Origin of the sequence: Scandinavium lactucae, assembly GCF_033843265.1 — a bacterium.
Taxonomy (GTDB): Bacteria; Pseudomonadota; Gammaproteobacteria; order Enterobacterales; family Enterobacteriaceae; genus Scandinavium; species Scandinavium lactucae.
The window spans coordinates 1-107,952 of the sequence record NZ_JAWXRD010000039.1 but is presented as its reverse complement, the minus strand read 5'-3'; the positions used below and the strand labels follow the sequence as shown (position 1 = coordinate 107,952).

General features: G+C 54.4%; 96 protein-coding genes and 1 riboswitch. Of the genes, 43 read left to right on the top strand and 53 right to left on the bottom strand.

Going from position 1 to position 107,952, the window contains the following annotated elements:
* Positions 1-147: 147 nt before the first annotated feature.
* Both mobB and mobA read right to left on the bottom strand, forming a co-directional pair.
* Positions 148-663, bottom strand: coding sequence for a molybdopterin-guanine dinucleotide biosynthesis protein MobB (gene mobB / locus SIK69_RS17630; RefSeq protein ID WP_319629641.1), 516 nt, complete (start codon positions 661-663; stop codon positions 148-150).
* The gene (gene mobA / locus SIK69_RS17625; RefSeq protein WP_319786663.1) at positions 660-1,244 is read right to left on the bottom strand and encodes a molybdenum cofactor guanylyltransferase MobA; all 585 of its coding nucleotides are present in this window, start codon (positions 1,242-1,244) and stop codon (positions 660-662) included. The genes mobB and mobA overlap by 4 nt, the downstream gene beginning before the upstream one ends.
* 69 nt (positions 1,245-1,313) lie before the next feature.
* Between mobA and SIK69_RS17620 the strand changes: the two genes are divergently transcribed.
* From SIK69_RS17620 to dsbA, 3 genes are all read left to right on the top strand, one after another.
* Entirely contained in the window at positions 1,314-1,583 is a 270-nt protein-coding gene (locus SIK69_RS17620) for a YihD family protein (RefSeq protein WP_319629639.1), read from the top strand.
* Between the two features lie 84 nt (positions 1,584-1,667).
* Positions 1,668-2,654: a serine/threonine protein kinase gene (locus SIK69_RS17615; RefSeq protein WP_319629638.1), complete on the top strand. Its 987-nt coding sequence runs from the start codon at positions 1,668-1,670 to the stop codon at positions 2,652-2,654.
* Positions 2,655-2,680: 26 nt separating this feature from the next.
* Positions 2,681-3,304, top strand: a complete 624-nt coding sequence (gene dsbA / locus SIK69_RS17610; protein WP_319786662.1) for a thiol:disulfide interchange protein DsbA — start codon at positions 2,681-2,683, stop codon at positions 3,302-3,304.
* A 49-nt stretch (positions 3,305-3,353) separates the two neighbouring features.
* Here dsbA and yihG read toward each other — a convergent pair whose 3' ends face one another.
* Positions 3,354-4,265, bottom strand: coding sequence for a 1-acylglycerol-3-phosphate O-acyltransferase, YihG family (yihG, locus tag SIK69_RS17605; protein WP_319786661.1), 912 nt, complete (start codon positions 4,263-4,265; stop codon positions 3,354-3,356).
* Positions 4,266-4,661: 396 nt separating this feature from the next.
* On the opposite strand from yihG, the gene polA reads away from it, so the two are divergent.
* Both polA and spfP read left to right on the top strand, forming a co-directional pair.
* Entirely contained in the window at positions 4,662-7,454 is a 2,793-nt protein-coding gene (gene polA / locus SIK69_RS17600; protein WP_319786660.1) for a DNA polymerase I, read from the top strand.
* 210 nt (positions 7,455-7,664) lie between these two features.
* A complete protein-coding gene (gene spfP / locus SIK69_RS22995) occupies positions 7,665-7,712 on the top strand; it encodes a small protein SpfP (protein WP_071892919.1) in 48 nt (15 codons plus the stop codon).
* A 91-nt stretch (positions 7,713-7,803) separates the two neighbouring features.
* Here the strand turns inward: spfP and yihA are convergent, their stop codons facing one another.
* A complete protein-coding gene (gene yihA, locus SIK69_RS17595; RefSeq protein WP_319629634.1) occupies positions 7,804-8,436 on the bottom strand; it encodes a ribosome biogenesis GTP-binding protein YihA/YsxC in 633 nt (210 codons plus the stop codon).
* A 585-nt stretch (positions 8,437-9,021) separates the two neighbouring features.
* Here yihA and yihI point away from each other — a divergent pair.
* Together yihI and hemN are read left to right on the top strand one after the other, a co-directional pair.
* Positions 9,022-9,537, top strand: a complete 516-nt coding sequence (gene yihI, locus SIK69_RS17590; RefSeq protein ID WP_319629633.1) for a Der GTPase-activating protein YihI — start codon at positions 9,022-9,024, stop codon at positions 9,535-9,537.
* Positions 9,538-9,725: 188 nt separating this feature from the next.
* Positions 9,726-11,099 carry an oxygen-independent coproporphyrinogen III oxidase gene (gene hemN / locus SIK69_RS17585; RefSeq protein ID WP_319629632.1) on the top strand — a complete coding sequence of 458 codons (1,374 nt, stop codon included), beginning with the start codon at positions 9,726-9,728 and terminating at the stop codon, positions 11,097-11,099.
* Positions 11,100-11,142: 43 nt separating this feature from the next.
* Here the strand turns inward: hemN and glnG are convergent, their stop codons facing one another.
* The 3 genes from glnG to glnA all read right to left on the bottom strand — a co-directional run bounded on the left by glnG (position 11,143) and on the right by glnA (position 15,289).
* On the bottom strand, positions 11,143-12,552 hold the full coding sequence (glnG, locus tag SIK69_RS17580; RefSeq protein WP_319629631.1) for a nitrogen regulation protein NR(I): 1,410 nt from the start codon (positions 12,550-12,552) through the stop codon (positions 11,143-11,145).
* Positions 12,553-12,563: 11 nt separating this feature from the next.
* Positions 12,564-13,613, bottom strand: a complete 1,050-nt coding sequence (gene glnL, locus SIK69_RS17575) for a nitrogen regulation protein NR(II) (protein ID WP_319629630.1) — start codon at positions 13,611-13,613, stop codon at positions 12,564-12,566.
* Between the two features lie 266 nt (positions 13,614-13,879).
* Entirely contained in the window at positions 13,880-15,289 is a 1,410-nt protein-coding gene (gene glnA / locus SIK69_RS17570; RefSeq protein WP_319629629.1) for a glutamate--ammonia ligase, read from the bottom strand.
* Positions 15,290-15,669: 380 nt separating this feature from the next.
* Between glnA and typA the strand changes: the two genes are divergently transcribed.
* Positions 15,670-17,496, top strand: coding sequence for a ribosome-dependent GTPase TypA (typA, locus tag SIK69_RS17565; protein ID WP_319629628.1), 1,827 nt, complete (start codon positions 15,670-15,672; stop codon positions 17,494-17,496).
* A gap of 75 nt (positions 17,497-17,571) precedes the next feature.
* On the opposite strand, the gene SIK69_RS17560 is transcribed toward typA, so the two are convergent.
* From SIK69_RS17560 to yihU, 9 genes are all read right to left on the bottom strand, one after another.
* The gene (locus tag SIK69_RS17560) at positions 17,572-20,139 is read right to left on the bottom strand and encodes a PKD domain-containing protein (RefSeq protein WP_319786659.1); all 2,568 of its coding nucleotides are present in this window, start codon (positions 20,137-20,139) and stop codon (positions 17,572-17,574) included.
* A gap of 176 nt (positions 20,140-20,315) precedes the next feature.
* Positions 20,316-21,737 carry an MFS transporter gene (locus SIK69_RS17555; protein ID WP_319786658.1) on the bottom strand — a complete coding sequence of 474 codons (1,422 nt, stop codon included), beginning with the start codon at positions 21,735-21,737 and terminating at the stop codon, positions 20,316-20,318.
* Positions 21,734-23,134, bottom strand: a complete 1,401-nt coding sequence (locus SIK69_RS17550; RefSeq protein WP_319629625.1) for an MFS transporter — start codon at positions 23,132-23,134, stop codon at positions 21,734-21,736. Before SIK69_RS17550 ends, SIK69_RS17555 begins: the two co-directional genes overlap by 4 nt.
* A 14-nt stretch (positions 23,135-23,148) precedes the next feature.
* Positions 23,149-24,021 (bottom strand): sulfite exporter TauE/SafE family protein, encoded by an 873-nt coding sequence (locus SIK69_RS17545; protein ID WP_319629624.1) that lies wholly within the window; start codon positions 24,019-24,021, stop codon positions 23,149-23,151.
* A gap of 14 nt (positions 24,022-24,035) precedes the next feature.
* Positions 24,036-26,075 carry an alpha-glucosidase gene (locus tag SIK69_RS17540; protein WP_319786657.1) on the bottom strand — a complete coding sequence of 680 codons (2,040 nt, stop codon included), beginning with the start codon at positions 26,073-26,075 and terminating at the stop codon, positions 24,036-24,038.
* A gap of 41 nt (positions 26,076-26,116) precedes the next feature.
* On the bottom strand, positions 26,117-26,980 hold the full coding sequence (locus SIK69_RS17535; protein WP_319786656.1) for an aldose-1-epimerase: 864 nt from the start codon (positions 26,978-26,980) through the stop codon (positions 26,117-26,119).
* A gap of 30 nt (positions 26,981-27,010) precedes the next feature.
* A complete protein-coding gene (gene yihS / locus SIK69_RS17530) occupies positions 27,011-28,252 on the bottom strand; it encodes a sulfoquinovose isomerase (RefSeq protein WP_319629621.1) in 1,242 nt (413 codons plus the stop codon).
* Positions 28,253-28,267: 15 nt separating this feature from the next.
* A complete protein-coding gene (yihT, locus tag SIK69_RS17525; RefSeq protein WP_319786654.1) occupies positions 28,268-29,143 on the bottom strand; it encodes a sulfofructosephosphate aldolase in 876 nt (291 codons plus the stop codon).
* 4 nt (positions 29,144-29,147) lie between these two features.
* A complete protein-coding gene (gene yihU, locus SIK69_RS17520) occupies positions 29,148-30,056 on the bottom strand; it encodes a sulfolactaldehyde 3-reductase (RefSeq protein WP_319629619.1) in 909 nt (302 codons plus the stop codon).
* A gap of 162 nt (positions 30,057-30,218) precedes the next feature.
* On the opposite strand from yihU, the gene SIK69_RS17515 reads away from it, so the two are divergent.
* The 8 genes from SIK69_RS17515 to nadS all read left to right on the top strand — a co-directional run bounded on the left by SIK69_RS17515 (position 30,219) and on the right by nadS (position 36,003).
* A complete protein-coding gene (locus SIK69_RS17515) occupies positions 30,219-31,115 on the top strand; it encodes a sugar kinase (RefSeq protein ID WP_319786653.1) in 897 nt (298 codons plus the stop codon).
* Positions 31,116-31,148: 33 nt separating this feature from the next.
* Positions 31,149-31,946: a DeoR/GlpR family DNA-binding transcription regulator gene (locus tag SIK69_RS17510; protein ID WP_319629617.1), complete on the top strand. Its 798-nt coding sequence runs from the start codon at positions 31,149-31,151 to the stop codon at positions 31,944-31,946.
* A gap of 84 nt (positions 31,947-32,030) precedes the next feature.
* A complete protein-coding gene (gene yihX / locus SIK69_RS17505) occupies positions 32,031-32,621 on the top strand; it encodes a glucose-1-phosphatase (RefSeq protein ID WP_319629616.1) in 591 nt (196 codons plus the stop codon).
* A 2-nt stretch (positions 32,622-32,623) separates the two neighbouring features.
* On the top strand, positions 32,624-33,496 hold the full coding sequence (locus SIK69_RS17500) for a virulence factor BrkB family protein (RefSeq protein ID WP_319629615.1): 873 nt from the start codon (positions 32,624-32,626) through the stop codon (positions 33,494-33,496).
* Positions 33,493-33,930 carry a D-aminoacyl-tRNA deacylase gene (gene dtd / locus SIK69_RS17495; RefSeq protein WP_319629614.1) on the top strand — a complete coding sequence of 146 codons (438 nt, stop codon included), beginning with the start codon at positions 33,493-33,495 and terminating at the stop codon, positions 33,928-33,930. Before SIK69_RS17500 ends, dtd begins: the two co-directional genes overlap by 4 nt.
* Positions 33,931-33,974: 44 nt before the next feature.
* Positions 33,975-34,916, top strand: a complete 942-nt coding sequence (gene fabY, locus SIK69_RS17490) for a fatty acid biosynthesis protein FabY (protein ID WP_319629613.1) — start codon at positions 33,975-33,977, stop codon at positions 34,914-34,916.
* A gap of 484 nt (positions 34,917-35,400) precedes the next feature.
* Complete coding sequence (locus SIK69_RS17480; RefSeq protein WP_319786652.1) at positions 35,401-35,712, top strand: type II toxin-antitoxin system RelE/ParE family toxin; 312 nt, start codon at positions 35,401-35,403, stop codon at positions 35,710-35,712.
* Complete coding sequence (gene nadS / locus SIK69_RS17475) at positions 35,713-36,003, top strand: NadS family protein (RefSeq protein ID WP_319629611.1); 291 nt, start codon at positions 35,713-35,715, stop codon at positions 36,001-36,003.
* Positions 36,004-36,039: 36 nt separating this feature from the next.
* On the opposite strand, the gene fdhE is transcribed toward nadS, so the two are convergent.
* Genes fdhE through fdnG form a run of 4 tightly spaced genes read right to left on the bottom strand, consistent with a single transcriptional unit; the run spans position 36,040 to position 41,563 of the window.
* Positions 36,040-36,969, bottom strand: a complete 930-nt coding sequence (gene fdhE / locus SIK69_RS17470) for a formate dehydrogenase accessory protein FdhE (RefSeq protein ID WP_319629610.1) — start codon at positions 36,967-36,969, stop codon at positions 36,040-36,042.
* Positions 36,966-37,601: a formate dehydrogenase cytochrome b556 subunit gene (gene fdoI / locus SIK69_RS17465; protein ID WP_319629609.1), complete on the bottom strand. Its 636-nt coding sequence runs from the start codon at positions 37,599-37,601 to the stop codon at positions 36,966-36,968. Before fdoI ends, fdhE begins: the two co-directional genes overlap by 4 nt.
* Positions 37,598-38,500 (bottom strand): formate dehydrogenase subunit beta, encoded by a 903-nt coding sequence (fdxH, locus tag SIK69_RS17460; RefSeq protein WP_319629608.1) that lies wholly within the window; start codon positions 38,498-38,500, stop codon positions 37,598-37,600. Before fdxH ends, fdoI begins: the two co-directional genes overlap by 4 nt.
* A 12-nt stretch (positions 38,501-38,512) precedes the next feature.
* Positions 38,513-41,563 carry a formate dehydrogenase-N subunit alpha gene (fdnG, locus tag SIK69_RS17455; protein ID WP_319786651.1) on the bottom strand — a complete coding sequence of 1,017 codons (3,051 nt, stop codon included), beginning with the start codon at positions 41,561-41,563 and terminating at the stop codon, positions 38,513-38,515.
* A gap of 245 nt (positions 41,564-41,808) precedes the next feature.
* On the opposite strand from fdnG, the gene fdhD reads away from it, so the two are divergent.
* Together fdhD and SIK69_RS17445 are read left to right on the top strand one after the other, a co-directional pair.
* On the top strand, positions 41,809-42,594 hold the full coding sequence (gene fdhD / locus SIK69_RS17450) for a formate dehydrogenase accessory sulfurtransferase FdhD (RefSeq protein WP_374941354.1): 786 nt from the start codon (positions 41,809-41,811) through the stop codon (positions 42,592-42,594).
* A gap of 128 nt (positions 42,595-42,722) precedes the next feature.
* Positions 42,723-42,935 carry a YdgH/BhsA/McbA family protein gene (locus SIK69_RS17445; RefSeq protein WP_319629605.1) on the top strand — a complete coding sequence of 71 codons (213 nt, stop codon included), beginning with the start codon at positions 42,723-42,725 and terminating at the stop codon, positions 42,933-42,935.
* A 43-nt stretch (positions 42,936-42,978) separates the two neighbouring features.
* Here SIK69_RS17445 and SIK69_RS17440 read toward each other — a convergent pair whose 3' ends face one another.
* The 6 genes from SIK69_RS17440 to SIK69_RS17415 form a co-directional block, all read right to left on the bottom strand.
* On the bottom strand, positions 42,979-44,724 hold the full coding sequence (locus tag SIK69_RS17440; protein ID WP_319786649.1) for a putative frv operon regulatory protein: 1,746 nt from the start codon (positions 44,722-44,724) through the stop codon (positions 42,979-42,981).
* A 6-nt stretch (positions 44,725-44,730) separates the two neighbouring features.
* A complete protein-coding gene (locus SIK69_RS17435) occupies positions 44,731-45,792 on the bottom strand; it encodes an aminopeptidase (RefSeq protein ID WP_319786648.1) in 1,062 nt (353 codons plus the stop codon).
* Positions 45,773-47,230, bottom strand: a complete 1,458-nt coding sequence (locus tag SIK69_RS17430) for a PTS fructose-like transporter subunit IIBC (protein WP_319629602.1) — start codon at positions 47,228-47,230, stop codon at positions 45,773-45,775. Before SIK69_RS17430 ends, SIK69_RS17435 begins: the two co-directional genes overlap by 20 nt.
* A 13-nt stretch (positions 47,231-47,243) precedes the next feature.
* Positions 47,244-47,690, bottom strand: a complete 447-nt coding sequence (locus SIK69_RS17425; protein WP_319629601.1) for a PTS fructose transporter subunit IIA — start codon at positions 47,688-47,690, stop codon at positions 47,244-47,246.
* A gap of 149 nt (positions 47,691-47,839) precedes the next feature.
* Positions 47,840-48,163 (bottom strand): branched-chain amino acid transport AzlD family protein, encoded by a 324-nt coding sequence (locus tag SIK69_RS17420; RefSeq protein WP_319629600.1) that lies wholly within the window; start codon positions 48,161-48,163, stop codon positions 47,840-47,842.
* Complete coding sequence (locus tag SIK69_RS17415) at positions 48,163-48,825, bottom strand: AzlC family ABC transporter permease (protein ID WP_319629599.1); 663 nt, start codon at positions 48,823-48,825, stop codon at positions 48,163-48,165. Before SIK69_RS17415 ends, SIK69_RS17420 begins: the two co-directional genes overlap by 1 nt.
* 101 nt (positions 48,826-48,926) lie before the next feature.
* Between SIK69_RS17415 and SIK69_RS17410 the strand changes: the two genes are divergently transcribed.
* A complete protein-coding gene (locus tag SIK69_RS17410) occupies positions 48,927-49,475 on the top strand; it encodes a helix-turn-helix domain-containing protein (protein ID WP_319629598.1) in 549 nt (182 codons plus the stop codon).
* Positions 49,476-49,774: 299 nt separating this feature from the next.
* Positions 49,775-51,172 carry a carbohydrate porin gene (locus tag SIK69_RS17405; protein ID WP_319629597.1) on the top strand — a complete coding sequence of 466 codons (1,398 nt, stop codon included), beginning with the start codon at positions 49,775-49,777 and terminating at the stop codon, positions 51,170-51,172.
* A gap of 40 nt (positions 51,173-51,212) precedes the next feature.
* On the opposite strand, the gene SIK69_RS17400 is transcribed toward SIK69_RS17405, so the two are convergent.
* The 12 genes from SIK69_RS17400 to rhaB all read right to left on the bottom strand — a co-directional run bounded on the left by SIK69_RS17400 (position 51,213) and on the right by rhaB (position 64,718).
* A complete protein-coding gene (locus tag SIK69_RS17400; RefSeq protein WP_319786647.1) occupies positions 51,213-51,941 on the bottom strand; it encodes a GntR family transcriptional regulator in 729 nt (242 codons plus the stop codon).
* A gap of 80 nt (positions 51,942-52,021) precedes the next feature.
* Positions 52,022-53,281, bottom strand: a complete 1,260-nt coding sequence (locus SIK69_RS17395; RefSeq protein ID WP_319786646.1) for a PTS sugar transporter subunit IIC — start codon at positions 53,279-53,281, stop codon at positions 52,022-52,024.
* A 27-nt stretch (positions 53,282-53,308) separates the two neighbouring features.
* A complete protein-coding gene (locus SIK69_RS17390) occupies positions 53,309-54,619 on the bottom strand; it encodes a 6-phospho-beta-glucosidase (protein ID WP_319786645.1) in 1,311 nt (436 codons plus the stop codon).
* Between the two features lie 239 nt (positions 54,620-54,858).
* Positions 54,859-55,173, bottom strand: coding sequence for an L-rhamnose mutarotase (gene rhaM, locus SIK69_RS17385; RefSeq protein WP_319786644.1), 315 nt, complete (start codon positions 55,171-55,173; stop codon positions 54,859-54,861).
* Positions 55,170-56,318: a lactaldehyde reductase gene (fucO, locus tag SIK69_RS17380; RefSeq protein WP_319786643.1), complete on the bottom strand. Its 1,149-nt coding sequence runs from the start codon at positions 56,316-56,318 to the stop codon at positions 55,170-55,172. Before fucO ends, rhaM begins: the two co-directional genes overlap by 4 nt.
* Before the next feature lie 56 nt (positions 56,319-56,374).
* Positions 56,375-57,379 carry an ABC transporter permease gene (locus SIK69_RS17375; protein WP_319629593.1) on the bottom strand — a complete coding sequence of 335 codons (1,005 nt, stop codon included), beginning with the start codon at positions 57,377-57,379 and terminating at the stop codon, positions 56,375-56,377.
* Complete coding sequence (locus SIK69_RS17370; protein ID WP_319786642.1) at positions 57,376-58,383, bottom strand: ABC transporter permease; 1,008 nt, start codon at positions 58,381-58,383, stop codon at positions 57,376-57,378. The genes SIK69_RS17375 and SIK69_RS17370 overlap by 4 nt, the downstream gene beginning before the upstream one ends.
* A complete protein-coding gene (locus SIK69_RS17365; protein WP_319786641.1) occupies positions 58,380-59,891 on the bottom strand; it encodes a sugar ABC transporter ATP-binding protein in 1,512 nt (503 codons plus the stop codon). Before SIK69_RS17365 ends, SIK69_RS17370 begins: the two co-directional genes overlap by 4 nt.
* Before the next feature lie 100 nt (positions 59,892-59,991).
* Entirely contained in the window at positions 59,992-60,978 is a 987-nt protein-coding gene (gene rhaS, locus SIK69_RS17360; protein ID WP_319786640.1) for a rhamnose ABC transporter substrate-binding protein, read from the bottom strand.
* Between the two features lie 90 nt (positions 60,979-61,068).
* The gene (gene rhaD / locus SIK69_RS17355; RefSeq protein WP_319786639.1) at positions 61,069-61,899 is read right to left on the bottom strand and encodes a rhamnulose-1-phosphate aldolase; all 831 of its coding nucleotides are present in this window, start codon (positions 61,897-61,899) and stop codon (positions 61,069-61,071) included.
* A gap of 96 nt (positions 61,900-61,995) precedes the next feature.
* Positions 61,996-63,255, bottom strand: coding sequence for an L-rhamnose isomerase (gene rhaA / locus SIK69_RS17350; protein ID WP_319786638.1), 1,260 nt, complete (start codon positions 63,253-63,255; stop codon positions 61,996-61,998).
* Complete coding sequence (rhaB, locus tag SIK69_RS17345; RefSeq protein ID WP_319629587.1) at positions 63,252-64,718, bottom strand: rhamnulokinase; 1,467 nt, start codon at positions 64,716-64,718, stop codon at positions 63,252-63,254. The genes rhaA and rhaB overlap by 4 nt, the downstream gene beginning before the upstream one ends.
* A 300-nt stretch (positions 64,719-65,018) precedes the next feature.
* On the opposite strand from rhaB, the gene rhaS (SIK69_RS17340) reads away from it, so the two are divergent.
* The gene (rhaS, locus tag SIK69_RS17340) at positions 65,019-65,855 is read left to right on the top strand and encodes an HTH-type transcriptional activator RhaS (protein WP_319629586.1); all 837 of its coding nucleotides are present in this window, start codon (positions 65,019-65,021) and stop codon (positions 65,853-65,855) included.
* A gap of 74 nt (positions 65,856-65,929) precedes the next feature.
* Positions 65,930-66,778 (top strand): HTH-type transcriptional activator RhaR, encoded by an 849-nt coding sequence (gene rhaR, locus SIK69_RS17335; RefSeq protein WP_319786637.1) that lies wholly within the window; start codon positions 65,930-65,932, stop codon positions 66,776-66,778.
* Here rhaR and rhaT read toward each other — a convergent pair whose 3' ends face one another.
* Positions 66,779-67,813, bottom strand: coding sequence for an L-rhamnose/proton symporter RhaT (gene rhaT, locus SIK69_RS17330; protein ID WP_319629584.1), 1,035 nt, complete (start codon positions 67,811-67,813; stop codon positions 66,779-66,781).
* Between the two features lie 286 nt (positions 67,814-68,099).
* Between rhaT and sodA the strand changes: the two genes are divergently transcribed.
* Both sodA and yiiM read left to right on the top strand, forming a co-directional pair.
* Positions 68,100-68,720: a superoxide dismutase [Mn] gene (gene sodA / locus SIK69_RS17325; protein WP_319786636.1), complete on the top strand. Its 621-nt coding sequence runs from the start codon at positions 68,100-68,102 to the stop codon at positions 68,718-68,720.
* A 147-nt stretch (positions 68,721-68,867) separates the two neighbouring features.
* On the top strand, positions 68,868-69,542 hold the full coding sequence (yiiM, locus tag SIK69_RS17320) for a 6-hydroxyaminopurine reductase (protein WP_319629582.1): 675 nt from the start codon (positions 68,868-68,870) through the stop codon (positions 69,540-69,542).
* Positions 69,543-69,557: 15 nt separating this feature from the next.
* Here the strand turns inward: yiiM and cpxA are convergent, their stop codons facing one another.
* The gene (cpxA, locus tag SIK69_RS17315) at positions 69,558-70,931 is read right to left on the bottom strand and encodes an envelope stress sensor histidine kinase CpxA (RefSeq protein WP_319629581.1); all 1,374 of its coding nucleotides are present in this window, start codon (positions 70,929-70,931) and stop codon (positions 69,558-69,560) included.
* The gene (gene cpxR, locus SIK69_RS17310; protein ID WP_319629580.1) at positions 70,928-71,626 is read right to left on the bottom strand and encodes an envelope stress response regulator transcription factor CpxR; all 699 of its coding nucleotides are present in this window, start codon (positions 71,624-71,626) and stop codon (positions 70,928-70,930) included. The genes cpxA and cpxR overlap by 4 nt, the downstream gene beginning before the upstream one ends.
* Positions 71,627-71,776: 150 nt before the next feature.
* On the opposite strand from cpxR, the gene cpxP reads away from it, so the two are divergent.
* The 4 genes from cpxP to SIK69_RS17290 all read left to right on the top strand — a co-directional run bounded on the left by cpxP (position 71,777) and on the right by SIK69_RS17290 (position 75,094).
* Complete coding sequence (gene cpxP, locus SIK69_RS17305; RefSeq protein WP_319786635.1) at positions 71,777-72,280, top strand: cell-envelope stress modulator CpxP; 504 nt, start codon at positions 71,777-71,779, stop codon at positions 72,278-72,280.
* Between the two features lie 136 nt (positions 72,281-72,416).
* Positions 72,417-73,331: a CDF family cation-efflux transporter FieF gene (fieF, locus tag SIK69_RS17300; RefSeq protein WP_319629578.1), complete on the top strand. Its 915-nt coding sequence runs from the start codon at positions 72,417-72,419 to the stop codon at positions 73,329-73,331.
* 173 nt (positions 73,332-73,504) lie between these two features.
* Positions 73,505-74,467: a 6-phosphofructokinase gene (gene pfkA / locus SIK69_RS17295; protein WP_319629577.1), complete on the top strand. Its 963-nt coding sequence runs from the start codon at positions 73,505-73,507 to the stop codon at positions 74,465-74,467.
* Between the two features lie 123 nt (positions 74,468-74,590).
* Positions 74,591-75,094 carry a DUF1993 domain-containing protein gene (locus SIK69_RS17290; RefSeq protein WP_319786634.1) on the top strand — a complete coding sequence of 168 codons (504 nt, stop codon included), beginning with the start codon at positions 74,591-74,593 and terminating at the stop codon, positions 75,092-75,094.
* 61 nt (positions 75,095-75,155) lie between these two features.
* On the opposite strand, the gene rraA is transcribed toward SIK69_RS17290, so the two are convergent.
* The 7 genes from rraA to priA all read right to left on the bottom strand — a co-directional run bounded on the left by rraA (position 75,156) and on the right by priA (position 83,141).
* Complete coding sequence (gene rraA, locus SIK69_RS17285; RefSeq protein ID WP_319629575.1) at positions 75,156-75,641, bottom strand: ribonuclease E activity regulator RraA; 486 nt, start codon at positions 75,639-75,641, stop codon at positions 75,156-75,158.
* 92 nt (positions 75,642-75,733) lie between these two features.
* The gene (gene menA, locus SIK69_RS17280) at positions 75,734-76,660 is read right to left on the bottom strand and encodes a 1,4-dihydroxy-2-naphthoate polyprenyltransferase (protein ID WP_319629574.1); all 927 of its coding nucleotides are present in this window, start codon (positions 76,658-76,660) and stop codon (positions 75,734-75,736) included.
* A 67-nt stretch (positions 76,661-76,727) separates the two neighbouring features.
* Complete coding sequence (gene hslU, locus SIK69_RS17275) at positions 76,728-78,062, bottom strand: ATP-dependent protease ATPase subunit HslU (protein WP_319629573.1); 1,335 nt, start codon at positions 78,060-78,062, stop codon at positions 76,728-76,730.
* Between the two features lie 9 nt (positions 78,063-78,071).
* Positions 78,072-78,602 (bottom strand): ATP-dependent protease subunit HslV, encoded by a 531-nt coding sequence (gene hslV, locus SIK69_RS17270; RefSeq protein WP_319629572.1) that lies wholly within the window; start codon positions 78,600-78,602, stop codon positions 78,072-78,074.
* A gap of 87 nt (positions 78,603-78,689) precedes the next feature.
* Entirely contained in the window at positions 78,690-79,670 is a 981-nt protein-coding gene (gene ftsN / locus SIK69_RS17265; protein WP_319786633.1) for a cell division protein FtsN, read from the bottom strand.
* A 93-nt stretch (positions 79,671-79,763) separates the two neighbouring features.
* Positions 79,764-80,792: a DNA-binding transcriptional regulator CytR gene (gene cytR, locus SIK69_RS17260; RefSeq protein ID WP_319786632.1), complete on the bottom strand. Its 1,029-nt coding sequence runs from the start codon at positions 80,790-80,792 to the stop codon at positions 79,764-79,766.
* Positions 80,793-80,942: 150 nt separating this feature from the next.
* The gene (gene priA, locus SIK69_RS17255; RefSeq protein WP_319786631.1) at positions 80,943-83,141 is read right to left on the bottom strand and encodes a primosomal protein N'; all 2,199 of its coding nucleotides are present in this window, start codon (positions 83,139-83,141) and stop codon (positions 80,943-80,945) included.
* Positions 83,142-83,347: 206 nt separating this feature from the next.
* Here priA and rpmE point away from each other — a divergent pair, with 206 nt between their 5' ends.
* From rpmE to SIK69_RS17240, 3 genes are all read left to right on the top strand, one after another.
* On the top strand, positions 83,348-83,560 hold the full coding sequence (gene rpmE / locus SIK69_RS17250; RefSeq protein ID WP_319629568.1) for a 50S ribosomal protein L31: 213 nt from the start codon (positions 83,348-83,350) through the stop codon (positions 83,558-83,560).
* The gene (locus SIK69_RS17245; RefSeq protein ID WP_319786630.1) at positions 83,517-83,783 is read left to right on the top strand and encodes a hypothetical protein; all 267 of its coding nucleotides are present in this window, start codon (positions 83,517-83,519) and stop codon (positions 83,781-83,783) included. The genes rpmE and SIK69_RS17245 overlap by 44 nt, the downstream gene beginning before the upstream one ends.
* A 122-nt stretch (positions 83,784-83,905) precedes the next feature.
* Complete coding sequence (locus tag SIK69_RS17240) at positions 83,906-84,586, top strand: oligogalacturonate-specific porin KdgM family protein (RefSeq protein ID WP_319629567.1); 681 nt, start codon at positions 83,906-83,908, stop codon at positions 84,584-84,586.
* Positions 84,587-84,677: 91 nt separating this feature from the next.
* Here the strand turns inward: SIK69_RS17240 and metJ are convergent, their stop codons facing one another.
* Positions 84,678-84,995 (bottom strand): met regulon transcriptional regulator MetJ, encoded by a 318-nt coding sequence (gene metJ, locus SIK69_RS17235; protein ID WP_012133855.1) that lies wholly within the window; start codon positions 84,993-84,995, stop codon positions 84,678-84,680.
* 263 nt (positions 84,996-85,258) lie between these two features.
* On the opposite strand from metJ, the gene metB reads away from it, so the two are divergent.
* The 4 genes from metB (at position 85,259) to katG (ending at position 92,369) form a co-directional block, all read left to right on the top strand.
* A complete protein-coding gene (metB, locus tag SIK69_RS17230; protein WP_319786629.1) occupies positions 85,259-86,419 on the top strand; it encodes a cystathionine gamma-synthase in 1,161 nt (386 codons plus the stop codon).
* A 2-nt stretch (positions 86,420-86,421) separates the two neighbouring features.
* Complete coding sequence (locus SIK69_RS17225; RefSeq protein WP_319786628.1) at positions 86,422-88,854, top strand: bifunctional aspartate kinase/homoserine dehydrogenase II; 2,433 nt, start codon at positions 86,422-86,424, stop codon at positions 88,852-88,854.
* Positions 88,855-89,065: 211 nt separating this feature from the next.
* Positions 89,066-89,956, top strand: coding sequence for a methylenetetrahydrofolate reductase (gene metF, locus SIK69_RS17220; protein ID WP_319629564.1), 891 nt, complete (start codon positions 89,066-89,068; stop codon positions 89,954-89,956).
* Between the two features lie 232 nt (positions 89,957-90,188).
* Positions 90,189-92,369: a catalase/peroxidase HPI gene (katG, locus tag SIK69_RS17215; protein ID WP_319786627.1), complete on the top strand. Its 2,181-nt coding sequence runs from the start codon at positions 90,189-90,191 to the stop codon at positions 92,367-92,369.
* Positions 92,370-92,470: 101 nt separating this feature from the next.
* On the opposite strand, the gene ppc is transcribed toward katG, so the two are convergent.
* Together ppc and argE are read right to left on the bottom strand one after the other, a co-directional pair.
* Positions 92,471-95,122, bottom strand: a complete 2,652-nt coding sequence (ppc, locus tag SIK69_RS17210; RefSeq protein WP_319629562.1) for a phosphoenolpyruvate carboxylase — start codon at positions 95,120-95,122, stop codon at positions 92,471-92,473.
* Between the two features lie 284 nt (positions 95,123-95,406).
* Positions 95,407-96,558, bottom strand: coding sequence for an acetylornithine deacetylase (gene argE, locus SIK69_RS17205; protein ID WP_319629561.1), 1,152 nt, complete (start codon positions 96,556-96,558; stop codon positions 95,407-95,409).
* Positions 96,559-96,646: 88 nt separating this feature from the next.
* On the opposite strand from argE, the gene argC reads away from it, so the two are divergent.
* The 4 genes from argC (at position 96,647) to oxyR (ending at position 101,077) form a co-directional block, all read left to right on the top strand.
* Positions 96,647-97,651, top strand: a complete 1,005-nt coding sequence (argC, locus tag SIK69_RS17200) for an N-acetyl-gamma-glutamyl-phosphate reductase (protein WP_319629560.1) — start codon at positions 96,647-96,649, stop codon at positions 97,649-97,651.
* A gap of 10 nt (positions 97,652-97,661) precedes the next feature.
* Positions 97,662-98,438, top strand: coding sequence for an acetylglutamate kinase (argB, locus tag SIK69_RS17195; protein WP_319629559.1), 777 nt, complete (start codon positions 97,662-97,664; stop codon positions 98,436-98,438).
* Positions 98,439-98,549: 111 nt separating this feature from the next.
* The gene (gene argH, locus SIK69_RS17190; RefSeq protein WP_319629558.1) at positions 98,550-99,923 is read left to right on the top strand and encodes an argininosuccinate lyase; all 1,374 of its coding nucleotides are present in this window, start codon (positions 98,550-98,552) and stop codon (positions 99,921-99,923) included.
* Positions 99,924-100,159: 236 nt separating this feature from the next.
* Positions 100,160-101,077 (top strand): DNA-binding transcriptional regulator OxyR, encoded by a 918-nt coding sequence (gene oxyR / locus SIK69_RS17185; RefSeq protein ID WP_319629557.1) that lies wholly within the window; start codon positions 100,160-100,162, stop codon positions 101,075-101,077.
* Here the strand turns inward: oxyR and sthA are convergent.
* Positions 101,060-102,460: a Si-specific NAD(P)(+) transhydrogenase gene (sthA, locus tag SIK69_RS17180; protein WP_319629556.1), complete on the bottom strand. Its 1,401-nt coding sequence runs from the start codon at positions 102,458-102,460 to the stop codon at positions 101,060-101,062. The two genes, oxyR and sthA, sit on opposite strands and share 18 nt — an antisense overlap.
* Positions 102,461-102,658: 198 nt before the next feature.
* Here sthA and fabR point away from each other — a divergent pair, with 198 nt between their 5' ends.
* Positions 102,659-103,294, top strand: coding sequence for an HTH-type transcriptional repressor FabR (gene fabR / locus SIK69_RS17175; protein ID WP_319629555.1), 636 nt, complete (start codon positions 102,659-102,661; stop codon positions 103,292-103,294).
* A gap of 15 nt (positions 103,295-103,309) precedes the next feature.
* Positions 103,310-103,669: a YijD family membrane protein gene (locus SIK69_RS17170; RefSeq protein ID WP_319629554.1), complete on the top strand. Its 360-nt coding sequence runs from the start codon at positions 103,310-103,312 to the stop codon at positions 103,667-103,669.
* A 40-nt stretch (positions 103,670-103,709) separates the two neighbouring features.
* Here the strand turns inward: SIK69_RS17170 and trmA are convergent, their stop codons facing one another.
* Complete coding sequence (gene trmA, locus SIK69_RS17165; RefSeq protein ID WP_319629553.1) at positions 103,710-104,810, bottom strand: tRNA (uridine(54)-C5)-methyltransferase TrmA; 1,101 nt, start codon at positions 104,808-104,810, stop codon at positions 103,710-103,712.
* Positions 104,811-104,925: 115 nt separating this feature from the next.
* Positions 104,926-105,120, top strand: a riboswitch (cobalamin riboswitch).
* Positions 105,121-105,187: 67 nt separating this feature from the next.
* Between trmA and btuB the strand changes: the two genes are divergently transcribed.
* Together btuB and murI are read left to right on the top strand one after the other, a co-directional pair.
* Complete coding sequence (gene btuB / locus SIK69_RS17160) at positions 105,188-107,035, top strand: TonB-dependent vitamin B12 receptor BtuB (RefSeq protein ID WP_319786626.1); 1,848 nt, start codon at positions 105,188-105,190, stop codon at positions 107,033-107,035.
* The gene (gene murI / locus SIK69_RS17155) at positions 106,980-107,831 is read left to right on the top strand and encodes a glutamate racemase (protein ID WP_319629551.1); all 852 of its coding nucleotides are present in this window, start codon (positions 106,980-106,982) and stop codon (positions 107,829-107,831) included. Before btuB ends, murI begins: the two co-directional genes overlap by 56 nt.
* Positions 107,832-107,952 lie beyond the last annotated feature (121 nt).

Sequence of the window (107,952 nt, the reverse complement as noted above, 5' to 3'; positions counted from 1 at the left end):
GCCGATGGTAGTGTGGGGTCTCCCCATGCGAGAGTAGGGAACTGCCAGGCATCAATTAAGTAAGAAGCCCAGTCGAAAGACTGGGCTTTTTGCATTTCTACGATCGGTCACCAGATAACAGGCAATACAATGATTGCCTGGTCTGTATTATTTTTTCATTTCACCTGCACACCAATACTCAATAAAATCAGCTATTTGAGTGATATTGCTGATATCCAGTAGAGGAACACACGCCTCAACAGGCGCATCACTGGCCACCGCAATGACGTGTTCATCAATGAGCAGGTCTTCAGGCTGATGCCCCATTCCCTGCCTGAACAGCAGAATTTTAGCGACAGGCTCATGCTTAAACCCTTCGACGAGCACAAGATCGAGCGTGGATGCATCCATTCGGCTGACCAGATAGGTAAGGTTGAGCTCTTCCTCATCGGGTGTTTCAGTCATTAATGCCCAGCGCTGAGAGCTGGCCACCATGGTTTGTGCAGCCCCGGCTTTGCGAAGCTCATAACTGTCTTTACCGGGTGTATCAACATCCATTCTATGGTGGGTGTGTTTGATCAGCCCGGGACGCAACCCTCGGGCGCACAACTCAGGGATGAGTGCTTTCAATAAAGTTGTTTTTCCGGTACCACTCCATGCGGAAATTGCCAGAACAGGGATCATTCTTTCTCCTGCATATTGCGCAGATCGTCTGGGGTATTTACGTTAATAAACGCGCCTTGTACGTCGCTAAAATCGACGCGATGACCATTCACCTGCTGTAGAAACACCATCACCCGACGCTCCCCGGCATGGAGATAACTCTCCAGCGATGACAAAACGCTGCGGTGGATTAGCGAGATCGCGGGGTGATCGCGCTCGCCGTCATAGGCCCACACCGCGGGAGCATTCGCTTTCATTTGCCAAAAGCGTTCTGAAAGAAAGCGCGGAATAAAGGGAGTATCGCAGGGTGAAAACAAAAACCATTCACCGTGTGAATGCTGCATCACCGAAAGCACGCCGGCAAGTGGGCCAGGATAATCAGCAAGCTTATCCTGAATGACAGGATAACCACTGGCTCGGTATACATCGAGCGAGCGATTAGCGCTAATCACCAGCGACTGAGTTTGTGGGATGAGCCGATGAGCGACATGCTGCCATAAAGCGGTGCCGTTCAGCAGCTGTAAGCCCTTATCTTCTCCCCCCATTCGACTCGCCTTACCGCCTGCCAGTACGACGCCAATGACCCCATGATGCTGATTCACAAATATCGCCTCTTTTATTGTGGGTTTGACCCTGCTAACGTGTGACGGTTAAGCCTAAGGAGCAAATGAATGAAATGTAAACGTCTGAATGAGGTGATTGAACTCCTCCAGCCGGCCTGGCAAAAAGAGCCAGAGCTGAATTTGATGCAATTCTTGCAGAAACTGGCGAAAGAGTCAGGTTTTGACGGAGAGCTGACGGATCTTTCCGATGATATTCTGATTTACCACCTGAAAATGCGCGATTCTGAGAAAGATGCGGTGATCCCAGGTATTAAGAAAGATTATGAAGAAGATTTTAAAACCGCGCTGCTCCGTGCTCGTGGCGTAATTAAAGAGTAAAAGCTTGTAAGCGGCGCAACCGAAAAGCCTGTGAAATGATATCCTGAATTATTCGCAGTAATTTCCGGATGATCAAATAATCGGATGAACGATAAGGCTTTTACTTTCCAGACTCTTCACCCGGATACCATCGTAGATGCTCTTTTCGATCAGGGTATCCGGGTGGATTCGGGGCTAACTCCGCTCAATAGTTATGAGAACCGCGTCTGGCAATTTCAGGATGAAGACCGGCGTCGTTTCGTCGTCAAATTCTATCGCCCACAGCGTTGGTCGGCGGAGCAAATTCGTGAAGAACACCAGTTTGCGCTTGAGTTGCAAGCCGACGATGTTCCTGTCGCCGCACCTATCGCATTCGATGGCGAAACGCTGCTTAGCCAGCAGGGATTCTCTTTTGCTGTCTTCCCAAGCGTGGGCGGGCGTCAGTTCGAACCGGATAATCTGGATCAGATTGAATGGGTGGGTCGCTACCTCGGCCGCCTGCATCAGACTGGCCGTAAGAAGCGCTTTAGTGCGCGGCCTGATATTGGGATTCAGGAATATTTACTGGAACCCCGTCAGATATTCGACGCCACCCCGCTGATCCCCTCATCCTTAAAGGCTGATTTCCTTGCTGCAACAGATAAACTGATCGACGCAGTCATGCAGCAATGGCACACCCGTTTTATCTCATTGAGACTTCACGGCGATTGCCATGCAGGCAACATTCTCTGGCGTGATGGGCCTATGTTCGTTGACCTTGATGATGCCCGTAATGGCCCTGCCGTACAGGATTTGTGGATGCTGTTGCACGGCGATCGTGCTGAACGTCTTATGCAGCTCGATATCGTTCTTGAAGCCTATGAAGAGTTCAGTTCATTCGATACGGCTGAGCTTTCCTTCATTGAACCTTTACGCGCTATGCGTATGGTTTATTACCTGGCGTGGATAATCCGCCGCTGGGGGGACCCTGCTTTCCCGGTTAATTTTCCCTGGCTTACAGAGGAAGATAACTGGCGCAGGCAAACCCAAATGTTCCTGGAACAAGTCCGAGTTCTCCAGGAACCCCCATTACAATTAACGCCAATGTATTAACCGACATTTTTAGGAGAGAGTTAACAATGAAAAAGATTTTTCTGGCGCTGGCAGGAATGATTCTGGCATTCAGCGCTTCCGCTGCGCAAATCACGGATGGTAAGCAGTACACGACGCTTGAAAAGCCCGTTGCTGGCGAGCCGCAGGTTCTGGAGTTCTTCTCATTCTATTGCCCACACTGCTACCAGTTTGAAGAAGTCCTTCACGTGTCTGATACCGTGAAGAAAAAACTGCCAGAAGGCACCAAAATGACCAAGTATCACGTTGAGTTCCTCGGCCCACTGGGTAAAGAGCTGACTCAGGCGTGGGCGGTCGCGCAGGCTCTGGGCGTAGAAGATAAAATCACAGCTCCAATGTTTGAAGCCGTACAAAAAACCCAGACCGTGCAGACCGTGGCAGATATTCGCCAGGTCTTCGTTAATGCTGGTGTTAAAGGCGAAGATTACGATGCAGCCTGGAACAGCTTCGTGGTGAAATCCCTGGTGGCGCAGCAGGAAAAAGCAGCCGCTGACATGCAGTTGCAGGGCGTTCCGGCGATGTACGTGAACGGCAAATATCAGGTGAACCCACAGGGTATGGATACCAGCAACATGGACGTGTTCGTGCAGCAATATGCCGACACGGTGAAGCAACTGGTTGAGAAGAAATAAAAATAACGCCGGTCACTGACCGGCGTTATTGTTTTCGCGCCTGGAAAATTCAATAACCTGATTTAACACCTGCCCCCGCTTTAATCTCTTCAATCCGGGAATCTTTTTCGGCCCATAACGCATTCAGCCATTGCTGAAAACCACGTTTAAAGTTTTTATCATTCGTATAGTCACCGTGCAGCTCATCGGTAACAGATATCAGCTCCACGCGCACAACAATGCGTGTTAACTTGCCGCTCAACATGTCGAAGAAAGGCGTCCGATCGTTTTCCGGATAGCAGAGCGTAACGTTCATCAATTTATCGAACTGACTGCCAAGCACATTTAAGGCCATCGCTACACCGGCTGCCTTCGGCGGGAGTAAATGCTGATACGGCGAACGAGTTTGCTGATGTTTCTCATCTGTAAAGCGAGAACCTTCGACAAAATTCACAATGGTGGTTGGGTGGTTACGGAATTTCTCGCAGGACAGGCGGGTCGTTTCGACATCTTTACCGCGGCGCTCCGGGTGGCGAATTAAATAGCTTCTGGAATAACGACGCATAAACGGCATATCCAGCGCCCAGCAGGCGAGCCCAATAAACGGTATCCATGCCAGCTGCTGCTTGAGAAAGTACTTATTCATTGGAATGTGCTTCCGGAACAGGACGCACAGCACCACGATATCTGCCCAACTGCGATGATTACAGATAAGCAGATACCATTTTTTTTTATTAAGGCCTTCCAGACCCTCAATATCCCATTTCAGCCACGGGTTCAGGTGCAGGAGTAGCGCCAGGCTAGAGCACCAGCAGTACATCATCAGGTTACAGAATGCTGAGATAGCGCGCCACACCACGGGAATGGGAAGCAGGAGTTTGGTCATTCCGGCGAGTATAATGGGCACCGAACAAGTAATGGTCACGACAATGGTCAGGGCGACACTCAGCACAAGCGTGATCGCAGCGAGTAATCTCGACATAATTAATTTATTCAGATAGTTAATTGTATAAAGTGCGGCTTACGCAGGCGCAAGAGGCTGATTTTACCAGAAATCCCCCCTAAACACGGGGACTACCAAAACAGAAAAGTAACGATTAGTTATATCCACACGGTACAAATAGTCACCAATGATGTGTTTAATGGTATGGATCTTTAATAACGTCATGAAAAATATAGTGAATATTGTTACATGGAATCAAGGGTGAACAGGATTTACTCGACGGAATAAATTTATGCACAAACTTATCCACAGAATGTGTTTGCGAGCGATCCCGAGGATCTATAAAACTTTTGCGGCAATAACGGCGAAAAACTCAAGTTTTACCTCTGTCTGTGGCATCCTTTACCCCTAATCTGATAAACAGGCACGGAAATTATGGTTCAGATCCAAGAAAACCCCCTCATCCTGGTTGATGGCTCCTCTTATCTCTACCGCGCATATCATGCGTTCCCCCCGCTGACTAACAGCGCGGGTGAACCGACAGGTGCCATGTACGGTGTGCTGAATATGCTGCGCAGCCTGATCATGCAGTATCAACCAACTCATGCGGCGGTAGTCTTTGATGCCAAGGGCAAGACTTTCCGTGATGAACTGTTCGAACACTACAAATCTCACCGTCCGCCGATGCCTGACGATCTCCGTGCGCAGATTGAACCGCTGCACGCGATGGTGAAATCGATGGGCCTGCCACTGCTGGCAGTATCCGGCGTTGAGGCCGATGACGTGATCGGCACTCTGGCACGTGAGGCTGAAAAAGCGGGCCGTCCGGTGTTGATCAGCACCGGTGATAAGGACATGGCTCAGCTAGTGACGCCGAACATCACGCTTATCAACACCATGACCAATACCGTGCTTGGCCCGGAAGAAGTGGTCACGAAGTACGGTGTGCCGCCGGAGCTGATTATCGATTTCCTGGCGCTGATGGGCGACTCCTCCGATAACATACCGGGCGTGCCTGGCGTGGGTGAAAAAACGGCACAGGCGCTGCTGCAAGGATTGGGTGGACTGGATACCTTGTATGCCGAGCCAGAAAAAATTGCCGGGCTGACGTTCCGTGGGGCAAAAACCATGGCCGCGAAGCTCGAGCAGAACAAAGAGATGGCGTATCTGTCATACAAGCTCGCGACCATTAAAACCGACGTTGAACTGGAACTGACCTGTGAACAGCTTGAAGTACAGTCACCTTCAGCTGATGAGCTTCTGAGCCAGTTCAAACAGTATGAATTCAAACGCTGGATAACCGATGTTGAAGCCGGGACCTGGTTACAGGCAAAAGGTGGAAAACCGGCGGCGAAACCAACAGCAGCAGCTTCAGCGGCTGTTGAAGTAGAAGCTGAAGAGCCTGCCGTGGCACTTTCCGCTGACAACTATGTCACCATTGTTGATGAAGCGACGCTCTTGCAGTGGATTGAGAAACTGAAAAGCGCGCCTGTTTTTGCCTTTGATACCGAAACCGACTGCCTCGATAACATCTCTGCCAATATGGTAGGCCTGTCATTCGCTACAGAGCCAGGTGAGGCCGCGTATGTGCCTGTCGCTCATGATTACATGGATGCGCCGGAACAGCTCTCTCGCGAGCGCGTGCTGGAGCTTTTAAAACCGCTGCTGGAAGATGAAAAGTGCCTCAAAGTCGGGCAGAACCTTAAATACGATCGTGGCATCCTGGCGAATTACGGTATTGAACTGCGCGGTATCGCTTTCGATACCATGCTGGAATCCTACACGCTCGATAGCGTGGCCGGACGGCACGATATGGACAGCTTGTCCGATCGCTGGCTCAAGCACAAAACCATCACCTTCGAAGAGATTGCCGGTAAAGGCAAAAACCAGCTGACCTTCAATCAGATTGCGCTGGAAGAGGCGGGGCGCTATGCCGCAGAAGATGCGGACGTCACCCTACAGCTGCACCTCAAAATGTGGCCAAAACTACAGAAGCACGCAGGCCCGCTGAATGTCTTCCAGACTATCGAAATGCCGCTGGTACCGGTGCTCTCTCGGGTGGAACGTAACGGGGTGAACATCGATCCTGACGTGCTGCACAACCATTCGGCCGAACTGGCCACGCGTCTGGTTGAGCTGGAGCAAAAGGCGCATGAGATTGCCGGTGAAGCATTTAATCTCTCTTCCCCGAAACAGTTACAGACTATCCTGTTTGAAAAGCAGGGCATTAAGCCGTTGAAGAAAACCCCTGGCGGTGCCCCGTCGACCTCGGAAGAAGTACTGGAAGAGCTGGCGCTGGATTACCCACTGCCGAAAGTCATCCTTGAGTATCGTGGGCTAGCGAAGCTGAAATCAACCTATACCGACAAGCTACCGCTGATGATTAACCCGAAAACGGGCCGGGTCCACACCTCGTATCATCAGGCCGTTGCGGCCACAGGACGCTTATCGTCCACAGATCCTAACCTGCAAAATATTCCGGTGCGTAACGAAGAAGGGCGTCGTATTCGTCAGGCGTTTATCGCGCCAGAAGATTATCTGATTGTCTCTGCGGACTACTCGCAAATTGAGTTGCGTATTATGGCGCACCTTTCACGCGATAAAGGCCTGTTGTCAGCCTTCGCGGAAGGCAAAGATATTCACCGTGCTACCGCTGCGGAAGTGTTTGGCCTGCCGCTGGATAGCGTCAGCAACGAACAGCGTCGCAGCGCGAAAGCGATTAACTTCGGTCTGATTTACGGCATGAGCGCATTCGGGCTTTCCCGTCAGCTGAACATTCCGCGGAAAGAGTCGCAGAAATACATGGATCTGTACTTTGAGCGCTATCCGGGGGTCCGTGAATACATGGAGCGCACCCGCGAACAGGCAAAAGAGCAGGGGTATGTTGAAACCCTGGAAGGTCGTCGTCTGTATCTGCCGGACATCAAATCCAGCAATGCGGCACGCCGCGCCGGTGCCGAGCGCGCGGCGATTAACGCTCCAATGCAGGGTACAGCTGCGGACATCATCAAGCGTGCCATGATTGCGGTCGATGCCTGGTTGCAGAAAGAACAGCCGCGGGTGCGAATGATCATGCAGGTGCACGATGAACTGGTGTTCGAAGTGCATAAAGACGACCTCGACGCGGTCACGAAGAAAGTTCACGAATTAATGGAAAACAGTACTACGCTCGACGTCCCGCTGCTGGTGGAAGTCGGTAGCGGCGTGAACTGGGATCTGGCGCACTAAGTGACTGTCAGGTGGCGAAATATTCGCCACCTGGACCCATTTTGAGTTCAGAAATGACGGTGGAAGTTTTTGTAAGTAAGCAACATAACTTATAGCGTTTTGTGATGATCATCGGAATTCGCTATGTAAAGAGTGAAAAAAAACTACAAAAAGTGCTTTCTGGGCCCAGCAAAAAAGAGTAAAGTTATTCGCGTAGGGTACAGAGGTAAGATGTTCTATCTTTCAGACCTTTTACTTCACGTAATCGGATTTGGCTGAATATTTTAGCCGCCCCAGTCAGTAATGACTGGGGCGTTTTTTATTGCGTGAAAGAAAATAAAAAAGCGCGGAGAGCACCGCGCCTGAAGGGTTATTCCGCTTCGCTTTCTTCTTCCTGCGGGGCGATTTCGCTGTACCAGGTATCGAGCTTCTGTCGCAGTTTATCCACACCGATTTTCTTCAGTGAAGAAAACGCTTCGACTTGAATATCGCCATTAAACGCCTGCACGGCCTCTCGCACCGTATTCAGCTGCGCTTTACGTGCGCCGCTCGCCAGCTTGTCTGCTTTTGTCAGCAGCACCAATATTTCAATGTTGCTGTCCACAGCCCATTCGATCATCTGCTTATCAAGGTCTTTCAGCGGATGGCGAATATCCATCAGGACGACCAGGCCTTTCAGGCAGAGGCGTTTTTCCAGGTATTCGCCCAGCGCGCGCTGCCATTTCAGCTTCATCTCTTCCGGAACTTCGGCATAGCCGTAGCCGGGTAAATCGACTACGCGCTTGCCTTCAACCACTTCAAACAGGTTGATGAGCTGCGTACGGCCCGGCGTTTTTGAGGTTCGCGCCAGGCCTTTCTGGTTGGTCAGGGTGTTTAGTGCGCTCGATTTACCTGCATTGGAGCGACCGGCAAACGCCACTTCAATTCCGGTATCGGACGGTAAGTGGCGAATATCTGGCGCACTAAGAATAAAATGCGTCTGTTGATAGTTCAGGGTAGTCAAAGGTGCATCTCCATAAAATCGGGCTATGGCGGGGAGTATACCTGAACAATGGCAAAAGGCGGCGTTTGTCGCGTGTTGCTGCTGTCAGCGTTATCCCTACAGTATGTAGGAGATTGGCTATTCTCCCTATGCGATATTTAGGAGAAGTTGCAGGACACTTTTTTTGACATTATATGTAAATCAAAACGTTAGCTTTTAGTATTTTTCCGAAAGTCGATTATTGTGCCTGACGGTGGCTTGTACGCTCTGCGAAACACGGTAAAGTACTTCTCATCAGGCGAGGATGCCGAAAGGAAAAGAACTCAGGACGAGGGTCAGGAACGCCAGGAGGCTAAGACGAAGGAATTGCCAGGAGGCAAACGTCCGGAGACGTTTTAAAGGGACAAGGACCAAGACACGGAGTGTTCTTCGCCAAAGGATAAACAGGGTGTGTTGGTGGCAAACAGGGAATGTGAGACCTGTAATGGGTTATGAGTCAGGAAAAAAGGCGACAGATTACTCTGTCGCCTTTTTTCTTTGTCTGCTTTCTGCTAGATTCCGGCTCAATTCTATACTGAAGTAAACAACGTAAAGACACCCATCATCATGAAAAAACCAATATCCGCACCGCGCACTAAAGCCCCTGGCAAAGCCCGTCGTAAGACGCGTGAAGAGCTGAATCAGGAAGCGCGTGACCGTAAACGCGACAAAAAGCATCGGGGTCACGCAGCAGGTAGCCGCGCGACTGGCGGTGAGGCAGGCGCTGGTGGCAAAAAACAGGGCCAGCAGAAAGATCCCCGTATTGGCAGCAAAACCCCCATTCCGCTGGGCGCTGTAGAGCGTCCGGTAACCAGGCAGCAAAAACCGAAGAGCGAGAAACCTATGCTTTCACCGCAGGCCGAGCTGGATCTACTGGAGAATGATGAGCGCCTGGATGCGCTGCTGGAACGTCTGGAAGAGGGCGGAAGCCTGAACGCCGAAGAACAAACCTGGGTTGATGCGCAGCTCGATCGTATTGATGCGCTGATGCAGCAGCTGGGTCTTTCTTACGACGACGATGAAGACGAAGAAGAAGACGAAGGCAAAGAAGACATGATGCGTCTGCTGAAGGGCGGAAACTAACGTTTGCACCCCCTCGGACTGCCCGTCCTGCTTATAACCCTTCTGGTTATGTGTTATCTGGGGTGGTTATTCGTTAAACTACGACGGTTGTCGCGGCGTCAACATTGGCTGCGCAACCGGCTGGGTTCCCGACAACTGGGCCCGCCGGCACGCCGTCGTCGTTCGCGATACCACCGGAAGGAGTAAGCATGTCTGAGCAGTTAATCGACTGGGATTTGGCCCTGATCCAGAAGTACAACTATTCCGGGCCACGTTATACCTCATATCCCACCGCGCTGGAGTTTTCTGACGCGTTCGGCGAACCCGACTTTCTCAAGGCGGTTGCCCGTTATCCTGAGCGCCCGCTGTCGCTGTACGTCCACATTCCGTTTTGCCATAAGCTCTGCTATTTCTGTGGCTGCAACAAGATTGTGACCCGCCAGCAGCACAAAGCCGATCAGTATCTCGATGCACTGGAACAGGAAATTCTGCACCGTGCGCCGCTGTTTGCCGGTCGCCAGGTGAGCCAGCTGCATTGGGGCGGGGGGACGCCAACCTACCTGAATAAAGCCCAAATCAGTCGTCTGATGCAGCTGCTGCGCGGGAATTTTGATTTCCGTACCGATGCTGAGATTTCTATTGAAGTCGACCCACGTGAAATTGAGCTGGATGTGCTGGATCATTTACGGGGCGAAGGCTTTAACCGTCTGAGTATGGGCGTGCAGGACTTCAACAAAGAAGTACAGCGCCTGGTGAACCGCGAGCAGGACGAAGCCTTTATTTTTGCATTGCTCCATCATGCTCGTGAGATTGGCTTCTCCTCGACCAATATCGACCTCATCTACGGCCTGCCGAAGCAAACCCCGGAAAGCTTTGCCTTTACCCTCAAGCGGGTGGCTGAACTGAATCCAGACCGTCTGAGCGTGTTTAACTATGCGCATATGCCCAACCTGTTCGCGGCGCAGCGCAAAATCAAAGATGAAGACTTGCCGTCAGCGCAGCAAAAACTCGATATTTTGCAGGAAACCATCGCCTCGTTGACCGACGCTGGCTATCAGTTTATCGGCATGGATCACTTTGCTCGTCCTGATGACGAACTGGCTATCGCCCAGCGCGAAGGCGTGCTGCACCGGAATTTCCAGGGCTATACCACACAGGGCGACAGTGACCTGCTGGGTCTCGGCGTGTCTGCCATCAGTATGATTGGCGACTGCTATGCGCAGAACCAGAAAGAGCTCAAACGCTACTATCAGCAGGTGGATGAAGGCGGCAACGCGCTGTGGCGGGGAATTGCGTTGACCACCGAGGACTGTATTCGTCGCGACGTGATCAAATCGCTGATCTGTAATTTTCGGCTCGACTTCGCGGCGGTAGAAAAACAGTGGGGGTTGGATTTCGAAGATTACTTTGCAGAAGATTTAAAACTGCTGGCCCCATTGGCGAAAGACGGGCTGGTGGACGTGACGGCACAGGGCATTCAGGTGACGCCAAAAGGGCGTTTGCTGATCCGTAATATCTGCATGTGCTTTGATACCTATCTGCGCCAGAAAGCGCGGATGCAGCAGTTCTCTCGCGTGATTTGAATCATCTGTCCCGGCGAGTTGTGCCGCCGGGACAAACCTGTGCTTATTCCATTCCCAACTCTTTCAGCTTGCGGGTGAGGGTGTTTCGTCCCCATCCCAGCAGGCGGGCGGCTTCCTGTTTGTGCCCCTGCGTGTGACGTAGCGCGGTGGTCAGCAGCGTGCGCTCCATCTCAGGCTGGGCTTCCGACAGCAGGTTTTGATGACCGGAACGCAACGCCCGATCAGCCCACTGGGCCAGCAGCGTTGCCCAGTTGTCCGGCAGAGAATGCGACGCACTTTCCGGGACCGTGCTTTCAAACAGCTCAGGCGGTAAATCCTGAATCAGCACTTCCTGACCGGCAGCCATCACCGTCAGCCAGCGGCAGGTGTTTTCCAGCTGGCGCACGTTGCCTGGCCACGCGAGGCGCGTTAACGCCGCTTCGGTTTCGGCATGAAGCAGCTTAGCTTCCACCCCAAGTTCACGGGCAGCAACCTGCAAGAAATGACGCGCCAGGCGGGGAATATCCTCCCGACGTTCGCGCAGCGGCGGCAGATGGACGCGGATCACGTTCAGGCGGTGGAATAAATCCTCACGGAATTTGCCTTCCTGCACGCGCAGTTCAAGGTTCTGGTGGGTCGCCGCAATGATTCGGACATCCACTTTCACTGGCGCATAGCCGCCCACGCGATAAAACTGGCCATCGGCCAGCACACGCAGCAAACGTGTTTGCACATCCAACGGCATATCGCCGATTTCATCAAGGAACAGCGTCCCGCCGTCGGCCTGCTCAAAGCGCCCCTGACGAATGGTATTCGCCCCGGTGAACGCGCCTTTTTCATGGCCAAACAGCTCGGATTCAATCAGGTCTTTAGGAATAGCGGCCATATTCAGCGCAATAAACGGCGCTTTGGCGCGTGGACTGTGACGATGCAACGCATGAGCGACCAGCTCTTTACCCGTTCCGGATTCCCCGTTGATCAGCACGCTTATTGATGAACGCGACAAACGACCGATGATGCGGAACACGTCCTGCATCGCCGGGGCTTCGCCGATAATATCCGTCGTTGGGCCAAAAACCGGCGCGTTACGCGGCTGCTGCTGTTCCTGATAATGGCTGATGGCGCGCTCGACCAGCGCTACCGCTTCATCAATATCAAACGGCTTAGGCAGATAATCAAAAGCGCCCTGTTGATACGCGCTGACGGCGGCATCCAAATCGGAATGGGCCGTCATTATGATGACCGGCAGCATCGGATGGCGTTGTTTAATTTGTTTCAGCAGTGCCAGTCCGTCCATGCCCGGCATACGGATATCAGACAGCAGCACGTCAGGCGTTTTGCTGGCCAGCGCATCAAGTACTTCGCTACCGCTTTCAAAGGTGGTACAGGTCAATCCTGCGCCCGTGAGTGCACGTTCAAGCACCCAACGGATGGAACTATCGTCATCAACGATCCAGGCTATCCCGCGTTGCATAAAATGCACCTCTATTTCCGAATGGGCAGATAAACCGAGAATTCGGTATGGCCCGGCCAACTGGTGAACTCAATTTTACCGGAGTGTTGATCGATCAGATTGCGGGCGATGGACAAGCCCAGCCCGGTGCCGCCTTCGCGTCCACTCACCATCGGATAGAACAACGTATCCTGCAGATGTGAGGGAATCCCTGGCCCGTTGTCTTCCACATCAATGCGGGCCGCCAGACGGTAACGTACGCCGTGCAGCGTCAGCTGGAATGCGGTGCGGGTCCGCAGCACGATTTCGCCGCCTTCCGGGCCTAACGCCTGGAGCGCATTGCGCACGATATTTAATAAAACCTGCTCTATCTGGTCGGGATCGTGCGGCAATTCTGGCAGACTTGGATCGTAATCGCGTGTCAGACGTACGTTCTCCGGCAGCTCCATCGACACCAGTTTCACCACCCGTTCCGCCACTTTATGAATACTTTCTGTGACGTGCATGCCCGGTTGCTGTGGGCCGAGTAAACGGTCCACCAGGTTGCGCAGACGATCGGCCTGCTCAATGATGACTTTGGTGTATTCTGTCAGCGACGGGTCGGGCAGCGCTTTGCTCAAGAGCTGTGCCGCGCCGCGCAGGCCGCCGAGCGGGTTTTTGATTTCATGCGCCAGACCGCGCACCAGATCACGCGCCGCCACCTGCTGGGCGTGTTGCAACTGCTCCTGGCTGAGGCGACGCTGGTTATCCATCGGTGCCATCTCCAGCAGAATCAGGCCATCAGGCAGCCGCTGGGCGGTTAACGAAAGAATATGTGAGCGACCATCAATCACCAGCGTCACTTCGTTGTCAGTGAAGCCCTGACCCGCCTGCAGGCTTTCATGCATCAGGCCGATGTTCAGGGAAAAATAACTCAACAGTTCCGGCAGCGGTGTACCGAATAATTTACGCGAACTCTGAGCGAGCAGCTGCTGTGCTGCCGGGTTGGCGTAATGCACTGCCAGCTCGTCATCGACCAGTAAGATACTGTTGATTAAAGAATTGAGGATCTGCCCTGCATCGGGCAGCACGCCTGTTGCCATCCAGCAGTCTCCTGAAAAGGTGTGCACCAATTTAGTGCATTATAGCGGTTTTTGGTCGCTAAGCGTCTGAACTCAGTGAGTTGGTGGAGAAAAAAGCCCATCCGAAGATGGGCCAAAAGTTCCACGGCAACAAAATCCTCTACGTCTTTCTTACCGCAGCGGTGTTGGCTGCCTTTGCTCACCCCAGTCACATAGTTATCTATGCTCCTGGGATTCGCTCAGTTGCTGCCTTGCTGCGGCAAGAAATCCGCTGAGTATTATTTTTCTTAAACGCTGTAGTACAGCTCGAATTCAACCGGATGCGGAGTCATGCGAACGCGGTCATTTTCTTCAATGCGCAGCGCGATGTAAGCATCGATAGCTTCGTCAGTGAACACGCCACCCGCAGTCAGGAACTCGCGGTCTTCGTTCAGGCAGTTCAGTGCTTCTTCCAGAGAACCAGCAACCTGTGGGATCTCTTTCGCTTCTTCCGGCGGCAGGTCATACAGGTTTTTGTCCATTGCTTCGCCTGGGTGGATCTTGTTCTTAATACCATCCAGACCTGCCATCAGCAGTGCTGCGAAGCACAGGTATGGGTTAGCCGCTGGGTCCGGGAAGCGCACTTCGATACGACGTGCTTTCGGGGACGCAACCACTGGGATACGGATAGAGGCAGAACGGTTACGGGCAGAGTAAGCCAGCATAACCGGTGCTTCATAACCCGGGACCAGACGCTTGTAGGAGTTGGTGGTTGGGTTTGCCAGGGCGTTGATGGCTTTCGCGTGTTTGATGACGCCGCCGATGTAGTACAGCGCCTGCTCGGACAGACCTGCATATTTGTCGCCAGAGAAGGTGTTAGTTCCGTTCTTAACCAGAGACATGTGGCAGTGCATACCGGAACCGTTATCACCGAACATTGGTTTTGGCATGAAGGTCGCGGTTTTACCGAAACGGTGTGCCACGTTGTGCACAACGTATTTGTAGATCTGAATTTCGTCCGCTTTTTTGGTCATGGTGTTGAAGCGTGTAGCCACTTCGTTCTGACCCGCAGTCGCCACTTCGTGGTGGTGAGCTTCAACAACCAGGCCCATCTCTTCCATCACCAGACACATGGTGGAACGCAGATCCTGTGAAGAATCTACCGGTGGAACCGGGAAGTAACCGCCTTTCACTGCTGGACGGTGACCTTTGTTACCGCCTTCGTATTTGGTCGCGGTGTTCCATGCGCCTTCGATATCGTCGATAGCAACGTGTGAGCCGGAGATGGAGCTACCGAAGCGCACGTCGTCGAACAGGAAGAATTCTGGTTCTGGTCCGAACAGGACGGTGTCGGCGATGCCAGTGGAGCGCAGGTATTCTTCAGCACGCTTCGCGATAGAACGCGGGTCACGGTCGTAGCCCTGCATGGTGCCTGGCTCAAGAATATCACAACGAATAATCAGGGTAGATTCTTCGAAGAACGGGTCAATGACAGCAGTGGTTGGGTCTGGCATCAGAACCATGTCGGATTCGTTAATGCCTTTCCAGCCACCAATCGAGGAGCCATCAAACATTTTGCCTTCTTCGAAGAAGTCAGCATTCACCTGGTGAGCAGGGATAGTGACGTGCTGTTCTTTACCTTTAGTATCGGTGAAGCGCAGATCAACAAACTTCACTTCATGCTCGTTCAGCATCGTCAAAACGTGTTCAGCGGACATACTTAAACTCTCCCGGATTTGTCATTGTCGTCGTGGTAACGAACTATTCTTGGCACTACGTTATGTGGCGTTGTTGCCTTGAAAAAGATAAAGCGAAATCTGTGCCAACTTTTAAATGCCCCCCAAAAGGCGTTATGATGCGCACCATAGTGCAAAAGGGCTGCACCATGATGGATATCTTGCACCAAAATAGTGCTCATGTGTGAAATGCGGGCACTGTTTTGGTGCAATTTGTGTAATTAGGCCCTTTTTACTCTTCGTGAAAGCGATCACAGGCCAACTCTGCGATACTTGTTTGCAGAGGATGTTTGTGATCCTGTTTTGTAGTGCGATTAATCCGTGTACAATAACGCGCTATTTCTAATGCCTGAGGCAAAGTTGTGATCGAAAATCTGCGTAACATCGCCATCATCGCGCACGTTGACCATGGTAAAACTACCCTGGTCGATAAGCTGCTGCAGCAATCTGGTACTTTCAGTAACGAACGTGCTGAAGCCACCGAACGCGTGATGGACTCCAATGACTTGGAGAAAGAGCGTGGGATTACCATCCTCGCTAAAAACACCGCTATCAAATGGAATGACTACCGTATCAACATCGTTGATACCCCAGGCCACGCCGACTTCGGTGGTGAAGTTGAACGTGTAATGTCCATGGTAGACTCCGTGCTGCTGGTCGTTGACGCAATGGATGGCCCAATGCCGCAGACGCGCTTCGTAACCAAGAAGGCATTTGCCCATGGTTTGCGTCCGATCGTGGTTATCAACAAAGTTGACCGTCCTGGCGCGCGTCCTGACTGGGTTGTGGATCAGGTCTTTGACCTGTTCGTTAACCTCGATGCGACTGACGAGCAGCTCGACTTCCCAATCATCTATGCATCTGCACTGATGGGGATTGCCGGTAACGATCACACCGATATGGCGGAAGACATGACTCCGCTGTACCAGGCGATTGTTGACCACGTTAAAGCACCAAGCGTTGACCTTGATGGTCCGTTCCAGATGCAAATCTCCCAGCTCGATTACAACAACTACGTTGGTGTTATCGGTATTGGTCGCATCAAGCGCGGTAAAGTGAAGCCTAACCAGCAAATCACCATCATCGACAGCGAAGGTAAAACCCGTAACGGTAAAGTCGGTAAAGTCCTGACCCACCTCGGCCTGGAGCGTATTGAATCCACCGAAGCGGAAGCGGGCGATATCATCGCTATCACCGGTCTGGGCGAGCTGAATATCTCCGACACCCTCTGCGATGTGCAGGCGGTTGAAGCGTTGCCAGCGCTGTCCGTTGATGAACCAACCGTTACCATGTTCTTCAACGTCAACACCTCTCCGTTCTGTGGTAAAGAAGGTAAGTACGTGACTTCACGTCAGATCCTCGACCGCCTGAACAAAGAGCTGGTGCACAACGTGGCACTGCGCGTTGAAGAAACTGAAGATGCGGATGCATTCCGTGTTTCCGGTCGTGGTGAACTGCACCTGTCCGTTCTTATCGAAAACATGCGTCGTGAAGGCTTCGAACTGGCTGTGTCCCGTCCGAAAGTTATCAACCGTATGATCGATGGTCGTATGCAAGAGCCGTTCGAGAACGTGACTCTGGATATCGAAGAACAGCACCAGGGCGCGGTCATGCAGGCTATGGGCGAGCGTAAGGGCGATGTCAAAGACATGATCCCTGATGGCAAAGGCCGTATTCGTCTGGATTACCTGATCCCGGCACGTGGCCTGATCGGCTTCCGTACCGAGTTCATGACCATGACTTCCGGTACCGGTCTGCTGTACTCCACCTTCAGCCACTACGACGACGTTAAGCCAGGCGAAATCGGCCAGCGTAACAACGGCGTACTGATCTCCAACGGTCAGGGTAAAGCGGTTGCGTTTGCACTGTTCAGCCTGCAGGACCGCGGTAAGCTGTTCCTGGGTCACGGTGCAGAAGTTTACGAAGGCCAGATCATCGGTATTCACAGCCGTTCTAACGACCTGACTGTGAACTGCCTGACCGGTAAGAAACTGACCAACATGCGTGCGTCTGGTACAGACGAAGCAACGGTTCTGGTTCCGCCGATCAAAATGACGCTGGAACAGGCTCTTGAGTTCATCGATGACGACGAACTGGTAGAAGTTACTCCTACTTCTGTCCGTATTCGTAAACGTCACCTGACCGAGAACGACCGTAAACGTGCTGGCCGTGGGCCAAAAGACGCGTAATTAACGTCTTCTGCATGTAAAAAAGCCGCTGAATTTCAGCGGCTTTTTTTATGGCTTACGTCTGGTCATCAACGCTTAGCGTTTATCCCATGCGTCCTGCCAGTTGCTACCGGTTGCCGGCGCGTATGCCCAGGCTGCACCTGCACACCATCCTGAGTACGGGAACGGTTTACACTGATAGATGCTACCATCCGCGGCCAGGACTTTGGTTCCGTCGGTGTAGCTGGCAAGGCCATCAGGGTACACATAGTCATAATCTCCGGCTGGTGCTGGGGTCGGATCAGGCTGCGCCGCGGCGTGAACCTGCAACGTAACTTCACCATTCGCACTCAGACCGCTCTGATCGGTGACTTTCACCTGCAGCGCATAGCTGGCTTCTTTCGCATCCGCGGGTTCGATAATGGTCAGCGTATTGGTATCCTGACCGCTTACCTGGCCAACACCTGCCGGTAGCGTCCAGTGCCACTTCAACTGCTGAGCGGTGCTGTCCGGGTCGGTCGCGGTGGCCACAATCGTCACCTGGCTACCCGCGTTCACCTGCTGCATTGTCGCTACTGACAGAGCCGGTTTAACGGGCTGATTAGGGTCGGTCACCGTGACGGTGGTGTCTGCATGAGAGGACTGTTTGCCGTCATTGACCGTCACGCGGAAGCTGTAGCTCGCCGGTACCAGCGGGGAGGCAACGGTAAAGGTGGCTTTTGCCGCATTGGCGTTCGACAGGTTTACCGCCGGGCCGCTGAGCTGTTCCCACTGCCAGGTCAGGCTATCCCCGTCCTGATCGGAGGAACCGGAGGCATCCAGGGTAACCACGCCCGCTTTATCAATCTGCTGGCTGATACCGGCATACGCCACAGGTGGGTGATTCTGGTTCGGGTTCGCGGAGTTTTGGGTAAACGGTGCAAACACATTGCTGTAAGCATACAGCGGTGCCTGCTGCTCGGTCATACCGCTATGTTCTGGCGAAACCTGTTTCTCGATACCCGGACGATCACGCATCATGGACCAGGCACCAATCATGCCAATGCCGTGATCTTTGGCATGCTGATAAACATGGTGAGCGTCAGACATATAGAACACTTCGCCCTGCACGTCGTTATAGCCAATCATCGGCGTGGTGCCGAGCATGGCGTAAACGGCGTTGTCGCTCTTCTCAGGCCAGATAGCTTTAACCTGTTTAAAGAGGTTATCCACCGCGTCGGTGGCGCATTTACCGTGGATATTCTGACCTTCTGTACCGTCAGACTGGCACTGGATATTGCCGTAATCCATCGTCATCACGTTAACACCATCCAGCGCAACGCCTTTGGCTTTCGCGTCTTGCAGGACGTAGATACCTTCAGGGGTCAGACCGGTTGGCAGAATCGGCAGGGTGTACCAAACCGCCACCTCACGGCCTTCTTTCTTCCACTGATCCTGTACGGCTTTAACGGCCTGGTTACGACGTCCGATAGACTCATGATCGGCAACCCAGGTACCTTCAATATCAAAATCCAGGACTTTGAGATTCAGGTTATCGACGATGTCGTAATAGTGCTGCTGGAGATCGGCCACATTTTTACAGCTTGCCGCCAGTGGGCTATTGTTCGCCCCGCCGATAGACACCATCACATCACCGCCTGCTTCACGCAGCGCTTTGATTTTGCTGTACTGAGCGTAATCGCCCATGCTGTAAGCGGTGCCCCAGGTTGGCATACAGGTGTCAGCGTCTTTTGAAACGACGAAGGCCAGCGTGTAGTGGGTTACGTTATTGCTTTGAGCAACAGCGGCGAGATCCGGAATGCTGTTCAGGGTGAAATCAACGTACGGGGCGTAAAACTGTTTAGGCCACGCGGATTTCGGGGTGCCTACGCGCTCTTTGGTATTGCCCCATTCGACATAGGCACGCCATGGCGACACGCCTTCTGGCGTCACGTCTTTAACCTGCCACTGAGCAATATACGGCGTGCCGTTCCAGGTCATCAACGCCCCTGCATCGTACAGCGTATTCAGGTTCAACGCTGGGGCTGCATTCGCTTGCGCCTGCGTTACCGTGCTTGACGCGCCTAACGGATACCACGGTTTGCCGTTATTTTTGGTCGGGTTTTGGTTTTCAGCTAATGCCGGATCGTTGGCATTGGTATAAAACAGCGCTTCATAAGACTGACCGTTGCGGGTAACGATATCGCCAGCGTTATAAACTTTCCCATTTTGCCATTCTGGCGTCGCTTGCCAGACTTTCCACGGATTTTCTTTACCTGGAATATATGAATGGGCAGAGACTAATTCATTTGTTTTATATGTTGCACCGTTGTACTGCACTTTTTCGTCTTTTGAATAAGACTGATCCTGGCTAAATTCAGACAGGTTAACCGAATCGTTGCCGCCAGCAATGTCACAATCGGTTGGATTGCCATATTGCGAGATTTCCTGTGCCGTCGCACCGCGGGTTAAACGCCATGGGTTGGTACCCTGATCCTGCTGTGCATTACCTGGGCACTGATCTGCACCAACCCACCAGGCATTCTGATAGACGCTGTTATTGAAGATAACGTTGAATTGATCGCTGCCTTCCTGGCCGTTCCATGCTTCTAATGCGAAGGCTTGCCCAGCAACGCAAAGGGCACCCATGCCAAATAAGGCCTGGGTTAGTTTATTAATCCGCATAATAATATTTCCATGAGTTATGTATAAGGGATTTAAATTCGCGGGAGGAATGATATATAAAAAACCACGAATTAATCGCGGAGATACTAATTCAAAGCTATAGCTAAATAAAGGTGTTAGCGGGTGGTTAGCACGGTAAGTTAATTAGTGGCTTTAATCTTATTATTAATTAAATATTAATTTGTAAGCTTGCGTGAAGTATTTATCACTAATTTTGGCTCTGCCAAATCTTCATGTTTTTTCCGTTGTGCTATCTCTGCAATGATCGCCGTAAATCGCGCTTCGTTGAGTTGGTAAAAGAATCCCATCGTGATTGCGGCGATGATCGCCAGGCCGCAGGGCCAGAGGAAAATCAGCTGGCGCAGTCCAAGCAACGCGTCGGCACTTTGTACGGCATTGGGAACGTAGCCAATTTGGGTGAGCATAATACCAGGCAGGAAACCGGCGAGTGCAGCCGATATCTTGCGGGAGAAGGTATAACCGGTATAAACAGAGCCCTCCGCACGAATGCCCGTTTTCCATTCGCCGTAATCAACGGTATCAGGGACCAGCGCCCAGTTGAGACTGTTCACAAATGCGGTGCCAAAAAACGCCATACACGAGAACGACACAAACAGGAGCGAGGAATTGCCCCAGAAATAGTTCAGGATATCCCCCACCGCCCACAGCATCAGGCCGCCGAGATAAACTTGTTTCTTGCCAAATCGTTTTACGGTTGCAGGTACCAGCAGTACGCCCAGCAAAATGCAGCCCATGCTGAAAAATCCCATCCACGACAGCAAATGAAGGTCATTGAGCACGTACTGAGTGTAATAGACCTGAATGGCGAGCTTGATGTTAAATGCCGCCAGGGTACAGAGGTTGGCGATACACAGCACCAGCAGCGGCGGGTTACGGAAGATGGCACAGAACGATTTCATGATGCTGGGTTTGTGATGATCGGGCCGTGCCTCGACATAGCGTTCTTTAACACCGCGATAGCACCACCCCATGCAAAATAATCCAGCGGTGACGAAAAGCAGCGCGGCCACCAGATACCCCGTTGATGGGTTGGTGCTGAACATCGCCTGAACGGGCATAAAGCCAACCGTACACAACAAAAGCCCAAGTGTCGCCCCACCCTGACGCCACGCCGCAAGATGCGCCCGCTCATGCGGATTTTTGGTGATCGCCGGAACCATTGCGCCATAGGAACAATTCATCAGGCTGTAGAACAAGCCGAACAGCATAAACAGCAGGGTGGCGAGCGCCGTTTTCATCGTCAGACTGAAATCGTTAGCGATAAACTGCGCCGTGGCGGCAAGGGCCACCGGGATCGCGGCATAGAGAATAAAGGGTCTGAATTTTCCTTTCGGGCCAAAATGACGTCGTGAATCCAGCAGCACCCCGGTCAACATATCGGTGAAGGCGGTAAAAAACTTCGCGACCAGAAAGATAAGGCCCCCGTAAAAAGCGGGCATACCCAATTGATCGGTGTAGAACTTCAGCAGATATAACGTACCGATACTCAGCATCAGATTTGACCCTAAATCGCCCATGCCGTAGGCGCATTTCTCACGCAGGCTCAGCTTCAGGGTTAACGGATCATGGCGGCTCATGTTGTGCCCTCAAGACGACGTGCCTCAATCTCTGCCACGATGCGGATATACATCTTCTCGTTGAGGTTATAGAAGCAGCTCATCGCCAGAATAGTGATTATGGCCAGGACGCAAGGCCAGATAAAAATCAGCTCTCGCAGGCCTTCAACCGTCCGGGTGGACTGCACCACGTTAGGCACGTAACCAATTTGTGTCAGCATCCAGCCGGGAAAGAACCCTGCTAACGCCTGTGAGACCTTACGAAAGAACGTAAAGCCGGTATAAACCGTCCCTTCCGATCGCACACCGGTACGCCACTCGCCGTACTCCACGGTGTCGGAAACCAGAGCCCAGTTCAGGCTGTTTACAAACGCCGAGCCGAAAAAGGCCAGACACGAGAAGGCAACAAAACTAACTGAGCCCCCGCCAAAGAAGTAGTTGAGCAGATCGCCTGCCACCCAGGTCAATAACCCGCCGATGTAGACCTTTTTCTTACCAAAACGGCGAACCGCACCGGGCATCAGGAACACGCCGATAAAAATGCATCCCATGCTGAAAAAGCCCATCCAGGAGAGAAGAATGGGATCGTTCAGCACGTACTGGGTGTAATAAACCTGAATCGCGAGCTTGATGTTAAACGCACCCAGGGTACACAGGTTGGCGATGCAAAGGATAAACAGCGGGCGGTTACCCGCAATCGCGCGAAAGGATTGCAGTAAGCCAGGTTTTTGCGTCGGGGTTGCCGATGGGGAACCGACGTAACGCTCTTTAACGCCGACGTAGCAACACCACATAAAGAACAGACCGAACAGTGAAAACAGCGTGGCAGCAAACAGATAACTCAGCTGGGTATTGTCTTCAATCAGGTTCATGACCGGCACAAAGCCCACGGTACACAGCAGCAGGCCGAGGGTGGCCCCACCCTGACGCCAGGCCGCCAGCGACGCGCGCTCGTCAGGATTTTTGGTGATAGCAGGCACCATCGCGCCATAGGAGCAGTTCATCATGCTAAAGAACAGGCCGTAGAGCATAAACAGCACCGTGGCCATAACCGTTTTGCCCGTCACGTCAAACGGCGTACCGACGAAGTTAGCAATCGCCAACAGCGTCACCGGAAACGCCGCGTAAATCACGAACGGGCGAAATTTTCCCGCTGGGCCAATCTTTTTGCGCGAATCAAGCATGATGCCGGTGCCCATATCGCTAAACGCGGTAAAAAACTTTGCCAGCAGAAAGATGATCCCGCCGTAGGTTCCGGGCAGGCCCAGCACGTCGGTATAGAACTTGAGCAGATAGAGCGTACCAATATCCAGCAGGATATTTGAGCCTAAATCGCCCATCCCATAGGCGAGTTTTTCGCGGAACGGTAAGCGTAAACGGGCCGGGTCGCTGACATTCTCGGTTGCTGTCTGACGCATAGAATTTTTCTCCATTAAGCCTGATTGGTGGCACGAATCGCCGCGACTCTTTTACCAAAAAGGAGCTGTAGCACCAGTAACAGAGCGAATGGCGGCAGCAGCGCACTCAGTGCAGAGATGCCCATCGCGCCTTTGATCAACATCGCCCCGGAGGCAATCAGCAGCAAAAAGACCATCAGTCGGAAGACGTTCACAGAAATGCGTTTATGCACGTACTGACCCACCAAAGAGCCGAGGATCATGGTGGGAATGCAGAACAGCACCAGTTTGAGGGTTGAAAGAGTCAGAATGCCGCTGGTGGTGAGCCCGCCAATAATGGCGATGTTATTGGCGGTGAAAAATGCATTCAGGGTGCCGCGAAATGCGGCGGGTGCCAGATTGCGCAGCATGCCGTAAATCACCACCGGTGGACCATTGGTGGAAAACGCTGAGCCTAAGGCCCCGGCGATCGCCCCGATCGGCATGGCTATCCAGTTTTTGTCGTAGACCGGCAGGCGGGGAATAAACAGGCTGTAAAAGGAGTAGAGGATCAGAAATGCGCCGAGGCCAACTTTCATAATGTGATCGGGCAAATAGGAAAGCGCATAAATGCCCACCGGTATACCTGCGAAGGAAAACAGAATCAGCACCAGGGCCGATTTCCACTGGGTTTCTTTGCGCGAAAGCCAGGTGGCATACAGGGCCGTTGCCGTGCCGACAATGACCGACATGGGGGCCGCCATTTTGAGCGGCAACAACAGCGTTATCAGCGGCATGGTGGTGAGCGCGCCGCCAAAACCGGCGCAGATACCCACGAAGGTATACATAAACATGATGGCGATAACGATAGCGATCGTATCGTAATTGAGGGGAACGCCGTCCGGTGTCATTAGCATGAAGAAGTCCATGATGTCTCCTTGTGTCACTGCACTGCAATCTGGCGCAGTGAGGCAAACAACGGCTGCCATTCACTGTTAGCCCGATAAAAGACCGGGGGCTGACCGAGCGGTGCCGCAACGGTAACGTTCTCGCCACCACTGTGGGATTCACCCGTCCAGGCATTGATCCACGCGTCCTGCGGCAGATACAGCGTCCAGTCGCTGCGACCCTGCTCATAAACGGGTGCCACCAGCAAATCGCGGCCAAACAGATACTGATACTTCAGGTCGTAGGTATGAGCGTCGTTTTCGTAATGCAGGAATAAAGGCCGCATCACCGGCAGGCCGCGCTGGGCATTTTGGGCAACGGCCTGTTTGATATAGGGTTTCAGGGTGGTAAACACGGTGGTCATGCGCGCGAAGTGGGCGATGGTTTCGGCGTCGCTGTCAAACTGCCAGTTATCACCTGGACGGTTGCCCTCATGGGTGCGCATCATCGGGGTAAAGGCGCTGAAATCACACCAGCGCAGCAGCAGTTCTTTACTGCGTTTCATCTCAAACAGGGTGGTATAGCCGCCGATATCGCTGTGATGCAGGCCATGCCCGCTCATTGCCAGAGAAAGCGCGGCGGGGATTACCGAAGCGAGGCCGTCGTCCAGACTCCAGTCAACGTTCTGATCGCCTGCCCACATCATCAATGAATACTTCTGACTCCCGGTATAACCGGCGCGCATAAAGAACAGGGCTTCGCCCAGCTTACCGGTCTCTTCCAGCGCCTGGTAATTGCACTTTGCCCACAGTGCAGGCCAGGCGTTGTGCATGATTTCTGCGCTTACGCCGTTATGCAGGAAGGTATCGGTCGGCAAGTACTCGCCAAAGTCAGCCATCCAGCCGCTGCACCCAAGATCGATAAGATTCTTTTTAATGAGTGCCTTATACCAGTCGTAGGCTTCCGGGTTGGTCAGGTCGATAACCCCGGCGTAGAACTCGCCGAACTCAACATGATAATCCTTTCCCTGCGCATCTTTGGTCAGATAGCCGCGTCTGGCTGCCTCTTCGCATAACGCTTTGTCGCTGGCGAGATAAGGGTTGATGTAGCTGAGAAACTGCACGCCTTCCTGCTTCCATTGGGCAATACGTTCATCAAGCTGCGGATAAAGCTCGCTGTTCCATTCCCAGTTCCACATCACGCGCTTGCCAAACGAGGTCATCCGAATACCCGACCAGTCCTGCGCCCAGAGGCCGTTTACCTTTACCCCGCCCTGGCGCAGAGTATCCAGCTTGTGCTGGCAAACGTCCGTTCCGCCCTGAACGCCGAGCGTCACGCCGTCATATACCCAATCTGGCAGTTCCGGCTGTCGTCCGAGCCGGGCTGTCAGTTTTTCCAGCAGACTGATGTAGGTGGCTGCGCATTCGATGCGTAGGGTCGCGTTATCTTCCCAGAATGCCAGTTCGTGAAAATCGGCATCGCTGAAATCAAAATTCATGTAGCCGCTGTTCTCAACGTGGCAGTAGTACTTCTGGCTGCTGACAAAGGTCGGTTGCGGGAAAAATGTCCAGTAGTAGTCTCCCCCGGCATTTTCTTTGCAGTCCGCCAGCCAGGTGACATAGCTGCTCTTATTGCGCCCGACACCCTGTTCGCTGGTCCACAGTGGGAACGGTTTGCCGCGCAGATCGAAATAAGAAAATTGCTCGCCGCAGCCGTAGATATGATCGGCAGGCATGGCCGCGAGCCGCAGCCAGATACGGTTATGGCCGGGATGTTCATTATGCAGTTTCAATGACAGGCAGCCGTTATCATCGCGGCTGATATCCAGGATAGCGTGAGCGGTATCGCCGCGCGAAAAGTGAAGCGTCCAGCCGGATGGCTGTTGCATCACGTTTACGTCGGTGAGGGCAATCTTCTCGTCGAGTCTGTCTTTAATACTGAAGTTGCCGCGGAACATCTCAATATCAGCCGTGCCGGTACCCATCCACAGACACGGGGCGTGGCGAGTATGGCGTAGGATCAGGCGTTCCTGAAATGACAGCGCAAAGCCGTCATCGAGCGTAATCATCTTAAGTTCAGGGTATTGCGAAGCCATGATGATCTCCGTTGTAGGGTAAGTGTTGGTTATTGTTTTTTTTATTCGCCACCCAGGCTAAAGCACAGCTGGTGGGTGTCACCGGGGTTGAGCAGCACAAGATCGATGCCCGAATTAAAGGCGTCCGGCGGGCAGCTCATGGGTTCTGCGGCCAGACCCGTGCGCGCCAATTTTTCGCCCGTATAAATCTGTATCCAGGGTTGACTGGCGCGGAGCCAGACGGACATTGCCGATGGAGAATGGGTTAATCTCACTGCCCACGGACTAACGTGTTCTGGCAGGCGAAAGGTGTGGTCGATTTGCGTGGTGCCGATTTTGCGCCGGGTCAGAAAATCGAGGAGTGGATCTTGGGTTAATTCCCCAACGCTAAAAATCGTATTGGTTGGCAATTCCAGTTCGCACTCATCGACCCGTTGCAGATTGCAGGTCAGGTAAGGGTGAACGCCTGCGCCATACGGCGCAGTAACATCACCGATATTTTCGCTGAGGATACAGGCGCTCAGGCCCGTAACGTCGTCCAGCCGATACGTCATCTCGGCGGCAAGCATAAAAGGGTAACCGTAGGTCGGGGGTAAAAACGCCGACAGCGTAACCTGGATGTCGGACTGGTCGACTATTTGCCAGTTTTGCCATGCCAGTAGCCCATGAATCGCCGCGTTCCCGACGCTATCGTTCACGGCAGGGGTGAACATTTCCCCGTTGAATCGATAGCGGCCGTTGGCGATGCGATTCGGCCAGGGGATAAGCACTTTCCCCAGATGCGCCAGCGGCATCTCTTCCGGAGAATGAGGGATCACAATGTGACGACCGCGGTGTGTCAGAGAGGCAAGTCCTGCCCCCACGGTGACGATTTGCGCCCGGTAATCACCGGCCTTCAGCTCTATGGTGGTGCCGCTTTTATGCATGCTTTATCCCTCGCGCAGTGTGCAGGGTGGTTATTTTGCGAGGCTGTCGAGCAACCCAGCCGCGACCGCAGGCGCAAGGCCCGGTGCCAGCGGCAGGCGCGGGATCACCAGGCAGTGCAGCAGATGATAGATATCCTGCTTCCCGTCCCAGACTTTGGTGGTGACTTCATTGTTGGTATCCAGCTCTTGCCACCAGGAACCGTTTTCGTAATCCATCAGGTATTTAATGCAGTACTCCCACCAGGTCTGATACCAGGCTTCGTATTGCGGATCGCCGGTGACGGTATAAAGCGCATACGCAGTGCCCATGGCTTCCACGATCGGCCAGCGCACGCGTTCCCGCACGATCGGGTTACCGTTCCAGTCGACGGTGTAAACAATGCCGTCAGCGCCATCCGGTGCCCAGGCGTCGCGAATAGTGGCGTGGAATAATCCTTTCGCATCTTCCAGCAGCCACGTTGGCGGGGTTTCAAAACGCGCTTCCAGTGCTGCACGCAGATGCAGCATCAGGCGACCCCACTCGATCCAGTGTCCTGGTGTTCCGCCGTAAGCGCGGAAGCGGTGCGCCGGGTTGTCCTGGTTGTAATCGCGGATAGGGTTCCAGTTTGCGTCGAAGTGTTCATTGACGCGGTACTCGCCTTTGCGCGCGACGTCGTGAATGATCACCGATGCCACACGCAGCGCGCGGTCAAGCCATTTGCGGTCGTGGGTCACGTCATAAACAATCAGGAAGGCTTCAACGGCATGCATATTGGCGTTGCCGCCACGGTAATCCTCGGTTTGGCTGAAAGCTTCGTCCCAGGATTCCAGACACATCTGTTCTTCTTCGCTCCAGAAATATTTCTCAATGACGTTGATAGCCTCATCAAGTAGCGGGCGAGCGGCAGGGTGGCCGGTGGTGACCGCGCTGGCTGCGCCTAACAGTACGAAGAAATGCTGATAGCCCTGTTTGGATGCATCGACCACGCCTTCGTCGTTAACGCAGGCATACCAGCCACCGTATTTTTTATCCCGCAAAGCCCCGTTCAGGGCGTTAATACCGTGCTCGACCAACGCGTACGCCCCCGGACGGCCCATACCTGCGGCAACAGAATAGGTGTGCAACATCCGGGCGGTTATCCACAGATGGGTGCCCATATCCGTTCTGACCTGACCGTTATTGCCCAACCAGCCAAAACCCGTAGGCACCGCGGCGTTCTTGCCAAAATCAAAAATGCGATCCGTTTCCTGCTCAAGCCACCGGTTGTGGCTCAGGGTGTTAAACCATTTCATCGGAGAGTCCTTTTATTAGCGGCGAGCCATCATCTCATCGACGATTTCGCCTAAACGTTGCAGTTTCGGGGCGCAGACATCGCTCAGCATCAGCCCGGTATCTGGCAAACCTACGACGGAAGCCCAGACAGCCCGGCCTGCCAGAAAGCCAGACGCGCCAGCCTGCATGGCAATGCGCACGGCGCGCGGGAACAGTTTTTCATCGACACCGGAAGAGAGGATCACCCACGGAATAGGTATCTGCTCATTCAGCTTCTGAGCGGCGACCAGCAATTCCTGCTGTGAACCTTTGCCGTACAACGGCATCTCCACTTTGTAGAGGTCAGCCCCGCTGTTGCCGAGCTCTTTAGCCGCATCAAGAATGGCCTGTTCACGGTCGAATTTATCGCCACAGCGCGGCGGACGAACCACCGGTTCGATAATGCTCAGCAGACCGTTTTGATGGCAGAGCCGGTTAAACTCATCGACCATTTGCAGGCGCTGCTGCGGGTCTTCATCACTGCGCCACAGCACCAACAGCTTTAGCGCTTTCGCGCCGTCGCGTTTGACGGCCTGGGGGTCGATGCTTTTATCGATAATCACGCTATCGACCGGAATACCGTTTCCGGGGATAAACTTGTCAGCGGCAACGATCGTCGCGCAGCGTTTATCCACGGCTTGTTGCTCGACAACCTGGCGATAGCAAAATTGCTGATCGACCAGAATTGCAGAGGCAAACGGCGACAGCGTTTTAGCGGCGCTCACTTTGAAATCCGTAAGCTGTTGGTCGGTCACGGGCCCTTTAACGCCTGCGGCAGAGAACATAAAGCGCATGGCTTCACGCTGATCGACCGCCAGCATGGCAAAGCCGCCGGAGGGTCGGGTGAGATCTTTCAGGGTGTACTGCGTCATAACATCATTCCTTGTTGATACGTGAAAGTGGATGGCGAAGTCCGGCGCTGGTCCGTACCTGCTCGAGAATGGCTGACCAGTCTTCGCGACCGCGTCCGGCGGCGCGCGCCTGGCTGTAGACTTCTCGTGAAGCCGCCCCGAGCGGCATCGGCACATGCAGTTGGTTGGCTACGTCGAGGGCGATACCCAGGTCTTTGTGGGCAAGATCGATCATGAAGGCCGGAGAAAGGTCACCTTTCAGCACCTTGTTGGGCCAGGTGGTAGTGAAATGGCCTTTACCGGCTGCGGTGCCGCTCATCACGTTTAACGCCACCTGGAGGTCAAGCCCAAGGGCTTCGCACAGCGTTGCGGCCTCGGCGGACAGCGCATTGAGCGCGATGCTCATGTAGTTGTTAATCAGCTTCACACGGATGCCCATCCCCGGCCCGCCGGCGTTAATCAGCTCGCTGCCCATCGCCATGAGAACTGGCGTCGCGCGTTTCACCTGCTGTTCGGTTCCCCCCGCCAGCAAAAGCAGCGTGCCGGAAATGGCGTTATCGGAGGTGCGGCCGACCGGCACATCCATCATGCTAAAACCGCGTTGGCGCATTTGTGCCATCAGGCGGTCTGTTTGCAGTGGGTGGATGGTGGACATATCAATGACCAGCGCATCAGAGGAGAGCGTTTCGCAAACGCCGTTGCTACCGAATAAAACGGCGTTAACCACCTCGCCATTTGGCAGCATGGTAATGACAAATTCGGCATCCTTAGCGGCGTGTGCAGGCGATGATGTTGCGACTGCGCCTTTTTCCTCCAGTGCGTTTACGGCTTGCGGATCCACATCGTAGACACGTAGCGAATGTCCCTGTTTAAGCAGATTGCTCGCCATTGGCGCGCCCATTTGTCCTAACCCGATAAATGCGATGACCGACATACTGTTCTCCTGCTGGTGTCATTTTTTGTCAATGTTTGCGCGTTTGTGTTGTCTGTTTTTGATCGTATTTGTAATTTATGGTCAAAAAATTGACAGCCGTCACTTTTTAAACAATTGGTGAAATTAAAATGGCCGCAGGTTTTTTAACGCTGAGGAATAACCATGATTCGCATTGCTTGTGTCGGGATAGCCGTGATGGACAGGATCTACTCCGTGGGTGATTTACCCACCGAAGGGGGAAAATATGTAGCGAATAATTACCGTGAAGTTGGCGGTGGGCCTGCGGCTACAGCGGCAGTGGCTGCGGCGAGGCTGGGTGCGCAGGTCGATTTTATTGGCCGGGTAGGGGATGACGACATCGGTATCAGCCTGCTGCACGAACTGGAGTCATTCGGCGTAAGTACGCGTTATACCCAACGTTTTACTCAGGCCCGCTCGTCGCAGTCCGCCATCGTGGTGGATGCACAGGGTGAGCGCATCATTGTGAACTATCCGAGTCCGGACCTGATGACCGATGCCAGCTGGCTGGACGCCATCGACTTCAGCCAATGGGATGTTGTTCTGGCTGATGTTCGCTGGCATGAGGGAACCAAAAAAGCGCTTACCCTCGCGCGTCAGGCTGGCGTGACGACCATATTGGATGGTGATATCACGCCTCAGGACATTGCTGAGCTGGTGACGTTGAGCGATCACGCTGTCTTTTCGGCTCCAGGCTTACGACGTATGACGGGCGAACAGAGTCTCGCGCTTGCCTTAGAAAAATCAAAAATGCTCACAAACGGACAGGTATACGTCACCGACGGCTCAGAAGGCTGCTTTTGGCTGGAAAATCAAAACCTGATGCATCAGCCTGGATTTACGGTGAATGTGGTCGACACAACCGGCGCGGGAGATGTTTTCCATGGCGCTTATGCCTTCAGTCTGGGCCGTGGCGAGGCAGGCAGGGAAGGTATACGTTTTGCCAGTGCGGTTGCCGCGTTGAAATGTACCCGACCCGGTGGCCGGGCGGGAATCCCCGATCGTGATCAAACCTGCTCTTTTCTGTCGCTTTATGGTTAAAATGCAGGAAAGAAGGGATTAAGAGGACAGCCCATGAGCCTGACTGAACTGACCGGTAACCCACGCCACGACCAGTTACTGACCTTGATTGCCGATCGCGGCTACATGAACATTGATGAGCTGGCGCAACTGCTGGATGTCTCAACCCAAACGGTTCGTCGCGATATCCGCAAGCTGAGTGAGCAGGGGCTGATCACCCGCCATCATGGCGGGGCCGGACGCGCGTCAAGCGTGGTGAACACCGCTTTTGAGCAACGTGAAGTCTCATGGACCGAAGAGAAAAAGGCGATCGCTGAAGCGATTGCCGACTATATCCCGGATGGCTCAACGGTGTTTATCACCATCGGCACCACGGTCGAACAGGTTGCCAGGGCGCTGCTGAATCACAACCATTTGCGGATTATCACTAACAGTCTGCGGGTGGCGCACATTCTCTACAAAAACCCACGCTTTGAAGTGATGGTGCCTGGCGGCACGTTGCGCGCACATAACGGCGGAATAATCGGTCCGGCCGCCAATGCGTTTGTCTCTGGATTCCGTGCCGATTATCTGGTGACAAGCGTCGGCGCTATTGAAAATGATGGCACGCTGTTGGAGTTCGACGTCAACGAAGCCAGCATCGCGCAAACGATGATGGCTCACGCCCGTCATCTACTTCTGGCCGCCGACCACACGAAATATCATGCCTCCGCTGCCGTTGAGATAGGCAATCTTGCTCAGATGACGGCGCTGTTCACCGACGAAGAACCGGGTGCCTCACTGCGTCAAATCCTCAAAACCCATCAGGTCGAAGTGGTTAAAGCCTGTGCGGGTGGAAATGATAGCCCCTGATTTCTCGTCCTGCCCGTGAGCGCTATAGTCAAACCCCGCCTTTCCCGCTACAGTTATTTTTCCATGACGCAAAAGGAGAGGATCATGCTCTATATCTTTGATTTAGGTAATGTGATTGTCGACATTGACTTCAACCGGGTGTTCGGCGCGTGGAGTGATTTCAGCCGTGTCCCGCTGGCTACGCTGAAGCAAAAATTCGTCATGGGGGAAGCATTCCATCAGCATGAGCGCGGCGAAATCAGCGATGAGGCTTTTGCTGAGGCGCTATGCCATGAAATGGAATTGTCACTGAGCTATGAGCAGTTTTCCCACGGCTGGCAGGCGATATTCGTTGGTCTGCGCCCGGAAGTGATTGCCATTATGCGTCAGTTGCGCGAGCAGGGTCATCGGGTGGTGGTCCTGTCAAATACCAACCGGCTGCACACCACCTTCTGGCCGGATGAATATCCTGAAGTCCGCGGCGCGGCGGACAACATCTATCTCTCTCAGGAGATGGGGATGCGTAAACCCGAAGCGCGTATCTATCAGCGGGTACTGGAAGCGGAAGGTTTTTCCGCCGCAGATACCGTCTTTTTCGACGATAACGTCGATAATATAGAGGGAGCCCATCGGCTGGGCATCACCAGCATTCTGGTGACCGGCAAAGAGACCATTCCTCAGTATTTTGCGAAATAACTATGCTAAAAAACGTTCATCAAAAAGTCTCCCATCACAGCAGGTCGCTGGTGGCCTGGCTTAAGTTACTCTGGCGACGTATTGATGAAGATAATATGACGACACTGGCCGGGAACCTGGCCTATGTGTCGTTACTCTCCCTGGTGCCGCTGGTTGCGGTCATTTTTGCGCTTTTCGCCGCTTTTCCGATGTTTTCCGACGTCAGCATCACGCTGCGACAATTTGTCTTTGCTAATTTCCTGCCGGCGACGGGGGATGTTATCCAGCGTTACATCGAGCAGTTTGTCGCGAACTCCAGCAAAATGACGGCGGTCGGTGCCTGTGGGCTTATCGTGACCGCGCTGTTGCTGATGTATGCCATCGATAGTGCGCTGAATACCATCTGGCGCAGCAAGCGCGTCAGGCCTAAAATCTACTCATTCGCAGTGTACTGGATGATCTTGACCCTTGGGCCGCTGCTGGCCGGGGCGAGTCTGGTCATCAGTTCCTACCTGCTTTCACTGCGCTGGGCGAGTGAGCTTAACGGCGTGATAGATAACGGCCTGCGCCTCTTTCCGTTGCTGCTTTCCTGGATCTCCTTCTGGATGCTCTACAGCATCGTGCCCACCACCCGCGTGATGAATCGCGATGCGATTGTTGGCGCACTGGTGGCGGCGCTGCTGTATGAGCTTGGCAAAAAAGCGTTTGCCCTCTACATCACCACTTTCCCGTCTTATCAGCTGATTTATGGCGTACTTTCGGTCATCCCAATTCTGTTTGTCTGGGTCTACTGGACCTGGTGCATCGTCTTGCTTGGCGCAGAAATAACTGTCACTCTCGGGGAATACCGAAGACTTAAAATCGCCGCCAGCCAGGAAGAAGACGAACAGCCATGATTGCATTAATTCAGCGTGTAACCCGAGCCAGCGTGACCGTAGAAAATGAGGTGACGGGGGAAATTGGTCCGGGACTTTTGGTTTTATTGGGTGTCGAAAAGGATGATGACGAGCAGAAAGCGAATCGTCTGTGCGAACGCGTTCTGGGATATCGAATTTTTAGCGATGCCGAAGGCAAAATGAACCTTAACGTACAGCAAGCGGGTGGTAGCGTGCTGGTGGTATCGCAGTTTACGTTGGCGGCCGATACCGAGCGCGGCATGCGTCCGGGTTTCTCCCGGGGGGCAGCTCCCGATCGGGCGGAAGCATTATACGCGTATTTTGTTGAGCGCTGTCGCCAGCAGGAAATCAACACCCAGACCGGGCGTTTTGCCGCCGATATGCAGGTATCATTGGTCAATGACGGTCCCGTGACATTCTGGTTGCAGGTATGAGTCTGCAAGCGGGTTTGGCACGGTCTACAAAAGAGAGCTCCGCTATGTATCACCTTCGAGTACCGCAAACGGAAGAAGAATTAGCGCGTTATTACCAGTTTCGCTGGGAGATGCTGCGTAAACCGCTGCATCAGCCGCAAGGTTCTGAGCGAGACGCCTGGGATGCGATGGCGCATCATCAGATGGTCGTCGACGAAGCGGGTAATCTGGTGGCGGTGGGTCGCCTGTATATAAACGGCGATTACGAAGCGTCGATTCGCTTTATGGCGGTTGACCCTGCGGTACAGGACAAAGGCCTTGGCACGCTGATGGCTATGACGCTGGAATCCGTGGCCCGTCAGGAAGGCGTCAAGCGCGTCACCTGTAGCGCCCGGGAAGATGCCGTTGAGTTTTTTGCCAAGCTGGGCTTTGTGAACCAGGGCGAAATCACCACCCCACAGACCACGCCGGTGCGTCATTTCCTGATGATTAAACCGGTAGCGACACTGGATGATATTCTGCACCGCGGCGACTGGTGCGGACAGCTACAGCAGGCGTGGTACGAGCACATCCCGCTGAGTGAGAAAATGGGGGTGCGCATTCAGCAGTACACTGGGCAGAAATTCATCACTACCATGCCGGAAATCGGCAACCAGAATCCGCACAATACGCTGTTTGCCGGGAGTCTGTTTTCTCTCGCCACCTTGACCGGCTGGGGCCTGATCTGGCTGATGCTGCGTGAACGCCATCTTGGCGGCACCATCATTCTTGCCGATGCCCATATTCGTTACAGCAAGCCCATCAGCGGCAAACCGAGCGCGATTGCTGACCTCGGTTCTCTCAGCGGCGATCTCGACCGTCTGGCGCGCGGACGCAAAGCCCGTGTGCAGATGCAGGTTGAACTGTTCGGCGACGACACCTCCGGCGCGATTTTTGAAGGTATCTACATTGTTCTCCCCGCTAAACCTTTCGGACCGCTGGAAGAGGGCGGTAACGAGGAGGAGTAATCCTCACGTCTGGCCCAGCGTGCCGATACGCCGGGCCACTGGATTGCAAAGGTGAGACTATCCAAAAACGAATCCCTTCGCCTTCCAAAGTGCGCGTCTGGACTCGCATTTCCCTGTCCCCGGCCAGCACGGTGCTGGCTACATCGCCGGCTCTCCGTTCTTCGATGTTCTGCATTCTGGACGAGGGTCTGCCTGCTGCAATAAAGTCCTCTACCAACTCGGCAATACCTGCTTCCAGTGTCATTTGACATCCATTCCGCTGTACTTATATCCAGTGTTATAACCCGGGGAGGGCTATTTGAAAACTGTCATTTTCCGTCGTGTCCGGATTCTGGAAAGCTGCGCGCAAAAATGTAAAAACGTCCTTATTTTCCCTGCTAATTAGCAAGCAATACCATCCTTTTCGCGATAGCGTAGCAAACCTTACGGGTACGTCATTGACGTACTATTGTATTCTGCTACTCTAAGCCAATGGCGTATATTTATGATCTTCATCGAGACACGTTTTTTTACTGAAGATGTGATGAGGCTGCTAACGGAAGAAGACTACAGGCAGTTTCAGTGTTTCCTCGCCCTAACGCCGGATTCAGGGGACGTGATCCCCGATACCGGTGGGTTGCGAAAAGTTCGTTGGATGTCGAATGGAAAGGGGAAAAGCGGCGGCGTGCGGGTCATTTATTTCTATAGGAGAACAGCTGCGCAAATCAGACTGTTGCTTATCTACCGTAAAGGCCTGAAAGACGACCTTTCGCCGCAGGAGAAAACCCTGCTACGTAAACTCAACCAGAGGTGGTAAATGGACAAGGCTCTCTTTGAACGCTTAACGCAAAGCATGTCAGAGATGAATGAGATAGCGAAAGGTGAACGGAAACCTTCCCGCGTCTTTGAAATAGACGCAATGAAAATCAAAGAAATACGACAGTCGTCTGGACTCTCTCAGACGCGGTTTGCGGATTTGATTTCTGTCAGCGTAGATACGCTGCGTAACTGGGAGCAAGGGCGGCGTTCGCCAACAGGCCCGGCAAAAGCGCTGCTACGTGCGATAGCCAACGATCCGCTCAACGTCATTTCGGCGCTGGCGCAATAAACCGGGCGCTCTCGCACCCGGTCATCAGAACAGGGATTACTCCCCTTCGCCCGGGAACAGGAACGGGTTGATGGAGCTGCGGGCAAAGCCCTCTTGTTCCATGCGTGCATCCAGCACCAGCGAGGCGAGGTCATCGGCCACCGGCTCGACGTTCGGGTCCTTTTCCTGATACAGGATTTTAAGGTAGGTCCCGCAGTCGCCACAGCTTTCGGCTTTCACCGAGGCCTGCTCGTTATCCAGCGACCAGTAGTGCAAATCACGGCTCTGCTCGCAGTTGCTGCACTTCACGCGTACTACATGCCACTCGGACTCACACAGGTTGCAGTGCAGATAACGCAGCCCCTGTGTGGTGCCAATCTGAACCACGCTGGATACCGGCATCGAACCGCACACCGGGCAGAACTGACGATGTTCGCCGTATTCCGCACGGGCTTTCCCCGGAATAAGGTTCGCCATTTGCGCCCAGTATAGTGACAGCGCCGCCCAGATGAACGGGGCTTTATCGCTGCTGACGGAGGCAAAATCTGACGCGAACAGCGCCGATGCCATCTCTTCCAGCTCAGTGTCTGACGCTTTTTCGAGATTCTCGATAACCGCCAGCGCCGGGCCGCTCATTTCCGGTTTCAGCTCGGCAATCATCGACTGCAGCAGCTTCTGCCAGTGTTTATCGCGCGGCAGGGCGTGGATATCCAGCGGTGGTTTGCCCTGCGCTGCGGCTTCTTTAATGCGCGCGGTGAGGTCCATTTGCAGCGGATGGTCGTACAGCACCACTTCCTGCGCGTGGGCTATCAGCGCCGCAAAGCGCAGGTAATCGCCGAGCGGGTTTTCCTGCGCCAGTTGTAGCAGGCGTTCCGCTCTGCGGTGATAGAGGTTTTTCAGTCGCGGGAATAATAACGGCGGAATGCTTTCCGCCGTGCGTTTCTCGCTACTCCCCAGTTCATCTTGTGGGATTATGCGAATACTCATTCAGTCGATTTTTCCTGTTTCTGGCGGACTTCTCGGTACCAGCGCGGGTGATGTTTTTTCGCCCATGCGCTGGTGACCCAGCCTTCCACCATCGCGGTAATGGTGCCTTTAACCCAAAGGGCGGCGTAGATATGCACCATGATAACCACAATTAACGCCACCGCGGCAAATGAATGCAGCATCAGCGCGACGCGGATAATCGGGATCGGGAACGCGGGGGCAAAGTATGGCCGCCAGATGATGACCCCGCTCACGAGCAGCAGTACCAGGAAGATAATAGCCGCCCAGAACACGCACTTCTGACCGAAATTATAGCGCCCGGTATCGCCCACTTCCTCGTTAACGACAATCTTACGAATATTCTTCGCCCAGAAGATATCGTCCCGATTGATCAGGTTATGGTGCCAGTAGCGGAAGAACATGATGATAAACGACGCGAACATCACCACCCCGACGAACGGGTGCAGAATACGCGCCAGCTGCGGCGTGCCAAGGATGTGCATCAGCCAGTTAAAGGACGGGAAGAAAAAGCCCAGCCCGCTCACCGCCGCCAGAATGAAGCAGAAGGCGGTGACCCAGTGGTTGATGCGTTCCGGTGCGGTGTAGCGCACGATGGTGTCACGACGTTTCATTTGCGCACCTCGTCTTTCTCTTCATGCAGATTGTCCTCTTCCTCGTCAGCGCGGTTTGGACCGACGCCCACATAGTGGAAGATACTGGCCGCGAAGGTTGCCGCAAAGCCGACCGCCGCGAGCGGTTTCCAGATGCCTTTCCAGAACTTAACGGTCTGGCTGATTTCCGGATTCTCTGGCAGGCCGTGATACAGATTCGGCTTGTCGGCATGATGCAGGACGTACATCACGTGCGTCCCGCCGACGCCAGCCGGATCGTAAAGACCCGCATTGTCATAGCCGCGCGTTTTCAGCTCGGTGACACGCTCGCCCGCCAGCACTTTCATATCCTCTTTAGAGCCAAAGTGGATAGCACCGGTTGGGCACGTTTTCACACAGGCTGGCTCCTGACCCACGGTGACACGGTCGACGCACAGCGTACATTTGTAGACGCGGTTGTCTTCCGGGTTCATGCGCGGTACATCGAACGGGCAGCCCGCGATGCAGTAACCGCAGCCGATGCACTGCTCAGACTGGAAGTCGACTATGCCGTTGGCATACTGAATGATAGCCCCTTCTGCAGGACATGCTTTCAGGCAGCCCGGATCGGCGCAGTGCATACAGCCATCCTTACGGATAAGCCACTCCAGTTTGTCGTTCTGTTCCACTTCCGAAAAACGCATCACCGTCCATGATTTGGCGGTCAAATCGGCCGGGTTGTCGTACACCCCGACGTTGTGACCGATTTCATCACGGATGTCGTTCCACTCTGAACACGCCACCTGACAGGCTTTACAGCCGATACAGGTGGTCACGTCGATGAGCTTCGCCACTTCCTGTTGGTGATTCCGCGCCTGAGGCGCGGGAGTGAAACCGTTAGTCGCGGAACGACGGATAATATCTTGCGATTGATAAGCCATAAGTCGTCTCCGCTATACCTTTTCCACGTTCACAAGGAAGGATTTGAACTCCGGCGTCTGGGTGTTGGCATCACCAACGTATGGCGTCAGGGTATTGGCGATAAAGCCTTTCTTCGCCACGCCCTGGAAGCCCCAGTGAATCGGAATACCGATGGTGTCTACCTCTTTACCGTCCACTTTCAGCGTGCGAATACGTTTGGTCACCACCGCCTTGGCTTTGATGTAGCCGCGATTGGAGGAGACTTTTACCGTGTCGCCATGGCCGATACCGAGTTTACCCGCCAGCTTCTCACCGATTTCAATGAACTGTTCCGGCTGCGCGATGGCGTTCAGCAGCGCGTGCTTGGTCCAGTAGTGGAAGTGCTCGGTAAGACGATAGGTGGTCCCGACGTACGGGAACTTATCGGCTTTCCCCATCGCGGCCATATCGTCTTTGAACACGCGTGCGGCCGGGTTCGAAATAACGTTCGGGTGCAATGGGTTGGTGCCAAGCGGCGTCTCAAACGGCTCGTAGTGTTCCGGGAACGGCCCTTCTGCCATCTTATCGAGGGCAAACAGGCGTCCCATCCCTTCCGGCTGCATGATGAACGGGCCAACGTCGGTGCCCGGTGCTGCCGCGCTGTAGTCCGGAATGTCCACGCCGCCCCATTTCGCGCCGTCCCACTTCAACAGCTGACGCTTCGGATCCCACGGTTTGCCCTGCGGGTCTGCGGAGGCACGGTTATACAGAATGCGGCGGTTAAGCGGCCACGCCCACGCCCAGCCGAGCGTATTGCCCAGGCCTGACGGGTCGGCGTTATCGCGTCGCGCCATCTGGTTGCCATCCGGCGTCCAGCTGCCGGCGAAAATCCAGCAGCCGCTAGCGGTGGTGCCGTCATCACGCAGTTGGGCGAACGAGGTGAGCTGTTGGCCTTTCTTAACGATAACCGCGCCGGTTGCCGGGTCGGTAATGTCAGCCAGCGCTTTGCCGTTGCTTTCCATCGCCACCTCTTCCGAGGCAGGCTCGTCCGGCGTGGAGTAGTTCCACGTCATGTTCAGCACGGGCTCCGGTGCCGGGCCGCCGTCTTTGGCGTACATTTCACGCATCCGCATGAAAATACCGGCGAGGATCTCCCCGTCCGTTTTGGCGATCCCAGGGGCGTCTGCGCCTTTCCAGTGCCACTGCAACCAGCGGCCGGAGTTAACGATAGAACCGTTCTCTTCGGCAAAGCAGGTCGATGGCAGACGGAACACTTCGGTCTGAATTTTTGACGGGTCAACGTCGTTCTGTTCGCCGTGGTTCTGCCAGAAAGTCGAGGTTTCGGTATTCAACGGGTCGATGGTGACGAGGAACTTCAGCTTCGACAGCGAGGCCACAATTTTATTTTTGTTCGGGAACGACGCCACCGGGTTAAAGCCCTGGCAGAGATAGCCGTTCACCTGGCCTTTGGACATCATCTCGAAATACTGCAGAACGTCGTAACCTTTGTCCCACTTCGGCAGCCAGTCAAAGCCCCAGCTGTTTTCCGCTGTTGCTTTGTCGCCATAGAAGGATTTCATCATCGAGACGAAGAACTTCGGATAGTTGCCCCAGTAGTTCACCTGGCCTTCCAGCAGCGGTTTTGGCGTGTTGGCGGTCAGATAGGTTTGCAGGTCGGTTTGTTTCTCGCTTGGCAGCGTCATATAGCCCGGCAGGCTCTGTGACAGCAGGCCGAGATCGGTCAGACCCTGAATATTGGAGTGTCCGCGCAGGGCGTTCACGCCGCCACCCGCCATACCCATGTTGCCGAGCAGCAGCTGGATCATCGCCATGGTACGAATGTTCTGTGCGCCAACCGAGTGCTGGGTCCAGCCCAGGGCATACAGGAACGAGGCGGTTTTATCGTGCGCGCTGGTTTCTGCGATGTACTCACAGACTTTCAGGAAGTCGGCTTTTGGCGTACCGCAGATATTTTCGACCATCTCCGGCGTATAGCGGGAAACGTGCTCTTTCAGCAGGTTCCACACGCAGCGCGGATGGGTCAGGGTCGTATCGCGTTTGGCGTGACCGTTTTCGTCCAGCTCGTAGTTCCAGCTGGTTTTATCGTACTTGCGCTTATCCGCGTCATAGCCCGAGAACAGGCCGTCATCGAACGCGTAATCTTCACGTACGATAAGGCTGGCGTTGGTATACGCCTCGGTATATTCGCGGTTAATTTTTTCGTTGTTCAGCAGGTACAGGATAACCCCGGAAAGGAAGGTAATGTCCGTGCCGGAACGAATCGGGGTATAGAAATCCGCGACCGATGCCGTACGCGTAAAGCGCGGATCGATAACGATAAGTTTGGCACCGTTGTGGATTTTGGCTTCCATCGCCCAGCGGAACCCTACCGGATGTGCTTCAGCGGCGTTACCGCCCATCACCACGACCAGGTTGGCGTTCTTAATATCCACCCAGTGGTTGGTCATCGCACCGCGACCAAATGTTGGAGCAAGACTTGCTACCGTTGGTCCGTGTCAGACGCGTGCCTGGTTGTCTACCGCGAGCATACCGAGCGCACGGGTGAATTTCTGCGTTAAATAGCCGGTTTCGTTACTGGAAGCGGACGCACACAGCATACCGGTGGAGAGCCAGCGGTTAACGGTGGTGCCTTCAGCATTTTGCGCGATGAAGTTGGCGTCACGGTCAGCTTTCATCAGCTTGGCGATGCGGTCGAATGCCTCATCCCAACTGATTTGCTGCCATTTGTCGGAGCCTGGCGCGCGGTATTCAGGGTATTTCAGGCGGCTTTCGGAGTGGATGAAATCCACCAGACCAGCGCCTTTCGGGCACAATGCACCGCGGTTTACCGGATGATCCGGGTCCCCTTCGATATGGAAGATGGATGCTTTGGCGTTCTTTGCGCCGTCACCGAGGCTGTACATCAACAGCCCACAACCGACAGAACAATATGTGCAGGTGTTACGGGTTTCACGGGTACGCAGCAGTTTGTACTGCCGTGTTTCCGCCAGCGCTACGCTTGGGGCAAACCCCAACGCTGCTGCCGTAGTGCCTGCCATACCGCCAGCGCAGATCTTAAAGAACTGCCTTCTGCTGACCTGCATGGGTCACTCCTTGTTTCGACATTGCTTTCCCGTCGCCATTCAATACCTAAACCGCTCAGGGAATGGATTGTTATTTACCTTTGCGGTCAAAGCCGCAAAGGTTCAGAATTAGGGTAATCTCCCTCTTTCCCGGAGGGATATGCCTTCAGAATACCACATTGTGTGTACGTTTGTTCCAATACGGTTAATGCAAAGTGAACGAAAAAACATCAGAACAGATTGGTAATGTGAGTGATATCACTGGAATGCGTCAGGTGAGTCTTTGGAAACGCCAGGACTTGCAGCACGCCCAGCAGGATGACCTGGCTGAAGAAGTGCCCGTGGCGCTGGTATACAACGGCATATCCCACGTGGTGATGATGGCATCCCCCAAAGATTTACGCCTGTTTGCCATCGGTTTTTCCTTATCCGAAGGGATTATCGAAAACCGATCGGAAATTTATGGCATGGATGTGGTGTCGGTCTGTAATGGCCTTGAGGTGCAGATTGAACTTTCCAGCCGCCGTTTTATGGCCCTTAAAGAGCGGCGTCGGGCGCTGGCCGGACGCACCGGGTGCGGCGTTTGCGGGGTGGAGCAGTTAAACGACGTTGGCAAACCGATCTCGCCGCTGCCGTTCAGCCAAACATTCAGCCTGAAATATCTCGATCTCGCTCTCGAACACCTGAACGATGTGCAACCGGTGGGCCGTCTGACAGGCTGCACGCACGCGGCTGCCTGGGTTTTGCCGGACGGCCGCCTGGCGGGTGGACATGAAGACGTTGGTCGCCATGTGGCGCTCGACAAACTGCTCGGGCACCGCGCAGGCGAAAGCAAAGCGTGGCATCAGGGTGCGGTTCTGGTTTCCAGCCGGGCAAGCTATGAAATGGTGCAGAAAGCGGCAATGTGCGGCGTCGAAATTCTGTTTGCCGTCTCGGCCGCCACCACGCTGGCGGTGGAAGTGGCCGAACGCTGTAATTTGACGCTGGTGGGTTTTTGCAAGCCGGGCAGGGCGACGATTTATACACATCCGCAGAGGCTTTTGGCCGTTTGATTGTTGGTCAATAAATTTGAATGATGTAAGCAAAACCTTCCGCTATTCGTTGGGTGAATGTGAGGCTATTATTTATCACATCAAGGCACGGTGCCTTACCAAAACAACTTAACTGAAGGATTTACATCATGAACAGCATCAAAACTTTTGTCGCAGTTATCGCTCTCGCTACCTCATTCGGTTCTTTCGCAGCCCAGACCGTGACCGCAACGTCTTCAACACTTGACGGTGCTGAAGCAAAAATCGCGGCCCAGGCTCAGGAAGCGGGTGCCTCTTCTTACAAAATCACGCAGGCCTTTGCCGGTAACCGCGTGCACATGACCGCTGAGTTAAATAAATAAGCCATAGCCACTGTCCCTGGCTCAGCCGAGCCCGGGACAGGTTTTATTCCCGCAGTAGCCGCACAAATTCCCCCGCGTTTTTCAATCCCGTAATTTCCCCTGGCAGATGCTTGTACAACGTTCTCGCGAGATAGCTGAAAATCTTCAGTTCATGGCGGGCAGACGCGCTGGCACAGGCGATCAGCAGATGGCTTACCGGCTCGTGATTGACCGTGAGCGGATGAGAAAGCGTAATGAAAAAACCACGAAACGATGTCTCTCTCTCACTCCAGCAATGCGGAATAGCCAACTGGTTCACGATAAGATTTTCCCCTTCCTGTTCACGCTGACAAATTCGCCAGGCTTCATCGGCGGTTAAATGCTTGTGTTTTACCAGCCGTTGACTGACGCGAGCGCAAATCTCCAGCCAGCTGTCTTCAGGGGAATTATCTTCATGGAAACTGCCTTCAATAGGAAACAGGCGGTCGAGATTTTGCCGAATAAATACCGTATCGAGAAAATCCTTGATCTGGCTAATGCCGCCGGGGGTGATAATGTTGCGTATATTCAGCACATTGCTCACGCATTCATCCAGCTCCAGATGGCTGTTATTGATGATGCATACCGGCTGTAGCTCTTCCCGAAGCCCTATCATTTCGGCCACGCTGCGGGCGATATGTACCCGACTGTTCGGGATATCGCGTTCAATCGCCAGTTTGTTAACGGTGGCGATCGCATTTTGCTCGGCCAGTAGAATCACTGGCTGGCGTTCGGTCTGATGACGTTCCAGGGCGCAGGCAAAGTAGAGACCAATCAGGTCGCTGTCCGAGATGATCAGCCCAAGCTGTTCACGTAGCAGGGTGATAAAGCGAATGCTCATATCAAACGCCACGGGCCACGCGGCTTTGAGATTGTTCATACTGCCCTGACGGCTCTCTGCCACCCACACCGGTGAGGCTGCGCAGCGGGTGACATGCCCGGTTAAATCCTCAATGAGCTGGGCATCCAGTTCCCCGCCGGGATGGGCGCTTAAGGTTTCGGTCAACAGATGCTGGATAACCTCCGGCGTAATGCGCGTGGCCTGTAGTTGCAATTCATCCAGCAGCGACACCAGCACACTCAACGTCTTCTGATTAAAATAAAACCCCGCGTTTTCAATACAGAACGCAATGTCATGATCCCCTTCGGAAAGCGGTACGCTGCGGATGACATTCCGCATCGCCCATACTGCAAGGACCATGCTGACGACATAATCCCGGCCGATCGCGGGCCATCCCTGCAACGAGGCGAGGGATGAGGTTAAACGTTCGACGGCGGCGTAGTTAAAGCCGGTCAGCGGGGAGATAAACGGGTCTTTTTTCAGCAAGTTGGCGAGGATCAGGATCTGCCGCGTTTCGGGCTCATCGATAAAATAACCGACCCCAGGCCGCCCGGCGATACAGAATACTTTTTCGTAGCGTTGTCGCAGTTTTACCAGTTTATCGGCAACCAGCGTTTCTGGAAGATCAAGTGCGTCCGCCAGCTGAAGGCGGGTGGTGAAGCCGTTGAGCAACAGCAGCGCCAGCAGCTGATCGTCGTGGTCGTGACGCTGCAATAGCTGGAAATAGTGCTTTCGGTCGAGAATGTCGAGCTGTACTCCTGCGCTGCCCTGATTGTTCACCCGGGCGCGGCCGCTGAGGGTGAAGTTCAGATAATCAATATCCCGCGAAATGGTGCGCGCGGAGACCCCTGCGGACTGCGCCAGCTCCGCCAGGGAGCTGGACTGATGTTCCAGTTTGACCAAAAGGGAGAGCTGACGTTCGTTGAGCATCCTTGTTCACCTGAAATCCCGCAAAGCCGCCACCGTATCACCGTTTAATCGCTGCAACAGTGTGCGGGTCATGGCAAATAACGCATCGTAGTCTTTTTCAGAAATCATCCCGCTGTTGGCGTGTAGATAGCGCGTGGGCAGGCACAGCGCCAGCACCGGGCGACCACCGCCCATCACGTTATAGCGCCCGCCGTCGGTGGCCCCGGTTTTCATGATGCAGACCTGCACCGGGCTTGCTGTTTGCTCCGCCGAGGCTTTCAGCAGCGCCGTTAATTTGTGGTTCGGGAAATAGCGTTTATCAAACAGCATCACCGCCGGGCCGCTGCCGAGTTTCAGCGGGAATTTCACGTTATCGATGCCTGGCACATCGCCAGCCACCGCGGTATCAAGGACGATCACCACGTCCGGCTGGATAGATTCGGCTGACGTTTGCGCCCCGCGCAGGCCCACTTCTTCTTCCACTGTGGCCACGCCATACAGGGTGATGTCCGGGTTATCGACCGCCTGAAACAGCTCGGCCATTAAGGCGCATCCGGCGCGGTTATCCAGTGCTTTTGCGACGATTTTATCCTCGCCCCAACGGGCGAAATTTGCCTCAGGGCTAACAAAGTCGCCCGGCGCAATGCCGCGTTTTTCCACCTCTTCCCGGCTGTTCGCGCCAATATCAATAAACATCTCGTCAAAATCGACCGGCTGCTGTTTTTGCTTTTCCGTCAGCGCGTGGGGCGCGACTGAGCCGATGACGCCCGCAATTATCTGGCCCGAACGGGTCCGCACCGCGACCCGATGGTTGAGCATCGACTGGCTCCACCAGCCGCCGATGGTCGCAAAGCGCAGAAATCCCGCGTCGGTGATATGGCTGACCATAAGACCCACTTCATCCATGTGCCCGACAATCGCCACTTTCGGGCCACGCTTGCCTTTGCGGGCGATAAAACTGCCCAGGCCGTCGAAGCTGATTTCTTCCGCGCTCTTTTCCAGCGCTGCCCGCAAAATATCGCGAACTTCCTGTTCATCACCGCTGACGGCGGTGGCGTTACACAACTGCTTAAGCAGTTCGGTGTCCATGTTCGTTTTCCTGTTGTGTTGCGGTTTTACGCTTCAGCCAGAAGCCTTTCAGTAGAATGATCAACGAGATGTTAAGCGCCAGCCCGACGGCCAGCACCAGATAGAACGACCCGACCGGTGACATCAGCCCGATGAGCGGATCAAAAATGCCTAAGCCAGGTGCCAGGCGCTTAATACCGAACGCAATAACCAACATCCCGGTAATGCCGCCACTCAGGGTATTGGCGGTGATCATCGGCAGCGGAGCGGCCAGCGCGTAAGGGATAGCAGGTTCGGTTGCCACCGTGGCACCGACCACAATCGCGCTACTGGCGGCACTTTTTTCCTGCGCCGTGAACAGTTTCGGGGCCAGATATGTGGCGATCCCGGCGGCCATTGGCGGCATTAACGCCACCACGCCGACAATCGCGTACCAGTCGTAGATCTGTTTTTCGAGTAGCGAAAAGCAGAAGAACCATGCGGTTTTGTTGATAGGCCCGCCCATATCGAACGCCAGCATCGCCCCGACCAGGAACGCGGCCCCGAGTTTCATTGACGGCGGAATGGTGTTGAGGATGTGCAGCAGGCCACTCATCACATCGGACATAAACGGCCCGACGAGGTAATAGGTCAGCACGCCGAAGAGCAGCAGCGTAACGAAGGGGATCAGCATCGAGCCGAGCAGCGGTTGCAGGGCTTTGCCGAGTCGTACTTTACGAAACCACAGTACGAAGTAACCGACTGCCAGCCCCAACACCACCGCGCCAAGGAAGCCCGCGCCCGACTGGGTGCCGAGCAGGCCTTTATCGTTGGCGAGATAGCACACCAAAAAAGCCGGGGCAAACGCCGGTTTATCAGCAATCGACGAGGCGATATAAGCGCCCATAATCGGGATCATGAAGGTGAAACCGAGATAGCCTATCGATTCAACCACCCAGGTAAACGATGGTGCGCCTTTCGCCATATCGGTATACGGCAAACCCATTTGCACCAGCATATTGGCGATGGCCACCAGGATACCGCCGCCGATAACGAACGGCAGCGCGGCTGAAACCCCCGCCATCAGATGGCTCATCACGCTACCCTGAACAACCTCCTGCTTTCCAAGCCTCACGCTGTTATCGGCAGTAAACGTCAGCGCTTGGGTCGCTAAGTGAGGGAAAATAGTGTCGATATTTTTTAGCGCCTGTGAGATAGGGATCTCGTAGACCTTTTTACCGACAAAACGCTGCCGATCGTCATTACTGATGCCACGCCCGGTGGCGAGGATCACATAGTCGGCGGCAGCGATTTCCGCATCGCTGAGGCGGTTTTCGACCCCGCTCGAGCCTTGCGTTTCCACCCGAATGGTATGTCCGAGCTGACGTGCCTTTTGCTCCAGCGCTTCGGCGACCATATAAGTGTGAGCGATCCCCGCCGGGCAGTTGGTAATGGCCACAACACGTAATGATGATTCCATAGCCGGTTCCTTTTTATTCGCTGAGCGTCTGATTCAGTAGCGTCAGGATCTGGCTTACATCGCCCTGTTGTAGCTGCTCGATGAAATCGGCATGGATGATTTTGCGGCACAGCGCACCAATCATTTTCAGCTGATTCTCTTCCCCTGCCTGCGGCACACCAATGCAAATCCAGCCGTTGACCGGTTGGCCATCGGCGGCTTGCCAGTCGATGGTTTCCGTTTTGCGGGCGAACAGTATGAAGGGCTGGTTGACGCAGGCATTTTTGCCGTGTGGAACGGCGATGCCGGAGCCGAAACCGGTGGAATGCAGTTTTTCACGCTGCAGCAGCGTTTGCAGAAACACACTTTTATCGCTGACAAAACCACGGGCGTAAGCCATATCCGCCAATTGCTTCAGAATGGAATAGGCAGTATTGCCGCGAATGTTCAGGTTGATGCAGTCGGGAGTGAGGCGCGCCATACGGATATTCCGTCTAAAAAATAGACATCCAGTGTAGCGGTCAGGCGTGGGAAAGCTGACGGGCAATATGTCCGTGGGTGATGACAGAAACAGCGCTAAGTTTTGCGGGACAGCGCACACTCAGGCGTGAAACCTGAGTGTATGCAGAATTAACGCAGGCCGAAATAACGCAGCACGGCGGTCACCACCGCAGCGGCAACAATCACCACAATGAGCGGCATTTTGCGCCAGGCCAGAAACACCGCCACCGCCACGCCGATAACACGCGCACTGCCCGCAAAATGGTTGCCCTCAAAGAAGGTCGCCGCCAGCGCAACTGCAAACAGTAACGTCGTGGCCGCGTCGTTGAGCATCGCCTGAGAGCGGTCAGAAAGTGCCAGCTTGTTACCGAGCTTTGCCCCACCAAAGCGCATCAGGTAGGTTCCGACGGACAGAACGGCGATGCCAGGAATAATCCACAGGATATCAGCCATTATTTTTTCCTCGCGAAAATACCCAGCAGCGACAGCAGAACCGGCACGCCAGCAGGGGTGAACGGCACAGACGCCAGTGAAATCGCGGCCCCGCTGAGTGCGCGAATTAACGTGGTGCGTTTCTTGAGCGCCGGGACGACGAGTGCCAGCAAAATAGCCGGGAATACCGCATCGAGGCCGATGGTTTCCGGGGCGGGCAGCAATTTACCAACGCCGCTGCCCAGCAGAACACCGACCGGCCAAAGGATGGCTATCCCGCAGCCGCACAGCCAGTAGGCGGCTTTACGCTGTTCAGGCGTCGGTTGAGACAGGCCAAACACCACGCTTTCATCATTCATGATATGGCAGCCCAGCAGGCCGATGGCGCGGGTGCCCACCAGTTCACGCACTGCAATACCGAAGGGGATATGTCGGGCGTTCACCAGCAAGCCCGCCGCCGCTGCGGCAAACGGATTACCGCCGCTGACAATTATCCCGAGAAACATAAATTCAGATGCGCCGCCCAGCACCAGCGTAGACAACGCCAGCGGCACCCACAGCGGAAAGCCCCATGACATCGCCAGCGATCCATACGAGACGGCGACCACACCCACCGCCACGCAGACCAGTACGATGGCTTTGATGGTGTCGCCTTTCAGGCAGGAGAGAGAAAGTTTGGTCATCCAGTTTTAGCCATATCGAACGAGTTTCCATTATAATGAACAGTGTTGATTCGTTTTTCAAGTCGAACGATTCGTTCGTTTTATAATATATGGAGCCGTGTATGACACAGCCAATCAGCGTGATCGCCAGCAGCCTGGTGCGTGAACGCCAGCGTACCGGGCTTTCACTGGCGGAGATCGCTCGCCGGGCCGGGATTGCTAAATCCACGCTGTCTCAGCTTGAAGCAGGAAACGGTAATCCTAGCCTGGAAACGCTGTGGTCGCTTTGCGTGGCGCTGGATATTCCATTTGCCCGTTTGCTTGAACCACAGGCACCTACGACTCAAGTGATCCGCCGGGGTGAGGGCACGAAAGTGATGGCCGAACAGGCAAACTATCAGGCGATTTTGCTCGCCACTTGTCCGCCGGGTGCCCGTCGGGATATTTACCTGTTGATGACGCAGCCGGGCGCAGACCGCATTTCTCACCCGCATTCGCCTGGATCCGTTGAGCATATTATTGTCACCCAAGGCCGGGCGATGGTGGGCCTGACCGGCGCGCCGGAAGAGTTAGGTGCAGGTGATTACATCTGTTACCCCGCCGACCGTGAGCATGTTTTCAAAGCGCTGGAAGACGATACTCAGGCCATTTTGATCGCTGAACAGAATTAATGATAACCGCCCTCAATGAGTAGGGCGGTTTTTCGTTTAATTGATTTATTTCTTATATGATTTAAAACAATGGGTGTTATCTCGCTCACGTTGTTGTCTATTTTCATTATCACCTTTCCGTGCTAATCAATATTATCCCTTGTCGGTTTCATTCAATGTCTTTCTGAATGAAATCAAGCGGAATGAATGCAAATCATTCCCTTTTTTAAATACGTTATAACTATAAATCATTCATCGCAAAAATATATTCATGGCGGAAGGTAACGCCCGCTTTATTATTTCCTCAAGGAACGATGTATATGAAAAAAACGGCAATCGCAGTGGCTATCGGATGCTTACTGGTGGGGCATTCGGCTACCGCAAAATCAACTTCGCTCACCGTTGAACAACGTCTTCAATTACTTGAAGATCGACTCATTTCAGCTGAACATCGGGCTGAAAAAGCAGAGCAAGAAGTTCAGGTATTGAGAACCCAGCAAATCACGGCTCGGAAGGAGATCAAGGAAGTACAGGAACGCGTAGTGGTGAAAAGCGAGACTCCGGCAACGGAGACCGCAAAAAACGCCACCACCCCGGCGCTCTCGCTTTCCGGCTACGGTGACCTGAAAATTTACGGTGATGTCGAATTCAACATGGATGCGGAGAGTAAAAGAGGCACGCTGACCAAACTCAACGAAGATAACACCACCGAACAGTGGGACATGGATGGTCGTATCCTGCTTGGTGTTGACGGTATGCGTAAACTGAATGATGGCCGTTATGCTGGCTTCTCCATTCAGCCGTTGGCTGATATGTATGGCAGCATGAACCTTGATGATGCCTATTTTCATTTTGGTCAGGAAAATGACTGGAAAGTGAAAGTGGGCCGCTTTGAAGCATTTGATATGTTCCCGCTCAATCAGGATACCTTCGTTGAGCATTCGGGTAATACGGCCAATGACCTTTATAGCGATGGCCAGGGCTATATTTACATGATGAAAGAAGGGCGCGGGCGTTCCGATGCGGGCGGTAACTTCTTGCTGAGTAAGCAAATTGATGACTGGTATTTTGAATTAAATTCACTGATAGAAGATGGCGCAACGCTTTTTGCTGATAATGATAACGTGAGTGCCAATGGACGCACCTATCATGGTCGTGAGATGGATAAAGAGAAAAATGTTATTTATATGCGCCCGGTCGTTTCCTGGTCTCCGATGAAAGAGCTGGCATTCTCTGCGGCAATGGAATCTAACGTCATTAATAACGCGTATGGTTATACCAATAGCAAAGGTGAGTTTGTCGATCAGTCCGATCGTACCGGGTATGGTTTGACCATGACATGGGACGGTAAGAAAACCGATCCCGAAAATGGTGTCACATTAAATCTCAATACCGCGTATATGGATGCCGATAATGAAGAAGATTTTACTACCGCCGCTAACGCGTTATGGAAAAACTTCGAGCTAGGTTATATCTACGCCCATAATAAAATCGACGATTTTGAAAAAATGGTTTGCGATGAAGACTGTATCATCACCGACGAAGGCACCTATGATATTCATACCATACATGCTTCTTATTTGATTCCAAACGTGATGGATATGAATAACTTCAATATCTATCTGGGAACCTACTGGTCTAAAATCCAGAGCGATGAGAAGATTTCCAGTGATGACGATCGCTACGGCGCACGCGTGCGGTTCAAATATTACTTCTAAAAATGCTTAATACGTTTAAGCGCCTGGTCTCAGGCGCTTTTTACTTTCCGACCCAATTATTCTTTATTTTAAACTTATCTGCCCGGTTATAGCTGAGCGAATAGTTAAACGCGGTTCCATCTTCGAGTTTCGTCACACCCGAGACTTTCAGCATCGGCACGCCTGGCGCGATACCAAGCATGTCAGCCATCTCTTTGGTAAACAGGTCGCCCTCAATCACCGAATTATAGAATTTAATTTTTTTGCCGGTGTAGGTTTCAATATATTCATACAGCGAGCCGCCATCCAGCACCGTATTGGGGATATCGGCAATCACTGCGGCGTTGATCCATGAGTCTTCAATCAGTACTGGCGTGTTATCAATGAGACGTACGCGGCGAATATAGTGCAGAACCTGCCCCGGTTGCGCTTCAAGTTGTTGAGCAATCTCAGGCGTGGCGCACAGCATTTGATGCGTAATGAGCTGGCTGGATATCTTTGCCTGGTGATGGAATTCACGTGAGAAACCGAGAACAGAATCCCCCGCACCATTGTTAAGCATGTACACATCATCGTCGATAACACGGGCAACAAACATCCCTTTCCCGTGAATTCGCTCAATGAATCCTTCTTGCTCCAACAGATGCATCGATTTTTGCAAAGTGACGCGCGTCACGCCATAAATCAGCGCCAGCTCTCTTTCGGAAGGGATCTTCTCCCCCACCTGGTAGCGCTTTTGCAGAATATCGTCTTTGATACTGTTCTTAATTTCGATGTAACGAGCAACCATGTAAAAGGAATCGCTAAGAAAGAAAGGGAGGGCATTGTACCACTGTGGATCGGGATGGGCGTGTTTCCACGCCCTGAAATTTAAGCGTGCTCACTCAATCGGGATTGTGTCCTTTGCATTTCCGCCTTTTCCTCGATCAGCTGTTTTTTCTCCAGCATCTTAAAGAACGGGAAATAGATAACCGTTGAGATAACGACCATACAGCCGGACCAGATTGCGGCCGGGATATTGCCGCCGGTGGCAAAATACGCATTAAGAATAGGGGGCATCGTCCACGGCACCTGCAGCACAGGTTTACCGATAATGCCAAATGACATCAAAAGCCACGAGCAGGTACAAATCACCATCGGCGTGGCGATGAGCGGGATCATCATCAGCGGGTTGAACACCATCGGGACCCCAAAAATAACCGGTTCGTTGATGCAAAACAGCGCCGGGCCAAAGGAGATACGGCCAACCGATTTGTAGTAGCGGCTTTTCGACAGCAGCATCGCCAGCACCAGTCCCATCGTTGCACCGGAGCCACCCGAACAAATAAAGATGGTGTAAAACCCTTCGGCGTTAATGTGCGGTATGGGCTGGTGTGCCAGGTAAGCTTGGGTATTTTCGGCGATAAACGTGAGAAAAATCGGGCTGGTGATCCCTGACAGAACATTGGTGCCATGTATACCGCAGCACCACAGCAGAGAGATTAACCCAACCAGCATTAGCATACCGGGCAATGTATCCAGCCCGTTAACCAGTGGGCTGAGCATCAGCGTGAAAAACGCGTTGATATCAAAATTCAGCACCACGCGCACGAACCAGATAAGCCCCAGGCAGACACAGGCCGGTGCCAGACTGACGAACGATTGCAAAACGGCGGGCGGAACGCCTTCGGGCATTTTGATATACAGCTTGCGCACGATAAAAAAACGCACGATATACACCGTCAATACCGAAAGGATGATGGCGGAAAAAAGCCCGGAGGCACCAAAATTATTAACGTTAACCTGATAGTGGTCGTCGAGTTGCGATAACAGAAACACCGCAACCGTAATGCAGACGCAACTGAGTCCATCCAACGCGTAATGCCTGGCGAGGTTGTAACTGATGCCAATTGCGGCAATCAACCCAATCGCGCCAAAGGTTGCCTGGACCGGAATGCTTAACAGCGTGGCGTAGTCACCGAGCCATGCGCTCCATCCCGGAATGGGCAGATTGGCAATAATCAGGAAAAGACTCCCGGCGATAATAAACGGTAGGGTAAACGCGATCCCGTTGCGCACGGCGACCAGCACCACGTTATTGCCGATTTTCACCAGGATCGGGACGACGCTGTTCTCTAGAAAATGATTCATATTTACTCCCTGTAAATCCCGACGGCGTTACCGTGTGTATTGCGGTAAATAGTTCCAATTGGCCGCCAGATAGTCATGCAGGATCTGTTCTGCCACGGCGACGGAAGGAACCAGGGGATGTGAAGCCAGAGCCAGCAGGGCGGTCGATTTATCGCCGGTCATCGCGGCCTCTACCGTCAATTCTTCAAATGCCTTCACGCTCTGAATAAGCCCCTTGATTGACGCAGGCAGCCGCCCGTAGGCTAACGGGTGCGCGCCGCTGGCATCGATCATGGCATTTGTTTCGATAACCGCGGTATCGGAGAGGTCCGGTGTGGTTCCCTGGTTAGGTACATTCACAACGTGGATTTCGCACTTGTTGTTGTAAATCGAACTGATAATTGAGCAGGCGGTATCAGAATAGAGTGCGCCACCCCTGGCGGAAAGCGCCGCCGGTTTTTCGCACAGACCAGGGTCGCGATAGAGTTCAAACAGGGATTTTTCAATCATCAGTGACTGCTCGCCGCGCGTCATGCCTTGCGCAAGCGTCTGGCATTCGTGTTCCACCGTTTCCCGGTTGAGATAAAAATACTTCAGATAGGAGAGCGGATAGAGTTTTAACGCGCGAATAAACTCCGCGGGCAGGCCAATATCAGGAATGTTTTTGAGCTGATTACTGCCCACGCCCTGAGCCAGTTTCTCAATAAAATCATCGGTCATATCGTGACCGTTGACGGCAATGCGATCGGCGAAGATCAAGTGGTTTAACCCCATGATCCGTGCATAAACCTCATCTCTCTCAACGCCATACGCATGGGCGATATCCCGCAGCATGCTGTTTGCGCCGCTGCAAATACCGAGGGATTTGATGGGGCTGTAGCGGGAAAGCGCTTCGGTAACGATGCCTGCCGGATTGGTGAAGTTAATCAGCCACGCATCGGGGCAATGCTCTTCCATCTTGCGGCATAACGCGAGCAATACGGGAATGGTGCGCTGTGCCTTCATAAACCCGCCTGGGCCGGTGGTTTCCTGCCCCAGAACGCCATAGCGCAGAGGAATTTTTTCATCCTGAATACGCGCCGCAAGTTGTCCCACGCGTATTTGGGTGGTGACGAAATCGGCACCCGCGAGCGCTTCATCCAGATGGGTGGTGAGATGGACGGTCATCTTGATGCCCGCTTTTTTTACCATCCTCTGGGCTAACGCCCCGACTATCTCCAGCTTCTCTTTTCCGGCGTCAATATCGACCAGCCAGTACTCACTGACGGGCAGTTCCTGATGACGACGGATAAAACCGTCAATCAATTCTGGTGTATAGCTTGAGCCGCCGCCGACGGTGACCACTTTGAGTCTTTCCATTGCCTGGTTCTCCATGTGTTAACTGGCGTATGCCAGTTGAGAGGGAACATAGCACAATAGAGAAATCGCCCTGCGCGAGATTAATCACAGAATTGATTTATCAGTGGGAGAGAGTTTGAACAAAGTTCAACCTGTAAGGATGACTTACAAGCTCAAATCGAGGGTGTTTGACAGATCCAGCGCCGCCAACATCATTGTTGTTGTCCTCCCCAATCGTCGAGGAGGACAGGTAGAGAGACTTACTCCAGCCAGAACACTTCTTTTAGTTCCGCGCTCACCGGGCTGTTATCCGGATTTGAGGGCATCACTTCCCCCATGTATTTCCACCAGCGCTGGCAGACATCGGTGCTGGCGACGGCGTTCCAGCGCTCTTCCGACTCAATTTCCACCGTGGCAAATAGCAGGTTGCGGGGCTTATCGAGATAAATGGCGTAATGATGCGCGCCATGCGCTTTCAGCACCGCTTCCAGCTCGGGCCAGATAGGATTGTGGCGACGTTCATATTCCTCATGTGTGTGCGGATGCACCTGCATGACAAAAGCTTTGCGGATCATAATGCCTCCAGATAGAGCTCGCGCACCTCGTCCCGGCTGGCGGTACGCGGGTTGCACGGTGCGCACGGGTCGGCGAGGGCTTTATCCAGCCAGCCTTCGATATCGGCTTTGGTGACGCCGAGTTGACTGAAACCAGACGGAATACCAACCCGGGTGCTGAGATCGCGAATGGCCTGAATCGCCGCCATGCTCGCAGCTTCATCGCTCATGCCGCGGGTGTCGACACCCATGGCGTGCGCCATGCGGGCAAAGCGAGGGACGGCGTTCGGACGGTTAAAGTTTTCGATGACTGGCAGCAGGATGGCGTTGCACACGCCGTGCGGCAGATTGTGTGTGGCCCCCGGCTGATGTGCCAGGGCGTGAACCAGTCCGAGACCGGCGCTATTAAACGCCATTCCCGCCAGATACTGGCCGAACGCCATTTGCTCACGCGCTTCGAGGTTATGACCGTTTTGGACCGCTTCCGGCAACCAGAGCGTAATCAAACGAATCGCTTCCAGCGCATTGGCATCGGTGAGCGGGTGTGCGCCTACGGACACAAAGGCTTCGATGGCGTGCGTCAGTGCGTCCATACCGGTGGCGGCGGTTACCGAAGCCGGGATATCAAGCATCACGCTGGCATCATCCACGGCGATATCCGGGATGATGTTGGCGTCGATGATGACTTCTTTCACCTGGCGTTCGCTGTCGATGATCACCGCGTTACTGGTCATCTCTGCGGCGGTGCCGGCGGTGGTGTTAATCGCCACCAGCGGCACGCCTGGGTTTTTCACTTTGCCGACGCCGGAATAACGGGTCGACGGCCCAGGGTTGGCGGTGAGGATTTTAATGGCTTTGGCGGTGTCGATTGGGCTCCCGCCTCCAAAGGCAATCAGGTAGTCGCAATCTGCGCTTTGATACGCCTGGAAACCCTTCTGTACCAGCGCTTCCGTTGGGTTAGGAAACACTTCATCGAACAGGTGATAAGACATCTGATGGTGATCGAGCGCGGCAAACAGGGTGTCCAGCAGGCCCATTTTGACCAGATGACCGTCGGTGACAATCAGCGCTTTACCCCACTGTTTATCCGCCACCAGATTAACCATATCGCCAATAGCGCCCGCGCCATGCAGACTGATTTTCGGCAGTGCCAACATAAAACTCATGCTTATTCTCCTTAATATTGCTGATTTTACTGCCGGTTGGCATCTGCCACCCGGCGTTAATTCCTTCTTCGTGCCATCACTCTGCGGGTAATAATCGGCAGGGAAATCACGACGATCAGCATCGCGCCGATGATTATCGACATGACGATGCCCGGCACGTTGAGCAGGCTCAGACCAAATGTCACCAGTCCCATCAGGAAGGCGGCGATAATCACACCCACCATGCTGCCGGAGCCGCCAAGAATATTGACCCCGCCGAGCACCGCCATCGTCACCACCGACAGCTCCCAGCCCAGGGCAATGGTTGGTCGCGTGCTGCCCAGACGCGAAGTCAGCAGCACGGCGGCCAGGCCAGACATCAACCCTACCAGCACGAACAAAATCAAATTGTGACGCTTGACGTTAATGCCCGAATACCATGCGCCAGTGGGGTTGTTGCCGATAGCAAAGGTGCGCCGCCCGAAGTTGGTTTTGTGCAGCACGAAGGTGAATACCGCCGCCAGCACGATAAACAACGCAAACTCAAACGACAGTGCGGCCCACACGTAACCCTGGCCGAACCAGGCAAAACTGGCTGGATACTGATTCAGTGCCTGGTCGCCGAGCAGAATGTAAGAGATGCCCCGGAACAGGCTCATGGTGCCGATGGTTATCACAATCGACGACAGATTCAGCCGGGTAACCAGCAGGCCATTCACTAAACCGCACAGCAGCCCAACGGCCAGACCGACGCACACCAGCAGCGGCGTATCCATCCCCGCCGCGGCGCAAAATCCCATCGCCGTGGAGCTGAGGGCAATAATCGCCGCCACCGACAAATCAATCTCACGGGCGATAATCAGCATCGCCATCGGTAGCACGATGATCGCCTTTTCGGTGAAGTTGAAGGTGGCATCCGACAGGTTCCAGATATTGAGAAAATAGGGTGAGGAGAAGGCATTCACCACAAACACCGCCAGCGTGACCGCCAGTAGGAAACCTTCCCAACACGCCAGACGCTGGAAAAGTGACGTCTTCGGGGACATATTTTGTACGGCGTCAGAGGTCAGAATTTTACTCATGATTTCACCGCCTGTTTTTGCCGGGCCAGCGCCGCATCCCGCAGGATCAGACGCCCTTTGCGCTTGTTGCCGCGCTCGTTAAGCACCACTGCAATCACAATCACCGCCCCGGAAATCGCCATTTGCCAGAACGGCGACACGCCGATGACCGGCAGAGCGTTGTTAATCACCCCAAGGAACAGCGCGCCACACAGGCAACCGAGCACCCGTCCGCTGCCACCCATGGTGCTAATCCCACCGATGACGCAGGCGGCGACGACCTGTAATTCGAAGCCGTTTGCCACATCGACATACGCCACCGCAAAGCGGGAAATCCACAGGTAGCCACAGAACCCGGCCAGTGCGCCGGACAGGCAGAAACTGACGAACTGCATTTTTCCGGCGTTGATCCCGGTGTAATACGCCGCCGTGGCGTTACCGCCTGCGGTGTATAACGCCCGCCCGGTGCGGCTGTAGCGCAGGAAATATCCGACGATCAACAGCGCGGCGATGGCGCACCAGCTCAGTACCGGCAGCCCCAATATCGCTGCGCGCGGCAGGCCCAGAAAATCGGCGCTCATCTGGTTGGCATTCACCCAGCCGCCGTTGGAGAGCAGGAAAATAATCCCGCGATAAATGCTCATGGTGCCAAGCGTCACCACAATCGCTGGAATACCGAGTTTCCACACCAACAGTCCATTGATGACGCCCATCAGCAGGCCGAGCAGCGTCGCCAGCGCCAGCAGCGCAAGCACTGGAATATCCGGGTGATGGAAATTAACCAGCGCCACGATCATCCCGCTGAGCGCCAAATTGGCGGCCATCGACAGGTCGATGCCTTTGGTCAGCAACACCATCATCTGGCCGAGGGCGAGAATGATCAGAATGGCCGTATCGTTGAACATCTCGACCAGGTTGCCCGGGGCGATGAACGATGGCGCACGGCTACCAATGGCGGCCACTAACAGCACGATAACCGCCGCCAGCAGCGCTTCGCGGTGTTTGAGCAGAGAGCGCAACATCATGCGGCCTCCTTGCCAGCACCGCTGGCGGCGCTGACGATGACTTCTGCCGTCGCCTCGCCCGCGGGGTATTCCGCCACGATAAGCCCTTCATGCATCACGATAATGCGGTCGGCCATGCCCATCACTTCCGGCAGTTCCGACGACACCATGATCACCGCCAGGCCAAGGTTCACCAGCTCGGACATAAACTGATGCACGGCGGCTTTCGAGCCGATATCAATGCCTTTGGTCGGCTCGTCGAGGATCACCACGTCGGGATGCGTGGCGAGCCATTTGGCGATCACCACTTTTTGCTGATTGCCGCCGGACAGCGTTTCCACTGGCTGTCGCCAACTGGACGCTTTGACCTGCAGCCGCCGGGCGTAGTCATCTGCCAGCCGCCATTCGCGGTCATCGTGCAGAATGCCGTTTGGGTTAAGTGTGCGCAGCTGCGGCAGGCTGATGTTCTGGGCAATGGGTAATTCAATAATCGCCCCCTGCTTTTGCCGCTCTTCCGGTACGCAGACAATCCCGGCGTTAATCGCGTCGGCGGGTTGGTGGAAATGGACGTGGCGGCCGTTGAGGAGGATGTCGCCCGATGACGGTTTCGTGACCCCTGACAGCGCTTGCATCAGCTCGGTACGTCCGGCACCGACCAGACCATAAAAGCCGAGGATTTCGCCTTTGCGCAGGCTGAAATTGATATGCGCAAACTCGGTCGGATGGCACAGGTCTTTTACTTCCAGCACTGTGTCGCCGGGTTCACAGGCCACTTTCGGGAAGGTCTGGGTGATGGCACGCCCGACCATCATCGACACCATTCTTTCTTCGGTTATGTCGTGGATATTGCCCGCGCCAACAAACACGCCGTCGCGCAGAATGGTGTAGTGATCGGCCAGTTCGAAGATTTCATCAAACTTATGCGAGATAAACAGAATGGCTTTCCCATCCTGCTTCAGGCGCTCAACTATCTGATAAAATTCGAGGATTTCGTGCTGGGACAGCGCGGCGGTGGGTTCATCGAGGATAACCACCTGGGCGTCAAACGACAGTGCCCGGGCGATGGCGACCATGTGCCGCTGGGCGATGCTCAGGGTTTTTAGCGTCGCGCGTGGATCAATCTGCACTTCAAGCCGCGAGAGCAGCGCCTGGGCACGACGATGCATTTCCGGCCAGTCGAGTTTCTTCAGGAAGCCCTTACAGACGTACTGCCCGGCGAAAATGTTTTCGGTGACCGACAGCTCATCGAACAGTACGGTCTCCTGATGAATCGCAGTGATACCCACTTTGTGGGCTGAGTCCGGCGTGGGAAGCTGAATGGGGATCGCTTTATAGAGAATGTCGCCCTCGTCGGGCTGATAAATGCCGGTCATCACTTTAACCAGCGTGGATTTTCCGGCACCGTTTTCGCCAATCAGCGCGGTGACTTTTCCGGGCCACAGGCTAAGCTGCACGTTTTCCAGCGCGCGCACGCCAGGAAAGAACTTGCTGATGCCCGTGAGCTGGAGCAATGGGGTAGTTTCGGTCATGTGCGTTCTCCATCAAAAGGGGTCTTGTAGGACGGGTAAGCGGCAGCGCCACCCGCCGTATTACCGGATGGCGCTACGCTTCTCCGGCCTACAAAACGCATCAGAAAATTTTGGAGAACTTATCAATGTTGCTGGCATCGTAAACGAACGGCTTCGCCATCGCGCCGTTACCGTCTGCATCCAGCGTGACTTTGCCGAGTTTGCCCATGCTGGCTTCGGTTTTGGTGGCGGTTCCTTTCACCAGATCGTCCGCTAAATAGGTGGCCGCATAGCCGAGATCGATAGGGTTCCAGATAGCGAAGCTTTTGCTGGCCCCGGATTTAATCGCTCCCGCCATTTCAGATGGCAGCCCCAGGCCGGTCACGTACACTTTGCCGATTTTGCCCTGATCCTTCACCGCCTGCGCCGCCGCCACGATGCCGACCGACGACGGTGAAACGATCACTTTCAAATCCGGGTAGGTTTTCAACAGACCGACCGCTTCGCGGTAGCTTTTATCGGACAGGTCATCGCCATAGGCGACGGTGACCAGATTAATTGATGGGTACTGCGGCAGCACCTTTTTCATCTCCGCAATCCAGATATTCTGGTTGGTGGAGGTGGGCGTGGCGCTCAAAATCGCCACATCGCCTTTGTCGACATTCAACGCTTTCAGCGCATCGGCCGCCAGCTTGACGTTGGTTTCGCCGATCAGTGCGTTATTAGAAGGATTAAGGTGGATCTGACGGCCAGCCTGCGCCACACCAGAATCCCATGACACCACCTTGATCCCACGCTGCATCGCCTTTTTCAGCACCGGCACCAGTGCATCCGGATCGTTGGCCGAAATGGCGATCGCATCTACCCCCTGGGCGATCAGGCCATTCAGCACTTCGATCTGTGCCTCAGCCGTGGTGGTAGTGGGACCGGTATAAATGACTTTAACGTCACCTAACTCTTTTGCCGCTTCCTGCGCGCCAACGTTGGCTGCCTCAAAAAATCCATTTCCCAGCGATTTTGCCACCAGGGCGATTTTGACTTCAGCTAAAGCAGAACCGGACAACGCCAGTGCGGCAACGGTGAGGATCAAGCTTAGTTTTATTTTCATTGCTTTTACTCCACTGAATTGAGTTAGTTGTAGGGATTGCAGGTGTTTTTTCGCCCCGTCTCAGTGAGCGGGGCGCGATGTTGTTATCTGTTATGCGTAAAGCGCTAATGCTGATGCCATCGGGGTCACGTCAAAGCGTTTGCCAAGGGCAATCAGTTCTTCGCGGGTGATGGTCTGTTTCATGCCGCCCATCGAGTAGACCTTCACCAACACTTCAGCCGATTTCTCGGCGGTATCAATTAAGCCAAAGGCTTCATCAAGCGTTGGACCGCTGCCGAACACGCCGTGGAATGGCCACAGCACCAGTGAGTGCTGCTGCATTTCCGTGGCGGTGGCCTGACCGATTTCATCAGTACCCGGCACCATCCACGGCAGAATGCCGACGCCGTCCGGGAACACCACCAGACACTCGGTGCTGCCTTCCCACAGTTTGCGAGTGATGAGCTCAGATTTATTTTCCAGCACGTAGGTCAGGGCGATCAGGTTGGTGGCGTGGCAGTGCATGATCACCCGGTCTTTTCCGTTGGTCGCTTTGATACGTTCGCAGTGGGAAAGGAAGTGTGCTGGCAGCTCAGAGGTTGGCACCGCTTCGTGCGTCAGCCCCCAAAGAATGTGGTAGCCCGCGCCGTCGCTGTCCACTTTCACCACGCCTAAATTCGCGGACGGATCGAGCTGTACGTTGCGGAAAAATTTGCCGGAACCGGTAACGATAAACGGCGTGTTAGCCAGCGCTGGCATCGGCTGGCTGAGCGGAATGTAACGCGGATTCGGGTGGAAATCGGCTTCGAATGGCGCGATATCTGCGGCATCCAGACGCAGGGTCAGGTTACCGCCGTTGCGTTCGTCCCAGCCTTTGAGCCAGGCATCGGTGGTGGCTTTGATCATGCCCTGAACGAACCAGGCGTTGGTGATGGTCTGCATAGTCTTTCTTTCCTTCAAATTGTCGGGTGGCGCTGCGCTTACCCGACCTATCTGTAATGCATAGGCCCGGCAAGCAACGCGCCGCCGGACAGGTTTTTATTTACGCTTTGCTAAAACGCCTTTCTCATAGGCGCGTACGCTGTCGAGCCACTGGCTGCCCGCTGGCGTATCGTTCCGCTGGCAGTACATTTCCCACACTGCCTGCCACGGCAGGCATTTTTGCTCTTCGAGCAGGGCTAAACGTGCGGTGTAATCGCCGTCCAGTTCCAGTTGACGCAGCTCAGCCGTCGGTTCCAGCAGTGCGCGCAGCAGGGCTTTCTTCATGTTGCGAGTGCCAATCACCCATGCCGCGATGCGGTTGATGGAGGCGTCGAAGAAATCGAGGCCGATGTGTACGCGATCAAACAGGTCGTGACGGATGATTTCGCTGGCAATGGCCTGGGTTTCGTCGTCCAGCAGCACCACGTGATCGCTGTCCCAACGTACCGGGCGGCTCACGTGCAGCAGCAGGCGTGGCACAAACAGCATCGCCGCAGAAATTTTGTCGGAGATAACTTCGGTCGGGTGGAAGTGTCCCGCATCCAGACATAGTGCGGTCTGGCGGCTGGTGGCATAACCCATATAGAATTCGTTCGAACCGACGGTGTAGCTCTCAGCACCAATGCCGAACAGCTTGCTTTCCACGGCATCAATGTGGTGCGCCGGGCTCAGTTTTTCGCTGATGATTTCATCCAGCGCGTTCATCAGGCGCTGACGTGGGCCGAAACGGTCGACGGTCAGGTCTTTCATGCCGTCCGGGATCCAGATGTTCATCACCGATGGCGTACCCAACTGTTCGCCGAAATAAGCCGATACGCGGCGGCTGGCCTTACAGTGATCAATCCAGAACTGGCGGATTTCATCGTTGGCGTGGGCCAGGGTGAAGCCGTCGGCGCTCATGGGGTGTGAGAAGCAGGACGGGTTGAAATCCAGCCCCAGCTTGTTAGTTTTGGCCCACTGTACCCAGTTCTTGAAATGTTCCGGTTTGATTTCGTTCCGGCCAACCGGAGTTTCTGATTCCAGGTAAATAGCGTGCAGATTCAGGCGTTTCGGACCAGGGATCAGGCTCAGGGCCTGTTCCAGATCGGCCCGCAGTTCGGTGGCATTACGCGCTTTGCCCGGATAGTTGCCGGTTGCCTGAATACCACCCGTTAATGCGCCGCCTGGGTTTTCAAACCCGCCAACGTCATCGCCCTGCCAGCAGTGCATCGAGACGGGCAGACGGTCGAGTTGACGCAGGGCCTCCTCGACGTCGACACCCACGGTGGCATAACGTTGTTTAGCCAGTTCCCAGGCTTGTTCAAGTTGAGTGGTCATGCGCAAAGCTCCTTGGTCTGTTGTGGCTGAAACTGCGCGACATAGCGGGCAATTTCACTGTTCGGATCCGGGTTAAAGGTGGTCAGTGCGTAGTTGCTGCGCACCACCTTGCGAAATTCGTCAACGTTGCTGAGTTCATCGAGGGTCATCAACTGCACGCCAATATTGCCAAGCGTAGAGGCCTCAATTGGCCCGGCGGTGACGGTGATCCCGCAGGCATCAGCGCAAAGCTGGTTCAACAGTGCGTTCTGGCAACCGCCGCCGACGATGTGTAGCTGTGAAAAAGCGTGGCCGTGCAGGTCTGCAAGCTGGTGCAGCACGCGGGCGTAAAGCAATGCCAGACTGTCGAAAATGCAGCGTGCCAGTTCGGCGGCACTTTGCGGCTCCGGCTGGTGGCTTTCGCGACAGGCAGCCTGAATTTCGAGGCTCATGTTGTCCGGGTTGATAAAACGGTCATCGTTCGGGTTAATCACGAACTGACAGGCAGGCAGTTTCTGCGTCTGGGCGACTAACGCCGCAATATCACTGATGTTTTGCTCTTTCAGCACCCGTTGCAGCAGCCACAGGCCCATGATGTTTTTCAGCACCCGGTAGCGGCCTTCTGCGCCGCCTTCGTTAGTGATGTTGTTTACCAACGCGATGTCGCTGGTACACGGCGTTTTGCTTTCATAGCCCATCAATGACCAGGTCCCGGAAGAGAGGTAGGCCGCGTGCTTGCCCTCCAGCGGGGAGGCGATCACCGCACTGGCGGTATCGTGGCTGGCGACGGCGACCACCGGAATTTGGTTCCCCAGCGGGCAAATCCAGTGCCCGATAACGTTGCCGGGATGCGTCGGCGTACCAAACCAGTCGCGCGGTGCGCCCGCCCAGTTGAGCAGGTCTTCATCCCAGTTGTCGGTGTTGATGTTCACCATTTGGGTGGTGGTCGCGTTGGTGTATTCCCAGTTCATTTTGCCGGTCAGGCGATAGCTGAAATAGTCAGGGATGAGCAGCGCATGGGCGATATTCGCCAGCACGTCTGGCTGTTGTTCGGATAGCGCGCGGAACTGGTAAAGGGTGTTAAACGGCAGGAACTGAATGCCGCTGCGGCGATAGATGTCGGCGCGGCCGAGCTGCGTTTCCGCACGCTGCATTACGCCCTGGGTGCGGCTGTCGCGGTAGGACACCGGCAGGCCAACGCGCTGGCCGTCTTTGTCCAGCAGCACAAAATCCACGCCCCAGGTGTCGATCCCGATGCTGTCGATAAGAATGCCGTCATCGCATACTTTCTGTAGTCCGCAGCGGATCTCAGCTTCAAGACTGTCGATATCCCAGCAGTCTGTGCCGTCCACTTTCTGTAGCGTATTCATAAAACGGTGGATCTCACGCAGTGCCAGGGTCCGTTTTTTGCGGTCGTAACTGGCCAGCATGACGCGCCCGCTGGAGGCACCTAAATCAACCGCCACACAATGGCGAAAACTCATGGCAGGGTCCTTCTGATAGTCATTGCAGACAGTCTGAAGGAGCGCCAGCCTGTCGACCTTCTCACCACTGACAGGGGAAAATGGCGGCTGGCAAGAAAGCAAAGATGAACGTGAGAGGCGTCACACTTTCCAGTAATGAGCCCGCTTCATGCGGATGTGACGCTGAACCCATTTCCTGATTTTTCCTGTCGTTTCTTGAAAAACAGACAGGGTTTGCGTGCTTTGCTGTCAAAAATTCAAGGTGAGAATGGCGGGGGCTGCTTATTATCCTGATAACTTTTCTCATTTCGTGGGGCCATTATGACCGTACTGCACAGCGTGGATTTTTTTCCGTCAGGACATGCACCTGTTGCCATTGAGCCACGGCTGCCACAAGCGGAGTTCCCTGAGCATCACCACGATTTTCATGAGATTGTGATCGTCGAACATGGGACGGGTATTCATGTGTTCAACGGCCAGCCCTATACCATCACTGGCGGGACGGTGTGTTTCGTACGCGATCACGACCGCCATCTGTACGAGCACACCGATAACCTGTGCCTGACCAACGTGTTGTACCGTTCCCCTGACGCGTTCCGCTTTCTGTCTGGTCTGGAACAGCTGTTGCCGCAGGAGCAGGACGGTGTGTATCCGTCGCACTGGCGGGTAAATCAGGCGGTGTTGCAGCAGGTGAGGCAGGTGGTGCAGCAGATGGAAACGCTCGATAGCGGGGACGACATGCATACCATCGCCAACCGAGAAATTCTGTTTATGCAGCTGCTGGTGCATTTGCGGCAGGGCAGTCTGGCGGCGGAGGCGACCAATAACGATGCGCGTCTGAATTTGCTGATGGCGTGGCTGGAAGATAATTTTGCCGATGAAGTGTGCTGGGAAACGCTGGCGGACCGCTTTTCACTGTCGCTGCGTACGCTGCACCGCCAGCTTAAACAGCACACCGGCATGACGCCGCAGCGTTATCTCAATCGTATTCGTCTGACCAAAGCGCGGCATCTGTTACGCCACAGTGACGAAAGCGTCACTGATATCGCATTTCGCTGTGGTTTTGGCGACAGTAATCACTTTTCAACGCTTTTTCGCCGCGAGTTTAACTGGTCGCCGCGCGATATTCGCCAGGGACGCGATACCCTGCTTCAGTAACGCGAGAGCAGTCACCGTTTTATGCTGTAAAAACAGTTAATAATATTCGGTTATTTGCTGTTTGAGGTCTCGCTGTGGTCGCTCCACTTATTCTTCGTAAAGCCGAATTCTTTACGTCACTGCAGCAGGCGGTGGCGGTGGCCGATCGCTATCCGCAAAATGTGTTTGCGGAGCATACCCATGAGTTTTGCGAGCTGGTACTGGTGTGGCGTGGCAACGGGCTGCACATCCTCAACGATCGTCCGTACCGCATCACCCGCGGCGATTTGTTCTACATTCGCGCCGAAGACAAACACTCCTATGCCTCGGTGAACGACCTGGTATTGCAGAACATTATTTATTGTCCGGAGCGATTGAAACTCAACGTCGATTGGGCGGCGCATATTCCTGGTCTGAACGGGATGAACTGGACGCCGCACTGGCGAATTGGCAGCAGCGGCATGACTCTGGCGCGACAGGTCATTACCGCGCTTGAGCAGGAGAGCCATAAAGCCTGTAGTGACGCGAACGAGATGGCTGAGTTGTTATTTGCCCAACTGGTAATGACCTTACACCGGCATCGTTACGCCACCGATAACCTGGCGGCGACCGAAAGCGAGGCGCTGCTCGATAAACTGCTCACCGCGCTGGCGGGTAGTCTGAACCGACCTTTTGCTCTGGACAATTTCTGCGAACAGCAGGCCTGTAGCGAACGGGCGCTGCGTCAGCAGTTTCGTAGTCAGACGGGGATGACCATCAACCATTATTTGCGCCAGCTGCGCATCTGCCATGCGCAGTATCTGCTGGGGCATTCTGAATTGATGATCGGAGAAATCGCGATGCACTGCGGCTTTGAGGACAGTAACTATTTTTCGGTGGTCTTTAACCGGGAGGTGGGGATGACGCCAGGGCAGTGGCGTCATCGGCATAAAAGGGTAGCGTAATCAGTTGGCCATGCCTAAGCCCACGATATTGGCCGCGATAATAATCACCACGCAACCCAGGCTCAGTACGCCCACCGGGCGGCGTCCGGCATTGTTCCACTCTTTCAGGATCAGACCCACCACACCACCGCACAGCACGTAGAAGCTCATGTGCAGCATCCAGCTCATGTAGTCATACTGTGCCGGGATGCGCGCGTGACCCCAGGCGTAGAAGAAGAACTGCAAATACCACATCAGACCGGCAAGCGCGGAAAACAGGATATTGCCGATGATCATCGGTTTTGCCAGCGAGAAGTCCGCTTTTATCGACAGATTTGATTTGGTCGCAAGGCGGATGAAACAGAAACCGAGGTTAATCACCGCGCCGCCGCCCATAATAACGACATAGCTTGGCAAGGCAACGTACAGCGGATCGACGCCGAGAGCGGCGGCGGCTTCATGCATCGGTTTGGCGGCATTCATCGCAAATGACATGCCTGCGGAGAAAATCCCGCACATGACCGCCAGGATCAGACCTTTCTTGAGATTGAACTCTTCAGCCTTGATGCCCATCTTGCGTTCTTTTAGCTGCCCGGCACGGGTAACAATGCCCACGCCGATAACCGCAACCAGCACGCCCAACAGCGTCATCTGCCCACCCTGGGTGCCAATCAACACATCAAACTGACCATTGATGATAGGCGTCATTAGGGTGCCGACAATCAGCGTGATGCCGATAGCGATCCCGATACCCATCGACATGCCGAGGTAGCGCATGGTCAGGCCGTAGTTGATGTTACCGATCCCCCACATAGCGCCAAACAGGAACACTGGCAGCAGCGTAGAGGCATTAAAAGAACCGAAGTATGCCCAGAAATCTGGCAACAGCATGGCGCTGATTGACCAGGGCAGAATCAGCCATGAAACAAAACCACCAATGGCCCACATCGTTTCCCAGGACCAATTTTTAACTTTCTTGAAGGGGGCATAGAAACAGGCTGCACTGGCCGCACCTATCAAATGCCAAAGAATACCCATCGTAATCGCGTGACTCATTTTTTACCCTCATGTTTTACATCGATGATTCTTTCATCTGAAGCATGGAGTATAAAAATCAGCCAGTTGATTAACCTTCGGGCCGCTGCCGTAGAACCCGCAGACCTGGCAAAAAGCGCGTGTTCCCCTTGAGCGGGCTCACAAATTCAGCCACATCACCAAAAGTTATAACCTTATTAAAATTACGGCATTGATAAGCATTTTCAATATCATTTAATTAACTATAATGGACCAACTGCTTACGCGGCGTAACACCTCTGCCGCCCGATGATAATTGGAGATGAATATGAGTTATACACTGCCATCCCTTCCGTACGCGTACGATGCCCTTGAGCCGCACTTTGACAAGCAGACGATGGAAATCCATCACTCTAAACACCACCAGGCCTACGTGAACAACGCCAATGCGGCGCTGGAAAGCCTGCCAGAATTCGCTAATCTGCCGGTTGAAGAACTGATCGCTAAACTGGATCAGCTGCCAGCAGACAAGAAAACCGTTCTGCGTAACAACGCCGGCGGCCACGCTAACCACAGCCTGTTCTGGAAAGGCCTGAAAAACGGTACCACTCTGCAGGGCGACCTGAAAGCGGCTATCGAAAGCACCTTCGGCTCCGTTGAGAAATTCAAAGAAGAGTTCGAGAAAGCAGCCGCCACCCGTTTCGGTTCTGGCTGGGCGTGGCTGGTACTGAAAGACGGCAAACTGGCTGTCGTGTCTACCGCTAACCAGGATTCCCCGCTGATGGGTGAAGCAATTTCTGGCACTTCCGGTTTCCCAATCCTGGGCCTGGACGTGTGGGAACACGCTTACTACCTGAAATTCCAGAACCGTCGCCCGGACTACATCAAAGCCTTCTGGGACGTGGTGAACTGGGACGAAGCAGCGGCACGTTTTGCAGCTAAGAAATAAGACGGCAAAGATAACGCCTGTCTCGCGGCTTTCGGGCTGCTGAAAATAAACCCTGCTGATTCAGCAGGGTTTTTTTATGCCTGTCGCATTTTGCGCAGAATACGTGCAAAAATAGCGAAGATGAGTCTTGAGAGCAGGAGAGGGAAGATGCGATATCCGATGGACGTGTTTACGGGCAGCGTGCAGCAGTATGACGGTAGCCGTCCCAGCGCGATTGCAAAACGGCAGGTCGATGGCGAGCTTGAACTCACAGACCGGGGTCTGGTGGGCGATGAGCAGGCGGAAAAGAAAATTCACGGCGGCCCTGACCGCGCGCTGTGCCACTATCCCCGTGAGCATTATGCCGAGTGGGCGCGGGAGTTTCCCGAACAGGCAGACCTGTTCTGCGCCCCGGCATTTGGCGAGAATCTCTCCACGATCGGGATGACGGAAAAGACCGTATTTATCGGGGATATCTACCGCTGGGGTGAGGCGCTGATTCAGGTCACGCAGCCACGCTCACCGTGCTTCAAGCTCAATTATCACTTCGGTATTAGCGACTTGTCTTCGCTGATGCAGAGCAGCGGCAAAATGGGCTGGCTGTATCGGGTAATTGTGGCGGGAAAGGTCTCGACGGAACAGCCGCTGGAACAGGTGTCGCGCCTAAGTGATGTGTCAGTGTATGACGCGGCGGCGATTGCGTGGTACACGCCGTATGACGATGAACAGTACCGTCGGTTGCTGTCTGCGGCAGGATTGTCGGTGAGCTGGACGCGAACCATGCAGAAGCGGCGTCTGAATGGGCAGATTGAAGATAATTCGCGGCGGCTGTGGGGGAAATAATTTCCCCCACACCCCTTAACCTCGTTTGTACAATGGCAGCCACAGGGTCAGACGTAAGCCGCCCAGCGGGCTGTCATCTGCCTTCACCCAGCCGCGATGCTGCTGGATAGCGGTTTCAACGATCGCCAGACCCAGACCGGTGCCGCCGGATTCGCGATCGCGGGCTTCATCGGTGCGGTAGAATGGACGGAAAATCTGTTCTCTGTCTTCAGGGCTTACGCCCGGCCCGTCATCATCCACGTTAATGGTGATGCCGTCTTTATCCACCGAGAAGCTGACTGAAATTTTGGTGTGCGAATAGCGCAGGGCGTTACGCACGATATTTTCAAAGGCACTTTCCAGCGCATTCGGATTACCGTACAGCGGCCACGGGCCTGGTGGATACTCGACGGTGAAAGATTTACCGACCTGTTCGGCCTCAAACGCAGCGTTATCCAGCACTTCACCCCACAGCTGATTGGCCTTCAGATTTTCGCTTACCAACGCGTTTTTCGACTGATTGCGCGACATCACCAACAGGTCGTTGATCATACTATCCAGACGATGCGCTTCCATTTCGATACGCTCCAGCTCTTTGCTCTCGCCGGTACGACGGCGCAGCAGAGCAGTCCCCAATTGCAGACGCGTTAACGGCGTGCGAAGTTCGTGGGAGATATCAGAAAGCAGACGCTGGTTGGCGGTCATCATTCTTTCCAGCGCGGTCACCATCTGGTTAAAGCTCGAACCCGCAGCCAAAAATTCCTGCGGCCCAGACTCCAGTTCCGGATGCTGTCTCAGGTTGCCCTGGGCGACCTCATCGGCGGCATTTTTCAACTTACGGGCAGGTTTGGCGAGGCTCCACGCCAACCATAACAGCAGCGGTGAACTCACCAGCATGGTGACTATCAGCAGCAACAGCGGACGGTCAAACAGCAGGTTAATGAAATCGGATTGCGAGGTGCTTGCCGGGCGAATCAGGTACAGCTGGTAGTTGTCCTCCCCGTCTCTGACGGAGAAGGGACCAACCATTTCGAGGCGTCCATAGCGTTTTTTCTGCGGATGGTCGGCATTATCAGACTGGCCGATAAAGTTACGAATGATCTGCATTTCATTGCGATCAGCGCCGATCACGCGGCCTTCGCTGGTTACCAGCAGCAGGCGTTGTCCCGGAGGAGCCCATTTGTCGATAGCGCGAAACAGGCGTCGCCACCACATCAAATCGTTGGGCGGATCGTTCGCCAGTTCGGCTTCAACATGTTGCTCAATCATCAAGCCCTGGCGCTGCTCGCTATCGAGCAGTTCCGTCATCTGGCGTGAATCGAGTTTGGGCAACATCAATACCAGCATCAGCACCAGTGCCAGGGTTAACCAGAAAATGGCAAAGATGCGAGCAGTCAAACTTCCTATCATGAAGCGGACACCATCAGATAGCCGCGGCCACGCAAGGTTTTAAACCACGGATGACCGTCTTTCCGTTCCGGCAGCTTACGGCGCAGGTTGGAAATATGCATGTCGATAGCACGGTCAAACGGGGTTAAGCGTTTACCCAGCACTTCCTGGCTCAAATGTTCACGAGAAACCACCTGGCCGAGATGTTGCGCCAGCAGGTACAGCAGCGTGAACTCGGTGCCGGTCAGTTCCAGGGTGGTGCCATCGAAGCTGGCTTCCTGACGGCCAGGATTGAGGCTCAGAGAATCGACTTCGAGGTTTGGTGAACTGTTTTCGCTGGATTGCTGCTGCTCGCTCCAATGGGAACGGCGCAGAATCGCGCGAATTCGGGCGACCAGTTCACGGTCGTTAAACGGTTTAGGCAGATAGTCGTCTGCGCCCAGCTCAAGGCCGAGGACGCGATCTAATTCGCTGCCGCGCGCGGTCAGCATAATGACCGGTGTCTGGTGTGTCTGGCGAAGCTCTTTAAGGGTATCAATGCCGTTTTTCTTTGGCATCATTACGTCGAGCAAAAGCAGGTCGATGCTGTCATCCAAAAGCGCCAATGCCTGTTCCCCATCATGAGCAACCAGAACATTGAAGCCTTCCATGTCGAGCAGCTCCTTTAACAGGGAGGTGAGCTCCCGGTCATCATCAACTAACAGGATTTTATTCATTGATTAAATACCTCCGAGGCAGAAATTACGTCATCAAGGCGCGCTAATCCATGACTTTACGTTGTTTTACACCCCCTGACGCATGTTTGCAGCCTGAATCGTAGACTGGCTCTCGTTGAATCGCGAAACAAACGTACTTGGGAGCAATTGATGCGCAATGTTATCGCTGCCGTCATGGCCTCAACGCTGGCGCTAAGTGCGAATAGCCAGGCCGCTGAAGTCGTTACCAGCGTTAACTGGACCCCAAATGACGGGGCGACGCAAGGCAGTCATCAGAGCCATATGTTTGACGGCATAAGTTTAACCGAAGATCAGCGTCAGCAGATGCGGGATCTTATGCAACAGGCACGACGACAACAGCCGCCGGTTAATGTTAGCGAAATGGAGACAATGCATAAGCTTGTCACCGCAGACAAATTTGATGAAAACGCTGTCCGTGTTCAGGCAGAGAAAATGGCGCAGGAACAGGTTGTCCGCCAGGTCGAAATGGCCCGGGTTCGCAACCAGATGTATCGCCTGTTAACGCCTGACCAGCAAGCGGTTTTAAATGAACGACACCAGCAACGAATGGATCAGTTGCGTGAGGTTGCCAGGATGCAAAAAGGTTCAGTCTTAATGCTGTCCAGTAGTAGCAATACCCATAGTAACCAGTAATAAACCCTGTTTTCCTTGCCATAGACACCATCCCTGTCTTCCCCCTCATGATGAGGGGGTTTTTTTTGCCTTTTTTCCATCAAATGTCATTAATCACATTCCGCTATACTACCCGCAGAAAAGAGCAGGAGTATTTATGAATCAATCCTATGGCCGCCTGGTCAGCCGGGCTGCAATTGCGGCGACGGTCATGGCGTCGGCGTTACTTTTGATTAAGATTTTTGCGTGGTGGTACACCGGTTCTGTCAGTATTCTGGCGGCACTGGTCGATTCGCTGGTGGATATTGCCGCTTCCCTGACTAACCTGTTAGTGGTGCGCTATTCGCTGCAACCGGCGGATGAAGAACACACCTTCGGGCACGGTAAGGCGGAATCTCTGGCGGCGCTGGCGCAAAGTATGTTTGTTTCCGGCTCGGCGTTATTCCTGTTCCTGACCGGTATCCAACATCTGATTGCGCCTGAGCCGATGCGCGATCCCGGCGTCGGGATGGCGGTCACGGTCGTGGCGCTTATCAGCACCATTATTCTGGTGACCTTCCAGCGCTGGGTGGTACGCAAGACGCAAAGCCAGGCGGTGCGCGCAGATATGCTTCATTATCAGTCTGATGTTATGATGAACGGTGCGATTCTGGTGGCGCTTGCGCTGGCATGGTACGGCTGGCATCGTGCCGATGCCCTGTTTGCATTGGGGATTGGCATCTATATTTTATATAGTGCGTTACGTATGGGGTATGAGGCAGTACAGTCGCTTTTAGACCGCGCACTCCCCGATGAAGAACGTCAGGAAATCATTAGCATCGTCAGTAACTGGCCGGGGGTCAGCGGTGCGCATGACCTTCGAACGCGGCAGTCAGGGCCGACCCGCTTTATTCAGATTCATTTGGAAATGGAAGATAACCTGCCGTTGGTTCAGGCGCATATCGTGGCTGAACAGGTGGAGCAGGCAATATTGCTACGTTTTCCGGGTTCTGATGTGATTATTCATCAGGATCCGTGCTCGGTGGTCCCGATGGGGCGACAGGGCTTCTTGGACTTTCGTAATTCGTTGTAAAAATGTGGGTCGGATCGGCATTTTTTGGATAAATTACCGCCATTTGGCCTGACCTGAATCAATTCAGCACGAAGCTCTTGATATACTATTTCGCATAGAGTCGATCTCTCCCATCGTCGGGGGCGCTTCGGGCAACAGAATTATTTTTAGCATTCCTAAGTTCAGAGGTAGTCATGATTAAGAAAATCGGTGTGTTGACAAGTGGCGGTGATGCCCCGGGCATGAACGCCGCCATCCGTGGTGTTGTGCGTGCAGCTCTTTCAGAAGGTCTGGAAATTTTTGGTATCTATGATGGCTACCTTGGACTGTATGAAGATCGTATGGTCCAGCTTGACCGTTACAGCGTCTCCGACATGATTAACCGTGGCGGCACCTTCCTGGGGTCAGCGCGTTTCCCTGAATTCCGTGAAGAACACATCCGTGAAGTGGCTATCGAAAACATGAAAAAGCGCGGTCTCGACGCGCTGGTGGTCATCGGCGGTGACGGCTCCTATATGGGGGCAAAGCGCCTGACCGAAATGGGCTTCCCGTGCATCGGTCTGCCAGGCACCATCGATAACGACATCAAAGGCACTGACTACACCATCGGTTACTTCACCGCGCTGGGTACCGTCGTTGAGGCTATCGACCGTCTGCGTGACACCTCCTCCTCACACCAGCGTATTTCGATCGTTGAAGTGATGGGCCGCTACTGTGGCGATCTGACTCTGGCGGCAGCGATTGCTGGTGGCTGTGAGTTCGTCGTCGTGCCGGAAGTGGAATTCAGCCGTGATGACCTGGTGGCTGAAATCAAAGCGGGTATTGCCAAAGGGAAGAAACACGCCATCGTCGCAATCACCGAACATATGTGCGACATCGACGAGTTGGCGAAGTACATCGAAACCGAAACCAAACGCGAAACCCGTGCGACCGTCCTCGGTCACATTCAGCGTGGGGGTTCTCCGGTGCCTTACGACCGTATCCTCGCTTCCCGCATGGGCGCGTATGCTATCGATCTGCTGCTGGAAGGCTTTGGTGGTCGTTGTGTCGGTATCCAGAACGAAAAACTGGTTCACCATGACATCATCGACGCTATCGAAAACATGAAGCGTCCGTTCAAGTCTGAGCTGCTGGATTGCGCGAAAAAGCTGTACTAAGCGCTGACCGACAGTGAACCGCATCTGAATCCGTAATCCCCTGGGGGTTGCGGATTTTTTTATGCGCCAGGCGCTATGCCGGGGCGCACAAGTATTGGGTTGTAACCTTTAAGGAAATCGACAATGTCACTGTATAGCGAAACCAAAGCGCAGTTTATTCATGGCCTGCAGAGTCTGAACGCTGTTCTCGAAAAGAGCGCGGTCTGGGCAAAAGAGCAGGGCGTTGAGGAAGCGACGCTGTTGGATGCCAAACTGGCGGACGATATGTTCCCTCTGAAACGTCAGGTGCAGGTCAGCTGCGATATGGCGAAGCGCACCGTTGCCCGTCTGGCCAACGTCGACGCCCCGGTGATGGATGATAACGAAAGCACCTTCGCACAGCTGCATGAACGTATCGCGGCCACCGTGGCCTTTATGAAAAGCGTGCAGGATTCCCAACTGGATGGCGACGACGAGCGTCCAGTTATGGTGCAGGCCCGTGAGCATCAATTGCACTTCACCGCCCGCAGCTACGTGTTCCAGTTCGCTGTGCCTAACTTCTATTTCCACACCACCACGGCTTACGGCATTCTGCGTCAGGCCGGTGTGCCACTGGGTAAACGCGATTTTTTGGGTAAGATTCAGTAAATCCCCGCCCAAAACGAAAAAGCCTTCTCACAGAGAAGGCTTTTTTTATGCGACAAGGCGATTACTCGATGTCGAGTGCATCTTCCGACAGGATGATACCGGTGTTATCGGCATACAGATGGTCGCCGGAGAAGAAGGTAACGCCGCCGAAATTGACGCGCACGTCGCTTTCGCCGATGCCTTCACCTGCAGCACCAACCGGGATAGCGGCCATGGCCTGAATGCCGATGTCCAGCTCTACCAGATCGTCCACCTGGCGCACCGCGCCGTAGACCACCATACCTTCCCACTCATTTTGCACCGCCAGACGCGCAAGGTCGGCATCAATCAATGCACGGCGTACGGAGCCACCGCCATCCACCAGCAGGATGCGGCCACGACCGTTCTGTTCGAGTAGATCGTATAGCAACCCGTTATCCTCGAAACATTTCACCGTGATAATTTGTCCACCAAACGACGACCGTCCGCCAAAATTGGAGAACAGCGGTTCAACGACATTGACATCTTCCTGGTAGATGTCGCAAAGCTCGGATGTATCGTATTTCATAGGCTTAACGTTCAGTTGCAGCAGGTGATTTCAGTATATCGTGCTAAGTGCATTGTTGGCAAAATCATCAATTGTTAATTGATATTTGTCAGTTAAGCAAACAGGCGGCTGAACACGATCCCAATCACAAACAAAAGGTTAGTCAGCAGGGCTGCTTTTACCGTGCGTTCAAGCATCGGGGGCATGTCAGCGGGTTGGTGATGGGTCATCACGAAGCGGGCCTGTTTGACCAGTAGCGGCAGGGCGAGAATAAATAGCCAGCCCCACAGACTGTGCAGCGCCAGCAGGTTAAACAGCGCAAGGCACAGCGGGGCACCCATCAGCAGCAGGGTGTGATAACGACGGGCGTTAACCGGCCCCAGACGTACCGCCAGGGTGTTCTTGCCGTTCTCACGGTCGCTGTTGATATCACGCAGGTTGTTGATGTTCAGCACTGCGGTTGCCAGCAGGCCGCAGGCGGTGGCAGGCAGGAAGGTCACGGCTTCAAGGGTGTGCGCCTGCAGATACCAGCTGCCCATCACGCTGAGCCAGCCGAAGAACATCAGTACCGAGATATCACCCAGGCCGATATAACCGTAGGGGCGAGTGCCGACGGTATAGGTGATGGCGGCGATTATCGACACCCCGCCGAGCACCAGGAAACCGATAAAATCGGCCACTGACTGATAAGCGGTAAACAGTAATGCCAGACCCGACAGACAAATCAGCCCCACCGTGACGATCAGCGCTTTTTTCATCTGCTGTTGGGTAATCACGCCTTTTTGCATTCCGCGCAGTGGCCCAATCCGGTCGGGCTTATCGCTGCCTTTGACCGCATCGCCATAGTCGTTTGCCAGATTGGAGAGGATCTGCAGTAGCCCGGCAGTCACTAGCGCCAGCAGCGCAACCAGCGGGTTAAAATGCCCTTGCCACCAGGCCAGCGCGGTGCCGACCACAATGGCGGCAAACGCCAACGGTAACGTTTTTGGGCGCAGGCTTTCCAGCCACGCCTGGGTACGACTCAGAGATTGTTCTGTCATTGTTCCAGCCAATAAAAATGGGGGCTCAAAGCCCCCATCAACGATGATGAAAATGCATTTACCGCGATTATAGGATAAAACGGCTCAGATCTTCATCTGCCACCAACGCATCGAGATGTTTACTCACATACTCAGCATCAATGGTAACGCTTTGACCATTCATCTCACTGGCATCATAGGAGATGTCTTCAATCAGACGTTCCAGCACGGTGTGCAGGCGACGAGCCCCGATGTTCTCAGTGGTTTCGTTGACCTGCCACGCGGCCTGAGCGATGCGCTTGATACCCTCTTCCGTAAACTCGATGCTGACCCCTTCGGTGGCCATCAGCGCTTTGTACTGCACGGTAACGGACGCGTTTGGCTCGGTCAGAATGCGCTCGAAGTCATGGGTGGTCAGTGCTTTCAGCTCAACGCGGATCGGCAGACGACCCTGCAATTCTGGGATCAGGTCAGACGGGCTAGCGACCTGGAACGCACCGGAGGCGATAAACAGAATGTGATCGGTTTTCACCATCCCGTGCTTGGTGGACACGGTGCAGCCTTCAACCAGCGGCAGCAGGTCGCGCTGTACGCCTTCGCGGGACACGTCCGGGCCGGAGGAATTTCCACCGCGCTTACAGATTTTGTCGATTTCATCAATGAAGACAATACCGTGCTGCTCCACTGCTTCGATAGCGTCCTGCTTCAGCTCTTCCGGGTTCACCAGCTTGGCGGCTTCTTCTTCAATCAGCAGCTTCATCGCGTCTTTGATTTTGATCTTACGCGGTTTCTGCTTCTGGCCGCCCAGGTTCTGGAACATGGACTGCAGCTGACTGGTCATCTCTTCCATGCCCGGAGGGGCCATGATTTCAACGCCCATCGGTGCCGCGGCGAGATCGATTTCGATCTCTTTGTCGTCGAGCTGGCCTTCACGCAGTTTTTTGCGGAATGCCTGACGGGCAGCAGATGGCTCCTGCTGTGCTTCTGCCTGGCCCCAGTTGTTTTTGGCCGGTGGGATCAGCACGTCGAGAATACGCTCTTCCGCCATTTCTTCGGCGCGATAGCGGTTTTTGTCGATCGACTGCATGCGCACCATTTTGACGGCGGCATCGGTCAGGTCACGAATAATCGAGTCGACTTCTTTCCCGACATAGCCCACTTCGGTGAACTTGGTGGCTTCAACTTTGATGAACGGCGCGTTGGCGAGTTTCGCCAGGCGACGAGCGATTTCGGTTTTACCGACGCCGGTTGGGCCGATCATCAGAATGTTTTTTGGGGTCACTTCATGACGCAGCTCTTCGTCGAGCTGCATACGACGCCAGCGGTTACGCAGGGCGATAGCCACAGAACGCTTGGCAGCGTCCTGGCCGATAATGTGTTTGTCGAGTTCGCTGACAATCTCGCGTGGGGTCATTTCAGACATAGGAGATCCTTACGCTTTAGAAGGTAATTCTTCGATGGTGTGGAAGTGGTTGGTGTAGATGCAGATATCGCCTGCGATCCCCAACGCTTTTTCCGCAATTTCACGCGCGCCGAGCTCGGTGTTTTCCAGCAGCGCACGGGCGGCGGCTTGGGCATACGGGCCGCCGGAGCCAATGGCAATCAAATCGTTTTCAGGCTGCACCACATCGCCGTTACCGGTGATGATAAGCGAGGCATTTTCGTCGGCAACGGCCAGCAGCGCTTCGAGCTTGCGCAGCATGCGGTCGGTACGCCAGTCTTTGGCGAGCTCCACCGCGGCTTTTACCAGATGCCCCTGATGCATTTCCAGTTTACGCTCGAACAGTTCAAACAGCGTGAAGGCGTCCGCAGTGCCGCCCGCAAAACCGGCGATCACTTTGTCGTTATACAGACGGCGTACTTTTTTCACGTTGCCTTTCATGACGGTGTTGCCAAGCGTGGCCTGACCATCACCGGCGATAACGACATGACCGTTACGGCGAACACTAACTATTGTTGTCACGAGAGGACCCCCTGGGTGTACAGAATACAGGCCCCGCACGTTGTACGGGGCAGAATGCATTTATAAATGGGGGGGATTTTGGGGGTTTCAACCCCCAGAGGCGAGACGAATGCAGTTTGCGTGGCCGGCAATCTTCAGACGGGAGATAGTGCCATCGGCGTTATCTTTGCCTTTCACCGGGCCAATGACCACGCGATTCCAGCCATTATTGGTGGTGATGCGAGAGTCAAAACCTTCAAACGCCAGCTGCGCACGAACGGTTTCCGCCTGATCGGCACCTTTAAACGAACCGCACTGAATCATCCAACGACGTTCGTCTTTTTTCTCAGCGGTCTGTTTTGCGGGTTCCGGTTCACGCGTCACCGGGGCGGCCTGCTGCGTTTTCGGCTGGCTGGCGGTGGTATGCGTCGGCGTTTGCAGCAGATCCTGATACGGCTGTGTGCTTTGCTTCGGCTGTGTTTGTGTCTGACGCGGTTGGCTCTGCGCCGTGCGAGTCTGCGGCTGTTCGCTCACGCGAGGCTGCGTGCGCGGGGCCTGAACCGGCTGGGTTTGCGACCACTGCTGTTGCTGCTGCGCCTGCTGTTGCAGACGCTGACGTTGCAGCGTTTGCTGACGCTGTTCCGGAGTTTGTTCGTTCCACGGCACTTCGGTCAGCTGCGTCGGTTGCTGGCGCATATCGGCCTGCATCTGTGCTAACAGCTGGCGCTGCTCATCGGTCAGCTGGTTGGCATTCTTCACTTCGCCACCCGCAGACGGCTCCGTTGGCGCACGCACGCCTGGCTGCCGGCTTTCCAGTTCTTTAATGTAACGCCAGCGTTCTTCCGGCTTCGGCGGCAGGCCATTACCCGTCGCCTGACGGCCCTGGAGGGCTTCCGCTTCTTCTTTCTTGTGATGGGTGATGAAGTACAGGCCGCCGATGAAGGCAACCAACACAGCCGCTGCAATAGCGACCATGGCTGGTGAGACAGCAGGAAGGCTACTTTGTTTTTTCCGTGAGTTCCGCGAGGGACTCTTTTTTCGCCGCGAAGCAGCAGGTTTGCTGCGGCTTACATAATCTCGTTGTGCCACTGTCGTTTCGCTGTATTTATTCGTTCGTCAGCCCGCCATGTTACTTAAGCGGCGGGGCTTTGACCAGAAGCGCTAGTCTGAAAGCCATTTAGTTTAAGGCTTATTTTTTGTGGTACTACCGCGAATCACCAGTTCACAGTCGAGCAGGCGGGAACCGCTGCTCACATTCTGACCGCTCAGCTGATCGAGCAACAGCAGCATGGCTTCGCGGCCGATAGCAAAACGCGGCTGCGAAACGGTGGTCAGCGGTGGATCACAAAATTCAGACAGGGAAATGTTATCGAAGCCGATAATCGACAGATCGTCCGGCACTTTCAGGCCACGACGTTTCGCCAGCGATAGAGCGCCCAGCGCCATGATATCGCTATGGCAGAAGACCGCCGTCGGTGGCTGTGGCAGCGCCAGCAGTTGTTCGAGTGCATTAGCCCCGGCTTCGTAAGTGAAGTTGCCCCGCGCGATATAGTGCGGGTCAACGGTAATCCCGCAGCGCCTGAGCGCCTGCACGTAACCCTGTAAACGATAATGGCACAGCGGCATCTCTTCCGGCCCGGCAATACAGCCGATGCGCTGATGCCCCAGCTCGTACAGGAAATTCACCGCATTAAACGAGGCGGTCAGGTTATCAATGTGAACCGTCGGCAGTTCAAGCTCAGGCGCAAATTCGTTGGCCATGACCATTGGCGGCAAATTCCGTTGCTCTTCAATGCTGGCGTCAAACGGCAGGCGCGAACCCAGCAGCAGCATGCCGTCGATTTGTTTGGTGATAATGAGGTCGATGAAGGTTTTTTCCTGCTGATTCTGATGCGCGCAGTCGCCAATCAGCACCAGATATCCCTGCTCAGCCGCGGTGATTTCGATACCACGGATAATTTCACTGAAGAAGGGGTCGCAGATGTCCGGCACAATCACCAGGATGGTTCTCGACTCGTTGCGCTTCATGTTCCGGCCCATCGCCTGAGGAAAATAACCCACCTCCAGCGCGGCTTTTTCCACCTTATTGCGGGTGGCCTGTGACACTTTGTCGGGATTCATCAATGCCCGGGAAACGGTTGCCGTAGAGACATTCGCTTTCTGGGCGACATCCTTCATGGTTGCCGAAACAACCTCATTTTTGGACTTCACCTGGGTTCTCCTCGCTGACGGGGGCAGAGACTTCCACTGTCTCTGACAACAGTCTCTTTTTTATCAGAGAGTAAGTCAGGAGAGTTACAGAAATTTCATGAAAATTGTGACGGATGCTGAATTTTTCGATCTGTCTCGCAGCACAAAGGGTTAGCCTTCGATCGGGTCCACATCGAGCACCCATTTCACTTTTCGTGAAGCGGGCAGGGTATTAATTAACGCCATCGCCCCGCTGACAATATGCTGTAAACGCAGGCGTGACGGGTGTTGCAGCACAATTTGCCAGCGCCAGCGGCCACCGCGTTTGGGGGCCAGCGCAGGCACCGGGCCGAGTAGCCACAGTTTGTCATCCACCAACGGACTGGCCTGAATCAGGTTACGCAGCTGCTGCAAAAACAGCGGGGCTTCCTGATTATTGTGATCTTCCGCGCGAATCAGCACATGGCTGGTCCACGGCGGCAGCTGCAGCGTCTGACGCTCCGCCAGCGCCTGCTGGGCAAAGGCGTCATAGCCCTGATGCAGCAGGGTTTGCAGCAGCGGATGTTCCGGGTGATGGGTTTGCAAAATCACTTCGCCCTGCTTTCCGGCGCGGCCCGCACGGCCTGACACCTGGGTGTACAGCTGCGCGAACCGCTCGGCGGAACGGAAATCGGCTGAGAACAACGCGCCGTCCACGTCCAGCAGCGCCACCAATGTCACATCCGGAAAGTGGTGGCCTTTCGCCAGCATCTGAGTGCCAATAAGAATTCTCGCCCCGCCGCGATGCACTTCCGCCAGATATTGCTCCAGCGCGCCTTTGCGGCTGGTGGTATCCCGGTCAATCCGCGAAATCGGTACATTGGCAAACAGCGGGGTCAGCACTTCTTCCAGCTGTTCGGTGCCTAACCCTACCGGCACCAGATGGGTCGAGCCGCAGGATGGACACTGGCGTGGAATCGGGCGCTGGCTGTCGCAATGGTGGCAGCGCAGGTGGCGATGGGTCTGATGCAGGGTGTAATAGCTGTCGCAGCGCGGGCATTCCGCAATCCAGCCGCATTCATGGCACAGCAGCGTGGGGGCATATCCGCGTCGATTAAGGAATAAGATGACCTGATTATCGGCCTGCAGATGCTGGCGCATCCGGCTAATCAACGCCGGAGAAAGCCCGGCCTGCAATTGCTGACTCTTCAAATCCAGTACGTGCTGGTTCGCCGGACGCGCGTTTCCGGCACGTTTGGTCAGCTTGAGCTGATGATATTTGCCCTGACGCACGTTGTGCAGCGTTTCCAGCGCCGGTGTGGCTGAACCGAGAATAATCGGAATTTGCTCATTATGCGCGCGCCAGACCGCCAGGTCGCGGGCGTGATAGCGCCAGCCTTCCTGCTGTTTGTAGGAGCTGTCATGCTCTTCGTCGATGACGATCACCCCGAGATTTTTGAACGGGGTAAATAAGGAAGAGCGGGTGCCAATCACGATCCCGGCTTCGCCGTTCTTCGCTTTCAGCCAGGCCGACAGACGTTCGCTATCGTTCAATTGGGAGTGCAACACTTCGACCGGGGCATTAAAACGTTCACGAAAACGGGCAATAGTCTGCGGCGTCAGGCCGATCTCCGGCACCATCACCAGCGCTTGCTTGCCCTGCGCCAGTACATTTTCCAGCACGCTCAAATAGACTTCCGTTTTACCCGAGCCGGTAACGCCCGCCAGTAGCCACGCAGAAAATTTATCCGATGCGCTGTGGATAGCGCCGACCGCGGTGGCCTGCTCAGTATTAAGGCGCAGACGCTCGCCGGTGACCGCGTAGCCGTTGCGCCAGTCTGAAATATCAGCTACCTCACTGGCTAAATCGCAGTAGCCTTTTTTACGTAACGCTTGCAGGGCGGCATCGTTAAACTCGAGTTCAGCCACCTGATGACGCCAGATTTTGCCCTGCCGCAGCGCGGCTAAGGCCTGTTGCTGCTTCGCGGAACGCTTGAGGGTGTGGATATCCACCGCCTGACCCTGTTCCGTCGCAAACCAGTACCACAGCGGCGCAGCGCTGGCGGGTTTCCCCTGACGCAGCAGAATCGGCAAGGCGTGAAACATGACATCGCCAATCGGATGATGATAATACTCCGCCGCCCATTGCAGCATGCGCCAGACGGCAGACGAGTAGACCGGTTCATCATCCAGCACTTCCACCACGCTTTTCAGGTCGGACAGCGGTAGCTCGCTGTTATCGCTGACGGAGACCACAATCCCCACGCGCTCCTGCTGCTTGCCGAACGGCACGCGCACGCGACATCCGGCCTGAGCGTTGATGCCTTCGGGCAACAGATAGTCAAAGGTGCGTGGCAGTGGAACGGGCAGGGCAACGTGTGCGACGGGCATCGAATCTTCCTGACTTGAAAAGGAGCGCGTTAGTATACACATTACACTAAGGCGATGAGCGGATCAGTTTGCAACCCCTGGTTAAATTCTGTATGATTCGCCGCCTTTGATGCGCATTTGTGGTATCAAAAGGCCTATACTATTAACTTCACGCGGTGTCTGGCGTTAGGGCTGGAAGAGCGGCGTGGCCTTCACTGAGGTTTCCCATGAAAAAAGGTATTCACCCAAATTACGCAGAAGTTACTGCAAACTGTTCTTGCGGTAACGTGATGACCATCCGTTCTACCGTTGGTCACGATCTGAACCTGGACGTGTGCGGCAAATGCCACCCGTTCTACACTGGTAAGCAGCGTGACGTTGCTACCGGTGGTCGTGTTGACCGCTTCAACAAGCGTTTCAGCATCCCGGGCGCTAAATAAGCATCCCGAGAAAAAGGCGCCGAAAGGCGCCTTTTTTGTATCTGCCCTTCTTGGCGTTGCCTCTAAATTATCAGAACGATTAGTCAATAAAAACGGAATGCCGTTTCTTTTTTGTATTGTTTTATTTCTTAAATGCGTGTTTGCGCTTTTGGATATCGCCTATTTTGCCGTTTTTCGTTATCGGGTGGCAGAATTGAAAAGGTTTTTAACTCCCTCTCGTTAATATACTCCTGTCACTTTTTCACTGCATACATATTCTGGCTGCGTTTTTCATGGACTGGTTTTCTTAGCTGGACATTGAAAGCCTGAGGTATTTTATTTTCAATTACTTCGAGAGGGATTTTTATGAAGTTATCACGTGTGTTAATACTGGTTCCGTTAATATCCTGCGCAGCCCATGCTGGCTATGTTGATTACCGTCATGAATATTATGATGATGGTCGAAACTACGATCGTGTGTATATGTCACACCGCTTTGAAACCGGCTTTGGTGTGGCGGTCGAAGCTATCTCGCGGTCCGATGATGCGCAGGCGGATAAGCCCTATAATAACCTCGAAACTAACGGCACAGAGTACACCGCAAGCTATCAGTTTATCTGGAATCAGCTGATATGGCAGCCAGGCTTTGTGGTGGAAACCGATGAAAATCAGGCCATTTACAAACCTTATATTCGCGTTCAGTACAACATCAATGACAGCTGGTGGACGGCTTTCCGCTATCGCTATGAGTATACTCGCCGTAACGCCGAGGGTCGCGATGACCGCAGCGTACAGCGCCCGGAAGCGTGGCTTGGATATAATGTCGAAAACTGGATGTTTGAAGTCAACGGGATTTATAAATTTGCCGAGGAAGAGAATTTATACAATAACACCAAGCGTGATTATGAATATAATTTCCGTGTTGCGTATAAGTTCGGTCAATGGGTTCCATTTGTTGAAGTCGGTAATGTTTCATCCGGGTATAACACGGCCACCACTGACGATCGTCAAACGCGTTATCGTACCGGTATTGGATATAATTTCTAAACTTTTAGTTGATATTGATCGTTGCAGGATATGATTTCCTGAATATTTAGCTGAATTGAAATGGGCAGGAGAAATCCTGCCCATTTATCTGTCAGTATTCCCACGTATCCGGGTCAATCCCCAGTTCACGCATAATAATCTTCGCTTCTTCCGGGATCTCATCACTGCGTTCTTTACGCAGATCTTCATCGTTCGGCAGCGGTTGACCGGTAAATGCATGCAGGAACGCTTCACACAACAGTTCGCTGTTGGTGGCGTGGCGCAGGTTGTTCACCTGGCGACGGGTGCGTTCATCGGTGAGGATCTTCAGCACCTTCAGAGGAATGGACACCGTAATTTTTTTGACCTGCTCACTCTTCTTACCGTGCTCAGCGTAGGGGCTGATATATTCGCCGCTCCATTCAGCCATGAGACTCTCATCCTCTAATCATTAATAAAAGGCCAGGGCGCGCTGCCCAAACCATAATCCTGCACAGTTTACCCCAGAGGTGTGACCATGACACCAGCAAAGCCTCTGTGTATGTGCGCTAATGCATATAATTTTAACGGCTATTTCCCGATTGCTCAATCTATACGCAAAGAAGTTTAGATGTCCAGATGTATTGACGTCTATTGTGGCAGTGGTTACTCTGAAGCCTGACTTTTCACCGATGAAGCCAGGAACGATTCACCATGACGCGTAAACAAGCCACTATCGCAGTGCGTAGCGGGTTAAATGATGACGAGCAATATGGCTGCGTTGTCCCCCCGATTCACCTCTCCAGTACCTATAACTTCACCGGATTTAACGAACCACGCGCCCACGATTATTCCCGTCGCGGCAACCCGACGCGTGACGTCGTGCAGCGTGCGCTGGCGGAACTGGAAGGCGGCGCGGGTGCCGTTCTGACCAATACCGGCATGTCGGCCATCCATCTGGTGACCACTGTCTTCCTGAAACCGGGCGATCTGCTGGTGGCCCCGCATGACTGCTACGGCGGCAGCTATCGTTTGTTCGATAGCCTGGCGAAACGCGGCTGTTATCGCGTGCTGTTTGTCGATCAGAATGATGAACAGGCACTCAACGCGGCACTGGCGGAAAAACCAAAGCTGGTATTAGTGGAAAGCCCAAGCAACCCGTTGTTGCGCGTGGTGGATATTGCGAAAATCTGTGAGCTGGCGCGGGATGCTGGCGCGGTGAGCGTCGTCGATAACACCTTCCTCAGCCCGGCCTTGCAAAACCCGCTGGCGTTGGGCGCGGACCTGGTGCTGCACTCCTGCACCAAATACCTCAACGGACACTCCGATGTGGTGGCGGGCGTGGTGATTGCCAAAGATCCAGACACCCTGACCGAGTTGGCTTGGTGGGCGAACAACATCGGCGTCACCGGCAGCGCGTTTGACAGCTACCTGCTGCTGCGCGGTCTGCGTACGCTTTCGCCGCGTATGGAAGTGGCGCAGCGCAATGCGACGGCAATTGTTGAGTTCCTGAAGCAGCAACCGCGGGTGAAAAAGCTGTATCATCCTTCTCTGCCGGAGAACCAGGGACACGAAATTGCTGCTCGTCAGCAGAAAGGGTTTGGCGCGATGCTCAGTTTCGAACTGGATGGCGATGAAAATACGCTGCGTCGCTTCCTGGGCGGGCTGTCGTTGTTCACGCTGGCAGAGTCCCTGGGCGGGGTGGAAAGTCTGATTTCCCACGCGGCGACCATGACCCACGCGGGCATGGCACCAGAAGCACGCGCGGCGGCGGGCATCTCAGAAACGCTGCTGCGTATTTCGACCGGCATAGAAGACAGTGACGATTTAATTGCCGACCTGGAAAATGGGTTCCGGGCAGCAAACGAGGGATAAACATGAGTGTGATAGCGCAGGCAGGGACGAAAGGTCGTCAACTGCACAAGTTTGGTGGCAGTAGTCTGGCGGATGTGAAATGTTACTTGCGCGTAGCAGGTATTATGGCTGAGCACTCGCAGCCAGACGACATGATGGTCGTTTCCGCCGCCGGTAGCACCACCAACCAGCTGATCAGCTGGCTGAAACTCAGCCAGACTGACAGGCTCTCTGCGCATCAGGTTCAGCAGGCGCTGCGCCGTTATCAGATTGAATTGATGACCGGTTTGCTCTCTGCAGAGGTGGCCGACAGCATGATCGCCGAATTTATTCACGATCTTGAACGTCTGGCCGCGCTCCTCGACGGTGGTATTAACGACGTGGTGTATGCCGAAGTGGTGGGCCACGGTGAAGTATGGTCTGCACGTTTGATGGCTGCGGTGCTGCAACAACAAGGTCTGGATGCCGCCTGGCTCGACGCCCGTACGTTCTTGCGCGCCGAGCGTGCGGCCCAACCGCAGGTCGATGAAGGCCTCTCTTTCCCGCTTCTTCAGCAATTGCTGGCGCAGCATCCTAACAAACGTCTGGTGGTTACCGGGTTTATCAGCCGCGATACTGCGGGTCATACGGTGCTGTTGGGCCGCAACGGCTCTGACTATTCCGCCACCCAAATTGGTGCGCTGGCGGGTGTGTCCCGCGTGACCATCTGGAGCGACGTGGCAGGGGTCTACAGCGCCGATCCGCGCAAGGTAAAAGACGCGTGTCTGCTGCCGCTGCTGCGTCTGGACGAGGCCAGCGAACTGGCCCGTCTGGCGGCACCGGTGCTGCACGCCCGTACGCTACAGCCGGTGTCCGGCAGCGATATCGATTTACAGCTGCGGTGCAGCTACACCCCCGATCAAGGCTCAACCCGCATTGAGCGCGTGCTGGCCTCCGGGACCGGGGCACGTATTGTTACCAGCCATGACGACGTCTGCCTGATTGAGTTCCAGGTGCCGACCAGCCAGGACTTCAAGCTGGCACACAAAGAAATCGATCTGGTTCTCAAGCGTGCGCAGGTGCGACCGCTGGCCGTCGGGGTGCATACCGACCGCCATCTGCTGCAATTCTGCTACACCGCAGAAGTGGTCGATAGCGCGCTGAAACTGTTGGATGAAGCAGGCCTGCCGGGCGAACTGCGTCTGCGTCAGGGCCTGGCGCTGATTGCGATGGTCGGGGCAGGTGTCACCCGTAACCCGCTACACTGCCACCGCTTCTGGCAGCAGTTGAAAGGCCAGCCGGTCGAGTTTACCTGGCAGTCTGAAGAAGGCATCAGCCTGGTGGCGGTGCTGCGTACCGGCCCAACGGAAAGTCTGATCCAGGGTCTGCATCAGTCTCTGTTTCGCGCGGAAAAACGCATCGGTCTGGTGTTGTTTGGTAAAGGGAATATCGGTTCGCGTTGGCTGGAGCTGTTTTCCCGCGAGCAAAGCACGCTCTCGGCGCGCACCGGGTTTGAATTTTTGCTGGCGGGCGTGGTAGATAGCCGTCGCAGCCTGCTGAATTACGAAGGGCTGGATGCAAGCCGGGCGTTAGCTTTCTTTAATGATGAGGCGGTCGAGCAGGACGAAGAGTCGCTATTCCTGTGGATGCGTGCGCACCCATACGACGACTTAGTGGTGCTCGATGTCACCGCCAGTGCTCAACTCGCCGAGCAGTATCTGGATTTCGCCAGTCACGGTTTCCACGTGATCAGCGCCAACAAACTGGCCGGGGCCAGCCCCAGTGACAAATACCGTCAAATTCATGACGCGTTTGAGAAAACGGGCCGTCACTGGCTGTACAACGCCACCGTCGGGGCGGGTCTGCCGGTGAACTTCACCGTTCGCGATCTGCGTGAAAGTGGTGATTCTATTCTGGCGATCAGCGGTATTTTCTCCGGTACGCTGTCGTGGCTATTCCTGCAGTTTGATGGCACGGTACCGTTTACTGAACTGGTAGATCAGGCGTGGCAGCAGGGCCTGACGGAACCCGATCCTCGCGTTGACCTGTCCGGGAAAGACGTGATGCGCAAGCTGGTGATCCTCGCCCGTGAAGCGGGATACGACATTGAGCCTGACCAGGTGCGTGTGGAATCGCTGGTGCCTTCGCACTGTGAAGAGGGGTCTATCGATCACTTCTTTGAAAACGGTGAAGAGCTTAATGAGCAGATGGTCCAGCGTCTCGAAGCCGCGCGTGAAATGGGGCTGGTTCTGCGTTACGTGGCGCGTTTCGATGCCAACGGTAAAGCCCGTGTGGGTGTGGAAGCGGTACGTCCTGAGCACCCGCTGGCGGCGCTGCTGCCCTGCGATAACGTCTTTGCTATCGAAAGCCGTTGGTATCGCGATAACCCGTTAGTTATTCGTGGTCCTGGTGCTGGTCGCGACGTGACCGCCGGGGCCATTCAGTCGGACATCAACCGTCTGGCTCAGCTGCTGTAGCAGTAAACGGCCCTCTCTTCGGGAGAGGGCCGCCGTCTCTTCCCCAACAGATCATGAATTATTTTCATCCTCGCTGAGCAATCCTCACCCCTTCTCTATTTTTTTTAGTTGACGGCACTTCGCTTTTCAGTCATTTTTGACTTCTGGACGTCTAAACGTATAGATGCCTCATAACACAACATATAACGACATGCGATTGAAGAGGTAAGGTATGAGCTTTTTTCACGCCAACCAGCGGGAAGCCCTGAATCAGAGCCTGGCGGAAGTACAAGGCCAGATTAATGTTTCCTTTGAGTTTTTCCCGCCGCGCACCAGTGAAATGGAGCAGACCCTGTGGGCCTCTATCGATCGCCTGAGCAGCCTGAAGCCGAAATTTGTTTCCGTGACCTACGGGGCCAACTCCGGCGAGCGTGACCGTACGCACAGCATTATCAAAGGCATCAAAGACCGCACCGGGCTGGAAGCTGCGCCGCACTTAACCTGTATCGACGCGACCCGAGACGAACTGCGTACCATCGCCCAGGACTACTGGAACAACGGCATTCGTCACATCGTCGCGCTGCGCGGCGACCTGCCGCCGGGGAGCGGTAAGCCAGATATGTATGCGGCGGATTTAGTCGGCCTGCTGAAAGAGGTCGGCGATTTTGATATTTCTGTGGCAGCGTATCCGGAAGTCCATCCGGAAGCGAAAAGCGCCCAGGCAGATTTACTCAACCTGAAACGCAAAGTGGACGCGGGAGCCAACCGCGCGATTACCCAGTTCTTCTTTGATGTGGAAAGCTACCTGCGTTTTCGCGATCGCTGTGCGTCAACCGGCATCGACGTGGAAATTATTCCGGGCATTCTGCCGGTGTCTAACTTCAAACAGGCGAAGAAATTTGCCGACATGACTAACGTGCGTATCCCAACCTGGATGGCAAAAATGTTTGAGGGGCTGGACGACGACGCCGAAACTCGCAAGTTGGTGGGGGCGAATATCGCGATGGACATGGTGAAAATTCTCAGCCGCGAAGGCGTGAAAGATTTCCATTTCTACACCCTGAACCGCGCGGAAATGAGCTACGCCATCTGTCATACCCTGGGCGTTCGCCCGGCGGTATAAAAATGAGGCCCTCAGATGAGGGCCTCTTGCTTTCGTTCCCTCTCATTCTTTTCCCTTAATAGTTCATGGTCATTGTCGAAAATTTACGAACACATCGACATTTCTATGCCTGACTTTTGTTATGTTGGTTTTGACCAGAAGGAAACAACTATCAAATCTGTAGATTTTTTCATCTATAACTTATCTACAGAGCTGTATATCTTGGTTTGAAATCATTGAAGGGAGCAGGAAGATGAGCACCAACGAAAACGATCACAACACGTTGTCAGCAGGGAAGTGCCCGTTTCATCAGGGCGGACATGATGAAAGCGCTGGAGCAGGGACCAGTACCCGAGACTGGTGGCCGAAACAACTCAAAGTAGACCTCCTCAATCAGCACTCCAACCGCTCTAACCCGCTGGGTGAAGACTTTAATTACCGTAAAGAATTCAGCAAATTAGATTACTCAGCGCTGAAAGGCGACCTTAAAGCACTTTTAACTGATTCACAGCCGTGGTGGCCCGCAGACTGGGGCAACTACGCAGGGCTGTTTATTCGCATGGCCTGGCACGGCGCGGGCACGTATCGTGCGGTTGATGGTCGTGGCGGTGCAGGTCGCGGTCAGCAGCGTTTTGCACCGCTTAACTCCTGGCCGGATAACGTTAGCCTCGATAAAGCGCGTCGCCTGTTGTGGCCTATCAAGCAAAAATACGGCCAGAAAATTTCCTGGGCGGACCTGTTTATCCTTGCCGGTAACGTGGCGTTGGAAAACTCTGGCTTCCGTACCTTTGGTTTTGGTGCCGGGCGTGAAGATGTCTGGGAACCGGATCTCGACGTTAACTGGGGTGATGAAAAAGCCTGGCTGGAACATCGTGACCCGGAAGCGATCGCTAAACGTCCACTGTCTGCCACTGAAATGGGTCTGATTTACGTCAACCCGGAAGGGCCAAACGCCAGCGGTGAACCTCTTTCTGCGGCGGCAGCGATTCGTGCCACCTTCGGCAACATGGGCATGAACGATGAAGAGACCGTGGCGCTGATTGCCGGGGGTCATACGCTGGGTAAAACTCACGGTGCAGCGGCGGCTACTCACGTCGGCGTCGATCCTGAAGCCGCCCCGATTGAATCGCAGGGCCTGGGATGGGCCAGCACGCACGGTAGCGGTGTGGGCGCGGATGCGATCACCTCCGGTCTGGAAGTGGTCTGGACGCAAACCCCGACTCAGTGGAGCAACTTCTTCTTCGAAAACTTGTTCAAATTTGAGTGGGTACAAACGCGCAGCCCGGCGGGTGCCATCCAGTTTGAAGCGGTCGACGCGCCGGAAATCATTCCCGATCCGTTCGACCCGTCGAAAAAACGTAAGCCAACCATGTTGGTAACCGATTTGACGCTGCGCTTCGATCCAGAATTCGAAAAAATCTCTCGTCGCTTCCTCAACGATCCGCAGGCCTTCAACGAAGCCTTTGCTCGCGCGTGGTACAAACTGACGCATCGGGATATGGGGCCGAAAGCACGTTACATTGGCCCGGAAGTGCCGAAAGAAGATTTAATTTGGCAGGATCCGCTGCCGTACCCGTTCTTCCAGCCAACGGCTGACGATATTGAGAGCCTGAAAGCAGAGATTGCAGCATCAGGGCTGTCTGTCAGCGAATTGGTTTCGGTGGCATGGGCTTCCGCATCCACCTTCCGTGGTGGCGATAAGCGCGGTGGTGCCAACGGCGCACGTCTGGCACTGGCACCGCAGCGCGACTGGGATGTTAATGCCACGGCAGCGCGTGTTCTTCCTGTGCTGGAAGGCATCTATAAATCGGCGCATAAAGCATCGCTGGCCGATATTATCGTGCTGGCCGGTGTGGTCGGCATTGAACAAGCGGCAAACGCTGCGGGCGTCAATGTCTCTGTGCCATTCGTGGCAGGCCGGGTGGATGCACGTCAGGATCAGACTGATATTGAAATGTTCAGCCTGATGGAGCCAGTGGCTGACGGATTCCGCAACTACCGTGCGCGTCTCGATACGGCAACCACCGAATCTTTGCTGATTGATAAAGCACAGCAGCTGACGCTGACCGCACCGGAATTGACCGTGCTGGTGGGTGGCATGCGTGTGCTGGGCACCAACTTCGATGGCAGCAAACACGGGGTGTTCACCGAGCGTGAGGGTGTCCTCAGCAACGATTTCTTCGTCAATCTGCTGGATATGGGGAACGAATGGAAAGCGGTGGATACTTCTAACGAACTGTTCGAAGGCCGTTGCCGTCAAAGCGGTGAGGTGAAATTCACTGCCACCCGTTCGGATCTGGTGTTTGGCTCCAACGCCGTGCTGCGTGCGCTGGCTGAAGTGTATGCCTGCAGCGATGCCAAAGAGAAGTTTGTGAAAGACTTCGTGGCAGCGTGGGTGAAAGTGATGAATCTGGATCGCTTCGACCTGCTGTAAAGCAGCGTCTGGTAGGCCCGTGCAGTCCAAAGTGTCGCCGGGCAATATAAACAAAAATCCCCGCTTTTTAGCGGGGATTTTTTATGCGTGGGTCCAAAAAATTAACCCGTGTTACGCATACCCGCCGCAACCCCGGCGATGGTCACCATCAGGGCTTGTTCTACACGCGGGTCCGGTTCTTTGCCTTCTTCTTCTGCCAGACGTGAGCGGTGCAGCAGCTCAGCCTGTAGAACGTTCAGCGGGTCGGTGTAGATGTTACGCAGCTGAATGGACTCGGCAATCCACGGCAGGTCTGCCATCAGATGTGAATCGTTGGCGATAGCCAGCACCACTTTGATGTCGGCTTCCAGCAGCTTGCGCAGCTCTGCACCTAGCGACCATAGCTCTTTTGTCACCAGACGCTGATCGTAATATTCCGCCAGCCACAGGTCGGCTTTGGCGAACACCATTTCCAGCATTCCCAGGCGAGTCGAGAAGAACGGCCAGTCGCGGCACATGGTTTCCAGTTCGCTCTGTTTACCATCTTCCACCACTTTTTGCAGCGCCGCACCGGCACCGAGCCAGGCGGGCAGCATCAGGCGGTTCTGAGTCCAGGCGAAAATCCACGGGATTGCACGCAGAGATTCCACCCCGCCGGTCGGGCGACGTTTTGCCGGACGTGAACCCAGCGGCAGTTTGCCGAGTTCCTGTTCCGGCGTTGCAGAGCGGAAGTACGGCACGAAATCTTTGTTTTCACGCACATAACCGCGATACATGTCGCAGGAGATATCCGACAGTTCGGCCATGATGTGACGCCATTCGGCTTTTGGCTCCGGCGGTGGTAGCAGGTTCGCTTCGAGAATAGCGCTGGTATACAGCGACAGGCTGCTGATAGTCACTTCGGGCAAACCATACTTGAAGCGGATCATTTCGCCCTGTTCGGTCACGCGCAGGCCGCCTTTCAGGCTGCCCGGCGGTTGAGAGAGCAGCGCCGCATGAGCTGGCGCGCCGCCACGACCAATAGAGCCACCGCGACCGTGGAACAGCGTCAGTTCAATGCCCGCTTTTTCACAGGTTTTGATCAACGCGTCCTGCGCCTGATACTGCGCCCAGGAGGCGGCCATCACGCCCGCATCTTTTGCGGAGTCAGAATAGCCAATCATTACCATCTGCTTGCCCTGGATGAAGCCGCGATACCAGTCGATGTTCAGCAACTGCGTCATCACATCGTTGGCATTGTTAAGGTCATCAAGGGTTTCAAACAGCGGTGCGACCGGCAGGGCAAAACCGATGCCTGCTTCTTTCAGCAGCAAATGCACGGCCAATACGTCGGACGGTGTTTTCGCCATTGAAATCACGTAGGCGGCCACCGAACCTTTCGGTGCCTCGGCGATCACTTTGCAGGTGTCGAGCACTTCGCGGGTTTCTTCGCTCGGCTCCCATTGGCGTGGCAGCAGCGGGCGTTTGGAATTCAGTTCACGGATCAGGAACGCCTGTTTGTCGGCTTCTGACCAGCTTTCATAGTCGCCAATGCCGAGATAGCGGGTGAGTTCGCCCAGCGCTTCCGTATGACGGGTGCTTTCCTGACGTACGTCGATGCGCACCAGCGGCACGCCGAAACACTTCACGCGGCGCAGGGTATCGAGCAGTTCGCCGTTGGCGATAATGCCCATCCCGCAGGCCTGCAAAGATTTATAGCAGGCGTACAGCGGTTCCCATAGCTGTTCATTTTGCGTCAGCAGGCCCGCCGGTTTAGGCAGTTTTTCGCCTTTCAGACGCGCTTCGAGCCATGCCTGCGTTGCCATTAGCTGGCTGCGCAGGGTTTTCAGCAGATAACGGTACGGTTCTGCGGCACCCGCTTCGCCGACGTATTCGCGCAGTTCGTCGGTGCATTCCACCATCGACAGCTCGGAAATCAGCAGCTGCACATCTTTCAGGAACAGGTCGGTCGCTTTCCAGCGGCCCAGCAGCAGAACGGTGCGGGTAATGTCGGAGGTTACGTTCGGGTTACCGTCGCGGTCACCGCCCATCCAGGAGGTGAAGCGGACCGGGACGAAATCGACCGGCAGCTGATAGCCCAGGTTATCTTCCAGCTGTTCATTCAGCTCGCGCAGATAGTTCGGCACGCCTTCCCACAGGCTGTTTTCGACCACTGCGAAGCCCCACTTGGCTTCATCCACCGGGCTTGGTCGATGCTTACGGATTTCATCGGTATGCCAGGACTGGGCAATCAGCTGACGCAGACGGCGCATCAGCTGGTGTTGCTCGTAGTCGGCGATATCTTTGTTATCCAACTGCTTAAGGCAGCTGTTCACTTCCACCATTTTGTGGATCAGCGTCCGACGGGTAATTTCCGTTGGGTGAGCGGTCAGCACCAGTTCCAGCGACAGGTTTTCCACCGCTTTTTTAATGGTTGCTTCATTCAGGTTCGGCTGATCTTTGAGTTTTCGCAGAGTGCGGGCAATGACTTCCGGATTGCTGGCCGCTTCGCCTTTTGGCGAAATGCTGTGATATTGCTCGGCGGTATTCGCCAGATTCAGGAATTGACTAAACGCACGGGCGACCGGCAGCAGCTCGTCGTTAGACAGATTTTGTAACGTGGTGAGCAACTCCTGGCGGTTGGCTTCATTGCCCGCGCGGGAGGATTTTGACAACTTACGAATGGTTTCAACGCGATCAAGAATGTTCTCGCCAAGGGCGTCTTTAATCGTTTCCCCTAGCACCTTACCGAGCATACTGACATTACTACGCAAAGCGGAATATTGTTCGTTCATTACCCCAGACACCCCATCTCATTTATGTATGTCCCTGGATTTCGCACAACCGTGATGAGACCGCTGACGGCGATACAAAATCGTTCGGACATGGTATTCGGTATTTTCTCGTCTTCACTTTATAAAGCCACGTAAAAACCCCTACGTCAATTGTTGCGAAATCGCTTCAGCAAACGAAAAAATGGCGGAAATTTGCCAAATTTAACTCAGCGGCAGTGAGATAAGCGCTGCTTATGGAAATGTGAGGAGAATCACCCTCTCAGGCAGAGAGGGTGGCGGCAGAATTAATGCCAGCAAAAGTGATGGACGACCTGGGTAATTAACTCGCGCGTAGGCTTAATAAAGCGCGTTTCGAGGTATTCGTCTGGCTGATGGGCCTGATTAATTGAGCCAGGACCGAGCACCAGCGTAGGACAGAGGGTCTGAATGTAAGGCGCTTCGGTGCAGTAGTTCACCACTTCCGTTTTTGTACCGAGCAGTTTTTCAACCACCTGCACCAGCTGATGGTCTGGCGGACAGGCATAGCCGGGGATCGGCGGATGCAGGTCAGACACCGTCAGGCGGCCCGGCCATCTTTCACTGATTGGGGCCAGGGCTTCGGTAAGCAGGCCGTTAAGATCGTCCAGCGTCATGCCCGGTAGCGGGCGGATATCCATGTGCAGTTCGCAGCAGGCGCAAATACGGTTGGATGCATCCCCGCCGTGAATGGCACCCAAATTGAGCGTCGGGTAGGGGACGGCGAAGGAATCGTAGTGATAGCGTTCTTTTAGCGAATCTCGCAACTGCATGATGCGCCCGATAGCGTCGTGCATCAGCTCAATGGCATTGACGCCGCGATCCGGATCACTGGAGTGCCCCGATTGGCCGAGCACGCGAATGGCATTGGAAATATGGCCTTTGTGCGCGCGTACTGGTTGCAACGACGTCGGTTCGCCGATGATGGCGCAGTCCGGGCGCAACGAGGTGGATTCAGAGAAGTAACGTGCTCCCGCCATGCTGGTTTCTTCATCGGCGGTGGCCAGAATATACAGCGGCTTTTTCAACTGAGTGACGTCCACATCGCGCAGGGCATCAAGAATAAAGGCGAAGAAACCTTTCATATCGGCGGTACCGAGGCCGTACAGCTTGTTGTCGTGTTCGGTCAGGGTGAAAGGATCCCGCGTCCAGCGCCCATCATCGAACGGCACGGTATCGGTATGGCCGGTTAACAGTAGCCCACCTGCACCTTCTCCGATGCTGGCCAGCAGGTTGAATTTATGGCGGGTGCCCGGCACGGGCTCAATAGCCACTTTAAAGCCGAGAGTAGAGAACCAATCCGCCAGCAGATTGATTAAACCTTCATTACTCTGATCGAGGGATTCTTCGGTGGCGCTGATGGACGGTGTGGCTATCAATGCCCGATAAATCTCGATAAATGGCGGTAAATTGTTTTTCATTGTTGACACACCTTAGGTCGTGATAGTATCAATATTCATGCAGTAATAGTGAATAAAAATACATTATCGTTGAGCATAAAGGAACCCGATGTTGAATACGCTGATTGTAGGCGCAAGCGGTTATGCAGGCGCTGAGCTGGTGAGTTACGTAAATCGTCATCCTCACATGAACATAACCGCTTTGACGGTCTCAGCGCAAAGCAATGATGCCGGAAAGTGTATTTCTGACCTGCATCCGCAGCTGAAAGGCATTGTCGATTTGCCCTTGCAGCCGATGTCCGACATTCGTGAATTTAGTACGGGTGTGGACGTGGTATTCCTCGCGACGGCGCATGAAGTGAGCCATGATTTGGCACCGCAGTTCCTCGAGGCAGGCTGCGTGGTGTTTGACCTTTCCGGCGCGTTCCGCGTTAACGATGCTGATTTTTATCAGAAATACTACGGTTTCACTCACCAGCACCCTGAGCTGCTGGCGCAGGCCGTTTACGGTCTGGCGGAGTGGAGCAGTGACCGCATTAAAGAAGCCAATTTGATTGCCGTGCCGGGTTGTTATCCGACAGCCGCTCAGCTGTCGCTTAAACCATTGATCGATGCCGGGCTGTTAGATCTTTCTCAATGGCCGGTGATCAACGCGACCAGCGGCGTGAGCGGGGCCGGGCGCAAAGCGGCGATATCCAATAGCTTCTGCGAAGTCAGCCTGCAACCGTATGGCGTATTCAATCACCGACATCATCCAGAAATCACCACCCATCTCGGCGCAGAGGTGATTTTTACCCCACATCTGGGTAACTTTAAACGTGGGATTCTGGAAACCATTACCTGTCGCCTGAAACCGGGTGTGACTCGCGACCAGGTGGCCGATATCTTTAATCAGGCTTATGCCAGCAAACCGTTGGTGCGTTTGTATGACACCGGCGTTCCGGCGCTGAAAAATGTGGTCGGTTTGCCGTTCTGCGACATTGGCTTTGCCGTTCAGGGTGAACACCTGATTGTGGTGGCCGCAGAAGATAACCTGCTGAAAGGCGCGGCGGCCCAGGCCGTGCAGTGCGCAAACATTCGTTTTGGCTTTGCCGAAACCCAGTCTCTTCTTTAATGGACACGTGATGATGAATCCTTTAATTATCAAACTCGGTGGTGTGCTGCTGGACAGTGAAGAAGCGCTGGAGCGTCTGTTTACCGCGCTGGTGAACTACCGGGCTGAGCATAAGCGCCCGTTGGTTATCGTTCATGGCGGTGGCTGTGTGGTCGATGAGCTGATGAAACAGCTCAATCTGCCGGTGCAGAAAAAGAACGGCCTGCGTGTGACGCCTGCCGATCAGATTGACATCATTACCGGCGCGCTGGCGGGTACCGCCAATAAAACGCTGCTGGCGTGGGCGAAGAAACATCATATTGCCTCTGTCGGCCTGTACCTCGGTGATGGTGACAGCGTGGAAGTGTCTCAACTGGATGCAGAACTGGGTCACGTCGGTCTGGCGCAGCCGGGCTCGCCGAAGCTTATCAATACGCTGCTGGAAGGCGGTTTCCTGCCGGTAGTGAGCTCCATCGGGGTGACCGAGGAAGGTCGGTTGATGAACGTCAACGCCGACCAGGCGGCGACCGCACTGGCGGCAACGCTCGGTGCAGATTTGATCCTGCTCTCAGACGTGAGCGGTATTCTTGATGGCAAAGGCCAGCGCATTGCCGAAATGACCGCCGCGAAGGCTGAACAGCTGATCGACCAGGGCATCATTACCGATGGCATGATTGTCAAAGTGAATGCGGCGCTGGATGCAGCCCGCACGCTGGGCCGTCCGGTCGATATCGCCTCCTGGCGTCATGCCGAACAACTGCCGTCGCTGTTTAACGGTACGCCAATCGGCACGCGTATTCTGGCTTAAGATTCTATGCCCGGCGGCGGAAGCTTGCCGGGCCTACCTGAGCGTGTAGGCCGGATAAGCGTAGCGCCATCCGGCAATGAAAATTCAAAAGAACGAAGAAGGAAGCATGTTATGGCACTTTGGGGCGGGCGTTTTACTCAGGCAGCGGATCAACGGTTCAAACAGTTCAACGACTCTTTGCGCTTTGACTATCGCCTGGCGGAGCAGGATATCGTTGGCTCTGTGGCCTGGTCGAAAGCGCTGGTGACGGTTAACGTGTTGACCGCGACTGAGCAGCAGCAGCTTGAAGAAGCGCTGAACGTATTGCTTGAAGAAGTGCGGGCCAATCCGCAGCAAATTCTTCAGAGCGATGCGGAAGATATTCATAGCTGGGTGGAAGGTAAGCTTATCGATAAGGTCGGTCAGCTGGGCAAGAAACTGCACACCGGTCGCAGCCGTAACGATCAGGTCGCTACCGATCTGAAACTGTGGTGTAAAGACACCGTTACCGAGCTGCTGAGCGCTAACCGCCAGTTGCAGGGCGCGCTGGTTGAAACCGCGCAGCATAATCAGGATGCGGTCATGCCGGGTTATACCCACCTGCAACGTGCGCAGCCGGTGACTTTTGCGCACTGGTGCCTGGCATATGTCGAAATGCTGGCGCGCGATGAAAGCCGTTTGCAGGATACCTTACGTCGTTTGGACGTCAGCCCTCTGGGCAGCGGTGCGCTGGCCGGGACCGCCTATGAAATCGACCGCGAACAGCTGGCGGGTTGGCTGGGCTTTGCCTCTGCGACCCGTAACAGCCTGGACAGCGTGTCCGACCGTGACCACGTGCTTGAGCTGTTGTCGAATGCGTCTATCGGCATGGTGCATCTGTCGCGTTTCGCCGAAGACCTGATTTTCTTTAATTCCGGTGAGGCGGGCTTCGTTGAACTGTCTGACCGCGTGACGTCCGGTTCCTCCCTGATGCCACAGAAGAAAAACCCGGATGCGCTGGAGCTGATTCGTGGCAAATGTGGCCGGGTGCAGGGCGCATTGACCGGGATGATGATGACCCTGAAAGGTCTGCCGCTGGCGTACAACAAAGATATGCAGGAAGACAAAGAAGGGCTGTTCGATGCGCTCGACACCTGGCTCGACTGCCTGCATATGGCCACGCTGGTGCTGGACGGCATTCAGGTCAAACGTCCGCGTTGTGAAGAAGCGGCGCAGCAGGGTTACGCCAACGCCACTGAGCTGGCAGATTATCTGGTCGCCAAAGGCGTGCCGTTCCGTGAAGCGCACCATATCGTCGGTGAAGCGGTGGTTGAAGCCATTCGCCAGGGTAAACCGCTGGAAGCCCTTGCGCTTGCTGATTTGCAGAAGTTCAGCGCGGTGATTGGGGATGACGTTTATCCGATTCTGTCGCTGCAATCCTGCCTCGATAAGCGGGCCGCTCAGGGCGGCGTGTCGCCGAAACAGGTGGCACAGGCGATTCGCGATGCGCAGGCACGTTTGGGTTAAACCCCGAAAATTGCCGCTTATCCGACTCATAAAGATCAGCCCAACCGCACGTTGGGCTTTTTTATGCCCAAAAAAAAGCGGACCACGGGGTCCGCAAAGTTCACGTTGGCTTCAAGGTTTATTGAGGCACCGCCTCGTTTATGTGGAGTATTATTGACCAGAACCCTTGATAGGGATAATCGTTCGTTGCTATGCTATCTATCGCCATGAACTATCATGGCAATGGAGGATGAATAATGAATATTCGTGATCTTGAATACCTGGTGGCCTTAGCCGAGCATCGTCATTTTCGCCGTGCGGCGGATTCCTGCCACGTCAGCCAACCGACGTTAAGTGGCCAAATTCGCAAGCTGGAAGATGAGCTGGGTGTAATGCTGCTGGAGCGCACCAGTCGTAAAGTGCTGTTCACGCAGGCAGGATTACTGCTGGTGGATCAGGCACGTACCGTGCTGCGCGAGGTCAAAGTGCTCAGGGAGATGGCAAGCCAGCAGGGCGAAGCAATGTCCGGTCCGTTGCACATTGGCCTGATCCCGACCGTAGGCCCTTATCTGCTTCCGCAGATTATCCCTATCCTGCACCAGACGTTCCCTAAACTCGAAATGTATCTGCATGAAGCGCAGACCCATCAACTGCTGGCTCAACTCGACAGCGGTAAGCTCGACTGTGCCATTTTGGCACTGGTGAAAGAGAGTGAAGCCTTTATCGAGGTGCCGCTGTTTGATGAGCCGATGATGCTGGCCATTTACGAGGACCATCCGTGGGCTAACCGCGACCGCGTGCCGATGTCTGATTTGGCCGGGGAAAAACTGCTGATGCTGGAAGACGGCCACTGCCTCCGCGATCAGGCGATGGGCTTCTGTTTTGAGGCTGGGGCGGATGAAGATACGCATTTCCGCGCCACCAGTCTGGAAACGTTGCGCAATATGGTGGCCGCAGGCAGCGGCATCACACTGTTACCGGCGCTGGCTGTACCACCGGAGCGTAAACGAGACGGTGTCGTTTACCTGCCGTGCATTAAGCCGGAGCCGCGTCGTACCGTCGGTCTGGTTTATCGTCCAGGATCACCACTGCGCAGCCGCTACGAGCAGTTGGCGGAGGCCATCCGTACGCAGATGGATGGCCATTTCGACAAAACGTTAAAACAGGCGGTTTAAGCCGTTCAGGGCGGCGACCCGATAGGCTTCTGCCATTGTCGGGTAGTTAAAGGTGGTGTTAACGAAGTACTCAATGGTGTTACCGCCACCTTTTTGCTCCATTATCGCCTGGCCGATGTGAATGATTTCGGCCGCGCGCTCGCCAAAGCAGTGGATCCCCAAAATCTCCTTGGTTTCCCGATGGAACAGGATCTTCAGCGTTCCCACGTTCATCCCGACGATTTGCGCCCGCGCGAGGTGCTTAAACTGCGCACGTCCCACTTCGTACGGCACTTTCATCGCCGTCAACTGCTGTTCGGTTTTGCCGACTGAGCTGATTTCCGGAATGGTGTAGATCCCGGTTGGGATGTCTTCAATCAGGTGGGCGGTAGCTTCACCCTTGACCATCGCCTGTGCCGCAATTCGGCCCTGATCGTAGGCCGCTGAAGCAAGACTTGGATAACCGATAACATCGCCCACGGCATAGATATGCGGAATGGCAGTCTGGTACATGCTGTTTACTTTTAGCTGACCGCGGCTGTCGGTTTGCAGACCAATGTTTTCCAGCGCCAGACTGTCGGTGTTCCCGGTACGTCCGTTGGCAAACAGCAGGCAGTCGGCTTTGAGCTTTTTGCCAGATTTCAGGTGCATGATCACGCCGTCATCCATGCCTTCAATCTTCTCGTACTCCTCGTTGTGGCGAATAACGACGCCGCTGTTCCAGAAGTGATACGAAAGAGAGTCTGACATTTCCTGATCGAGGAACGCCAGCAGGCGATCGCGGGTGTTGATCAAATCCACTTTGACCTCCATTCCGCGGAAGATCGACGCATATTCGCAGCCAATGACCCCTGCGCCATAGATAATCACGTGGCGTGGTTCATGATGGAGGCTGAGGATCGAGTCGCTGTCGTACACGCGCGGGTGTGAGAAGTCGACGTTGTCCGGGCGATAGGGGCGAGAGCCGCAGGCGATGACAAATTTCTCCGCCGTTACCGTTTCGACCGAACCGTCATGACACTCCAGCGCGAGGGTGTGCTCGTCAATAAAATGGGCATCGCCCTGCAGAATTTCACAGTGATTACGCTCGTAGAATCCCTGGCGCATGCGCGTCTGCTGGTTAATCACGCTATCGGCATGATTAAGAATATCGGCGAATGAGGAACGGAGAAGTCGGGTGTGGTCGCTGTAGAGAGGATTCTGGTTGAATTCAATAATGCGGCTGACGGCGTGGCGAAGTGCTTTCGATGGGATGGTGCCCCAGTGGGTACATCCGCCACCGACGTTGTGATAACGCTCGATAACGGCGACACGGGCACCGAGCTTAACCAGCCCCATTGCAGCGCCTTCGCCGCCCGGGCCAGAACCAATTACTATTGCATCATAATCGTAGGTGTGTGGCATGGTAAGGCTTACCTGTTCTTATACATAAAAGCAACAGAATAGTAACATCATTGCCTGCTTAACCCAATTATCGTTGTGCTTTTTTCGCGCGGGAGAGCACAAACCGCCCGTAAACAATCATTCACAAAGCGTCTGAAACAGATTAGTTTTAATCTCTGGTATAGTGCCGAGCTAGGCAGATGGAAGGATTCAGACATCGTGATAGGCGTCAGAGCGCTACAAAAAGAAAAAACCCGGCGTTCGCTGGTGGAAGCGGCATTCAGTCAACTGAGTGCCGAACGAAGTTTTGCCAGCCTCAGCCTGCGCGAAGTGGCGCGCGAGGCAGGAATTGCGCCGACGTCTTTCTATCGTCATTTTCGCGATGTGGATGAACTCGGCTTAACCATGGTCGATGAAAGCGGATTGATGCTGCGCCAGCTGATGCGTCAGGCACGTCAGCGTATCGCCAAAGGTGGCAGTGTTATTCGCACTTCGGTGTCCACATTCATGGAATTTATCGGTAATAACCCTAACGCCTTCCGTTTATTACTACGTGAACGTTCTGGTACGTCCGCGGCGTTTCGTGCCGCCGTGGCGCGTGAAATTCAGCACTTTATTGCGGAACTTGCTGACTATCTGGAAATCGAAAACCACATGCCGCGCGCCTTTACTGAAGCACAGGCTGAAGCGATGGTGACCATTGTGTTCAGCGCGGGCGCAGAAGCGTTGGATGTCGGCCCTGAACAGCGTCGACAATTAGAAGAGCGACTGGTACTGCAGCTGCGGATGATTTCCAAAGGTGCTTATTACTGGTATCGCCGTGAACAAGAGAAGATGACCCACCATTCCGAATAACGTGAAGGACGAGCAATGAAACAGACAGGTCAAGACAGAGGTACGTTGTTGCTGGCGCTGATCGCCGGTTTATCCATTAACGGAACATTTGCGGCACTTTTCAGTTCGATTGTCCCCTTTTCAGTGTTCCCGCTGATCGCGCTGGTTTTGACGATTTATTGTCTGCATCAACGTTACCAAAATCGCACCATGCCTGTGGGGCTGCCAGGCCTTGCGGCGGCTTGCTTTATTCTGGGTGTGTTGCTTTACAGTACAGTGGTTCGCGCGGAATACCCGGATATCGGCTCTAACTTCTTCCCGGCGGTCCTGTCAGTTGTGATGGTGTTCTGGATTGGTTACCGGATGCGTAACCGTAAAGCGGAACTTTCGGAATAACAGCCGCAGCCCTCTCTGGCGAGAGGGCTTTAAGGCAGAGTTACTTCTTCGTCAGCCAGACCCCACACTCCATATGATGGGTGTACGGGAACTGGTCGAACAGCGCCAGACGTTCAACCTTATGCGTCTGGCCTAAAGTTTCCAGATTCTTGCACAACGTTTCCGGATTACAGGAAATGTACAGAATACGCGGGTACGCCTGCACCATCTTCTCGGTTTCGCTGTCCAGCCCGCTGCGCGGAGGATCGACGAAAATCGTTTCGCACTGATAGCTCTTTAGAGAAATCCCCTGTAAACGGTTGAACTCCCGTACGCCGTTCATCGCCTGGGTAAATTCTTCCGCTGACATACGGATTATCTGCACGTTATCAATGTGGTTCGCCGCGATGTTGTATTGCGCCGCCGCCACGGACGGTTTGGCGATTTCGGTGGCCAGCACGCGGTCGAAGTTACGCGCCAGTGCCAGAGAGAAGTTACCGTTACCGCAGTACAGCTCCAGCAAATCCCCTTTTGAATTTTCGGTTGCCGCCAGCGCCCACTCCAGCATCTGCACATTCATCGCCGCGTTCGGCTGCGTGAAGCTGTTTTCTACCTGACGATAGATCATTTCACGCCCGCCAACGGGCAGACGTTCGTCGATAAAATCCTGATCCAATGCGATTTTGGTTTTCGTCGCCCGGCCAATTAAATGCACGTTCAGGTTCGCGGCGCGCAGCGCATCACGCAGCCGGGTGGCAGCGACCTGCCATTCTTCGTCCAGTTTCTTATGATAAAGCAGAGAAACGATGGCCTGATTGCTGACGGTGCTCAGGTAATCAATCTGGAACAGCTTGTGTCGCAGAACTTTCTCATCCCTAACGCCATCCAGCACGGCTTTCATCAGCGCATTAATTAATTCACTGGCCGCCGGGAACGTATCGACGCGGATACGCTGCTTGGTTTCCTGATCGAAAATGATGTGATAGAGGTCATCGCCGTCATGCCAAATGCGGAATTCGGCGCGCATCCGGTAGTGGCTAACAGGCGAGCGGAACACCTCCGGAGCCGGGGCATTGTGTGGCGCCATCATACTTTGCAGGCGGACGACTTTCTCCGCCAGTTGGGCCTCGTACTGTTCTGTCGGCAGGTGTTCGGGGGTCATGATGCTTCCTGAAAGATAAAAATTACGCGGCGATTGTAGGGAATGCTCACAGGATGTCCAGCCCTTGATGGCCAGGGCGAGATGATTAGCAGTCTGGACATCTGCATGTTACTGAATGTAGCATCCTGTTTCCGGTCTTGTGAGTTAAAAGGGAATCCAGTGCAAATCTGGAGCTGACGCGCAGCGGTAAAGTAAGGCGAAATGAGAGCGTAAGCAGACACTGCCAACAGGTGGGAAGTCATCGTTTCATTGCCCCGATCCCATTCGGGGGCCTTCTAGCCCGAAGACCTGCCGGAGTACGTCGCAACGGATCCTCATCATCGCGAGCTACTGATGAGACCAGCGGCATCCTTCATATTTATTGGATGCTTTTTACAATGATAAAAAAAGCTTCGCTGCTGACGGCGCTCTCCGTCACAGCTTTTTCTGGCTGGGCGCAGGACAGCGGCTCAGACACGATGGTCGTTACCGCAAATCGTTTTCAACAACCTCTAAATACCGTTATGGCACCGGTCACCGTGGTGACGCGCGAGGATATCGATCGCTGGCAATCGACTTCCGTCACCGACGTGATGCGTCGTTTGCCCGGCGTGGATATTGCGCAGAACGGTGGCATGGGGCAAAGCTCTTCTTTATTTATTCGTGGGACTAACTCCAGCCATGTGCTGATTCTGGTCGATGGTGTTCGTCTTAATCAGGCGGGTGTCAGTGGTTCTTCCGATCTTAGCCAGTTCCCAGTGAGCCTGGTTCAGCGTATCGAATATATCCGCGGGCCACGCTCGGCGGTTTATGGCTCAGATGCGATTGGCGGCGTGGTCAACATTATTACCACCCGCGCGAAGGATGGGACGACGCTAAATGCCGGGGTTGGGTCCAACGGATACCAGAGCTACAACGCCAGTACGCAGCAGAAACTTGGGGATAATACCCGTGTGACGTTGGCCGGAGACTACACCTATACCAAAGGCTTCGACGTGGTGGCGGACGGGAATACGGGTGGACAGCCGCAGACGGACCGTGATGGCTTTATGAGTAAAACGCTATACGGTGCGCTGGAGCATAATTTCTCTGATGAGTGGAGTGCATTTGTCCGTGGCTACGGCTACGACAACCGTACGGCCTACGATAACTCTCCTTATATGGGCGTGCTAGTCGACACTCGCCAACTTTATAGCCAGACCTGGGATGCGGGCGTTCGCTTTAACAATGACATCTTCCATTCGCAGCTGACCTCGAGCTACAGCCACAGTAAAGACTATAACTACGATCCGAATCTGGGCCGCTATGACTCTACGGCGACGCTGGACGAGGTCAAACAGTACAACCTGCAGTGGGCGAACTCTGTGGATGTCGGCCACGGTAACATTGGCGCAGGCGTTGACTGGCAAAAGCAAAGCACCGAGCCGGGAACCAACTATGTGTCCAATGGTTACGATATCCGTAACACTGGTCTGTTTCTGACGGCATTACAACAGTTCGGTCAATTTACTTTTGAAGGCGCGGTGCGCGGCGACGATAACTCGCAGTTTGGCGATCATGGCACCTGGCAGAGCAGCGCTGCCTGGGAATTTATCGACGGCTATCGCTTCGTGGCGTCCTACGGAACGGCGTTTAAAGCGCCGAACCTGGGTCAGCTATACGGTTTCTATGGCAACGAAAATCTCGACCCAGAAGAGAGTAAGCAGTGGGAAGGGGCCTTCGAGGGCTTAACGGCGGGCGTGAACTGGCGTCTATCTGGCTATCGTAACGATGTCGATAATCTTATCGATTATGACTACAACCAGAACCAGTACTACAACGTGGGCAAAGCACGCATCAAAGGCATTGAGGCAACCGCGTCGTTCGACACCGGTCCGTTAGCCCACACCCTCAGCTATGATTATCTCGATGCCCGTAACGCGCAGACCAATGAGTTGCTGGCACGACGTGCCAAGCAGCAGGTGAAATATCAGCTGGACTGGCAGGTGTATGACTTTGACTGGTCAGTGACGTATCAATATCTGGGTACTCGCTATGATAAAAAGTTTGACCCAGTCACCTATGCATCTGAAAACGTGAAGATGGGCGGTGTGAGCGTGTGGGATCTCGCCGTTTCATATCCGGTCACCTCTCACCTGACAGTTCGTGGTAAAATCGCCAACCTGTTCGATAAAGACTACGAGACAGTTTATGGCTACGAAACTGCAGGACGGGAGTACAACTTGTCTGGCAGCTACACCTTCTGATCCACGTCCCACCGTCCTGGTGTTTGATTCCGGGGTCGGTGGGTTGTCGGTTTACGATGAGATTCGGCACCTGCTGCCGGATCTTCATTACATCTACGCTTTCGATAACGTCGCCTTTCCTTATGGGGAAAAGAGCGAAGACTTCATTGTGGACCGTGTGCTTGAAATCGTCACCGCTGTCCAGGCGCGTTATCCCCTTGCGCTGGCGGTGATCGCCTGCAACACCGCAAGTACCGTTTCACTCCCTGGTCTGCGTGAAAAGTTCGCGTTTCCCGTGGTGGGTGTGGTTCCGGCTATCAAACCGGCGGCACGCCTGACGGCAAACGGCGTGGTAGGGCTGCTGGCAACGCGCGGTACGGTAAAGCGTCCTTATACGCGTGAACTGATCGATCGCTTTGCCAATGAATGTCAGATTGAGATGCTGGGCTCGGCGGAGCTGGTGGTTCTGGCTGAAGCGAAGCTGCATGGCGAGCCAGTCCCACTGGACGAGCTGCGCCGCATCCTGCGTCCGTGGCTGAGAATGCCTGAGCCGCCAGATACCGTAGTGCTGGGATGTACGCACTTCCCTTTATTACAAGACGAACTGCTGGAAGTCCTGCCGGAAGGCACTCGATTGATTGATTCTGGTGCGGCAATTGCGCGACGTACCGCCTGGTTGCTCGAACATGAAGCCCCAGATGCAAAATCGTCAGAATCGAATATCGCCTTCTGTATGGCATTGACGCCGGAAACTGAACAACTTTTGCCCGTTTTGCAGCGTTATGGCTTCGAAAGGCTCGAAAAACTGGCTGTTTAGTAGTCATTTGAGTAAAAAAGAGACGGTTGAAAAGTTTTTTGCAAACAGGGCTTGTCAACGTCTCAGAACTCCCTATAATGCGCCTCCACTGACACGGAACAACGGCAAGCAAGCCGCCGGG

Bases quoted from the DNA above. Each gene is read 5' to 3' on its own strand.
- mobB (WP_319629641.1), bottom strand. From the start codon at position 663: ATGATCCCTGTTCTGGCAATTTCCGCATGGAGTGGTACCGGAAAAACA.
- SIK69_RS17620 (WP_319629639.1), top strand. From the start codon at position 1,314: ATGAAATGTAAACGTCTGAATGAGGTGATTGAACTCCTCCAGCCGGCC.
- SIK69_RS17615 (WP_319629638.1), top strand. From the start codon at position 1,668: ATGAACGATAAGGCTTTTACTTTCCAGACTCTTCACCCGGATACCATC.
- dsbA (WP_319786662.1), top strand. From the start codon at position 2,681: ATGAAAAAGATTTTTCTGGCGCTGGCAGGAATGATTCTGGCATTCAGC.
- yihG (WP_319786661.1), bottom strand. From the start codon at position 4,265: ATGTCGAGATTACTCGCTGCGATCACGCTTGTGCTGAGTGTCGCCCTG.
- polA (WP_319786660.1), top strand. From the start codon at position 4,662: ATGGTTCAGATCCAAGAAAACCCCCTCATCCTGGTTGATGGCTCCTCT.
- yihI (WP_319629633.1), top strand. From the start codon at position 9,022: ATGAAAAAACCAATATCCGCACCGCGCACTAAAGCCCCTGGCAAAGCC.
- hemN (WP_319629632.1), top strand. From the start codon at position 9,726: ATGTCTGAGCAGTTAATCGACTGGGATTTGGCCCTGATCCAGAAGTAC.
- glnG (WP_319629631.1), bottom strand. From the start codon at position 12,552: ATGCAACGCGGGATAGCCTGGATCGTTGATGACGATAGTTCCATCCGT.
- glnL (WP_319629630.1), bottom strand. From the start codon at position 13,613: ATGGCAACAGGCGTGCTGCCCGATGCAGGGCAGATCCTCAATTCTTTA.
- glnA (WP_319629629.1), bottom strand. From the start codon at position 15,289: ATGTCCGCTGAACACGTTTTGACGATGCTGAACGAGCATGAAGTGAAG.
- SIK69_RS17560 (WP_319786659.1), bottom strand. From the start codon at position 20,139: ATGCGGATTAATAAACTAACCCAGGCCTTATTTGGCATGGGTGCCCTT.
- SIK69_RS17555 (WP_319786658.1), bottom strand. From the start codon at position 21,737: ATGAGCCGCCATGATCCGTTAACCCTGAAGCTGAGCCTGCGTGAGAAA.
- SIK69_RS17550 (WP_319629625.1), bottom strand. From the start codon at position 23,134: ATGCGTCAGACAGCAACCGAGAATGTCAGCGACCCGGCCCGTTTACGC.
- SIK69_RS17545 (WP_319629624.1), bottom strand. From the start codon at position 24,021: ATGGACTTCTTCATGCTAATGACACCGGACGGCGTTCCCCTCAATTAC.
- SIK69_RS17540 (WP_319786657.1), bottom strand. From the start codon at position 26,075: ATGGCTTCGCAATACCCTGAACTTAAGATGATTACGCTCGATGACGGC.
- SIK69_RS17535 (WP_319786656.1), bottom strand. From the start codon at position 26,980: ATGCATAAAAGCGGCACCACCATAGAGCTGAAGGCCGGTGATTACCGG.
- yihS (WP_319629621.1), bottom strand. From the start codon at position 28,252: ATGAAATGGTTTAACACCCTGAGCCACAACCGGTGGCTTGAGCAGGAA.
- yihT (WP_319786654.1), bottom strand. From the start codon at position 29,143: ATGACGCAGTACACCCTGAAAGATCTCACCCGACCCTCCGGCGGCTTT.
- yihU (WP_319629619.1), bottom strand. From the start codon at position 30,056: ATGTCGGTCATCGCATTTATCGGGTTAGGACAAATGGGCGCGCCAATG.
- SIK69_RS17515 (WP_319786653.1), top strand. From the start codon at position 30,219: ATGATTCGCATTGCTTGTGTCGGGATAGCCGTGATGGACAGGATCTAC.
- SIK69_RS17510 (WP_319629617.1), top strand. From the start codon at position 31,149: ATGAGCCTGACTGAACTGACCGGTAACCCACGCCACGACCAGTTACTG.
- yihX (WP_319629616.1), top strand. From the start codon at position 32,031: ATGCTCTATATCTTTGATTTAGGTAATGTGATTGTCGACATTGACTTC.
- SIK69_RS17500 (WP_319629615.1), top strand. From the start codon at position 32,624: ATGCTAAAAAACGTTCATCAAAAAGTCTCCCATCACAGCAGGTCGCTG.
- dtd (WP_319629614.1), top strand. From the start codon at position 33,493: ATGATTGCATTAATTCAGCGTGTAACCCGAGCCAGCGTGACCGTAGAA.
- fabY (WP_319629613.1), top strand. From the start codon at position 33,975: ATGTATCACCTTCGAGTACCGCAAACGGAAGAAGAATTAGCGCGTTAT.
- SIK69_RS17480 (WP_319786652.1), top strand. From the start codon at position 35,401: ATGATCTTCATCGAGACACGTTTTTTTACTGAAGATGTGATGAGGCTG.
- nadS (WP_319629611.1), top strand. From the start codon at position 35,713: ATGGACAAGGCTCTCTTTGAACGCTTAACGCAAAGCATGTCAGAGATG.
- fdhE (WP_319629610.1), bottom strand. From the start codon at position 36,969: ATGAGTATTCGCATAATCCCACAAGATGAACTGGGGAGTAGCGAGAAA.
- fdoI (WP_319629609.1), bottom strand. From the start codon at position 37,601: ATGAAACGTCGTGACACCATCGTGCGCTACACCGCACCGGAACGCATC.
- fdxH (WP_319629608.1), bottom strand. From the start codon at position 38,500: ATGGCTTATCAATCGCAAGATATTATCCGTCGTTCCGCGACTAACGGT.
- fdhD (WP_374941354.1), top strand. From the start codon at position 41,809: ATGCGTCAGGTGAGTCTTTGGAAACGCCAGGACTTGCAGCACGCCCAG.
- SIK69_RS17445 (WP_319629605.1), top strand. From the start codon at position 42,723: ATGAACAGCATCAAAACTTTTGTCGCAGTTATCGCTCTCGCTACCTCA.
- SIK69_RS17440 (WP_319786649.1), bottom strand. From the start codon at position 44,724: ATGCTCAACGAACGTCAGCTCTCCCTTTTGGTCAAACTGGAACATCAG.
- SIK69_RS17435 (WP_319786648.1), bottom strand. From the start codon at position 45,792: ATGGACACCGAACTGCTTAAGCAGTTGTGTAACGCCACCGCCGTCAGC.
- SIK69_RS17430 (WP_319629602.1), bottom strand. From the start codon at position 47,230: ATGGAATCATCATTACGTGTTGTGGCCATTACCAACTGCCCGGCGGGG.
- SIK69_RS17425 (WP_319629601.1), bottom strand. From the start codon at position 47,690: ATGGCGCGCCTCACTCCCGACTGCATCAACCTGAACATTCGCGGCAAT.
- SIK69_RS17420 (WP_319629600.1), bottom strand. From the start codon at position 48,163: ATGGCTGATATCCTGTGGATTATTCCTGGCATCGCCGTTCTGTCCGTC.
- SIK69_RS17415 (WP_319629599.1), bottom strand. From the start codon at position 48,825: ATGACCAAACTTTCTCTCTCCTGCCTGAAAGGCGACACCATCAAAGCC.
- SIK69_RS17410 (WP_319629598.1), top strand. From the start codon at position 48,927: ATGACACAGCCAATCAGCGTGATCGCCAGCAGCCTGGTGCGTGAACGC.
- SIK69_RS17405 (WP_319629597.1), top strand. From the start codon at position 49,775: ATGAAAAAAACGGCAATCGCAGTGGCTATCGGATGCTTACTGGTGGGG.
- SIK69_RS17400 (WP_319786647.1), bottom strand. From the start codon at position 51,941: ATGGTTGCTCGTTACATCGAAATTAAGAACAGTATCAAAGACGATATT.
- SIK69_RS17395 (WP_319786646.1), bottom strand. From the start codon at position 53,281: ATGAATCATTTTCTAGAGAACAGCGTCGTCCCGATCCTGGTGAAAATC.
- SIK69_RS17390 (WP_319786645.1), bottom strand. From the start codon at position 54,619: ATGGAAAGACTCAAAGTGGTCACCGTCGGCGGCGGCTCAAGCTATACA.
- rhaM (WP_319786644.1), bottom strand. From the start codon at position 55,173: ATGATCCGCAAAGCTTTTGTCATGCAGGTGCATCCGCACACACATGAG.
- fucO (WP_319786643.1), bottom strand. From the start codon at position 56,318: ATGAGTTTTATGTTGGCACTGCCGAAAATCAGTCTGCATGGCGCGGGC.
- SIK69_RS17375 (WP_319629593.1), bottom strand. From the start codon at position 57,379: ATGAGTAAAATTCTGACCTCTGACGCCGTACAAAATATGTCCCCGAAG.
- SIK69_RS17370 (WP_319786642.1), bottom strand. From the start codon at position 58,383: ATGATGTTGCGCTCTCTGCTCAAACACCGCGAAGCGCTGCTGGCGGCG.
- SIK69_RS17365 (WP_319786641.1), bottom strand. From the start codon at position 59,891: ATGACCGAAACTACCCCATTGCTCCAGCTCACGGGCATCAGCAAGTTC.
- rhaS (WP_319786640.1), bottom strand. From the start codon at position 60,978: ATGAAAATAAAACTAAGCTTGATCCTCACCGTTGCCGCACTGGCGTTG.
- rhaD (WP_319786639.1), bottom strand. From the start codon at position 61,899: ATGCAGACCATCACCAACGCCTGGTTCGTTCAGGGCATGATCAAAGCC.
- rhaA (WP_319786638.1), bottom strand. From the start codon at position 63,255: ATGACCACTCAACTTGAACAAGCCTGGGAACTGGCTAAACAACGTTAT.
- rhaB (WP_319629587.1), bottom strand. From the start codon at position 64,718: ATGAGTTTTCGCCATTGTGTGGCGGTTGATTTAGGTGCCTCCAGCGGG.
- rhaS (WP_319629586.1), top strand. From the start codon at position 65,019: ATGACCGTACTGCACAGCGTGGATTTTTTTCCGTCAGGACATGCACCT.
- rhaT (WP_319629584.1), bottom strand. From the start codon at position 67,813: ATGAGTCACGCGATTACGATGGGTATTCTTTGGCATTTGATAGGTGCG.
- sodA (WP_319786636.1), top strand. From the start codon at position 68,100: ATGAGTTATACACTGCCATCCCTTCCGTACGCGTACGATGCCCTTGAG.
- yiiM (WP_319629582.1), top strand. From the start codon at position 68,868: ATGCGATATCCGATGGACGTGTTTACGGGCAGCGTGCAGCAGTATGAC.
- cpxA (WP_319629581.1), bottom strand. From the start codon at position 70,931: ATGATAGGAAGTTTGACTGCTCGCATCTTTGCCATTTTCTGGTTAACC.
- cpxR (WP_319629580.1), bottom strand. From the start codon at position 71,626: ATGAATAAAATCCTGTTAGTTGATGATGACCGGGAGCTCACCTCCCTG.
- cpxP (WP_319786635.1), top strand. From the start codon at position 71,777: ATGCGCAATGTTATCGCTGCCGTCATGGCCTCAACGCTGGCGCTAAGT.
- fieF (WP_319629578.1), top strand. From the start codon at position 72,417: ATGAATCAATCCTATGGCCGCCTGGTCAGCCGGGCTGCAATTGCGGCG.
- pfkA (WP_319629577.1), top strand. From the start codon at position 73,505: ATGATTAAGAAAATCGGTGTGTTGACAAGTGGCGGTGATGCCCCGGGC.
- SIK69_RS17290 (WP_319786634.1), top strand. From the start codon at position 74,591: ATGTCACTGTATAGCGAAACCAAAGCGCAGTTTATTCATGGCCTGCAG.
- rraA (WP_319629575.1), bottom strand. From the start codon at position 75,641: ATGAAATACGATACATCCGAGCTTTGCGACATCTACCAGGAAGATGTC.
- menA (WP_319629574.1), bottom strand. From the start codon at position 76,660: ATGACAGAACAATCTCTGAGTCGTACCCAGGCGTGGCTGGAAAGCCTG.
- hslU (WP_319629573.1), bottom strand. From the start codon at position 78,062: ATGTCTGAAATGACCCCACGCGAGATTGTCAGCGAACTCGACAAACAC.
- priA (WP_319786631.1), bottom strand. From the start codon at position 83,141: ATGCCCGTCGCACACGTTGCCCTGCCCGTTCCACTGCCACGCACCTTT.
- rpmE (WP_319629568.1), top strand. From the start codon at position 83,348: ATGAAAAAAGGTATTCACCCAAATTACGCAGAAGTTACTGCAAACTGT.
- SIK69_RS17240 (WP_319629567.1), top strand. From the start codon at position 83,906: ATGAAGTTATCACGTGTGTTAATACTGGTTCCGTTAATATCCTGCGCA.
- metJ (WP_012133855.1), bottom strand. From the start codon at position 84,995: ATGGCTGAATGGAGCGGCGAATATATCAGCCCCTACGCTGAGCACGGT.
- metB (WP_319786629.1), top strand. From the start codon at position 85,259: ATGACGCGTAAACAAGCCACTATCGCAGTGCGTAGCGGGTTAAATGAT.
- SIK69_RS17225 (WP_319786628.1), top strand. From the start codon at position 86,422: ATGAGTGTGATAGCGCAGGCAGGGACGAAAGGTCGTCAACTGCACAAG.
- metF (WP_319629564.1), top strand. From the start codon at position 89,066: ATGAGCTTTTTTCACGCCAACCAGCGGGAAGCCCTGAATCAGAGCCTG.
- katG (WP_319786627.1), top strand. From the start codon at position 90,189: ATGAGCACCAACGAAAACGATCACAACACGTTGTCAGCAGGGAAGTGC.
- ppc (WP_319629562.1), bottom strand. From the start codon at position 95,122: ATGAACGAACAATATTCCGCTTTGCGTAGTAATGTCAGTATGCTCGGT.
- argE (WP_319629561.1), bottom strand. From the start codon at position 96,558: ATGAAAAACAATTTACCGCCATTTATCGAGATTTATCGGGCATTGATA.
- argC (WP_319629560.1), top strand. From the start codon at position 96,647: ATGTTGAATACGCTGATTGTAGGCGCAAGCGGTTATGCAGGCGCTGAG.
- argB (WP_319629559.1), top strand. From the start codon at position 97,662: ATGATGAATCCTTTAATTATCAAACTCGGTGGTGTGCTGCTGGACAGT.
- argH (WP_319629558.1), top strand. From the start codon at position 98,550: ATGGCACTTTGGGGCGGGCGTTTTACTCAGGCAGCGGATCAACGGTTC.
- oxyR (WP_319629557.1), top strand. From the start codon at position 100,160: ATGAATATTCGTGATCTTGAATACCTGGTGGCCTTAGCCGAGCATCGT.
- sthA (WP_319629556.1), bottom strand. From the start codon at position 102,460: ATGCCACACACCTACGATTATGATGCAATAGTAATTGGTTCTGGCCCG.
- SIK69_RS17170 (WP_319629554.1), top strand. From the start codon at position 103,310: ATGAAACAGACAGGTCAAGACAGAGGTACGTTGTTGCTGGCGCTGATC.
- trmA (WP_319629553.1), bottom strand. From the start codon at position 104,810: ATGACCCCCGAACACCTGCCGACAGAACAGTACGAGGCCCAACTGGCG.
- btuB (WP_319786626.1), top strand. From the start codon at position 105,188: ATGATAAAAAAAGCTTCGCTGCTGACGGCGCTCTCCGTCACAGCTTTT.
- murI (WP_319629551.1), top strand. From the start codon at position 106,980: ATGGCTACGAAACTGCAGGACGGGAGTACAACTTGTCTGGCAGCTACA.